This window comes from Williamsia sp. Y853 (assembly GCF_056786495.1).
The window spans coordinates 281,575-396,917 of sequence record NZ_JBXCJC010000001.1; the positions used below are offsets into that span (position 1 = coordinate 281,575).

Annotated in this window: 107 protein-coding genes and 3 tRNA genes (2 of these 110 only partly in view); 59 read left to right on the forward strand and 51 right to left on the reverse strand. The window is 64.0% G+C overall.

Going from position 1 to position 115,343, the window contains the following annotated elements:
* From gad to AC1TPF_RS01465, 6 genes are all read left to right on the forward strand, one after another.
* Positions 1-1,098 carry the 3' portion of a glutamate decarboxylase gene (gene gad, locus AC1TPF_RS01440; protein ID WP_482142331.1) on the forward strand. Its footprint begins 273 nt before the window's first position, so the window shows 1,098 of its 1,371 coding nt (coding positions 274-1,371); the start codon falls outside the window, past its left edge; the stop codon is at positions 1,096-1,098.
* Between the two features lie 127 nt (positions 1,099-1,225).
* Positions 1,226-2,278 carry a DUF6777 domain-containing protein gene (locus tag AC1TPF_RS01445; RefSeq protein ID WP_482142333.1) on the forward strand — a complete coding sequence of 351 codons (1,053 nt, stop codon included), beginning with the start codon at positions 1,226-1,228 and terminating at the stop codon, positions 2,276-2,278.
* Between the two features lie 48 nt (positions 2,279-2,326).
* On the forward strand, positions 2,327-3,622 hold the full coding sequence (locus AC1TPF_RS01450; RefSeq protein ID WP_482142334.1) for a trypsin-like peptidase domain-containing protein: 1,296 nt from the start codon (positions 2,327-2,329) through the stop codon (positions 3,620-3,622).
* Positions 3,623-3,672: 50 nt separating this feature from the next.
* Positions 3,673-4,299: a response regulator transcription factor gene (locus AC1TPF_RS01455; RefSeq protein WP_482136946.1), complete on the forward strand. Its 627-nt coding sequence runs from the start codon at positions 3,673-3,675 to the stop codon at positions 4,297-4,299.
* A 3-nt stretch (positions 4,300-4,302) separates the two neighbouring features.
* Positions 4,303-4,911, forward strand: a complete 609-nt coding sequence (locus tag AC1TPF_RS01460; RefSeq protein WP_482142336.1) for a Pvc16 family protein — start codon at positions 4,303-4,305, stop codon at positions 4,909-4,911.
* Positions 4,908-6,947 carry an ATP-binding protein gene (locus AC1TPF_RS01465; RefSeq protein WP_482142337.1) on the forward strand — a complete coding sequence of 680 codons (2,040 nt, stop codon included), beginning with the start codon at positions 4,908-4,910 and terminating at the stop codon, positions 6,945-6,947. The genes AC1TPF_RS01460 and AC1TPF_RS01465 overlap by 4 nt, the downstream gene beginning before the upstream one ends.
* Positions 6,948-6,952: 5 nt before the next feature.
* Here AC1TPF_RS01465 and AC1TPF_RS01470 read toward each other — a convergent pair whose 3' ends face one another.
* The 4 genes from AC1TPF_RS01470 to AC1TPF_RS01485 form a co-directional block, all read right to left on the reverse strand.
* On the reverse strand, positions 6,953-8,848 hold the full coding sequence (locus tag AC1TPF_RS01470; RefSeq protein ID WP_482142338.1) for a hypothetical protein: 1,896 nt from the start codon (positions 8,846-8,848) through the stop codon (positions 6,953-6,955).
* Between the two features lie 225 nt (positions 8,849-9,073).
* Positions 9,074-9,466: an SRPBCC family protein gene (locus AC1TPF_RS01475; RefSeq protein ID WP_482142340.1), complete on the reverse strand. Its 393-nt coding sequence runs from the start codon at positions 9,464-9,466 to the stop codon at positions 9,074-9,076.
* Between the two features lie 36 nt (positions 9,467-9,502).
* Positions 9,503-10,027 carry a DinB family protein gene (locus AC1TPF_RS01480; RefSeq protein WP_482136941.1) on the reverse strand — a complete coding sequence of 175 codons (525 nt, stop codon included), beginning with the start codon at positions 10,025-10,027 and terminating at the stop codon, positions 9,503-9,505.
* A gap of 131 nt (positions 10,028-10,158) precedes the next feature.
* Positions 10,159-10,314 carry a hypothetical protein gene (locus tag AC1TPF_RS01485; protein ID WP_482136940.1) on the reverse strand — a complete coding sequence of 52 codons (156 nt, stop codon included), beginning with the start codon at positions 10,312-10,314 and terminating at the stop codon, positions 10,159-10,161.
* A 157-nt stretch (positions 10,315-10,471) separates the two neighbouring features.
* Between AC1TPF_RS01485 and AC1TPF_RS01490 the strand changes: the two genes are divergently transcribed.
* Complete coding sequence (locus AC1TPF_RS01490; RefSeq protein ID WP_482142342.1) at positions 10,472-11,443, forward strand: cation diffusion facilitator family transporter; 972 nt, start codon at positions 10,472-10,474, stop codon at positions 11,441-11,443.
* 5 nt (positions 11,444-11,448) lie between these two features.
* Here the strand turns inward: AC1TPF_RS01490 and AC1TPF_RS01495 are convergent, their stop codons facing one another.
* A complete protein-coding gene (locus tag AC1TPF_RS01495) occupies positions 11,449-12,066 on the reverse strand; it encodes an eCIS core domain-containing protein (RefSeq protein ID WP_482136938.1) in 618 nt (205 codons plus the stop codon).
* Between the two features lie 188 nt (positions 12,067-12,254).
* On the opposite strand from AC1TPF_RS01495, the gene AC1TPF_RS01500 reads away from it, so the two are divergent.
* The 14 genes from AC1TPF_RS01500 (at position 12,255) to AC1TPF_RS01565 (ending at position 24,319) form a co-directional block, all read left to right on the forward strand.
* Positions 12,255-13,787: a phage tail sheath family protein gene (locus AC1TPF_RS01500; protein WP_482136937.1), complete on the forward strand. Its 1,533-nt coding sequence runs from the start codon at positions 12,255-12,257 to the stop codon at positions 13,785-13,787.
* Positions 13,788-13,821: 34 nt separating this feature from the next.
* Entirely contained in the window at positions 13,822-14,274 is a 453-nt protein-coding gene (locus AC1TPF_RS01505) for a phage tail protein (protein WP_482136936.1), read from the forward strand.
* A complete protein-coding gene (locus AC1TPF_RS01510) occupies positions 14,267-14,698 on the forward strand; it encodes a hypothetical protein (RefSeq protein WP_482136935.1) in 432 nt (143 codons plus the stop codon). The genes AC1TPF_RS01505 and AC1TPF_RS01510 overlap by 8 nt, the downstream gene beginning before the upstream one ends.
* An 11-nt stretch (positions 14,699-14,709) precedes the next feature.
* Entirely contained in the window at positions 14,710-14,853 is a 144-nt protein-coding gene (locus AC1TPF_RS01515; protein WP_482143987.1) for a DUF6760 family protein, read from the forward strand.
* Positions 14,850-16,991 (forward strand): hypothetical protein, encoded by a 2,142-nt coding sequence (locus AC1TPF_RS01520; protein WP_482142343.1) that lies wholly within the window; start codon positions 14,850-14,852, stop codon positions 16,989-16,991. Before AC1TPF_RS01515 ends, AC1TPF_RS01520 begins: the two co-directional genes overlap by 4 nt.
* A 43-nt stretch (positions 16,992-17,034) precedes the next feature.
* Positions 17,035-17,475 (forward strand): phage tail protein, encoded by a 441-nt coding sequence (locus tag AC1TPF_RS01525; RefSeq protein ID WP_482136931.1) that lies wholly within the window; start codon positions 17,035-17,037, stop codon positions 17,473-17,475.
* Positions 17,472-18,239 (forward strand): CIS tube protein, encoded by a 768-nt coding sequence (locus AC1TPF_RS01530; RefSeq protein ID WP_482136930.1) that lies wholly within the window; start codon positions 17,472-17,474, stop codon positions 18,237-18,239. The genes AC1TPF_RS01525 and AC1TPF_RS01530 overlap by 4 nt, the downstream gene beginning before the upstream one ends.
* Positions 18,240-18,244: 5 nt before the next feature.
* A complete protein-coding gene (locus AC1TPF_RS01535; RefSeq protein ID WP_482142344.1) occupies positions 18,245-19,951 on the forward strand; it encodes a VgrG-related protein in 1,707 nt (568 codons plus the stop codon).
* Between the two features lie 11 nt (positions 19,952-19,962).
* Positions 19,963-20,244, forward strand: coding sequence for a PAAR domain-containing protein (locus tag AC1TPF_RS01540; RefSeq protein ID WP_482136928.1), 282 nt, complete (start codon positions 19,963-19,965; stop codon positions 20,242-20,244).
* Between the two features lie 7 nt (positions 20,245-20,251).
* The gene (locus AC1TPF_RS01545) at positions 20,252-20,713 is read left to right on the forward strand and encodes a GPW/gp25 family protein (protein ID WP_482136927.1); all 462 of its coding nucleotides are present in this window, start codon (positions 20,252-20,254) and stop codon (positions 20,711-20,713) included.
* A 5-nt stretch (positions 20,714-20,718) separates the two neighbouring features.
* The gene (locus tag AC1TPF_RS01550) at positions 20,719-22,656 is read left to right on the forward strand and encodes a putative baseplate assembly protein (protein WP_482142345.1); all 1,938 of its coding nucleotides are present in this window, start codon (positions 20,719-20,721) and stop codon (positions 22,654-22,656) included.
* Complete coding sequence (locus tag AC1TPF_RS01555; RefSeq protein WP_482136925.1) at positions 22,657-23,202, forward strand: phage tail protein; 546 nt, start codon at positions 22,657-22,659, stop codon at positions 23,200-23,202.
* Between the two features lie 181 nt (positions 23,203-23,383).
* Positions 23,384-23,695: a hypothetical protein gene (locus AC1TPF_RS01560; RefSeq protein ID WP_482136924.1), complete on the forward strand. Its 312-nt coding sequence runs from the start codon at positions 23,384-23,386 to the stop codon at positions 23,693-23,695.
* Positions 23,696-23,782: 87 nt separating this feature from the next.
* Positions 23,783-24,319 (forward strand): glutathione peroxidase, encoded by a 537-nt coding sequence (locus AC1TPF_RS01565; protein ID WP_482136923.1) that lies wholly within the window; start codon positions 23,783-23,785, stop codon positions 24,317-24,319.
* Positions 24,320-24,410: 91 nt separating this feature from the next.
* Here the strand turns inward: AC1TPF_RS01565 and AC1TPF_RS01570 are convergent, their stop codons facing one another.
* The 3 genes from AC1TPF_RS01570 to AC1TPF_RS01580 all read right to left on the reverse strand — a co-directional run bounded on the left by AC1TPF_RS01570 (position 24,411) and on the right by AC1TPF_RS01580 (position 25,102).
* The gene (locus AC1TPF_RS01570) at positions 24,411-24,782 is read right to left on the reverse strand and encodes a hypothetical protein (RefSeq protein ID WP_482142347.1); all 372 of its coding nucleotides are present in this window, start codon (positions 24,780-24,782) and stop codon (positions 24,411-24,413) included.
* A gap of 100 nt (positions 24,783-24,882) precedes the next feature.
* Positions 24,883-24,955, reverse strand: a tRNA-Arg gene (locus AC1TPF_RS01575).
* Between the two features lie 55 nt (positions 24,956-25,010).
* Positions 25,011-25,102: transfer RNA gene (locus AC1TPF_RS01580), tRNA-Ser, on the reverse strand.
* Between the two features lie 117 nt (positions 25,103-25,219).
* Between AC1TPF_RS01580 and hisC the strand changes: the two genes are divergently transcribed.
* Positions 25,220-26,284 (forward strand): histidinol-phosphate transaminase, encoded by a 1,065-nt coding sequence (gene hisC, locus AC1TPF_RS01585; RefSeq protein WP_482142349.1) that lies wholly within the window; start codon positions 25,220-25,222, stop codon positions 26,282-26,284.
* A gap of 99 nt (positions 26,285-26,383) precedes the next feature.
* Here the strand turns inward: hisC and AC1TPF_RS01590 are convergent, their stop codons facing one another.
* Positions 26,384-27,367, reverse strand: coding sequence for an alpha/beta hydrolase (locus AC1TPF_RS01590; RefSeq protein WP_482142350.1), 984 nt, complete (start codon positions 27,365-27,367; stop codon positions 26,384-26,386).
* Between the two features lie 142 nt (positions 27,368-27,509).
* Between AC1TPF_RS01590 and AC1TPF_RS01595 the strand changes: the two genes are divergently transcribed.
* Positions 27,510-27,962, forward strand: coding sequence for an acyl-CoA thioesterase (locus tag AC1TPF_RS01595; protein WP_482142352.1), 453 nt, complete (start codon positions 27,510-27,512; stop codon positions 27,960-27,962).
* Between the two features lie 16 nt (positions 27,963-27,978).
* Here the strand turns inward: AC1TPF_RS01595 and AC1TPF_RS01600 are convergent, their stop codons facing one another.
* From AC1TPF_RS01600 to AC1TPF_RS01610, 3 genes are read right to left on the reverse strand one after another with little or no spacing between them, the layout of a single operon-like run.
* Positions 27,979-29,232 carry a hypothetical protein gene (locus AC1TPF_RS01600; protein ID WP_482142353.1) on the reverse strand — a complete coding sequence of 418 codons (1,254 nt, stop codon included), beginning with the start codon at positions 29,230-29,232 and terminating at the stop codon, positions 27,979-27,981.
* Between the two features lie 36 nt (positions 29,233-29,268).
* Positions 29,269-30,384, reverse strand: a complete 1,116-nt coding sequence (locus tag AC1TPF_RS01605; RefSeq protein WP_482142355.1) for an acyltransferase family protein — start codon at positions 30,382-30,384, stop codon at positions 29,269-29,271.
* Between the two features lie 10 nt (positions 30,385-30,394).
* Entirely contained in the window at positions 30,395-31,720 is a 1,326-nt protein-coding gene (locus AC1TPF_RS01610; RefSeq protein WP_482142357.1) for a UDP-N-acetylmuramoyl-tripeptide--D-alanyl-D-alanine ligase, read from the reverse strand.
* A gap of 79 nt (positions 31,721-31,799) precedes the next feature.
* Between AC1TPF_RS01610 and AC1TPF_RS01615 the strand changes: the two genes are divergently transcribed.
* On the forward strand, positions 31,800-32,888 hold the full coding sequence (locus AC1TPF_RS01615; protein WP_482136834.1) for a D-alanine--D-alanine ligase family protein: 1,089 nt from the start codon (positions 31,800-31,802) through the stop codon (positions 32,886-32,888).
* A gap of 27 nt (positions 32,889-32,915) precedes the next feature.
* Entirely contained in the window at positions 32,916-33,908 is a 993-nt protein-coding gene (locus AC1TPF_RS01620) for a magnesium transporter CorA family protein (protein WP_482136833.1), read from the forward strand.
* Between the two features lie 71 nt (positions 33,909-33,979).
* Here the strand turns inward: AC1TPF_RS01620 and AC1TPF_RS01625 are convergent, their stop codons facing one another.
* A complete protein-coding gene (locus tag AC1TPF_RS01625) occupies positions 33,980-35,023 on the reverse strand; it encodes an isopenicillin N synthase family dioxygenase (protein WP_482142358.1) in 1,044 nt (347 codons plus the stop codon).
* A gap of 83 nt (positions 35,024-35,106) precedes the next feature.
* Positions 35,107-35,553, reverse strand: a complete 447-nt coding sequence (locus tag AC1TPF_RS01630; protein WP_482136831.1) for an Hsp20/alpha crystallin family protein — start codon at positions 35,551-35,553, stop codon at positions 35,107-35,109.
* Between the two features lie 241 nt (positions 35,554-35,794).
* Between AC1TPF_RS01630 and AC1TPF_RS01635 the strand changes: the two genes are divergently transcribed.
* Positions 35,795-36,511: a GAF and ANTAR domain-containing protein gene (locus AC1TPF_RS01635; RefSeq protein WP_482142360.1), complete on the forward strand. Its 717-nt coding sequence runs from the start codon at positions 35,795-35,797 to the stop codon at positions 36,509-36,511.
* A 14-nt stretch (positions 36,512-36,525) separates the two neighbouring features.
* On the opposite strand, the gene AC1TPF_RS01640 is transcribed toward AC1TPF_RS01635, so the two are convergent.
* From AC1TPF_RS01640 to AC1TPF_RS01650, 3 genes are all read right to left on the reverse strand, one after another.
* On the reverse strand, positions 36,526-37,440 hold the full coding sequence (locus tag AC1TPF_RS01640; protein ID WP_482136829.1) for an alpha/beta hydrolase: 915 nt from the start codon (positions 37,438-37,440) through the stop codon (positions 36,526-36,528).
* Positions 37,441-37,805: 365 nt separating this feature from the next.
* The gene (locus AC1TPF_RS01645) at positions 37,806-38,762 is read right to left on the reverse strand and encodes an antibiotic biosynthesis monooxygenase (RefSeq protein ID WP_482142362.1); all 957 of its coding nucleotides are present in this window, start codon (positions 38,760-38,762) and stop codon (positions 37,806-37,808) included.
* An 8-nt stretch (positions 38,763-38,770) separates the two neighbouring features.
* Positions 38,771-40,201, reverse strand: a complete 1,431-nt coding sequence (locus tag AC1TPF_RS01650) for a guanine deaminase (protein ID WP_482137318.1) — start codon at positions 40,199-40,201, stop codon at positions 38,771-38,773.
* 71 nt (positions 40,202-40,272) lie between these two features.
* On the opposite strand from AC1TPF_RS01650, the gene AC1TPF_RS01655 reads away from it, so the two are divergent.
* Positions 40,273-40,860 (forward strand): TetR/AcrR family transcriptional regulator, encoded by a 588-nt coding sequence (locus AC1TPF_RS01655; RefSeq protein ID WP_482136827.1) that lies wholly within the window; start codon positions 40,273-40,275, stop codon positions 40,858-40,860.
* Between the two features lie 131 nt (positions 40,861-40,991).
* On the forward strand, positions 40,992-41,906 hold the full coding sequence (locus AC1TPF_RS01660) for an oxygenase MpaB family protein (RefSeq protein WP_482142363.1): 915 nt from the start codon (positions 40,992-40,994) through the stop codon (positions 41,904-41,906).
* Positions 41,907-41,919: 13 nt separating this feature from the next.
* On the opposite strand, the gene AC1TPF_RS01665 is transcribed toward AC1TPF_RS01660, so the two are convergent.
* Entirely contained in the window at positions 41,920-42,945 is a 1,026-nt protein-coding gene (locus tag AC1TPF_RS01665) for an alpha/beta hydrolase (RefSeq protein WP_482142365.1), read from the reverse strand.
* Between the two features lie 247 nt (positions 42,946-43,192).
* Here AC1TPF_RS01665 and AC1TPF_RS01670 point away from each other — a divergent pair, with 247 nt between their 5' ends.
* Positions 43,193-44,248, forward strand: a complete 1,056-nt coding sequence (locus AC1TPF_RS01670; protein ID WP_482143989.1) for a beta-ketoacyl-ACP synthase 3 — start codon at positions 43,193-43,195, stop codon at positions 44,246-44,248.
* On the opposite strand, the gene AC1TPF_RS01675 is transcribed toward AC1TPF_RS01670, so the two are convergent.
* Positions 44,168-44,890, reverse strand: coding sequence for a GntR family transcriptional regulator (locus AC1TPF_RS01675; protein ID WP_482142366.1), 723 nt, complete (start codon positions 44,888-44,890; stop codon positions 44,168-44,170). The two genes, AC1TPF_RS01670 and AC1TPF_RS01675, sit on opposite strands and share 81 nt — an antisense overlap.
* A 194-nt stretch (positions 44,891-45,084) precedes the next feature.
* Here AC1TPF_RS01675 and AC1TPF_RS01680 point away from each other — a divergent pair, with 194 nt between their 5' ends.
* Together AC1TPF_RS01680 and biuH are read left to right on the forward strand one after the other, a co-directional pair.
* Positions 45,085-46,440 carry a cytosine permease gene (locus tag AC1TPF_RS01680; RefSeq protein WP_482142367.1) on the forward strand — a complete coding sequence of 452 codons (1,356 nt, stop codon included), beginning with the start codon at positions 45,085-45,087 and terminating at the stop codon, positions 46,438-46,440.
* A 40-nt stretch (positions 46,441-46,480) separates the two neighbouring features.
* Entirely contained in the window at positions 46,481-47,206 is a 726-nt protein-coding gene (gene biuH, locus AC1TPF_RS01685; protein WP_482142368.1) for a biuret amidohydrolase, read from the forward strand.
* A 73-nt stretch (positions 47,207-47,279) separates the two neighbouring features.
* Here the strand turns inward: biuH and AC1TPF_RS01690 are convergent, their stop codons facing one another.
* A complete protein-coding gene (locus AC1TPF_RS01690) occupies positions 47,280-47,651 on the reverse strand; it encodes a DUF5997 family protein (RefSeq protein WP_482143991.1) in 372 nt (123 codons plus the stop codon).
* A gap of 47 nt (positions 47,652-47,698) precedes the next feature.
* Here AC1TPF_RS01690 and AC1TPF_RS01695 point away from each other — a divergent pair, with 47 nt between their 5' ends.
* Positions 47,699-48,421: a LysR substrate-binding domain-containing protein gene (locus tag AC1TPF_RS01695; protein WP_482142369.1), complete on the forward strand. Its 723-nt coding sequence runs from the start codon at positions 47,699-47,701 to the stop codon at positions 48,419-48,421.
* A gap of 18 nt (positions 48,422-48,439) precedes the next feature.
* On the opposite strand, the gene AC1TPF_RS01700 is transcribed toward AC1TPF_RS01695, so the two are convergent.
* The 6 genes from AC1TPF_RS01700 to AC1TPF_RS01725 all read right to left on the reverse strand — a co-directional run bounded on the left by AC1TPF_RS01700 (position 48,440) and on the right by AC1TPF_RS01725 (position 53,011).
* Entirely contained in the window at positions 48,440-49,345 is a 906-nt protein-coding gene (locus AC1TPF_RS01700; protein ID WP_482142370.1) for an exodeoxyribonuclease III, read from the reverse strand.
* Between the two features lie 208 nt (positions 49,346-49,553).
* Positions 49,554-50,459, reverse strand: coding sequence for an SGNH/GDSL hydrolase family protein (locus AC1TPF_RS01705; protein ID WP_482142372.1), 906 nt, complete (start codon positions 50,457-50,459; stop codon positions 49,554-49,556).
* A complete protein-coding gene (locus AC1TPF_RS01710) occupies positions 50,456-51,778 on the reverse strand; it encodes an acyltransferase family protein (RefSeq protein WP_482142374.1) in 1,323 nt (440 codons plus the stop codon). The genes AC1TPF_RS01705 and AC1TPF_RS01710 overlap by 4 nt, the downstream gene beginning before the upstream one ends.
* A gap of 26 nt (positions 51,779-51,804) precedes the next feature.
* The gene (locus AC1TPF_RS01715; protein WP_482142376.1) at positions 51,805-52,152 is read right to left on the reverse strand and encodes a hypothetical protein; all 348 of its coding nucleotides are present in this window, start codon (positions 52,150-52,152) and stop codon (positions 51,805-51,807) included.
* Positions 52,153-52,424: 272 nt separating this feature from the next.
* Positions 52,425-52,512: transfer RNA gene (locus AC1TPF_RS01720), tRNA-Ser, on the reverse strand.
* A 13-nt stretch (positions 52,513-52,525) separates the two neighbouring features.
* Positions 52,526-53,011, reverse strand: coding sequence for a MarR family winged helix-turn-helix transcriptional regulator (locus AC1TPF_RS01725; protein WP_482142378.1), 486 nt, complete (start codon positions 53,009-53,011; stop codon positions 52,526-52,528).
* A gap of 146 nt (positions 53,012-53,157) precedes the next feature.
* On the opposite strand from AC1TPF_RS01725, the gene AC1TPF_RS01730 reads away from it, so the two are divergent.
* Positions 53,158-54,126 carry an NAD(P)H-quinone oxidoreductase gene (locus AC1TPF_RS01730; RefSeq protein WP_482143993.1) on the forward strand — a complete coding sequence of 323 codons (969 nt, stop codon included), beginning with the start codon at positions 53,158-53,160 and terminating at the stop codon, positions 54,124-54,126.
* An 83-nt stretch (positions 54,127-54,209) separates the two neighbouring features.
* On the opposite strand, the gene AC1TPF_RS01735 is transcribed toward AC1TPF_RS01730, so the two are convergent.
* The gene (locus AC1TPF_RS01735) at positions 54,210-55,406 is read right to left on the reverse strand and encodes a cysteine desulfurase-like protein (RefSeq protein ID WP_482136815.1); all 1,197 of its coding nucleotides are present in this window, start codon (positions 55,404-55,406) and stop codon (positions 54,210-54,212) included.
* Between the two features lie 92 nt (positions 55,407-55,498).
* Between AC1TPF_RS01735 and AC1TPF_RS01740 the strand changes: the two genes are divergently transcribed.
* From AC1TPF_RS01740 to glfT1, 4 genes are all read left to right on the forward strand, one after another.
* Positions 55,499-56,041 (forward strand): bacterial proteasome activator family protein, encoded by a 543-nt coding sequence (locus AC1TPF_RS01740; protein WP_482136814.1) that lies wholly within the window; start codon positions 55,499-55,501, stop codon positions 56,039-56,041.
* 83 nt (positions 56,042-56,124) lie between these two features.
* A complete protein-coding gene (gene wzm / locus AC1TPF_RS01745; protein ID WP_482137314.1) occupies positions 56,125-56,961 on the forward strand; it encodes a galactan export ABC transporter permease subunit Wzm/RfbD in 837 nt (278 codons plus the stop codon).
* A 4-nt stretch (positions 56,962-56,965) separates the two neighbouring features.
* On the forward strand, positions 56,966-57,763 hold the full coding sequence (wzt, locus tag AC1TPF_RS01750; RefSeq protein WP_482142379.1) for a galactan export ABC transporter ATP-binding subunit Wzt/RfbE: 798 nt from the start codon (positions 56,966-56,968) through the stop codon (positions 57,761-57,763).
* Positions 57,756-58,658: a galactofuranosyltransferase GlfT1 gene (gene glfT1, locus AC1TPF_RS01755; protein WP_482142380.1), complete on the forward strand. Its 903-nt coding sequence runs from the start codon at positions 57,756-57,758 to the stop codon at positions 58,656-58,658. The genes wzt and glfT1 overlap by 8 nt, the downstream gene beginning before the upstream one ends.
* 65 nt (positions 58,659-58,723) lie before the next feature.
* On the opposite strand, the gene AC1TPF_RS01760 is transcribed toward glfT1, so the two are convergent.
* The 3 genes from AC1TPF_RS01760 to AC1TPF_RS01770 all read right to left on the reverse strand — a co-directional run bounded on the left by AC1TPF_RS01760 (position 58,724) and on the right by AC1TPF_RS01770 (position 60,889).
* Positions 58,724-59,212: an SRPBCC family protein gene (locus tag AC1TPF_RS01760; protein ID WP_482142382.1), complete on the reverse strand. Its 489-nt coding sequence runs from the start codon at positions 59,210-59,212 to the stop codon at positions 58,724-58,726.
* A 134-nt stretch (positions 59,213-59,346) separates the two neighbouring features.
* Complete coding sequence (locus tag AC1TPF_RS01765; RefSeq protein ID WP_482142383.1) at positions 59,347-60,492, reverse strand: RNA polymerase sigma factor; 1,146 nt, start codon at positions 60,490-60,492, stop codon at positions 59,347-59,349.
* A 61-nt stretch (positions 60,493-60,553) separates the two neighbouring features.
* A complete protein-coding gene (locus AC1TPF_RS01770; protein ID WP_482136809.1) occupies positions 60,554-60,889 on the reverse strand; it encodes a YciI family protein in 336 nt (111 codons plus the stop codon).
* Between the two features lie 104 nt (positions 60,890-60,993).
* On the opposite strand from AC1TPF_RS01770, the gene AC1TPF_RS01775 reads away from it, so the two are divergent.
* The gene (locus AC1TPF_RS01775; RefSeq protein ID WP_482142384.1) at positions 60,994-61,872 is read left to right on the forward strand and encodes an LLM class flavin-dependent oxidoreductase; all 879 of its coding nucleotides are present in this window, start codon (positions 60,994-60,996) and stop codon (positions 61,870-61,872) included.
* A 1-nt stretch (position 61,873) separates the two neighbouring features.
* Here the strand turns inward: AC1TPF_RS01775 and AC1TPF_RS01780 are convergent, their stop codons facing one another.
* Both AC1TPF_RS01780 and AC1TPF_RS01785 read right to left on the reverse strand, forming a co-directional pair.
* The gene (locus tag AC1TPF_RS01780) at positions 61,874-62,527 is read right to left on the reverse strand and encodes a response regulator transcription factor (RefSeq protein WP_482142386.1); all 654 of its coding nucleotides are present in this window, start codon (positions 62,525-62,527) and stop codon (positions 61,874-61,876) included.
* Positions 62,528-62,573: 46 nt separating this feature from the next.
* Positions 62,574-63,803 carry a sensor histidine kinase gene (locus tag AC1TPF_RS01785; protein ID WP_482142387.1) on the reverse strand — a complete coding sequence of 410 codons (1,230 nt, stop codon included), beginning with the start codon at positions 63,801-63,803 and terminating at the stop codon, positions 62,574-62,576.
* 155 nt (positions 63,804-63,958) lie between these two features.
* Here AC1TPF_RS01785 and AC1TPF_RS01790 point away from each other — a divergent pair, with 155 nt between their 5' ends.
* The gene (locus AC1TPF_RS01790) at positions 63,959-64,636 is read left to right on the forward strand and encodes a DUF4352 domain-containing protein (protein ID WP_482142389.1); all 678 of its coding nucleotides are present in this window, start codon (positions 63,959-63,961) and stop codon (positions 64,634-64,636) included.
* 16 nt (positions 64,637-64,652) lie between these two features.
* Here AC1TPF_RS01790 and AC1TPF_RS01795 read toward each other — a convergent pair whose 3' ends face one another.
* The gene (locus tag AC1TPF_RS01795; RefSeq protein ID WP_482137313.1) at positions 64,653-65,078 is read right to left on the reverse strand and encodes a GtrA family protein; all 426 of its coding nucleotides are present in this window, start codon (positions 65,076-65,078) and stop codon (positions 64,653-64,655) included.
* A 332-nt stretch (positions 65,079-65,410) separates the two neighbouring features.
* Between AC1TPF_RS01795 and AC1TPF_RS01800 the strand changes: the two genes are divergently transcribed.
* From AC1TPF_RS01800 to AC1TPF_RS01810, 3 genes are read left to right on the forward strand one after another with little or no spacing between them, the layout of a single operon-like run.
* Positions 65,411-67,012 carry an MFS transporter gene (locus tag AC1TPF_RS01800; protein ID WP_482142390.1) on the forward strand — a complete coding sequence of 534 codons (1,602 nt, stop codon included), beginning with the start codon at positions 65,411-65,413 and terminating at the stop codon, positions 67,010-67,012.
* A complete protein-coding gene (locus AC1TPF_RS01805; RefSeq protein ID WP_482136803.1) occupies positions 66,999-67,847 on the forward strand; it encodes a GNAT family N-acetyltransferase in 849 nt (282 codons plus the stop codon). The genes AC1TPF_RS01800 and AC1TPF_RS01805 overlap by 14 nt, the downstream gene beginning before the upstream one ends.
* 5 nt (positions 67,848-67,852) lie before the next feature.
* The gene (locus tag AC1TPF_RS01810; RefSeq protein WP_482142391.1) at positions 67,853-69,130 is read left to right on the forward strand and encodes a lysine N(6)-hydroxylase/L-ornithine N(5)-oxygenase family protein; all 1,278 of its coding nucleotides are present in this window, start codon (positions 67,853-67,855) and stop codon (positions 69,128-69,130) included.
* 16 nt (positions 69,131-69,146) lie between these two features.
* Here AC1TPF_RS01810 and AC1TPF_RS01815 read toward each other — a convergent pair whose 3' ends face one another.
* Complete coding sequence (locus AC1TPF_RS01815; RefSeq protein WP_482142393.1) at positions 69,147-70,526, reverse strand: WS/DGAT/MGAT family O-acyltransferase; 1,380 nt, start codon at positions 70,524-70,526, stop codon at positions 69,147-69,149.
* Positions 70,527-70,691: 165 nt separating this feature from the next.
* Here AC1TPF_RS01815 and AC1TPF_RS01820 point away from each other — a divergent pair, with 165 nt between their 5' ends.
* On the forward strand, positions 70,692-71,654 hold the full coding sequence (locus tag AC1TPF_RS01820) for an LLM class F420-dependent oxidoreductase (protein ID WP_482142395.1): 963 nt from the start codon (positions 70,692-70,694) through the stop codon (positions 71,652-71,654).
* Here the strand turns inward: AC1TPF_RS01820 and AC1TPF_RS01825 are convergent.
* Positions 71,632-72,069, reverse strand: coding sequence for a DUF4259 domain-containing protein (locus AC1TPF_RS01825; RefSeq protein ID WP_482142396.1), 438 nt, complete (start codon positions 72,067-72,069; stop codon positions 71,632-71,634). The two genes, AC1TPF_RS01820 and AC1TPF_RS01825, sit on opposite strands and share 23 nt — an antisense overlap.
* Before the next feature lie 257 nt (positions 72,070-72,326).
* Here AC1TPF_RS01825 and AC1TPF_RS01830 point away from each other — a divergent pair, with 257 nt between their 5' ends.
* The gene (locus AC1TPF_RS01830; RefSeq protein ID WP_482142398.1) at positions 72,327-73,862 is read left to right on the forward strand and encodes a phytoene desaturase family protein; all 1,536 of its coding nucleotides are present in this window, start codon (positions 72,327-72,329) and stop codon (positions 73,860-73,862) included.
* Positions 73,863-73,874: 12 nt separating this feature from the next.
* Here AC1TPF_RS01830 and AC1TPF_RS01835 read toward each other — a convergent pair whose 3' ends face one another.
* A complete protein-coding gene (locus AC1TPF_RS01835; RefSeq protein ID WP_482142400.1) occupies positions 73,875-74,669 on the reverse strand; it encodes an SDR family oxidoreductase in 795 nt (264 codons plus the stop codon).
* A gap of 75 nt (positions 74,670-74,744) precedes the next feature.
* Between AC1TPF_RS01835 and dprE1 the strand changes: the two genes are divergently transcribed.
* The 5 genes from dprE1 (at position 74,745) to AC1TPF_RS01860 (ending at position 81,012) form a co-directional block, all read left to right on the forward strand.
* Positions 74,745-76,166: a decaprenylphosphoryl-beta-D-ribose oxidase gene (gene dprE1, locus AC1TPF_RS01840; RefSeq protein WP_482136796.1), complete on the forward strand. Its 1,422-nt coding sequence runs from the start codon at positions 74,745-74,747 to the stop codon at positions 76,164-76,166.
* 34 nt (positions 76,167-76,200) lie between these two features.
* Entirely contained in the window at positions 76,201-76,962 is a 762-nt protein-coding gene (gene dprE2 / locus AC1TPF_RS01845) for a decaprenylphospho-beta-D-erythro-pentofuranosid-2-ulose 2-reductase (protein ID WP_482136795.1), read from the forward strand.
* Between the two features lie 4 nt (positions 76,963-76,966).
* The gene (locus AC1TPF_RS01850) at positions 76,967-78,850 is read left to right on the forward strand and encodes a galactan 5-O-arabinofuranosyltransferase (protein ID WP_482142401.1); all 1,884 of its coding nucleotides are present in this window, start codon (positions 76,967-76,969) and stop codon (positions 78,848-78,850) included.
* Positions 78,851-78,995: 145 nt separating this feature from the next.
* Positions 78,996-79,559: a dihydrofolate reductase family protein gene (locus tag AC1TPF_RS01855; RefSeq protein ID WP_482142402.1), complete on the forward strand. Its 564-nt coding sequence runs from the start codon at positions 78,996-78,998 to the stop codon at positions 79,557-79,559.
* Positions 79,560-79,725: 166 nt separating this feature from the next.
* Positions 79,726-81,012, forward strand: a complete 1,287-nt coding sequence (locus AC1TPF_RS01860) for an HNH endonuclease (RefSeq protein ID WP_482142403.1) — start codon at positions 79,726-79,728, stop codon at positions 81,010-81,012.
* A 146-nt stretch (positions 81,013-81,158) separates the two neighbouring features.
* Here the strand turns inward: AC1TPF_RS01860 and AC1TPF_RS01865 are convergent, their stop codons facing one another.
* The 3 genes from AC1TPF_RS01865 to aroQ all read right to left on the reverse strand — a co-directional run bounded on the left by AC1TPF_RS01865 (position 81,159) and on the right by aroQ (position 84,450).
* Positions 81,159-82,742 (reverse strand): hypothetical protein, encoded by a 1,584-nt coding sequence (locus AC1TPF_RS01865; RefSeq protein ID WP_482136791.1) that lies wholly within the window; start codon positions 82,740-82,742, stop codon positions 81,159-81,161.
* Positions 82,739-83,662, reverse strand: a complete 924-nt coding sequence (locus AC1TPF_RS01870) for a phosphatase PAP2 family protein (RefSeq protein WP_482136790.1) — start codon at positions 83,660-83,662, stop codon at positions 82,739-82,741. The genes AC1TPF_RS01865 and AC1TPF_RS01870 overlap by 4 nt, the downstream gene beginning before the upstream one ends.
* Before the next feature lie 323 nt (positions 83,663-83,985).
* Positions 83,986-84,450, reverse strand: coding sequence for a type II 3-dehydroquinate dehydratase (gene aroQ / locus AC1TPF_RS01875; protein WP_482142404.1), 465 nt, complete (start codon positions 84,448-84,450; stop codon positions 83,986-83,988).
* Between the two features lie 72 nt (positions 84,451-84,522).
* On the opposite strand from aroQ, the gene AC1TPF_RS01880 reads away from it, so the two are divergent.
* The 3 genes from AC1TPF_RS01880 to AC1TPF_RS01890 all read left to right on the forward strand — a co-directional run bounded on the left by AC1TPF_RS01880 (position 84,523) and on the right by AC1TPF_RS01890 (position 94,557).
* The gene (locus AC1TPF_RS01880) at positions 84,523-87,852 is read left to right on the forward strand and encodes an arabinosyltransferase domain-containing protein (protein WP_482142405.1); all 3,330 of its coding nucleotides are present in this window, start codon (positions 84,523-84,525) and stop codon (positions 87,850-87,852) included.
* A 95-nt stretch (positions 87,853-87,947) separates the two neighbouring features.
* Complete coding sequence (locus tag AC1TPF_RS01885) at positions 87,948-91,274, forward strand: arabinosyltransferase domain-containing protein (RefSeq protein ID WP_482142406.1); 3,327 nt, start codon at positions 87,948-87,950, stop codon at positions 91,272-91,274.
* Complete coding sequence (locus tag AC1TPF_RS01890) at positions 91,267-94,557, forward strand: arabinosyltransferase domain-containing protein (RefSeq protein ID WP_482142408.1); 3,291 nt, start codon at positions 91,267-91,269, stop codon at positions 94,555-94,557. The genes AC1TPF_RS01885 and AC1TPF_RS01890 overlap by 8 nt, the downstream gene beginning before the upstream one ends.
* An 87-nt stretch (positions 94,558-94,644) precedes the next feature.
* Here the strand turns inward: AC1TPF_RS01890 and AC1TPF_RS01895 are convergent, their stop codons facing one another.
* Positions 94,645-96,942, reverse strand: coding sequence for a transketolase-like TK C-terminal-containing protein (locus AC1TPF_RS01895; RefSeq protein ID WP_482136785.1), 2,298 nt, complete (start codon positions 96,940-96,942; stop codon positions 94,645-94,647).
* A gap of 124 nt (positions 96,943-97,066) precedes the next feature.
* On the opposite strand from AC1TPF_RS01895, the gene AC1TPF_RS01900 reads away from it, so the two are divergent.
* Both AC1TPF_RS01900 and AC1TPF_RS01905 read left to right on the forward strand, forming a co-directional pair.
* Positions 97,067-97,552, forward strand: coding sequence for an Lrp/AsnC family transcriptional regulator (locus AC1TPF_RS01900; RefSeq protein ID WP_482136784.1), 486 nt, complete (start codon positions 97,067-97,069; stop codon positions 97,550-97,552).
* A 21-nt stretch (positions 97,553-97,573) separates the two neighbouring features.
* Complete coding sequence (locus AC1TPF_RS01905) at positions 97,574-98,071, forward strand: hypothetical protein (RefSeq protein WP_482142410.1); 498 nt, start codon at positions 97,574-97,576, stop codon at positions 98,069-98,071.
* A gap of 7 nt (positions 98,072-98,078) precedes the next feature.
* Here AC1TPF_RS01905 and AC1TPF_RS01910 read toward each other — a convergent pair whose 3' ends face one another.
* Positions 98,079-98,438: an Rv2640c family ArsR-like transcriptional regulator gene (locus AC1TPF_RS01910; RefSeq protein WP_482136782.1), complete on the reverse strand. Its 360-nt coding sequence runs from the start codon at positions 98,436-98,438 to the stop codon at positions 98,079-98,081.
* A gap of 178 nt (positions 98,439-98,616) precedes the next feature.
* Between AC1TPF_RS01910 and AC1TPF_RS01915 the strand changes: the two genes are divergently transcribed.
* The 4 genes from AC1TPF_RS01915 to AC1TPF_RS01930 all read left to right on the forward strand — a co-directional run bounded on the left by AC1TPF_RS01915 (position 98,617) and on the right by AC1TPF_RS01930 (position 101,108).
* Complete coding sequence (locus AC1TPF_RS01915; protein ID WP_482137312.1) at positions 98,617-99,219, forward strand: biotin transporter BioY; 603 nt, start codon at positions 98,617-98,619, stop codon at positions 99,217-99,219.
* Positions 99,219-99,899 (forward strand): energy-coupling factor ABC transporter ATP-binding protein, encoded by a 681-nt coding sequence (locus AC1TPF_RS01920; protein WP_482142411.1) that lies wholly within the window; start codon positions 99,219-99,221, stop codon positions 99,897-99,899. The genes AC1TPF_RS01915 and AC1TPF_RS01920 overlap by 1 nt, the downstream gene beginning before the upstream one ends.
* Positions 99,896-100,504 carry an energy-coupling factor transporter transmembrane component T family protein gene (locus AC1TPF_RS01925; RefSeq protein WP_482142413.1) on the forward strand — a complete coding sequence of 203 codons (609 nt, stop codon included), beginning with the start codon at positions 99,896-99,898 and terminating at the stop codon, positions 100,502-100,504. Before AC1TPF_RS01920 ends, AC1TPF_RS01925 begins: the two co-directional genes overlap by 4 nt.
* A 139-nt stretch (positions 100,505-100,643) precedes the next feature.
* The gene (locus AC1TPF_RS01930; RefSeq protein ID WP_482142414.1) at positions 100,644-101,108 is read left to right on the forward strand and encodes a flavodoxin family protein; all 465 of its coding nucleotides are present in this window, start codon (positions 100,644-100,646) and stop codon (positions 101,106-101,108) included.
* Positions 101,109-101,116: 8 nt separating this feature from the next.
* Here AC1TPF_RS01930 and AC1TPF_RS01935 read toward each other — a convergent pair whose 3' ends face one another.
* The 5 genes from AC1TPF_RS01935 to AC1TPF_RS01955 all read right to left on the reverse strand — a co-directional run bounded on the left by AC1TPF_RS01935 (position 101,117) and on the right by AC1TPF_RS01955 (position 104,578).
* Entirely contained in the window at positions 101,117-101,626 is a 510-nt protein-coding gene (locus AC1TPF_RS01935; protein ID WP_482143994.1) for an RBBP9/YdeN family alpha/beta hydrolase, read from the reverse strand.
* Positions 101,627-101,642: 16 nt separating this feature from the next.
* Positions 101,643-102,611: a zinc-binding dehydrogenase gene (locus tag AC1TPF_RS01940; protein WP_482142416.1), complete on the reverse strand. Its 969-nt coding sequence runs from the start codon at positions 102,609-102,611 to the stop codon at positions 101,643-101,645.
* A 174-nt stretch (positions 102,612-102,785) separates the two neighbouring features.
* A complete protein-coding gene (locus tag AC1TPF_RS01945; protein ID WP_482142418.1) occupies positions 102,786-103,538 on the reverse strand; it encodes an HNH endonuclease signature motif containing protein in 753 nt (250 codons plus the stop codon).
* Positions 103,535-104,044 (reverse strand): hypothetical protein, encoded by a 510-nt coding sequence (locus tag AC1TPF_RS01950; protein WP_482142419.1) that lies wholly within the window; start codon positions 104,042-104,044, stop codon positions 103,535-103,537. Before AC1TPF_RS01950 ends, AC1TPF_RS01945 begins: the two co-directional genes overlap by 4 nt.
* Before the next feature lie 177 nt (positions 104,045-104,221).
* Complete coding sequence (locus tag AC1TPF_RS01955; protein ID WP_482136776.1) at positions 104,222-104,578, reverse strand: DoxX family protein; 357 nt, start codon at positions 104,576-104,578, stop codon at positions 104,222-104,224.
* Between the two features lie 215 nt (positions 104,579-104,793).
* On the opposite strand from AC1TPF_RS01955, the gene AC1TPF_RS01960 reads away from it, so the two are divergent.
* The gene (locus AC1TPF_RS01960) at positions 104,794-105,192 is read left to right on the forward strand and encodes a VOC family protein (RefSeq protein WP_482136775.1); all 399 of its coding nucleotides are present in this window, start codon (positions 104,794-104,796) and stop codon (positions 105,190-105,192) included.
* Here AC1TPF_RS01960 and AC1TPF_RS01965 read toward each other — a convergent pair.
* The 5 genes from AC1TPF_RS01965 to AC1TPF_RS01985 form a co-directional block, all read right to left on the reverse strand.
* Positions 105,143-105,571, reverse strand: coding sequence for a DUF6632 domain-containing protein (locus AC1TPF_RS01965; RefSeq protein ID WP_482136774.1), 429 nt, complete (start codon positions 105,569-105,571; stop codon positions 105,143-105,145). The two genes, AC1TPF_RS01960 and AC1TPF_RS01965, sit on opposite strands and share 50 nt — an antisense overlap.
* Positions 105,572-105,653: 82 nt before the next feature.
* Positions 105,654-107,204: an acyl-CoA carboxylase subunit beta gene (locus AC1TPF_RS01970; RefSeq protein WP_482142420.1), complete on the reverse strand. Its 1,551-nt coding sequence runs from the start codon at positions 107,202-107,204 to the stop codon at positions 105,654-105,656.
* A complete protein-coding gene (pks13, locus tag AC1TPF_RS01975) occupies positions 107,197-112,515 on the reverse strand; it encodes a polyketide synthase Pks13 (protein ID WP_482142421.1) in 5,319 nt (1,772 codons plus the stop codon). Before pks13 ends, AC1TPF_RS01970 begins: the two co-directional genes overlap by 8 nt.
* Before the next feature lie 13 nt (positions 112,516-112,528).
* Entirely contained in the window at positions 112,529-114,427 is a 1,899-nt protein-coding gene (fadD32, locus tag AC1TPF_RS01980; RefSeq protein WP_482136771.1) for a long-chain-fatty-acid--AMP ligase FadD32, read from the reverse strand.
* Positions 114,428-114,717: 290 nt separating this feature from the next.
* On the reverse strand, positions 114,718-115,343 hold the 3' portion of the coding sequence (locus AC1TPF_RS01985; RefSeq protein ID WP_482136770.1) for an LLM class F420-dependent oxidoreductase. It continues 370 nt past the right edge of the window; 626 of the gene's 996 nt are visible here — the last part of the coding sequence; the start codon falls outside the window, past its right edge; its stop codon occupies positions 114,718-114,720.

A 115,343-nucleotide genomic window follows, 5' to 3' on the forward strand; every position in this document is an offset into this window, starting at 1 on the left:
GAAGAACGCTGTGTCGCCATCGTCGCCGATCTGTTCAACGCGCCGGGCCTCTCTCCGACGGATGCCTCCACCGCCGTCGGCACGTCCACCATCGGCTCCTCCGAAGCAGTCATGCTCGGCGGCCTGGCCCTGAAGTGGCTCTGGAAAGCCAAGCGCACCGCGACGTCCGGCACGCCGAACCTGATCATGGGCAGCAATGTGCAGGTGGTGTGGGAGAAGTTCTGCCGCTACTTCGAGGTCGAACCGCGCTACCTCCCCATGGAGAAGGGGCGATACGTCATCACCCCCGAACAGGTTGTCGACGCCGTCGACGAGAACACCATCGGCGTGGTCGTCATCGCAGGCACCACCTATACCGGCGAACTCGAACCCGTCAAAGCCATCGCCGACGCCCTCGACAAGCTGGCCGCCGACGGTGGCGCGGACGTGCCGATCCATGTGGACGGTGCCAGCGGCGGCTTTGTACTCCCCTTCCTGCATCCCGAACTCGAATGGGACTTCCGTGTCCCCAGGGTGGTGTCCATCAACGTCTCCGGACACAAATACGGCCTGACCTATCCCGGCGTCGGATTCGTGGTCTGGCGCAGCCGCGAGTGGCTGCCCGAGGACCTCGTTTTCCGGGTCAACTACCTCGGCGGCGACATGCCGACCTTCACCCTCAACTTCTCGCGGCCGGGCAATCAGGTCATCGGGCAGTACTACAACTTCCTGCGCCTTGGCCGTCAGGGCTACACCGACATCATGAAATCGCTGTCCGAAACCGGACAGTGGTTCGCCGCGGAAATCGCTAAAGAAGACGAGATCGAGATCATCACCGACGGTTCGGCCATCCCGGTTGTGACGTTCAGACTCCACGAATCCTGTGAGTTCACCGCGTTCGACATCAGTCACGCCCTGCGCGCCTATGGCTGGCAGGTGCCTGCCTACACGATGCCCGACAACGTCACCGACCTGGCGGTTCTGCGAGTGGTCGTCCGTGAGGGTTTCTCCCGCGACATGGCCCGCGTCCTGCACCAACACCTCGTCCAGGTCATGTCCGACCTCCGCAAGCTCAAGGCCAGCGGCCACCTCCCTCAGAAAAAACACTTCGCACACTGAGCGGGCAGCGCAGACGGCGACTACCCAGGTCGCCACGGTCATACCCGGCCCAGCGGTGAGAGGCCCTCGCATATTCGGGTAGTGCGCTACTCGCGTTTCGGACACACCGCCGGACCACGATCAGTGCATGTCCCGACAAACCGGCACCTCGCAAACGTCACTTCTGGTTCTCCTGAAGTCGTCGACGGTGACTCTCGCAGTACTCGTCGCAGGCATTGTCATGATCGTCGCGGCTTGTTCCAAAGACGTGCCGTCCGAGGCGAATCAGGTTGTCCTCGAGGCCGCTCAGTCCAGTGGCGATTCACCGTGGACCGAGTCGGTGACCGCGCCGGTTGATCTCTCCGCCACCGCCGACACACTTGATTCGACGACGGTCACCCCGCTTGCCGGGGAAGACACCTCGAAGGTGTCAGGCGACGAGCCCGGCCTGTACGGCGGTTCCAGCGAATTGTCGGTCTGCGATCGCGCACAGCTCCAGAGCTTTCTCGCGTCCAATCCGGAGCAGGCGCAGGCCTGGGCCGATGTTGTCGGCACCGACGATGCCACGGCCTATGTCGATGCGTTGACCCCCGTTGTCCTGACCACCGACACCAACGTGACCAATCACGGATACTCCGACGGCGAGGCACAGCCTTTCCAATCGGTTCTGCAGGCGGGGACCGCAGTCCTCGTCGACAGTCATGGTGCCCCCAAGGTCCGATGCGAGTGCGGCAATCCGTTGGCCGAGCCCGAATCCGACCGGGAGGCCGCCTCCTATGTCGGCCAGGCCTGGCCGAAGTTCGACCCCGCGCTGGCCATCACGGTGACCCCTGCGCCGACTGCAACGCCGAATATGACCGTCCAAGAAGTTGCTGTGGTCGACGGCGCCGTCGTCGCAGAAGGTCAGACGACGGACGTCGAGACCGGCCCGGATCCCGCCGAGCAAGAGGACGCCGCTGTCGATTCGGACGAGTCCGCGGACACCGGAGATCAGATGGATCCCAGTGCCGAACAGGACGCACCCGCCGACGATCCCGGTGCCGAAGTCATTCCAGAAGATGTTCCCGGAGCCGGCAACGAAGACGGATCCGGCAACGAGGGCGATGGCGGCGGGCAAGAAAGTGAATCTCCGGACACCGGCGGAACCGAGGGACAGGGCGATGTGCAGGTGGAGATCGAGCAACCGCCCATCACCGAATAGCAATCATTCTCTCGCAGAGAACTTCCCGGACAAGCCAAAGGAAACCCAGTGCACGCCAACCGGATCACCGCAGTCACAGCAGTCGCCGCGATCACCGCCACGCTGAGCCTGTTCGGAGGCGGTGCTGCTACGGCAGAGCCCACCAGCACCCCGGAGACCAAAGCTGCTGCGGTGATCCGGCCCGCCATCGTCTACCTCGAGACCGCGGTGACGGCGAGCGGCTATCAGGCGGTGTCCCGCTGCACCGGGTTCGTGGTGAACTCCGACGGGTACATCGCCACCGCCGGTCATTGTGTTGACGCCACGTTCCACGCCGACGACATCGCCAACGCCTCCGGCGCCGATTCATCCACCGTCCTCCAGGAGATAGACCAGAGCGGCATCACGGTCTCGGTACTCGGCGCCGGCCAGTCCGGCGAGAACGTCAAACCCGTTCCCGCCACGGTGCTCGACGCACGACCGCTGGGCAAAGGTGATGTCGCCCTGTTGAAGGTCGAAGCCGACAACCTGCCGTCGGCCGAACTCACAGACGGAAGTGATCCGGCGGTCGGTACCGCGGTGTTGGCGGTCGGGTATCCCCAGAGCACAGATGAGGTGACTGATTTCAGTCTGGAACCGACTGCGAAGAGCGGCACCATCAGTGCGATCAAAACGGTTGACACGGCGCCTGTCTACGAGGTGAGCGCCGCCATGTCGAAAGGGATGAGCGGCGGTCCCACCGTCGACCTGGACGGGCGGGTGTTGGGGATCAACAGCTTCTCCCCCGTCGGTGAAGAAGAATCCTTCAACTACATCGCCCCGGTCAGCGGACTGTTGGAAATGCTCGCCGATGCCGGAGTGGAACCCGAATTGTCTCCGGCAGATGCCAGTTACCGCGCCGGGGTCGACGACTACTATGCAGGTGACTACTCCGCTGCCGTCGAGAACTTCGACTCCGCACTCGAATTGGCACCCACCTACCCACAGGCCTTCGACATGCGGACCGATGCGGTTCGGCAACGAGAACAGGCCGGCGACACGACTTCTCGGGGTTTTCAACCCTGGATGCTGGTGGTCATCGTTGTTGTCGTGGTCGGACTCGCAGCCGCCGGATCGATCTACTACCTGCGCACCCACCGCACCGGTGGCCCAGGCGCCGACATCCCCGGGGGCGCTCTGCCTGCCGGTGCGCCACCTCCGTCTCCATCCCCGATAGCGGGTGCCGCTCCGGCCGGACCGGCGCCGGGAGGTGCGGGATCGACGGCGACGCTTCCCCAGAGCTCCGGAATCCACTGCACCAATTGCGGATTCGACCTCAGTCCGGGACAGACCTTCTGCGGTCGTTGCGGAAAGTCCCAACAATGACCACCCACGAGCGACCACAAACATCGCAATCGTCAGCCAGGAGTCGACACATGCAACATCGCATCCTCACCTACGTGTACTCGAACGACACCATCCTGCAGGCCGGGGTCGCCAGCCAACTCCACATGCGCCCAGAGATCCGACTGGTCGACGAATCCGACGTGGATTCCGCCGAAGTCGCGATTGTTGTCGCGGACTGCTTCGACGACGCCGTCAAACGCAACCTGCGCGCGCTGCAACGAGGCGGAATTCCGCGAACGATGTTGGTACTCGGCGTCCTCGACGACACCACCGTCGTAGCCGCCGCCGAATCCGGGGTCAGCGGCCTGGTACGGCGCGCCGACGCGAACGCGGACGCACTGATCGCCCAGATCCGCCGGGTTGCTGCCGGCGGCGGAGTCGTACCGGCGGATCTACTCGGCAGCCTGCTCGATCAGGTCGGACGGTTGCAACGCCAGGTGTTGGCCCCGCGCGGCCTCCGGTTCTCCGGCCTGTCCGAACGTGAGGTGGAGGTTCTCAAGCTGGTCGCCGAAGGACTCGACACCACCGCAATCGCACGTCAACTATGTTTCTCCGAGCGGACCGTGAAGAACGTATTGCACGATGTGACAACACGATTGCAACTGCGGAATCGCTCACATGCGGTCGCGTATGCGATGCGTGAGGGGTTGATCTGAACGGTGATTGCCGATGTCGACCAGGCGCTGCGCGCCATCATCGAAGAGGACGCACTGCACGGTGCCGGCGTGGAGGTCACCTTCGACGCCCCAACCAAAGAATGGGCGGGCAAACGCACCGGGCCCACCGTCGACGTTTTCCTCTACGACATTCGCGAGGATCTGCGGCGGCGGGAGAGCGGTATGGTCAACGAGTATTCGGGCAATCACGTCACCGCCCGCCATCTGCCGCCCCGGTACTTCAAACTGTCCTACCTGGTGGCGGCATGGACACAACGCGCCGAAGACGAGCACGGACTGTTGGCCCGGTTACTGACGTGTTTCCTTCAATACCAATCGATTCCGACTCATCATGTGGAAGGCACCCTCGCCGCGACCGGGCTTCCCGTCCCGATGTCGGTGGCGCTGCCGCCTCCCGAGGACCGGTCGTTCGCCGACGTGTGGAGCGCGCTCGGTGGAGAACTGAAACCGTCACTCGATGTGGTCATCACCGCCCCGCTGGCGGTACCTCGCCCATTCCCTGTCGGACCGCCGGTGCTCCACCCCACCATTGTGGTCGCCGAGGGCCTCGGCGGCGCACCGTCCCGTGAGACCCATCGCCGGTCGCCGTGAGCACCGATAGCGCACGCTACCTGCTGTCCCGGGCACAGCTGGTGGAGAACAGGATTCGGGAGGTCGTTCACCACCGGCGCAGCAACGATCCGGCGCCGGACGATCCGTTTCGTGGCCTGTATCTCGGTGACGACGCGGTCAATCGACTACTGAGCCCCCACCCGGATCCCGGCACTGCCGACGACGAGACCAGAGGCGCTGCCGAAGCGGCTGCGGTGGCCGCCGAGAAGTCCGGCGCGGTGATCCGGCTACGTGAATTGTCCACGACCGCAGGACTGTCCGAACTCGACACCGAGCTGCTTGTCATCTGCCTACTTCCCGACCTCGATTCACGATTCGAGCGTTTGTACGGCTATCTCAACGATGACGTATCCCGGCGACGGGCGACGGTTGATCTGGCCCTCACCCTGGCCGGGGTCGCGGCGATATCGGTGACGGCCCGGATGCGCCTGACCCCCGGGGCGCCGCTGATCGACCACGGCCTGATCGACGTCGAAGAGACCGGCAGGCCGTTCCTCACCCGCGCGCTGCGGGTACCCGATCGCGTCACCGCGCATCTTCTGGGCGACAACACTTTCGAGCCGGTCATGAATCGCGTTGCCTGCGACTTCGGCCACTTCTCGACCCCGATGACCGACACCATTGCCGCGGCCATCGCCGGCGGGTGCCCCCTCATCTACATCCGCGACCAGACCGGGGGCGCCGGTGCCGCGGTGGCCGCAACCGCTGTGGTTTCGGCCGGCCGCAGGGATCTCGGGATCGATGCGGAACGGTTCGGGTCCGAGGACCTCACCGAAGTGCTCGTCGCGGTCCGACGGGAGGCCCTTCTCCGTGGCGCGGTGGTGGTCTTCGCACCGGCCGATGCGGTGGGCGACAACATCGCGACGGTCCTCGGACAACTCTCACGCTTCACCATCCCCGTCATCATCGTGGGACGGGCACCATGGAATCCGTTGTGGTGCGAGGAGGTTCCACTCATCCTGGACGCACCCCGACTGACCGAGTCGGATCGATTGTCGCTGTGGACAACTGCCCTCGGGGACACGTCCGCCCCGGTTCGCGCCGAGGAGGTGGGCGGCCATTTCGCGTTGACGCCGGTCCAGGTACGTCGCGCGGTGGCATCGGCACAGGTCGCAGCAGGCGCCGCAGGCCACGTTGTCTCCGCGGCGCATCTGCAGGCCGGGGCCCGCGCGCAGAACGCCGCCGGGCTCGAACGCCTGGCCCGCCGGATCACCCCGGCCGTCGGATGGCCGGATCTGATCGTGCCTGCACCGGTGGAGGGCTCGTTGCACGACCTCGCCGCCCGGGCGCGGCACCGCGACCGCGTCCTGACCGAATGGGGCATGCGCCGAGGCGGTGCCCGCGGTCGCGGGGTGATCGGATTGTTCGCGGGCGAATCCGGAACCGGGAAGACCTTGGCCGCCGAGGTGATCGCCGCCGACCTCGGACTCGAGATGTACACGGTCGGGTTGTCGAGCGTGGTGTCGAAGTGGATCGGCGAGACGGAGAAGAACCTCGACAAGATCTTCGACGAGGCCGAATCGGTCAACGCCGTGCTGGTTTTCGACGAGGCCGATGCATTGTTCGGCAAGCGCAGTGAGGTTCGGGACGCGCAGGACCGGTACGCCAACATCGAGACCGCATACCTGTTGCAGCGGATGGAGTCATTTGACGGTCTCGCAGTGCTGACGACCAACCTGCGGTCAAACCTCGACGATGCATTCACCCGCAGGCTCGACGCCCTGATCGATTTCCCGCAACCGGACCGCGACGCCCGTCTCGATCTGTGGCAGCGGTGTCTGCGGCCGCCGGTACCGGTATGCCCCGATATCGACCTGGACCATTGCGCGCGGGCATTCACATTGGCCGGCGGCAATATTCGATCAGCGTCGGTGACGGCGGGCTATCGGGCCGCCGCGGAGGAACGTTCGATCACCACTGCCGACGTCGTGGCGGCGATCGCTCATGAATATCGTAAGCTCGGGCGTTTGATCGGTGAACGTGAGTTCGGTGGGTACCTGGCCGACAGGCCTTGACCCGTTCAGCGATTGCGGATGCAGAGTCCGCCGAGCCCGCCCAGGATCGCTCCGGCAACCACGAGGGTGGCTCCGTACATCGGTCCACCGGTGCCGTACTGCACCGTGAGGTAGACCAGGTAGCCGATCACCGTGGTGGCCAACAGGATCGCCGAGGTCCGGGTCAGCTTGCCGGTCTTCCCGGTGATGCCCCACATCATCAGACCGGCGAGCAGGAGGACGGCAAGGCGGGCCGCAGGTTGTGTCTGTTCGACGAAGTCCGCCTCGGCGCTCGGGTTCAGGAGCCGGTCGAAGTAGTAGTCGGGCAGGTTGATGGTCCAGGGGCTGAGCGCACCGATGATTGCGGTGAGACCACCGAGTATCGTAAGAACTACCCGTGCCACCGGCATCCAGTCCGAGGTGTGTTGCACGAGTGTGCCTTCGGCAGTGATCCGGTCCCTGCCGTCCGAGGCCTCCACGGTCAACGATCTCTCGATCTGCTCTCCCGGGTCCGGTTGGCTCGCGTTCACCGACAACCACGCCCACATCGATTGTCCGGCCGGAACTTCGAAACGTGCCGGACTGAAGGTGAATCGCACCGCGGCCTCGGGATCGGATCCCGCGAGTCCGACATTCAGCGGCTGAGTCGATCTGGCGTTGTCCACGATGACCTTGAACCGTGCCGATCCGCTGTTCCGGCGCTGGACTCTGGCCGGGTGCAGCCGCAACGACGCAGTGGTGATCGAGGAAGACGAGGTGATCAGCATCAGTGTGCCGCTCACCTCCAGTTCCTCATTCTCGTCAGCGGCCATGACGGTGAACGGCTTTGAGACCTCTTCGCCCTCGGGCGGCGGTGTCGATTGCACGCTCAGACGGACGACCGCGATCTCCCCGGAAGGCACGTACAACGATGTGGTGGCGAAGTTGAATCGAACCTTGTTCTCCGGGTCCCGACCGCCGAGGGTGAGTTGCCGGTCGGCGCTGCCGCGCCGGTTGTCGATGACCACGTCGAGGTCGGCGGCCGGGTAGTCGGTGACCCGTAGGACGCTGGGTTCCAGGCGCAGCTCCGCGGGTACGTCTTCGGGGGCTGCCGACCGCTGTTGGTTCACCGTGATCTGGGCATCGGTCGAGTCCTCGCCGCTGGTGGCGGTGACCGTGAGCTGGCGCGAGGTCTGGGTTCCGTAGTCGAGTACCGGGGTCTCGAAACGCATGTCAGCACTGGATGTTCCCCCGGCGGGGACCTCGACCGTGGGAGGGGTAAACGAAAACCGCACCACGCCTTCGGCATCGGTACCACCGAGCATCACCGTCTGCGGGTAGTTGCTGGCAGTGTTGTCGAGATCGATGCGGGCGGTCCCGGCCGTCTCGTCGACGAGCCGGACCAGCGTGGGGTGTGCGCTGAGCACCACCGCCCGACCGGCCCGCGGGATCACGAGTTCGATCTCGGCATCGGTGAACTTCTCCGGATCGGTCAGAGACCGCACGCGCAGCGGCACGCTGATCGTCTGCGCCACCACAACACTCCCTTCGGCGAGGGCGAACGTCACCGGGATCATCGAATCCGTGTGGGGCATCAGCCGGATCTCACCATGCTCGACCATCAACCACTCTGGTGCCGTGAGCAACTCGACGCGATAGCCGTCGACGATGGGAGAAGGGTTGTACATCCGAAGCTCGACCGTCACCCCGGTGTCAGGTTCCAGAGTTGCTGTGGTCGTACCCGTTTCGACAGTCGGGACAACTACTCGGCCGGCGTCCGGCGAGGTCCGCGGCGCCGTCGTGGTCCCGGCGGGCGGTGCTCCAGACGATGGCGCGACCGCTGCCCGCGCCGACGTCCAACCCAGGTAGGTATCACATTCCACACAGAACTGGGTGCCGGGCGCGTTGCCGGATCCACATTCTGGGCAGGCCAGGGTGCTCATGGCCCACCGCCGGCGTTGACTCGGTATTCCGTTTCTGCGCATCGCATGCGACAAGCGTGCCTGGCATCGACGAGTGGTCCCATCACGAAAGAGCCAAGACACGTTGCCCTTACGGGCAGGGTTCTCGGCACTGATGGCAGGAGTTCGAGCTCTTGTGTGGCACCGAGGGGTTGAACCCTTACGTCGAAAACTTCAGCGACGCACCCCATATCGCACGTGCGCAGCTCATCTGGTCGCGAGAAGTTCGCCCAACCGAGCGAGATCTTCTTCCACCAACCGGCAGTCACGATCGAACTCGTCGTCGCTCAGGTCGATTTGGCGGATGGTGAACACGACCTCGGACCCTTCGGGATGGGCCAGCACTCGAATGGGATTGTTGACCGTCGTTCCGGAAGGCAGGATCACGTCATGGTCCAAGACGCCGTACTCATTGTGGGGAACGAAACGGACGACCACTTTGCCCATCGGGGAGTCCGCGAACAGCGTGTCACCGTCACGGGTCACTTCGGACTTCGCAAGACCTGCAGCCCATCTGGGCAGGTTGTCCGGATTGGCCGCAAACTCGTAGACATCGGCGGGCTGGGCCGGGATCACCCGGCTGAGGTGACGACTACGCACTGCACATCTCCTTCATTTCGGCGCGGCCTGGTTTGCCTATTCCAGACTGCGATCGGTGGTGGGGCGCTGCGCACGGACCTGCTCTGCGAGGATATCGGCGTGACCGGCGTGCCGTGCGACCTCGGCGATCATGTTCAGGTAGATGAATCGCAGGCTCACCGTCCCGGCAATGCGGTGCTGGGCGGTGTCGTCCAGGCCGTGGCCGGCCGCGAGTTGTCTCGACCGGTCGCAGGCCCTGATGTATTCGGCGATCACGTCCGCAAGGGTTTCGTCGTCAGCGACACCGAAGCTGGCCTCTCCGCCGGTGGTGGCGAAGCCGTCGCAATCGTCGGCGCTCATGCCCGCGAGTGTTCGTTGGAACCAAATGCGTTCGGCCGCCGCACAATGCTTGATCAACGAGATCGGTGTGGTCAGTGAAGGGACCAACTTCGCACGCGCTTCACTGTCGGTGAGGTCGCCGACAGCTGCCACGATCCCCGCTCGATTGAGATCGAGGGTGTTCTCCAGCAGCTCTCGCTCACTGCCGGTGAACGGTCGGCCGGGGTCCAAGGCGCTTGTCATTTTCTCCTCCCCCGCATGTCTGATCCCCTCGGATCAGGAAAGCGGAACGACGTAAGAGTCCACGCGGGCTATGAGGCTGACCGCGAAACCCTTCGAATATTCGGCAACCAGATCTCGCTGGTCGGTCTGGGTCATGAGAACTCGCCCCCGACACGTGGGTCGATGGTCGTCTCGAGCACGTCGAGTCTGTCGTCCCATACGCGGCGCTGGTCGTCGATCCATGTGCTCATCGCGGCCAGACGGGCGGTGCTCAAGGTGCAGGGTTGCACTGCCGTTGAGGAACCCACGTCGCCACGCTAACACCAACAACTATTTGCACAAGGACTTTTTTGTCAATAGATGGTCGCCCGGCCCGCTCGGCATGTCCCGTTGCGCAAGGGTCGAAAATTTGGAGATCGTTCCCCAACCCGTCGACGGCGAATACCCTCGGAAGGGGAGGTTCACATGGCGAAGCCCACTGAACGGACCGACTCTTCCGGAGCGGGCCAGAGCGAGAGCTTTCTGACGGTGCTCATCGCCTTCATCTCGAACCTGCTGGTCGCCATCGCGAAGACCGGTGCAGCAGTGATCACCGGATCAGCTTCCATGGTGGCCGAGGCGGCGCACTCCTGGGCCGACACCGGCAACGAGATCCTGCTCCTGATCGCAGAACGCCGCTCACACCGAGGCCGGGATGTCCTGCATCCACGGGGATACGGCAACGAGGCGTACATCTGGTCGATGTTCGCGGCGTTCGGGCTCTTCACCGTCGGTTCGGCGGTCTCCATTCAGCACGGCATCTCCGAGCTGGTGTCACCGGAGCCGGCACGCGAATACGGGGTGGCATACGTCGTTCTCGCCCTCTCCGCCGTGCTCGAAGGCATCTCGTTCCTGCGGTCGTACCAACAGGCCAAGAAAGGGGCGGAGAAACAGCGAATCAGGTTGCTGGATCAGGTCATCCGGACCTCAGACCCGACATTGCGTGCCGTGTTCGCGGAAGATTCGGCCGCTTTGATCGGCCTGGCGATCGCATTTCTCGGCGTGTTCCTGAATCAGGTCACCGGTTCGCCAACCTACGACGCCCTGGGCTCTGTCCTGGTTGGGATCCTGCTGGGTGTGGTCGCCGTGGTCCTCATCAACCAGAATCGTCGGTTCCTACTCGGTCAGACCGTCGACAACGCAACCCGCCAGCGCGTGCTCCGCAGGCTCCTCGCCCACCCCGACGTCGATCGGGTCACCTACCTGCACATCGAATATGCCGGGCCCGCTTCACTATTCCTGGTGGCCGCGATCGACATCACCGGTAATAACGAAGAATCCTCGGTTGCCATCGCCCTACGGCGAATCGAGGGCGAACTAGAGAACGACCCGCGTGTCGTCGAAGCCGTGTTGACGCTCGCGACACCCGACGAGCCCGATCTGATTCCTGATTCCTGACGGTCTCAATCGCTGTCGAGGTCCTCGCTCTCGTCCCCGGCGCGCTGCACTGGCCGCGCATTCGCCCCTGCCACCTGTTCAGCCGTCGCGACTGCTTCCCGCTCGAAGCGATCTGAAGGGTCGGAGACGCTGACACCGTCGGCTGTCGGAGTCCCGTCGACAGGGCCATTACGTTGCTGCACCACATGAGTCAGCTCATGGGCCAGCATCACCCGCCCATTGGTCGAACTCGGGTCGTAGAGGTCTCGCTGGAACACAACGTCGGATCCGACGGTGTACGCGTGGGCATTGACCGCTGTCGCTGATCGATGTGCGGCCCCGTCGTCGTGGATGCGAACATCCCCGAAATCATGACCGAGCCGTGATTCCATGTCGACCCGTACTTCAGGCTCCAAGGGCCGGCCGCCTCCCGTGCCGACGACACCGTCGATCGGCGACCTACCCTCGAGCATCTCGGTGACGGCGGCATTGCCCGCGGTACGCTGCAGGTCTCGTAATCCGGTGCTGCCCAGTACTTCCTCACGGCTGATGCCACCTGTCCGAGCCGGATCGACTCGCCGCTCCGGTCGCCCGGCACTGGCCGGGCCAACACCCGACACGTGTTCACTGTGGTGATCGGCCATCACTGCTCCAGTCGTCGAAGTCGCCTTCTATCACCAGATTACGACCGGACCGGGCAGCGTCCGACGTCGTCGGACAACTCTGCCCTTTTGTGCACTCGGTCCTGCCTTCATGGGAGTCCGAAGGCCACTTATGCCATCCACCCAGCGCGGCAATGATCAGGACATCAACTGCCCAGCAAGGAGTCGCAATGCCTTCCTACCTCTCCCCCGGTGTGTACGTCGAGGAAGTCGATTCGGGATCACGCCCCATCGAAGGGGTGGGGACCGCGGTCGCCGCGTTCGTCGGTCTCGCCGAATCCGGCCCCTTCGACACACCAACCCTGGTGAGCAACTGGACACAGTTCACCAACACGTTCGGCGGATATCTCGGCAATGCCGCACTGGCACAGTCGGTATTCGCCTATTTCCAGAATGGCGGCGGCAACTGTTACATCGTCCGCATCGGAAGATCACTGTCTGACGGCGACGGATCCAGCAACAGAGCACTGGAATCGCCTGTACCGCAGGCCGAGATCGGAAATCTGAAGGTGACGGCAATCGATGCCGGCACGGTGGATGGAAGCCTGCGCGTCGACATCGTCGAAGCCGACGGCGAATCGCCTCCGGAGGGGAGTATGAAGCTGCTCATCCGGCGCGGTAACGAGGTTGTCGAAGAACACAATGGGATCACCACCGGTCGCGGGCAGACCAGCGTGAAGACCGTGGTCAACGCGGCGTCGAAACTCGTCAAGATCGACACCGTCTCCGGGAAATCAGCTGACGAGCTATCCCCCGGCCAGACCGCAACACTCGTCGTGCCGCCACCCACCGCAATCGTCCCGTCGACGCTGTCAACCGACGACTACGTCGGCGATGTGGCCGCCCGCAGCGGCTTCTCCGGACTCGAGGCCATCGACGAGGTGACGATGGTGTGTATCCCAGACCTGATGACGGCCCATCAGCAGGGAGCCATCGACGTCGACACCGTGAAAGCCGTGCAGCTGGCGATGATCTCGCATTGCGAGTTGATGGGCGACCGGATGGCGATACTGGACACCCCGCCGGACCTCACCGCGCAACAGGTCAAACAATGGCGTGTGGACACCACGGGCTACGACTCGAAATATGCCGCCCTGTACTGGCCCTGGGTCAGCCCCGGCAAGGGGAGGTTCCTCCCGCCGTCCGGCTTCGTTGCCGGGATCTGGGGTCGCAACGACGACACCCGCGGCGTCCACAAGGCGCCTGCAAATGAAGTTGTCCGGGGTGCGGTGACCCTGCAGACCCAGATCACCAAAGGTGAGCATGATCTGCTCAACCCGGTGGGGATCAACTGTATTCGGGCCTTCCCCGGACGCGGGATCCGCATCTGGGGTGCCCGAACGATGTCGTCGGACCCGGCCTGGCGATACCTGAACATCCGCAGGCTCTTCAACTACCTCGAAGAGTCCATCCTGGATGGCACCAACTGGGTGGTCTTCGAACCCAATGATCCTGCGCTGTGGGCAAAACTCCGGCGCACGATCAGCGCGTTCCTCGTCAACGAGTGGCGGCGCGGCGCCCTGTTCGGCGGGACGCCGGACGAGGCCTTCTTCGTCAAGTGCGATTCGGAGACCAATCCCGCCGAGGGCATCGACGCCGGCGAGGTGGTCTGTCAGATCGGTGTCGCGCCCGTCAAGCCCGCCGAATTCGTGATCTTCCGGTTGTCCCAGTACTCCGGCGGCACCAGTCTTGTTGCCGAATAGTCCAATTCACCACTGCTGAAAGAGAAGTGACACCATGGCCCTACCCGAATTCGACAGCTCCGTCGGCCACTCCTTCGGGCTCGAATTCGATGGCATCCAGATCAAGAGCATCACCGAGGTCACCGGCCTCAAGATGGAACAGGATGTGATCGAGTACAAGTCGAACACCGCCGCCGACGGCAAGTACACCGTCAAGAAGCTCCCCGGCCGGTGGAAGGCCGGAGAAGTCACGCTCACCCGGCCCCTCACCGAGGACAACAGCTTTGACAAGTGGGTCAAAGACTCGCAACTGGGCAAGATGAGCGACGTCCGCAAAGGCGGGGCGATCGTGGTCTACGACTACGAGGGCACCGCGGTCAAGCGTTACAAGGTCACCAATGCCTGGCCCAAGAGCCTGGAGATCAACTCCCTCAAAGCGGGCGACACCAGTGTGCTGACCGAAAAGCTCGTACTCACCTACGAGCGCGTGGAGGTGGACGGTGCGTAGAACCAATGCTGTCGCGGTGATCGACCGCTCCGGCGAAAACTCCTCCGATGGCGACGAATTACGCACCGAGTTCGCATTTGTGCTGCCGAGGGGTTTTGTCGATTCGGCGGGGACCATCCACCGCGAGGGCACGATGCGACTGGCAACCGCCCGCGACGAGCTGGTCTCCCAGCGCGATGACCGCGTCCGCGAGAACCCCGCCTACCTCACGGTGATCCTGATCAGTCGGGTGGTGACCCGACTCGGTGGCATCGACGACGTCCACGCCGGCGTGGTGGAGAACATGTTTGCCACAGACCTGGCATTTCTGCAGGACATGTACCGGCGGGTGAACCAGGAGGGGCACACCCGCGCAGGCGTGGTCTGTCCGAACTGCAAGACCGAGTTCGCCGTCGACCTGTCCGGTGGGCGCCTGGGGGAATAGCGACGTACGGGATCGAACGACTCTATGCCGAGGTCTCGTACGTTGCCTACCACTTCCATTGGGCCAGAGCCGAATTGTTTGATCTGGAACACGCTGAGCGGGCGAAGTACGTCGCACAGATCACTGCGCTGAACAACGAGGAAGGGAACCGATGATGCCGACCTGGTGGCCTTGGGGGCGCACTGCCCGCACCCCCGCGGCGCCCGTGCATGCGATCCCCGTACAGCGCGCCCTGCACCTGCCCGCACCGGTCCCGACGACCACATCAGCTATCGCCACCACCACCGACGTCGGCGGGTTCACCTCATCACTGACAACGTCGGCAGATCCATGTTTCGGGCATGCGTTGTCCACCACCGTCGACCTGGCGGACAACCCGATCATGCTGGCCCCCGAGGCCACACCGGCCCGGACGCCCGCACCGGCGCCCACACCGACAGCGACGCAGGCCCTCCGGTCGCCTCCATCGACAAAGGCCGCACCCGACATTCGAGGGACCCTGCAGCGCATGGCCATTCCCGCGGATCCGGCCGTCACCACCAGGCCGCCCGCCGAAGGCCAGGCAACCCGGGAGATGCCCACGGTAACCGACCTCGATCCACACAGCGACAACCCACGACCGGTAGCGGCAGGAGTGGTCGTAGACGACATCACCGCACCGGCCACATTGCCGGTCAGCACCGCACCGGTGCCTCGTGCGGCAACCCTGCCCATCCAACGCTCAGCCCCGACATCTTTCACCGCCCCCACACCCGCTGTCGACCGTGCCGATCCGACCATCGAGCGGTCCGAAAACATCGTCCAGCGGGCCCAACCACCGACCGATCGGGTCGAAGACACAGTCCAGCGGGCCGCAACGACCGCCGAGCGTGCCCATCAGATCATCCAGCGGGCCAGTGTTGCGACCGCGCAACCCGATCCGCTCAGTGTGCACACGATCGGGCCGGGCGATTCTTCGTCGGTCCGGACAGTCCAGCGAGCTTCCGCCGATCCGGTCCCGACCACCGCCGTACCGGCAACACCTCGAATGAACAGTCTCGCTCCCCCACCACCAGTGGTTGCGTCACGACCAACGCCCGCGAATGTCACGGGGCATCCCGGGTCGCCCGATGCGCGTAGCGCGGTACACACCATCGGCACGATGGACGGTGACCTGGGCTCGGTCGATGGCGATTTGGGCACGGTCAGTGTGGATTTGGGCATTGTCAGTGGGGATCTCGGCATGGTCGGCGGTTCGTCGACCACCACACCAACCACGCCGGTCACCTCTCGCGGAGTGGGCAGCGCGATGCAGCGAACTGTGACCGACGCACCATCGCCGTCCGACCCACAATCGCCGTCCGACACACCTTCACCCCCGGTGCCCGAACCCCCACTGGTGTATCAACCCAGCTGGACGCGTGCCACCTCACGGCCGTCTTCCAATACACCCCTCAATCCACCCGCTATCGTGCAACCTGTTCAAAGCAGCAGCCCGACAACAACTCCGAGTACAAGTAGAGACCCCATCCCGTCCGTTCAACGCGTGACATCATCGCCGGGTCGACGAGGCACTGTCGGACGAGGCACTGTCGGACGAGGCACTGTCGGACGCCCGGTATCCCGGACTGTCGATACGTCACCTGAGCACACATCAGGTCTCGCACCCAGCCTGCAGCGTTCGATGTTCCCATCGCTACCGTCGCTGCCATCGAACCCGGTCCCACTGGCGGAGATGTTCTCACCGGCCAATCGATTGGCAGGCGGTGCAGACCAGGTGGAGCGCGCGGTTCCGGACGTACCGAAGATGCCGGGCGGCCTGCCCACCGAACTTCTGAACCGTTCGGGAATCGCCAAGATCCCCGGTCTCCCGAGCATTCCCGGCCTTCCCAGCAATCGAGGCATCCCAAACATTCCAGGTATGCCGAGCATCCCAGGTATCCCGCAGATACCCGAACTCCCTGGGGCTCCGGACCTCCCGAATCTCCCCAACGTTGCCGACCTTCCGGGAATCCCCGATGCCGCCGGTGTACTCGAAGGGTTGACCGATCGCGCGACGCAGGCGGCGGCCGATGCATCGGGTGTACCCGCATCAGCGCTGTCCGCGGCCCGATCGGTGGCGCAGAGCGCGGCGTCCGCTGCTCCCGCGACCCCTCCCGCATCCGCACCCACAGCCGCACCCACAGCCGCACCGGCGACCGCGGCACCTGATATCGAAGAGCTGGCGCGGCAACTCTATGAACCCCTCACCGCGCGCCTTCGTGCCGAGCTCTGGCTTGACCGCGAGAGAAGCGGATTGCTGACCGAACGATGACCATCGAACACCGACATCCATTACCGGGCAGGAGAATACGACGATGACCGACACCGATCCGGCGGTGAGCGTCTGCTTCACCGTCAACGTCGACAGCGCACCACTCGGCGACTTCGCGAGTTGCGAGGGGCTCGGTCTGGAAATTGTTGTGGAACAACGTGAAGAGGGCGGCAACAACGGCATGGTGTGGCAACTCCCGACCCGTATCAAGTTCACGAACATCAAACTGACCCGGCCGGTCTCGAACGACAGCCACAAGCTCGTGAAATGGGTGACCGATGTGGTGAGTGGTTACACGCCCGGAACCGCAACGATTGCGGCCAGGAACTCTGCCGGTGAGATCGTCGCGGAGTGGGCCCTCGAAGGTGTCCTGCCCGTCCGCTGGACGGGACCCACTTTGAATCCTGACACCCCCAAGGTTGCGACCGAGACCCTCGAACTGACGCATCGCGGTATCACCGGAGTGAAAGGCAGTGCCGCATGAGTGATTCCATCGCGCTGCGGTCTGCGGCGCCGGCGTCCAAGGGCTCGGCAGGCGGCGGTGGCGCGCCATCCGTTGTGCACGCCGAACTCGAATTGTTCGAGGCCAAGAAGGCGCCCGGCGGCGCAAAGCCGGGCGGGAAGCTCGGCGGGATCGAGTTCCAGTTCAATCCCAAGGAAGTGACGATCGCGAAATCGGCGAAGTGGGAGAGCAAGCCCGCCAAGGGCGCTGCGAAGGCCGGGGCCGCCGAGTTCATGGGTGCCGAACCCTGCAAGCTGTCGCTGGAGATGTTCCTCGACGCCGGCGCGAAGCAGGACAACTCGGTGATGGAGAAGGTCGACAAACTGATGTCGTGCTGCGTTCCGACCACGTCGACATCGGGTACGGCCACCGCCATCCCACCCCTGGTGGTCTTCAAATGGGGTGGACTGACCAGTTTTCCGGGCTTCATCACCAAAGTCAGCGCAAAGTTCACATTGTTCTCGACGAGCGGCACGCCACTCCGCGCCGTGTGCACCGTCGAACTGGAGGAGATGCCCGGCGGCAAAGGCGGCCAGAATCCGACGTCGCGGGCGGCCTCCGCCCGCCGCACCCACGTCCTCGTCGCCGGGGAGACCCTGGCCGGCTTGGCGTTCCGCGAGTATGGCGACCAACATCTCTGGCGGCGTATCGCCGATTTCAATCAGATCGACGATCCGATGCGGGTGCCCAGCGGTACCGTGCTCCGCCTGCCCGCCAAAGACGACCTCACCGCGGCGCGGGGGTGACGTCAATGGCAACCACCGGAGGCTTCACCATCACCATCGACGGATCGGCACTTCCGGCCGACCTGAGCGGTTCGCTGGTGTCGGCGCATGTCGACACCAGCACCACGTTGCCCGACGCGTTCACGCTGAGATTCCGCGATTCGGGCCGCTCGGTCCTGTCCGAGGCTGGGGCGAAGATCGGCGCAGTGGTGCTGATTTCCGTGGTCACCGACCACAATCCGGAACCGGCGCAGTTGATCAGCGGCGAGGTGACGGCGGTGGAAGCAGACTTCGAGAAGTCGGGCACATTCACCACGATTCGCGGCTACGACCAGTCCCACCGCCTGTTTCGCGCCAGGCATACAGCCTCGTACACGCAGGCGACGGCCGCAGATGCCGCCACCCAATGCGCGCGGCGAGCCGGACTGAAGGTCGGCCGGATCGAATCCTCACCAACGGTATTCGAGCACATTTCGCAACGCGGCCAGACAGATTGGGAGTTCCTGAATGCGCTGGCCCGCGACATCGGGTACGAAGTGGCCGTCCGCGACGGCGCGCTCGACTTTGCGCCACCGGCACACGCCGACACAGCGCCGTCTGGCGATCCGGAGAATCCTCTGGTCTTGCAGTACGGCACCGACATCACGCGGTTGCGGTCCACCCTGACGGCCGGCCAGCAGGTCAGCAAGGTCGAGATGCGCGGCTGGGACGTGGCCACCAAACGCCCCATCATCGGGACGGCGGAGGCCACCACCACCAGCGCACAGGTGCCCGGGATCGACCCCGCACAACTTGCGTCGACCTTCGGAAGCCCCGCCTACGTCGGCAACGACTCCGGTCTACGCACCCAGACCGAGGCCGATACCGCTGCCTCCGCCCGATCTGCCGCCATAGCAGGCGCTTTCGCCGAGATCGATGCCGTCGCATACGGAAACCCGAAGCTCCGCGCGGGCAGCTCGGTATCCCTGGAGAACCTGGGTCAGCCCTTCGACGGCAAGTTCGTGGTGAGCAGCGCCCGCCACCGTTTCGACCCCGCAACCGGATTCACCACCGCGTTCACCGTCTCGAGCAGTCATGATCGCAGTCTGTTGGGACTGACCGCCACGCCCGGCAGCGGAGTCGGCCACGGCGTCGTCATCGGCCAGGTCACCGACGTCAACGATCCGATGTCCGCGGGCCGCGTCAAACTCACCTTCCCGCAGCTCTCCGACGACTACGTGAGCGGCTGGGCCCGCACAGTCCAGCCCGGTGCGGGCAAAGATCGCGGGGCGCTGATCCTTCCGGAGGTCGGAGATGAGGTACTTGTCGCCTTCGAGCAGGGCAACGCGGACCATCCCTATGTGCTCGGTGGCCTCTTCAACGGTGTCGACACCCCGGACGCCAAAGGGGTCACACTCATCGACTCGGGATCCGGAATGGTCAACCGCCGCTCATTTGTCTCACGCCTCGGACACCGAATAGACCTGAACGACCAGGCCGGGCGAACCGAAGGCGTGGCCCTGTCCAGCGCTTCGGAATCGGTGCGAATCGAACTCGACGCCGTCGGTTCCGTGGTCACCGTGCACAGTGACGGCAAGGTCCACATCGAGGGCAAGACCGGCGTGGTCATCGACGCCGGTGCCGGCGAACTCGAACTCCGTGGACAACGCGTCTCGGTGAAGGCGGGCGCCACAGCAGAACTCTCCGCGTCGGGCCCTGTCACCATCTCCGGCACCCCGATCAAGCTGAACTGAGAGGACCGAACATGCCACCTGCAGCACGGGTTTCAGACCCCACCGGACATCCCGGGATCGTCGGGCCACCCGGAGTGCCCACCGTCCTCATCGAGGGCCGCCCCGCCGCGACCGTCGGAACACCCCACATCTGCTCGTTCCCGCCGCCGGCGGTGCATCCACCCAGCGCCATCGTTCCGCCCGGATCTCCGACGGTGTTGATCGGCGGCCGCCCCGCGGCCCGGGTCGGCGACTTGTCCGCGTGCGGCGCACCCATCGTGGCCGGGGCCCCGACTGTCCTGATCGGCGGGTGATACTCAAATGTCCACGACAGGAGCAGATTTCATCGGTGCGGGCTGGGCGTTTCCGCTCCGCACCGACCCGACGGGTGCGTTCGCTCTGGCGACCGGTGGCACCGACATCGAGCAGGCCATCGAGATCATCCTGCGAACCTCCCCTGGTGAGCGCCCCATGCGACCGGAGTTCGGCTGCCGCGTCAACGATCACATCTTCGCTCCCGCCGGATCGGCGACCGCCGCCGCCATCGCACGCGATGTGCGCACCGCGCTCGAGGACTGGGAACCTCGGATCGACGTCGAAGACGTGATCGTCGACTTCGACGGGGCCGACACGGGGACGTTCTACATCGACGTCGGCTATCGCATCCACGGCCGCAACGACATCCGGAACCTGGTGTTCCCGTTCTATGTCATCCCCGACGAACCAGACTCCACCACTGCTGTTTCCCCGGACACTCTCCCCGACAGCCAGAAAGCCAGGTGACCGTCATGCTCCCGGCCCCGAATCTAGACGATCGCGGATTCCAGAACCTCGTGGACGACGCCCGCCGGCTGGTGCGACAGCGCTTCCCCGAATGGTCCGATCACAACATCTCCGATCCCGGCATCACGCTGATCGAAGCGGTGGCGCACATGGTCGACCAGCTCATCTACCGCCTCAACCGGGTCCCCGAACGCAACTACCTCGAGTTCCTCGATCTACTGGGCCTGGAGATGCGTCCGGCGTCCTCGGCCCGGACCAAGGTGACGTTCTGGCTGTCGGCACCGCAGTCACAAACGGTGACCGTACGGGCTGCGACCGAGGTCAGCACCGACCGCACCGACATCGCAGAGCCCATTGTGTTTTCGACCGACCGCGCGCTGGACGTGGTGCCCTGCTCGTCAGAGCAGGTCTTCTCGGCGCCATCGGGCGCCGAGGTCATCGACCGCACCCTGTCGTTGGGACATGGCGGGTTCGACTGCTTCTCCGCCTCGCCGACCCCCGACGACGCACTGCTCGTCGGCCTGAGCAATCCGGTGCCGTCATGCGCGGTACTGCTACGGATCTCGTGCCGGGTTTCCGGAGTGGGCGTCGACCCCCGTCGGCCCCCACTGCGATGGGAGGCGCTCACCGAGCGGGGTTGGGTCGACTGCGACCTCGACCGCGACGACACCGGCGGATTCAACGAGCCCGGGGATGTCATCGTCCATGTGCCAGAGGATCATTCGAACGCCTTGATCGCCGGCCACCGCGCGGGCTGGCTGCGCTGCCGCCTCCTCGAACCGCTTCCCGATCAGCCGACCTATTCCAGATCGCCGCACATCGACGCGATCTCGGCGTGCACCGTGGGTGGCACGGTTGCCGCGGCTCATTCACGCTTGGTGACCGGCGAGGTCCTCGGACTGTCGGACGGCACTGCCGCACAACGGTTCACGCTGCAACAACAACCCGTCGTACCCGGCACCCGGCCCGGGGCGCTCACCGTCACCGATGGTGAGGAGAGGACCGAATGGCATGCGGTGGAGGACTTCGCCGATTCCGGCGACGACGACCTTGTGTTCCACCTCGATGCCGTATCCGGTGAGGTCGTGTTCGGACCGTCGGTCCGCAACGCCGATGGCACGGTCCGCGGGTTCGGTGCGATTCCTCGAAAAGGTGCGGTCCTTGGACTGCGCGAGTACCGGATCGGTGGCGGAACACGCGGAAACGTCGGTGCCGGCCAACTCCGGGTTCTCAAGACCAGCGTCCCGTACATCACCCGGGTGGAGAACCGAACCGCCGCGGTCGGCGGCGCGGCACCCGAGACAGTCGAAGAGCTCAAACTCCGGGGACCGGTGGTGTTGCGATCACGCGGACGTGCCGTGACCGCAGAGGACTTCGAGGAGCTCACCCGTCAAGCGGCACCGGAGATCGCACGGGTGCACTGTCTGACCGACGATGCTGCTGCCAGCGAGGTGCGGGTGCTGGTGGTGCCACATGTGGCCTCCGACGAGCTCGGCCAGATCCGGCTCGGGGATCTGACGCCGCTGCCGGAGACGATGGATCGGATCGAGGAGTATCTCGACCGCCGACGACTGATCGGCACCCGCCTGCTGCTCGAGCCACCGCAGTACATCGGGCTCACCGCCGTCGTGAGTGTTTCGGCGCTGGCCGGTTTCGACAAGCAGGTGGTTCAGCAGGATTTGCTTCGCGCGCTGTACCGGATGCTGCATCCACTCATCGGCGGTCACGCGGGTACCGGCTGGCCCGTCGGACGACCGGTGGGCATCCCGGAGATCAGCGCAACACTTGCAGCGGTGCCCGGCATCGACATGGGCGGCGAGGTGGCCGTCCAGCTGTTTCCGGTGGGCCCGGCCACGGGCCGACGCGGTCAGCCGACGGACCGGCTCCAGCTGCCACCGAACGGCCTGGTTCATTCACATCAGCATCAGGCCAGGGTGCTGTAGATGCGCGGGCGACTCGCATCTGTCCACACCCCGATCCCGGTTGTCGGGACGCTTCCGGGGATCTATCACGACGACCGTTACGCCCAGGGACTCTGCGAGTCGTTCGACGACATGCTCGCGCCGGTATTCCTCGTTCTCGATTCCTTTCCCGCCTATCTCGATCCGGCAACCGCACCTCCCGACACCCTGAGCTGGCTGGCCGGCTGGATCGGCCTGACACTGCAGGGTCATGAAAAGGCGGACCGAAAACGCGAGCTGATCTCGGCAGGTGCCGAGGCGTTGCGCTGGCGTGGGACGGTCACGGGGCTGCGCGATTCCGTGACCGCCGCGTTCGGCGTGGTGCCCGAGATCGACGAGACCGGGGGCGTGGTCAGTTCAACCACCCCGACCTCGACCGGCACCCCGGCCGTAGAGGTAGCAGTCACTGTCACATTGCGGGTCGATGACCCGTCGACCATCGATCAACGCCGTCTCGACGCCGTCGTTGCGATGGTGAAACCGGCTCATATACACCATCACGTCCGGGTGACCTCAGAGTCCAACTGAACAACATTAGTGATTCACCATGCTTTTGGACACAGTGACTATTAGCTCAATGAAGCCACATCCGTGGTAGTGCGCACTAATTCTCCATCAATAGTGGCTTGACCTGCAACAAACATGCCCCTCCCGTGCGACGGTCAATATGTTGGCCGAATGGCCGACTTCCATCGCACAGGAGAACGCCATGCACTCGACCACGTACCCGCCGTCACCCGCTGACCAGCAGACCAGTGTCCAGAAGCTGGAGGGGGTGCCCGGGGTCAAAGATCCGAAGGAAGTACTCCGCATCGCCGGCGCCATCGACGAACATGGAGATTGGACGCGAACAATCCAGGGATGTTCGATGGGGATGTGGTTTGCGGTCGCGGTGCGACCGGGCGCATGCGGTTCGCTGTTGAGCGGCTTGGCCTCGATGTACTTTCCCGAAACCAAGGTCTTCGGCGGACCCGGCCGCGAGTTCGCCGCGGCTGTACAGGCAATGCTCGTTCCCAGCTGACAGGCTTCGCCGCGTCGACCTGGGCACTCCACGCTAACGTGGAGTGCACTTGCCCACCAGATTCCATATGTGAGGAAACAGAACTCGATGAGCACTCATGATTTCGCCGCCACCACTGCCGATGGCGGCACACAATCACTGAAGGACTATGAGGGCCAGGTTCTTCTGGTTGTCAACGTGGCGAGCAAGTGCGGGTTGACCCCGCAGTACGAGGGCCTCGAAGCGCTGTACCGCGACAAGAAGGACAAGGGGTTGCAGATTTTGGGCTTCCCTTGCAACCAGTTCGGTGGCCAGGAGCCCGGAACGGCAGACGAGATCGCCGAGTTCTGCGACGTCAACTTCAACGTGACCTTCCCGATCTTCGCCAAGGTCGAGGTCAATGGAGAAGGTGCCGATCCACTGTTCACCTACCTGCGCGCCGAGGCACCCGGAGAATTCGGCCCGGACGCCGGCTTCCTCTACGACCACGTCAAGAAGTCGCGTCCCGAGGCAATCGGGACCGACGAGGTCAAATGGAACTTCACCAAGTTCCTGGTCGGCCGCGACGGCGCCGTCATCAAGCGCTACGAACCCACCGTCACGCCCGAAGAGATCAGTGCGGATCTCGAGAGCGTGCTTTCCTGATCGAAAGCGTCACCTGACACCCGAATTCAAACCCGAAGCCACCGCGGTCAATTGATGACCGCGGTGGCTTCGATCTCGACGGGGTACGGGACTACCCGGCCTCGGCACCCTCATCCAAGTCGTCTTCGAACTCTTCGTCGCCCTCATCGAGGACCCCGTCCGATGCGCCGAGTTCCAGATACGGCCGCTGAAACCCTCCCGGGGTCACCTCATTCGGATCGTCCTCGGTGATCTCCACAAACGCCACCTGCCCCCAGTTGATGACAAACGCAGCATCTGGGGCGTCGAGTGCGATCACCAACGGGGGTACGACCTCCTCGAGGTAGTCCGTTGTCCCCGGCACCTCGATCGTCTCGGTGGCACCGACGATGCTGCGCTGGATCTCGCGGGCGACCTCATCGCGCTCGGTATCTTCGAACGTCAGGATGTAGGGAATCTGCGGACTCGAGACATAGATGGTCATCACCCAATTGTTGCTGACATCACACCAATTCGCGTATCGACCCCCACCCGGTCGCAGATACAAGAAATCCCGGTGATGATCATCACCGGGATTTCTGTTGTGCGCCCGAAGGGATTCGAACCCCTAACCTCTTGATCCGTAGTCAAGTGCTCTATCCGTTGAGCTACGGGCGCGTGCTGTGTTCAGTTGTCCAGCGGTCTAACTGGTCGTGCATCCATTCGGTCGTACTGGCGGAGGCGAGAGGATTTGAACCTCCGGTCTCGTTTTAGCGAGACAACTCATTAGCAGTGAGTCCCATTCGGCCGCTCTGGCACGCCTCCTGGTGGAGTCCTTTCGAACTGCCGAGCCAAAGATTACACACGCTCCACCGACCGGAGCAAACCGTCTGATCAGACGCACTTTCTGGAGACATGACGTCGCGGCGCTAGATTGGATCGGTGACCCCGCGTATTCGTCCCGACCTAGCCGATGTGCCCGCCTACGTCCCGGGCAAGAACATCCCCGGCGCTCTCAAGCTCGCGAGCAACGAAACCACCTTCGGCCCGCTGCCCAGTGTGGCGGCGGCCATCGCCGAAGCGGCCTCGCGTGTCAACCGCTACCCCGACAACGGCGCGGTCGCGTTGACGGAAGAATTGGCCAAGCACCTCGACGTCGCCCCCGAGAACGTGCAGACCGCTTGCGGATCGGTGACGCTCTGCCAGAACCTGATCACCATCGCCACCCGTCCCGGCGACGAGGTGCTCTTCGCGTGGCGATCGTTCGAGACCTATCCGCTGGCAACCCGTGTTGCCGGGGCCACACCGGTGCAGGTGCCGCTGAACGCCGATCTGGTGCACGACCTCCCGGCGATGGCGGCGGCGATCACCGACCGCACCCGGCTGATCTTCATCTGCAACCCGAACAACCCGACCGGCACCGTGGTCGACACCGACAGCCTGATCGCCTTCCTGGACCAAGTCCCCTCCGACGTCCTGGTCGCCCTCGACGAGGCTTATTTCGAGTACATGCGGCCTGCCGAGAGCCTGCGCTACGACGCCATCGAACTGCACCGTCGGTATCCGAATCTGGTTGTGCTGCGGACCTTCTCGAAGGCCTACGGCCTTGCCGGTCTCCGCGTCGGCTATGCGGTCGCCGACCCCTCGGTCACCAATGCACTGCTGAAGGTCCACGTGCCGTTCAGCGTCAACTCACTGGCGCAGGCCGCTGCGATAGCCAGCCTGCACGCCAAGGAAGAACTTCTCGCGCGCACCGGTTCGGTTGCTCTCGAACGGGACCGGGTCAGCTCCGAATTGCGGTCGGCCGGCTACCGCATCCCGCCGAGTCAGGCCAACTTCGTCTGGCTCGATCTCGGCTCCGACTCGCTGCCCTTTGCCCGGGACGCAGCAGAGGCCGGCGTCATCATCCGGCCGTTCGACGGCGACGGCGTGCGGGTGACCATCACCGAGGAAGGCGAGAACAACACATTCCTCGACTTCGCCCGCGCTCGAGCCGCACGCAGCTAGCCGCAGCCGCCGTCGGAGGCCCTGGGGCAACCTCGGGGATGCACAGGCAACCTCCGGCGCCGCAGCGGCCGACTCAGGCGCACGAGTAACGACCTCCGGTCAGAGCCCGCGGGCCAGTACCGGCCACATCGCTTTGAGATCCTGCTTCCAGTACGGCCACGAATGGGTGCCGACGGCGCGGAACTTCGACGTGGCCTCCACCCCACTGGCCCGCATCAGCACCGCGAACTCAACCGAGCAGCGGTAGGCACCGGCTTCCAGGGTCACGCCGGCGGCGATCATCTCTTCTCGGGACAGACCCTCGTCGAGCTTCGTCGTCTGATCCAGCGGACCCGGGATCCCTGAGCCCGCGGAGATGAAGAGGTTCTTGCCGCGCAGCGCGTCGAGCCGATGCGATGGGTCGTGGTCGGTCCATCCCGATGAACCGAATGGCCCCCACATGTTGGTGGCGTCGGCGCCGTCCTTGGCCAGCGTGGTGCGCACATAACTCTCGTTTACCAGGCCCGTCACCGGCGGGCAGCCACTGAGCGACCCGGCACCGGTGTACAGATCCGGCTTTCGCGCGGCGAGCGCGTAGGCGGCCTGCCCACCCATCGACAGTCCGGCGATCGCGTTGTTGCCATTGCCGTTGAACGTCGCGTCGATGAGCGGCGGGAGCTCCTTCGTGAGGAAGGTCTCCCACTGGGGTTGGCCGAACACCGCGTCCCGACTCTGCCAGTTCGTATAGAACGCGCCTTCACCCGAGGGCAGCACGGCCGTGACGTCCTTGTCCGCGAAGAACTCCTCTGCACCGCCCTTGGTCAGCCAGTCACTGACGCGGTCCTTGGCGCCCGCACCGTCGAGCAGATACAGCGTGCCTCGCGGACTGGTCAGATCGGCGGGTGTCAGCACGCTGATCTTGACGTCGCCGCCCATGGCCGGCGAAGCGATCGTCAGGTCTTGCCTCTGCGGACCGACCTGCGTCACGGTCTCGACCTCGGCCGTCGTCGGCGCCGCGGTCACCACTGCAGCCCCCGACGTGGCCAACGCGGCAGACGCCACCAGTCCACCCATAGCCTGAATCACACGTGCAACGCGCTCCATGAATTGACCACTCCCCTGTTGTCGAATCCCCGGACCGAAGGCTACCGAGGGTACAGAACGATGGAAAACTCTCAGCCAACTCACAGAGCCCATTTTCGGGCGAGGGTTCCAGTTCAGAAATGCGGCATGGATCATGTGGGATATGGAAAATCCGACGAATACCTCAAATGCCGCAGACTCATTCGCCTATGTTGCCGAGGTCCCCGTGCGGTGGTCGGACATGGATGCGTTTGGTCACATCAATCACGCCCGGATGGTCACCCTGATGGAAGAAGCCCGGGTGGCCTGGCTGATGAGCGCCGGTGAACAGTATGCACCGCTCATCAAGAGCGCGATGATCGTCACCGTCGAGATCCGCTATCAGGCACAGCTCCGACACGAGGACAGCCCGTTGCGGATCAGCATGTGGATCAAGGGTTTCCGCTCCGTGGACTTCACCATCGGATACGAAGTTCGTTCGGCACACGCCGAAGCCACCGGCAAACCGGCCTGCGTGGCCAGCACCCAGATGGCAGTTGTCGACGTGGAAAAACAACGCCTCCGCCGGCTCACCGACGTCGAGAAGGACTACCTCAGGCAGTGGGCCAGGGACTGAACGCCGCTGCCCGCGTTCAGTTCTCGATCTGCTTGCGCGGCCCTGCCGCCCTCGGTGGCGCCGGGATGGGCGGGACCGCGGCCGAGGCGCCTTCGGAGGGAAAGGGAGTCACGTTTCCCTGCAGGATGTTTCGGTAGTCACGTAGATGCTCCCGGCCGGCGCCGAGTTGCTCACCGAGACGCCGCGTGTTCTCCGCCGACAACTCCCGCTCACCCGACCGGGCGATGAGGTGGTCGATGCGCTGATCGATGGTTCCGGCGTAGTTCACCTGATCGAGAACCTTCAGCTCCACCGCCGCGGCCGCCACCGCATCGGCAACATCCCAGAGCGCCGCCACCCGGTCGATCAGCTGCGACCAGACGGGGCGTAACTCGGCCTCCCGCGACCGCAACTGCTCGGCGAGACGTTCGTCCGAATCGGCCACGGCCCGAACACGATCGAGTTCGATGCGAACGGTTCGGAGGTTGATGACATCGGTTGCGATCTCGGCGATCTCGGCATGCACATTGATCTGGCCGCGCTGAACCACAAAATGGTCACTGTGCCAGACCGGCGAACGCACGATCCGGTCGTACGCGTTGCCCGCAATGTAGAGCAACGTCTCGTATCCGTCGACGAATCGAGAACTGCCAGAATATGATTCATCATGTTCGGCGTCATCGAAGATCGCTGCTTTCCCGGCCACCCAGTGGCCGGCCTTCGACCGGTTGTCGGTCAGCTGCCCGATGACGCCCGCGGTGGTACTCGCCGCCATCGCGGTGGCACGCCGCAGGTAGTTGACGTCGAGTGCATTGGGGCAAGGCGTGAACAGCAGCCCGTTGAACAACCGCTCCCGGTCACTGATGTCGAGGTGAAGGCCCTCCCGGCGTTCGCGTCGGATGCCGCGGACCGTTCCGGCAAAAACCGGTTTCGATGCCGTCACGAGGTTGCGAGCGGCATCCCGCCGCCGCGTGAGGGCCACCACCCGCGAGCGCACCACCAGCGCCGCGACCTTGGGGACCCGGGGGTTGCGCAATTGATCCTCGAGCTGTCCGAGCTCACGCTGTAGGCGCCGCAGCTCACCGAAACCACCGATCCCCGGTACCGCCAGACCTGCGGTGCTTCGGCGGACAAGTACTGCCCGGGCCTGGTCGGACAGGAATCCGGACGCGATCAGGATGGCTGCCGGATCGGACAGGTCGGGCGCTCTGCCCGGCATACGAGACTTCTCGCACCAGCGGCGAATGTCCGCGGCACCGCCTGAGGCGGCAAAGGCAGAACTGTCGACCATCGGGGCCTCCGGGGAGTTGCGGGCTTTCAACCAGTATTACCGGATGCGCTCGAACGGGGCCGTTTCCCGACGCCAGAGCGGTGCGGTCGCCCGATGAAGCGCCCAGGCAACCGGGGTCGACAGGACCGACGTGACGATGAACACGCCGACAACCGAACCACTGAAGAGCGAATATCCGAGCAGATCCATCACCAGTTCCATCACGATGACGTGCACCAGGAAGAACTCGTAGGAGATCTCGCCGAACCAGACCACCGCCGGCTGTGACAGCGTCCGGTCCCACCAGTGTCCGCGCGGGCCGATCACCAACGGTGCGAGCAGCGCCAACGCCACGATCAGGTAGAGCGCCGACTTCACGATCGTCGCCGAGGTGGATGCCGGAGTGATCGTCGGTTCCCCCGCGATCGAGGTACAGGCGATCTCGAACGCGACGATCCCGACCAGCACCGACAACGTCGGCGGCCAGATCGTGACCACCCGGGCCAACACGGCCAGCAGCATTCCACCGGCAAACCACGCGAGGAAGGCAGGCGGCCACAATCGCGCAGTCACATCGATACCCCCGTCGGCCGTGATGACCGCCCACACAGGGGTGATCATCATCAGCCCACCGATCGCCGCGATCATCCGGCCCGGATGCCAACCTCCACCGCAGATCAGATGTCCGATCAGCCACGCGAACACCGGGAGCATCAGGTAGAAGGCGACCTCGACGACCAGGCTCCACATCTGCGTCAAACCCGAATGGAGATAACCGAATCCGTACGTCTGCGTGAGTGTGAGATTGCGGAGGAGCCCGGTCGGCCCGTGCCCGACGTCCGAGATGTCATCACGCCACACGAAGATGAGGTAGACACCGAGAACCGTGATCCAGTAGGCGGGCAGAATACGCACCGCCCGGCGCCAGAAATACCGCAGCACATCAGGTTTGGGATCACCTTCCTGGAGTGATCGCACCCAGGGCGTGAACAGAAGGTAGCCCGACAGCACAAAGAAGATAGTCACACCGACCTCGAGCCGGGCGAAGAACCAGCCCTCGAAGTCGTTGGTGTACTTGCCCGTCCAGAATGCGGCGTGGGTGGCGCACACGAGCAACGCGGCCAATCCCCGGACTCCCGTGAGTGACGGGGTGAATCCGGGGTGCGGTGTCATCAGTCCCGGGTCAGACGGCCGACAAAGCGTCCGCCACCCGTTCGAGGGCCGCCACCCGACTGCCCTTGACGAGCACCGCATCTCCGGATTGCAGATCTCCGAGGGCGGCAACGGCCGCGTCGACATCGTCGACGTGCGTGGCGTCCGATCCGTAGTCGGGGGCCGCCACCGCGATCACCTCGATACCCAGCGCCCGGGCCCGTTCGGTGATGGCCAGGTGTTCGGCGGCGGCCGATCCACCGAGTTCTGCCATCACCCCGAGCACCGCAACCCGACGCCGGGCGTCGAGGGTGGCAAACGAATCGAGTGCGGCCGACATCGATGTCGGGTTCGCGTTGTAGGCGTCGTTGAGGATCCGTACGCCGGCATCGGTGCGGCTCAGTTCCATCCGGAGTCCGGAGATGGCCGCCCCGCCCAACCCGGCAGCGATCTGTTCAATGCCCACGCCGATGCCGCCGGCAGCGGCAGCGGCGGCCAGCGCATTGGCGACCTGGTGTTCTCCACGGGCCGCCAGCGCGACCTGCGTGGTGCCCCACGGTGTGTGCAGCGTGAAACGGGCCCGCAATTCGGAGTCCATCACGATGTCATCGGCGTACACATCGGCGCTCGACGAAAGACCGAAGGTGAGCACCCTGGCGGCGCTGCGCTGTGCCATCCCCGCGACCACCGGATGGTCGGCGTTCAGCACGGCAAGTCCGTCGGCGGGCAGCGCCTCGATCAACTCACCCTTGGCGCGCGCCACCGAATCGAGATCTCCGAACAATTCGAGGTGCACACCTTCGACGCGGGTCACGATGCCGACAGTCGGGCGAGCGATGTCACACAGCAGCTCGATATGACCTATGCCACGGGCGCCCATCTCGACGACCACCGCTTCGGTGTTGTCAGGGGCACCGAGCAGTGTCAGCGGCAATCCGAGCTCGTTGTTGAACGAACGTTCGTTGGCCGCGGTCACGTACGTGGTCGCGAGCACTGCTGCGAGCAGGTCCTTGGTCGATGTCTTGCCCACCGAACCGGTCACGCCCACGACCGGGCCCGTCAGCCGGGCCCGAGCAGCGCGGCCCAGGTCGGCCAGGGCCAGGGCAGTGTCGGCGACCTTGATGGCAGCGGTCTGGGCATCGCCCTGGTCAATGGCCTGCGCGGTCAGGTACACCTTTGCGCCTGCGGCAAGTGCGCCGGGGATGAAGTCGTGTCCGTCGCGTTCGGCGACAATCGGCACGAACAGCTGGCCTGGCCTGATGCCGCGAGAATCGATACTCGCGCCGTCGATCTCCAGGTCGGGGCCGAAGAGTTTTCCACCGGTCGCCGCTGCCACGTCACTCGCCTTGAATCGCACGCGTCGACGCTACCGGGCGGGCGGGCGTGACCACCAACCACCGGCAATGTCCGGTTCGGCGCTGGCCTATCGTGGCCGCATGGCCAATCCCGCTTCATCCGACCGCATCCGCCTTGTTGTGCTGTTCGGTGGCGCCTCGGCGGAGCACGACGTGTCGTGCATCACCGCGGCGCACGTCCTCGCGGCGGCCGACCGAACCAAGTACGAGCTGATCCCGGTCGGCATCACCCGTGACGGGAAGTGGATCCGCAACGACAAGGCGATCGCCACACTCGCCGACGCCACGCTGGAGTTGCCTGGCGTACTCGAGCCCGAGGGCACCGAAATCGATCCGCTCTCGGCACTGCAGCGCGCCGACAACGAGACGGTCGTGGTGCTGCCGCTGCTGCACGGACCGCACGGCGAGGACGGAACCGTCCAGGGCATGCTCGAGCTGGCCGGCGTCCCCTACGTCGGCGCCGGGGTTCTCGGCTCGGCCGTGTGCATGGACAAGGCGATGGCCAAGGTCGTCACCGCACAGTCCCAGATCCCGCAGTGCAAGTGGGTCGAGTTCCGTGCCGGAACCGATGAGATCGACAACCTGATCGAGCGGGCGATCGACACCCTCGGCCTGCCGGTCTTTGTGAAACCTGCCAATCTCGGTTCCTCGGTGGGCATTTCGAAGGCCTCCGACCGCGCCGAGTTGGCCACCGCGATCGAGCTGGCTTTGCGCTACGACGAGGTCGTGGTGATCGAGGAGGCGGTGACCGCCCGCGAGATCGAGGTCGCCGTCCTTGGCAACCGGGAGCCGAAGTCGTCGGTGCCCGGCGAGATCCTCCCCGGCGCGGAGTTCTACGACTACGAGGACAAGTACGTCACCGGTGCGGCCGGTCTGGTCATCCCCGCGGAACTGTCCGAACACCAGATAGCCGAGGTCCGCCTGCTGGCCGAACGCGCATTTCTGGCGCTGCGGTGCTCCGGCATGGCGCGCGTCGACTTCTTCTACGAGGAGAACGGTCGCGGCTGGCTCCTCAACGAGATCAACACGATTCCCGGGTTCACCCCGGCATCGATGTATCCGAAGCTCTGGGAGGCGTCCGGCCTCGGCTACAGCGACCTGATCAACCGGCTTGTCGAGCTCGCGCAGCAGCGACACCAGGTGCGGTCGGGGTTCTCCACCGACCACTGAGGTAGCCCGGGTGGCACCATCGAAGGTGTGATCGAAAATGTGCGCGGCCGGATCTGGCGAAACGGCAAACTCCAGGACGGCTTCGACGTCGAGTCACTGTCCGATTGTCTGGCCGACGACACCACGCTGGCCTGGGCCGATCTGGTGAATCCCAGCCACGAAGCGCTCTGCCAGCTGGCAGAGGAACTCAATCTCAACACCTGGGCCGTTGAAGACGCACTTGCCGATGCCGAACGCGTCAAAGCGGTCAGCTATCCGCACCACAAGTTCATGACCGTCTACGGCGTGGACATCCACGAAGATCCGTCGCTGTCCACCAACGGCGCCTTACACACCCATCGGATCTCCATGTTCATCAAGGAGAACGTGCTGATCACGGTGCGGTTGTCGGAGGGCTTCGATATGGACGTGGTGACGCAGCGCTGGGATGCGATGGATGATGAGAAGCTCGGCATCGGGGTGCTGGTCCATGGACTGCTCGACGTCGTCGTCGATGGTCACTTCGACGCGGTCCAGATGCTGGACGACAGCATCGAGGATCTCGAGTCGTTGCTCTTCGACGAGAACAACAACAGCCACGACCTCCAGCGACGTACCTATCGGGTACGTAAGAACCTCGTCAAACTCCGCCGGGTGGTGCTCCCGATGCGCGAAGTGGTCAACCTGATCCAGCGAAACCGGCTCGAGAACAGAGCCAATCCGGCTCTCGATGCGAGCTTCACCGACCTGTACGACCACGTCCTGCGCGCCACCGAATGGACAGAGTCGTTGCGCGACATGGTGACAACACTGTTCGAGACAAACCTGTCACTGCAGGATGCCCGGCTGAACACGGTGATGAAGAAGTTGACCTCGTGGGCCGCCATCATCGCGGTGCCCACAGCGGTCACCGGGTTCTTCGGTCAGAACGTCAGATTCCCGGGATTCGGCAACTCGTTCGGCCTCGCGATCAGCGTGGCCATCATCGTCGCCTCCGTGGCGGTTCTTTACTCGCTCTTCCGGCGTAAGGACTGGCTCTAGGCGCCCCGATAGTGGGCCCTTTGGCAAACAAACCCGCAGGTGGACGCCGCCAAAAGGCCACATCATCGGGGTCAGGGAGCCGTAGAAGCCCGGACCCGGGCGGCCTCTCGTTCGGCCGCGGCGTTGGCCACCCCGGCACGTGATCCGGCGAGCTTGGCCGCGAGGTGATCGGCCACCGTCACCGGCTCGTATTTGCTGCCCTCGCCGATGCACGACGGCAGGGTGCTGATGGTCGCGTCGATGTTGCCGTCGTGGAAGAACGCCGCCGAACGTCGACGTTCGATGACGCCGTTGACAATTGGCGGTTTCACGCGATGCAGCGTGGACATCCAGCGTTCGTTGGTCCAGCGCGCCATCAGGTCGCCGAGGTTGACCAGCAACGCACCGTCGGCGGGTGCGACATCGTGCCAGATCCCATCGTGGCCGAGAACCTGAAGACCTTTCACCTGGTCAGCCCAGAGGACGGTGACGATCCCATAGTCGGTGTGCGCACCCATTCCGGTCAGCTCACCGCCGAGGTCGATCTCGCCGGGCGGTAAGGCGTAGTTGTTCATCCGCAATACGTCGAGGGAATGGTCGGTGAACCCGGCGAAGAAGTCGGGCTCCAGATCGAGGGCATCGGCAAAGATCCGGGTGAGCGTGCGTGCCACCCTGGCCGCCTCGGTGTAGTAGGCCGATACCCCCGCCTCGAATGCCGGAGCCTCTGTCGGCCAGAGGTTTTCGGCGTAGTCGTCGTGCGGGAGGTGATGATCGGGGTAGTCGGCCGCGCATGACCCCACGTTGAAGGCTTCGAAGAAATCGTTCATTCGATCGGCAGACTCGACACCGAGACTCAGTGACAAGGACTCCGACTTCGGCGCGGTGTAACCGCGATTGATGCGCGGAGGCGTCCGATATGCCTTCTTGACATCGAGCGGCAACGCAAAGAAATCATCCATCGCGGCAGCGAAAGCACCCGACACCGCGTTCGGAACACCGTGTCCGACAATCTGAATGAAACCGACCGCCGAGCAGGCCGCGTCGATGCGTTCAGCGACGACAGCCCGCTCGGCGGCAGTTCCCCCACCCACGTATGCCGTGATGTCGACAGTGGGGACCACAAAATCAGATGTCATCCAAGACTCCTCCGCAGCGCTTGCGTCAACGTTAGTTCAGCGCCTACGGAGCCCGCATGTCGAGCGAGGATCTCTCCGTGCTGTCAGCCGCTGGACTCGATCGAGCGACCACTGTCGGAGTGTTCGATCTCGATGCGTCGGGGCTTGGCCTTCTCCGCGATCGGGATGGTCACGGAGAGAACACCATTGTCGTAGTGCGCGCTGATTCCGGCGGTGTTTATTCCGTCACCCAAGGACAGCTGGCGACGATAGCTTCCGAAGAACCGTTCATTGGTCAACCACTGCACGCCGTCATCGGACCTGGCGGTGCGCTGTGCCGAGAGTGTCAGAACACCGTTGTCGACGTTCACATCGACCGAACCCGGATCCACGCCGGGAAGATCAGCCGTCAGCAGATAGTGCCCATCGAGTTTGCATAGATCCATCGGCATGAACCGGGGAGTTCGCGAAGATCCCGTCCCCTCGGTCCTGGCACCCAGCAATCCGCGGGTCAACGCATCAACATCACTGAAAGGATCAAAACGAAGCACAGCAACCCACCTCCTACGTCGCTCATGGCCCGCCACCCTGGCGGGCGACCAAATCACTGTGCCCGATAGTTTTAGCACTCCGCAGCGGGCGTGCCAAGTACTTCCACCCAACAAATTTCTGACGGGAGTCACTGCCGCACAGACCTATTGGCCATCTCCGACAGACAGGGGGCGTGGTGTGCACCGTCCGTCGTGGAGCTAATATCGACATCGGGTATTCGTGCAGCGCGAAGGGATGGCCATGAACGAGAACACAACAACCCTCCCCGCGGATTTGGCTGTGATCGCCCGAGAGCTCTACGCGGAACGCGGTGACATCCGCGCGCTTGCAGAGGCGATTTCAACGAAGGCGAAGCATCTGATGCCGGCCGCCGACGGTGTCAGCATCGTCATCGCGAGCAACGAGTCGATCGAACGAACCGTGGCGGTCGATGGGTTCGCGGGCACCTGCGACGGCCTGCAGATGAGCCTCGGAGAGGGACCCAGCCTGCACTCGGTAAGTCACCACGAAACCGTGCTGATCGAGGATGTCTCCCGAGACGCGCGGTGGGGCCGATTCGCTCGATCGGCAGCCGCGGCCGGTTTGGGTGCCATGCTCTGCCTTCCATGTGACGCGGGTGCGAACAGGATCGGGACCGTGAACATGTACAGCCGCACTGTCGGCGGATTCAATGCCGATTCCAAGATGATCGGCGAGTTGTTCACGGCCCACGCAGCTCTCACCTTCGCCGCCTCACGCGAGAACGAACAGTTACAACTCGCGGCCGAGAGCCGGGACGTGATCGGGCAGGCCAAAGGCATGATCATGGAACGGTTCGGCATCAATGCCGATCAGGCATTCGCACTTCTCCGGAGGTTCTCGCAGGACTCCAACATCAGAATTGCCGTACTCGCCCGCCAAGTGGTGGAGGCCGGTTCCGACATCCTCCTGCCTGATGCAGACTCTTCCTGCGTGTGACCACCGGCCGATGCTCACCCGCCGGTGACCGCAGTGACTTGTTCGGCGATCAGCCCCAACGCCTTGTCGGCCGCAGGCAGGATTCCCGAGAACTGGACGAACCCATGCATCTGGCCGTCAAAGATGTTGAGTTGCACCGGCACTCCCGCGTCCCCCAGCGCCACGGCGTACGCTTCACCCTCGTCTCGCAGAACGTCATATTCGGGGATCAGCACCAGCGCCGGTGGGGACCCGACCAGGACTCCCCGCAGTGGCGACGCGTCCGCCTGGTTCCGAACGTCCGGATCGGGCGCGTAGTGATTCCAGAACCAGATCATCGAATCTCTGTCCAGAAGTAGTTGATTCGCAGGATCGAGGTAGCTGACCGTATCCAGATCATGGTCGGCGATGGGATAGATCAGGACCTGCAACACGATGAGGGGACCGGATTCACGGACAGCGCGTTGTCCGACCACGGTGGCCAGGTTGCCGCCTGCGCTGTCTCCCGCGACAATCAGCGGCAGAGTGGGCCAACTCGCTGCCGTCCAATTCGTCACATCCCACGCGTCATGTGCAGCAGTGGGATATCGATACTCGGGCGCCAGGCGATAATCAGCCGACACCACAACACAATTGGCGATCGCAGCCAGCCGCCGCAGGGTCGAGTCATATACCGCGGTGGATCCGAGCACCCAACCACCACCGTGGAAATAGACGATCACCCCACGAGGCTGTTCGGTCGCGCTGTAGACGCGCACCGGAATCCGGTACCCGTCATCGGCCACCACGGTGTCCTGGGCAACCGCGTACAGATCTGGACCCGGCTCCAAGTGCTCGGCGAGGGCAGCGAAGACCTCGCGGGCCTGCGCCACCGGCAGCTGCCGAATCCGCGGTTCACCGGCCTCCGCCAAGCGGGCCAGTAAGGCTGAGGTCGCATCATCGACTGCCATCGGCCCAATGTACTGCGCGACCGACAAAGAGGACCGTAGGTGACTCACCGAACACGGGATCCGGCCAATACGGACATCAGTTGTCGCAGTTCAGACCCATATCGAACGTATTTATGTAAACAGCGATTCTCACCTGAAGAACGTGGCACACTGTCTGGCGAGAGGATGATCCGCATCGTAAGGAGATCGATCATGACCCGAACCGCCGAGGCCGTCCACGTCAGTGCGCTGTTCATCGACGTCAACGGTGCGATGTCCGCCTACCAGAGCGTCAAGACCATCTTCCGCTGATCCCCCCAGACCAGTGCCTGGTCGGACGGGGAGGTCCGGCCAGGCACTACCCAAGTGCCGCAGCAGTTATCTGCTCAGGCATAGTCCCAGAATTGCAGCCACCGTACGTTGGCAAACAACGCGAGGGTGGCGGCGTAGAGCACAACGACCACGAGGACACCGACGATCGACACCTTGAGTGACGATCCTCGAAACGGATCCAGCCAGAACGAGAACGCCGCGGTGGCCATGGGCATCAACAGATACGTCAGCAGCGACACCGACAGAATCTGACTGAGCCACATGGACAGCCAGGGCTCGGCGCCCCACTGGTCGAAGTACGGCCCCACGAAACGCGACAGCACCATCACTGTCGGGTAGAGCACCAGCAGCACCATCATCCCGACTTTCCATTCGGGTGTTGCCGCCGATCGGCCGTCGGCGACCCGCACGATCGAACCGAACGAGTTCGCCTCGAACGACGAAGAGAAGTCTTGCTCGAGATTCGACCGTAGTTCGCCAAGGGCCTGCGCACGTTCGGGAGCATCACGCCACCGGGTCAGCAGAGCATCTGTTCGGAACTTGACCACGGCGGTCCACTCTTCGATTCCGTCGTGGGCCAGGCGTGGTCCGGTGAGAATCGAGTACTCGAAACCCGGTGCGGCTGCACTCAGATCCATCAACTTGCGTTGCGCCGCAATGAACCCGGCCACGTTCGCCGGTTCCACCCGGTGGACGAAGATACCCACCCCGGATGGTGGTTGTTCACCGTCGACGGTGACCAGGTCGCTGAACTCGCGGCGGATGCCGCAACTTGCCCCCACCTTGACCAACCGTGACCACGCCGGTGAATCCAGCCACGCCTGCAACACTGCCTCGTCAGCAAACGTCAACGCCACCGCCGGTTGCCGATCTCCGGCCACCGCGAGGTGCCGGTAGCCGACCGCATTCTCCGCGATCACCCGCACCCGCCCGGACCAATCCGCGAAGTCGTTGTCGGAGACCGGGTGAAAGGCAACAAAAACGGTTGCCTCACCGGATGTTTCGATCATCTACGGAATCAGTCCTCGTCGATCTTGCGACCCTGGACGTACACCGATGCGATGGCGGGTTCACGCAATTGCATGAGGAGCGCAAACAGCAACTGATCCCGGGCCAAGTCTGCATCGTCAGCGCGAACACCATGGGTGACCGAGTTGTACAGCGGCGGCCACTGCTCGGGATCGATCACGATGAAGTCGGCTTCCTTGCCGACGTCGAAGTTGCCGAACCGGTTTTCCATGTCGAGCGCGCGGGCGCCGGCAAGGGTTGATACGAACAGCATTTCCGCCGGATGCATCGAGACCCCGGCATCACCGGGCTCGGTGATGTGGACTTTGAAGGCGTCGTTGGCAACTCGCGAGATCAGCCATTCATCGCCCCCACCGTGATCGGTGCCGAGTGAAATGTTCACTCCGGACGCCACGGTCCGCAGCCACGGCATCGTGCCCGACCCCAGGAACAGCTGCGAGACCGGGCAATGCGAGATCGAGGTTCCGGTCTCGGCCATGCGGGCCAGTTCTCCGTCCTGGCAATGCACCGAATGCGCCATGATCGTGCGTGGTCCGAGGAGCGAGTCACCACCGATCTTGGAACCCGGCAGGAACTTTCCATCGTAGGTGTCGAGGTAGCTGTCGACCTGATAGACCGCCTTGGTCGCATCGACCTCTCCGGTACCCGGACGATTGTTCTCGTTCAGGTGCGTGTGGACGTACACGCCCTTCGATCGCAGGTCGGTGTACAGCTCACCGAGTGCCGCCAGCGTCGTCGGTGTCACAGACAGTGAAAACCGCGGCACGAGTGCGACATGCAACAGTGCGGTCGCGACGTCTCCGGTGTCGGCGCCATGCCACTTGTCGACCTCTGCCGCGGTCAGCTCGATGGCCTTCTCTTCGCTTGTCAGCAGAGGACCCGCGGAATCGGGTCCGCGGGTTTGGATCCCGCGACCGCTGACGATGCGCAGGCCACGTCGCTGTGTCTCTTCGAACAATGCGTCCTGCGCATGGGGGAATGCCGATCCGAACACCATCGCAGCGGTGGTCCCGGCCCGGACCCGCCTGCGTGTGAACTCGGCGGCGGCCAACTGCCCGAACTCGGGATCGCCGAGTTTCGATTCGGAGGGAAAAATGCACCGCTCGAGCCATTCCAGCAATTGCCCACCGCCGTAGGCATCACCGGCGAACGTCTGCGGGAAATGAATATGGGTGTCGACGAACCCGGGAAGAATGAATCCGGGCCGATAGTCGACGACCACCGAATGGTCGTGTTCATCTGGGAGCGAGGAGAATTCGCCGCACCATGAAATGGTGCCGTTTTCATCGACCACAAGAGCGCCGTCTTCGATGAAGACAAGGGCGTCGTGCGCTGTGGTCACTTTCGGCGAACCCGCGATATGAAAGATCTGTCCGCGATAGAGGTGCTTCACCGAATCACTAAAGCACCCCGGCGCCATTCGCGCTCGGCGGTCGCCAGAAATGAATGTCGTCAAACATCCATCGAAGTCGGATCGGTAGGGTTGAAAAGGTGCAACGCACCAACGCAACTCAGCAGGAACAGGAAGAGGCGATACTCACGGCGGCCGTCGCGGAGTTCGCCTCGATGGGCGTCCGTGGCGCCAACGTGGAACGGATCGCACAGCAGGCCCAGGTCAGCCGGAGCACCCTGTACCGCCGGTTTCCCAGCAAGGAAGATCTTCTCACGGCCGTCGGAGCGCGGATGCAAGCAGACTTCATGCGTGGTGTGGCCGCTTCGGTCGAGGGCCTCGACCCCCGCGCTGCCGTGGTCGAAGCCTTCACCCAGACCATCGAGGCTTTCCGCACCAACCCGCTTGCCCGGCGGCTGATCGCGGACGAACCCGAGGCGCTAGACCTGTTGATCGGATTCGAGCGATCGCAGTCCGACGCGGTCATCGACTCGTTCAGCGACGCCATCGCGCACACACTGCGCAAGGCCGGTGCTTCGATGCCTGCGGACGACCTCAGACTCGCCGCCGAGTTGCAGATGCGCCTCGTGGCCTCCTTCGCGATGTCCCGCTCCCGCGCGCTAGACCTGACCGATGCCGTCGCCACCCGTCACTTCGCGGAGAAGTTCCTCGCGCCGATGATCTGGTGACACAGATACTCGACTGACGTCTCACAGCCCCTTTTCATACCCGCAATCCCAGCGCATGACCGGCGATGAAACCTGTTACCGTTGGAGCAGTTGAAACAGATAAAGATAGTTGTGTCATCACAGGGGGCGCCATGACAGCATTTGAGAGCGCGGTTCGCGAAGCCACGCCCATGCCGATCGACGATCGAGACGCCGACTCGGCACCGCCGCTCGGCCCGGACTCGCTGGTCTGGAAGTTCTCCGGCGACATCCGCAGCGCATTCTGTTTCCAGCGCACTGCCGGCACCGAGAACTGCATCGAGCAGCTCGCCAAAGGCGTCGAAGACCACTCGGTGATCTTCTCCGATTTCCTTGGCCGCGCGCAGCGCACGGTGCCGCCGATCATGAACACCATCTACAGCGCGAACCCCCACGAGTGGGGCCGCCGGGTCCGCGACTTCCACAAGCCGATCAAGGGGACGATCGACAGCGACGGATCGCGCTATCACGCACTCAATCCCGAGCTGTTCTATTGGGCGCACGCAACATTCATCGACCAGGTCATCTACACGGCCGACACCTTCATCCGGCGGCTGACTGACGCCGAGAAGGCGCAGATCTTCGAAGAAGGCAAGGCCTGGTACCGCCTCTACGGTGTCAGCTCGCGCAACGAGCCGCAGACCTACACGGAATTCTGCGAGTACTGGGACTCGATGCTGGACCGTTTCGTGCCGACAAAGACGATCACCTACGCCACCGGATACCTGCGCAAAGGCCTGCCCCGCCCGAAATCGATTCCGGCGCCCGTGTGGGTGGTGCTGTCACGTCCGTTGAACGCCGTCGTCCGCACCGTGGTCATCGGTACCGTGCCCCAGCAGATGCGTGATGTCTGCGAGCTGGAGTGGAACCCGAAGATGCAGAAGCGCTACGACCGCTTCACCGCAGCCATGCGCGCGGCGAATCCGATCTTCAACCGCCTTCCCGTGCGCCGGCTGTACGTCAAGTACGCGGCAGCCGGCTGGGAACGCGAAGGTGTCGACCCGCGCCGCATTCACAACGGCCGCTGAGTCACCGAAAGCTTCAGGCCGAAATACCCATCGATGCCGCCAGCGTGGGCCAGGACTTGCGCAGGTCCTCTTCCCAGTAGCCCCAGGAATGGCTGCCGGGCTGATCAAGATCGGTCACCGCGGGGATCCCGAGTTCACTGAGCCGGTCTGCGACCTGCCGGGTGCACAGGCCGGTTGCGGCCTCGATACCGCCGCCGAGGACGATCTGGTCCGTGAGGCTGTTGACCTGGCCGTTGAGCCGCACGTTGTCTTCGTTGTCGTACTTGCCGGGCAGCCCGTTTCGGCTCGACAGGTAGATCGTCTTGCCACGGAGCTTGTCTGCGTTGAGGTACATGTCGTGCTCGGCCCACAGCGGGTTCTCCGGCTCGCCCCACATATTCGTCATATCGCCCTTGCCGCGGGTCTCGACGACCAACTTCATGTATTCGCGTCCGACGACATCGGTGGTCCGGGCGCATCCACTGAACGATGCGACGCCCTGGTAGAGGTCACCGCTAAGTGCGGCCAAGAACAACGAGGACGAGCCGCTCATCGACATGCCCATGATGGAATTGACACCCGTGGTGCCGAGTTCGGCGTCGATGACCGGCGGCAGCTCCTTCGTCAGGAACGTCTCCCACTTGTTGTGACCGAGTTCCGGGTCATCGTTGATCCAGTCGGCGTAGTAACTGAATGTGCCGCCCCGCGGGGAGACCACGTTGACGTCTTTGTCGGCGAAGAAGTCGACGACGTCGGTGGCCTCGAACCAACCGGACTTCTCCACCACACCCTGGCCTGCGCCGTTGAGCGCGTACAGGGTTGGGCTCGGCTCACTGCGGTCGGCTGGGACGAGCACATCAAGCGCTTCGATGGAGTCCATCGAAGGCGAATACACATTGATCACCCGATGCTGGTCCGTGAGGGTTTCGATACTGGTGATGTAGGCCTGCGAACCGGCCTCGCCGATGTTCGCCGAGGCGGCGCCCGTACCAAATGTTGCAGTGGTCAGAGCGACGAGTGAAGCCAGAGCGAGAGCCCCGAGTGTGGAGGTGATGCGCATCGAGGTTGGTCAGCCTTTCGAAATGCTCGGTGCACTACGCACCGAACCCCACCCCTTTGCAGAATGTAGTCGACGGGTGGGTACGTCTCCACCCAGGCGCCCTACGATGACAGTTGGCGCGCAACCAATCACATTTGCTTCGACAGGAACTGAAGGCGTAGCGCCTCCCCCGCACAGGCCCTGAGAGCGCGTACCCTGCGAAAAATCGATGAACTCGGTGAACCGATCGAAGGGGCTCGGATCAGGCATGAACATCGCGGCAACCACTGGCCATCGCAACGTCTCGATTTTGGGGATCGGCGCGTACCGACCGAAACGGATCGTCACCAACGACGAAGTGTGCGAGATCCTCGACTCGACGGATGAATGGATCTTCGAACGCAGCGGAATCCGGAGCCGTCGATGGATCAGCGGGGACGAGACCGCACGGTCCATGGCTGTCGCGGCCGCCGATCGCGCCATCAAGAACAGCGGCATTGATCGTAAAGACATCGGCGCACTGATCCTGGCGACCGGCAGCTGGAAGACAAAAATTCCCCATGGCGGCCCGGTAGTGGCTCTTGACCTCGGTATCAACGGGATCCCGGCCTTCGACGTCGCGTCCGGCTGCGGTGGTTTCGGCTATGGCCTCGGACTGGCGACGGACATGATCCGGTCCGGCTCGGCCCGGCATGTACTGGTGATCGGGGTCGAGACGATGTCGGTGGTGATGGAACCCACCGACCGCAACACCGCCTTCATCTTCGGCGACGGAGCCGGAGCGGTGGTGGTCGGCCCGAGCGAGGAGAACGGCATCTCCCCCACCGTCTGGGGCAGCGACGGCGAGAACAGCGACGCCATCTCGCAGAACTACGACATCCCCGGGTACATGGACCGCGCCGAAGCGTTTCAGTCGAAGGATCCCGAGACCGAACCGGTCGGCCGGATGGTTGTCGAGATGCAGGGCAGTCGCGTATTCCGCTGGGCGGCAATCACTCTGCCCAAGGCACTCGGACGAGTGCTCGAACAGTCCGGAGTTGCGAAGGAAGACATCGAGATCTTCATCCCGCATCAGGCCAACGCCCGCATCAACACGCTGATGAAGGCCAATCTCGGTCTACCCGACGATGTTCCGGTCGCGAACGACATCGAGACCACCGGAAACACCTCAGCGGCATCGATCCCGCTGGCCATCGAAGAGATGCTGGTGACCGGCAAGGCCAAAGGCGGCCAGACAGCGTTGCTATTGGGCTTCGGCGCCGGCCTGAGCTACGCCGGCCAGGTCGTCACCCTGCCCCCGGCCCCGTTCGAGGCGAGCTTCTAGCCGCTCGAGCCGACGGGAGGCGTCATCGCGGGTGTCGCGGATGTGCTCGGCCAGCAACTCGGCGGCGTCGTCAGGTCTGCGATCACGTATGGCGGCGAGGATGGCGCGATGCTCCGACACGGAGTCCCCGCGTCGACTCCCCGCAGCGGGCAGATAGAAAAAGCGCACCCGCTTGTTGAGGTCGGTGACCATCGACGACAACACTGCGTTCTGTGCGCAGGACGCCATGGCGACATGGAACTCCGCATTGATCGCGGCCAGGACTGCGGGATCTTCGGCGGCGGCCTGCCGTGCCACGATCTCTTCGAGTTCCGTCAGCTGCTCCGAGGTACGACGTTGCGCTGCCAATCGGGTCGCCTGGTGTTCGACGATGAGCCGCGCCTCGAACAGGTCGGCCATCTCATCGCGGTCCCGTTCGCGGACGAACGTACCTCGATGGTGGCGTCGGACAACCCATCCGTCAGCCTCGAGCGCACGTAGTGCCTCCCGGACCGGTATGTGACTGACACCGCGAACACGAGCGAGCTCGTCCGCATTGACCTTGCTTCCCGGCGTCATACGGCCGGTGAGAATCTCTTCTTCCACGTCCGCCCTGATCAGGTCGGCGACCGGCACCGCTTCGGCAGGCGTCTTCGATGGCATGACGGAAATCCTATATGTAACTGTTGTCACCCGCGGGCTTCACAGTCGCATTGACCACGGACGAATTGTCCCGTGAGGACCACAAAATACCGCCCGAAGTCGGTTTAACAACCAGTTCACAAACGCGAAACCCAAAACGACAGTAGGGACTGTTTCCTATAGGAAATCGCACGCACCTTCTCGGAAGGACTTCCATGACCCCCCACGCGAGCACGATCGACGCCGATTCGGGCGCCGACATACCCACCACAGACACGCTCGAAAACCCGCCACCAGTCGACCCCTTCGAGGAGTACGAGGACCGACCGGTTCCGACCGCAGCACGAAAGTCACTGTTCTCGGTGTCGGCGGTATGGCTGGGCTTCCCGATGATCCTGACCTGCGCGGTCTTCGGCGGCATGGTGGTGTACTCGCTCGGCTTCTGGCTCGGCATGGCAGCGATCCTCACCGGCAATCTGATCCTGATGGCCTACGTCGGCATCCTGAGCCACCAGGCAGGCAAGACCGGCGAGAACTTCGCACTGATGGCGGCCCGCACATTTGGCGCCCGCGGCTACCGCATTCCGGCTGCCTTCTTGGCCACGGTCGTGATCGGCTGGTTCGCCTTCCAGACCGGGCTGACCGGGTCGACGCTCGAGAGCGGCATGGGCTGGAACGCCACCCTGATCGCGCTCATCGCCGGAGTCGGCTATCTCCTGGCCACACTCCTGGGCATCCGCGCACTGACGGTCATCGGGATCATCGCGGCGCCGCTGTATCTGGTGCTGGGGATCGTGGCGATCGTCGAGGCCTCCTCGACGCCGGGTGCCTCCGATTTCGCCTCGTACTCAGGTGGGGCAGGCGCAAGCGCGCTCAGCTTCGGCGCCGCCGTCACGCTGGTTGTTGCGCTGTTCGCAGACTCGGGCACGATGACCGCCGACTTCACCCGCTGGTCAAAGAACGGCCGAGAAGGTTTCCTCGCCGCATTCAGCGCTTTCCCGGTGGGCAACACCATCGCATTGACGATCGGCGGAGTGATCGTGGCGATGGGTGCCTCCGACGATCCCGGCACCGCCGGTGGCAGCTTCCTGAATATCCTGATCGATCACGGCGGCATACTCGTCCCACTGGCCGTGGCATTCGTATTCATCAATCTGGGGTCGGTGTGCACGCACTGCCTGTACAACGGTGCGGTCGGCTGGAGTCAGCTGACCGGTGTTCGCATGCGGCCGTTGACCGTGCTGCTGGGTGCGATCGGCGTCGCCCTCGCGGTGGCAGGGGTCTGGAGTCACTTCGAGGAATGGCTGAACCTGCTCGGCGTCGTCGTGCCGCCACTCGGCGCAGTGCTGATCACCGATCAAATGTTGCGCCGCAAGGCTTCCCGCAGTTCGGACCGAGCCTGGGAGGCCGGCGCCTTCATCGCGTGGGGCCTCGGCGCGGCCGCCGCTCTCGCCGCCCACTATCTGTTGCCCGAACTCTGCGTGGTCGTCGTGGGCATTGTGGTCGCCACACTCACAGCTCTCGCACACGATCGCATCATCCGTCCGGCGACCGTCCCGTCCGCCGCGTGACCAGCGATCACACACCACCCGATCTCGTCAAAGGAACTCTGTGACAACCGCTTCTGCCTTCCCGACCCTCCCCGGCGCCACTCCGTACGCCTGGCCGTACAACGGTTCGTTCCGACCGGAGTCGACCGCCCTGCTGTGTATCGACTGGCAGACCGACTTCTGCGGCCCCGGCGGGTACGTGGACGCAATGGGCTACGACCTTTCCCTCACCCGCACACCACTGGAGCCGACGGCCCGGGTGCTGGCCGCCGCCCGCACCGCGGGACTGACCGTCATCCACACCCGTGAAGGACACCGTCCCGATCTCTCCGACCTGCCGGAGAACAAACGCTGGCGGTCCGCACAGATCGGGGCAGAGATCGGGGTCGAAGGGCCATGCGGCCGGATCCTGGTGCGCGGTGAAGAAGGTTGGCAGATCGTGCCCGAAGTCGCACCCATCGACGGCGAGGTGATCATCGACAAGCCGGGGAAAGGCGCGTTCTATGCCACCGATCTCGACCTGGTGTTGCGCCGCAACGGAATCACGCACATCATCCTCACCGGCATCACCACCGATGTCTGCGTGCACACCACGATGCGCGAGGCCAATGACCGCGGCTACGAATGCCTTGTCCTCTCCGACTGCACCGGGGCGACGGATCCGTCGAATCACCAAGCGGCCCTGCAGATGGTGACGATGCAGGGCGGCGTCTTCGGTGCGGTCGCGTCGTCGGCCGATCTGCTTGCGGCGCTGGGTTCGGTGACCGACGCGGCGGTGGCACGGTAAAGCCAGAGGTGGTGGCTTCTGGCGAGGCCCACCTGGGGCTTTTACTCGCCGAAAGCCACCATCATCGGGATACTTATTTTCTTCTTCGTGCGCGCGGCCGGTCGGTAGGTGCCGGCTTTTCGGTAGCCGCTTCCTTGCGAACCTCGATCTGGGTGGCGCGCTCGGCCTCGAGCCAGTCGGGCATCTCGGACAGGAGGGCGTTGATCTGCTCTGTGGTCAGCGCCTCGGTGATGCCGTGGCGTACGAGAGCGCCCTTCGAGATCCCCAGTTTCATCGCCACCAGGTTCTTCGGGTGGGGCCCGTTGACGCGCAGATCGCGCAGCCATTCCGGCGGGTCCGCCTGCAGCCCATCGAGTTCGGCACGGGTGATGACGCCCTCCTGGAACTCGGCGGGCGTCGCCGGCAGGTACACGTCCAACTTCTTGGCGGCGGTGGCCGACTTCATCGACTGCGAACTCATATGTCGAGGGTATCGGGCGGTAGCCTCTTGGCGTGACCACACCCGACGACGCCCCCTCATTTCGGCTGGCGTACGTGCCCGGCGTAACACCCGGCAAGTGGGTTCGCACCTGGAGTGAACGAATCCCGCAGACGCCTCTCGAACTCATCGCGATGGACGTCGCCGCGTGCACCGACGCAATCCGCGAGGGGCGGGTGCAGATGGCGATCACCCGCCTGCCTGACGCACTGCGCCACGGCGACCCGGGGCCGCACCACACCATCGAGCTCTACGAGGAGACGACCGTCGTGGTCGTACCGAAAGACCACGTCTTCACCGTTGGCGATGAGATAAGCGTTACCGACCTCGCCGACGAACAACTCCTGTGGCCGCTCGACGAGCCCATCGTGATGTCGAATCGGCCGGGAACAGCAGTGGACCATCAACCGGAAACCACCGGCGACGCAATGGAACTCGTCGCGGCGGGTACCGGCATCATCCTGGTCCCGCAGTCGCTGGCCCGACTGCATCATCGCAAGGATCTGGTCTTTCGTCCGGTGACCGACGCACCGGCCGGATCCGTCGGTCTAATGTGGCCGGCCCCGACCTCTGAGCTCGCCGACGAGTTCATCGGCATCGTGCGTGGACGTAAATCCACGTCGTCGAGGGGCGGCTCCGAACCTGCCCCCAAGCGCTCTGCCAAGGAGAAGTCATTGGCCAAACAGGCGCGCCGCCAAGCCTCGGGGAAGCCGGCAGGCAAGGGCCGACGCCGCTGATCTCACCCCTCGCTCGCGTCACAACCCGAGCGAGGGTGAATTCTCCGAGCGAACGTCGTCGTACTCGACGATCAGCGGGGCGTGATCGGAGAGCCGGAGTTGGGGCGCGGATTCCTTGTCGACGGTGACCCGACGTGCGCGCCGGGCTAGGCCCGGGGTGGCCAGCTGGTGGTCGACGCGCCAGCCGACGTCCTTCACGAACGACTCCCCTGCCCAGCTCCACCAGGTGAGCGGGCCCGGACGGTCACCGTGCAGAGTGCGCACCACATCGACCAGCCGACGCGGTCCGGTGATCTCATCGAACCAGGCTCGTTCCTCCGGCAAAAAGCCTTCCATCTTGCGGGCGGCGCGCCAGTTCGTCACGTCGTATTCGGTGTGCGCCACGTTGAGGTCGGCCAGCAGCAAGAACTCCCGTCCGGCCTGCCGCGCGGCCCGCCGGTTGCGCTCGAGCTCGCGGGCGAACCCGGCCAGAAACCGTTGCTTCCGAGCATATTTGACTCCGCCGTCGGGTTGCTCACGCATCGATCCGGGGCGCTGGAGTTCGGCGGGCAGGCCGCCTTTGGGGAGGTAGAGATTGCCGATGGTCAGGGGCCGATCGGCCAGATCGACCTCGATGTAGCGGCCCTCGGCAGCGAACACCGACAGCCCCCTGGCCTTCGGCGGATGCGTCAACCAGGTGCGCACCGCGGCGGGTTCGTGCCGGGTCAGGATCGCCACCCCGTTGCGTCCCGGAATCGAACCGACGTCGATCGACGCGATGTGGTCACCGAAGTCGCCGACGTCATCGATGCCGCACCGTAGTTCCTGCAACCCCACCACGTCCGGGGCGCGCTGAACCAGCCAGTCATCGAACCCGCGGCGCCGGGCCGCACGGATGCCGTTGACGTTGAACGATGCGACGGTGAAACCACCGGTGGGTGTCACTGTCGCCTCCTCGATCACATCTGTCCCGCAGTCGCGGGGCGAGAATACCGCGAGAGGACTTCAGTGACGACGGCCCACCTCACACCTCGACCAGCAGGGCGCGGTGGTCGGCAGCAAGTTCAGGTCGCCGCATGCCACCGTGACGTCGAGGTTGTCGAAGGTCGAGCCTTCGATGACGCCGACAGCGGTCAGGAAACGTCTCGGCGGGCTAGAGGCCCAGCTGCCCCGCGATCGTTTTCGCGAGCGCCGCATCGCCTTGCGGAGTGGGATGCAGCGGGATACCGAAGGGGTTGGCCTGCGGATTCACGACCCCACTGACCAGTGGTGCGATGCTGCAGGCCCCTTGTCCGGCAGTGATGGCCTGAGCGTCGATGAACTCGACACCGGTCAGTTCTGCGGCACCGGCCTGAGCCAGTTGGAGCCGCTCGGTGAATGCGCCGATACCGCTGGTGTTCGGAACCGTGACCGGCATCCCGGCGGCATTGATACATCCGTTGGGATCGTCCGGACTGATCAACTCGGGGTATCCGACGATGGCGATCTTGGCGTTGGGCGCGTAGTAGCGAACGTACTCGACCACGGGCCCGACCTTGTCTGCGTACGCCTGCGGTGTGATCTTCGCGAGGACGGGCGCAGTATCGTCGCATCCGCCTTCCACCAGGCAATCAAGAGCGAACTCGCCACCGGAGTCCAGCCCCTCCCACGGCCCGTTCATGCCCAGCTGGATGAGGACTGCGGCAGTGGAATCGGTGAATCCACCTCGTTTTTCGGCTTTGATGGCTTCGTCCGCGATCGTGTAGTCGGTCTCGGCCAGGGCAGCGCCACTGCACGCTTCGTTGATCAACGGCCGACTGGTGAGATCAGCCAACTGCTGCGGCCATGCGGTCGGGCTCTGCCCGCATCCGGAAATGTCAATGTTGTTCGATGCGAAGGAATCTCCGAGTACAACGACGTGGCCTGGTTGCTCGGTCGCCGTCACGGTCCCACCGACCTTTGTCGCGGATCCACCAGGGTCTGCCGACGCCACAGCGACAAACGGAAGGGCGACAAGAGGAATGGCCACCGCGACCAGCAGAACGTGCGCGACCCGAGATCGCATCGTCGACGGATTCATGGAAGTACCTCTTTCACGGTTTCGGCGGCGCGGTCCGGGGAAACCGATTGCGCCACTGACGGTTTTCGTTTGCGCCGTTTGGTGATGGGTTTGTCGATGAAGTGAAAAACCAGAGCGGCAGCTGCCAGCGACCCGACAAATGCCAGGGCACAGGCACCCAACCAGCCCCAGAAGCCGACAGCTCTGCCTGCGAGAAGGTATTTGGTGAGGATCAGCATGACGGGATACTGCAGTAGGTAGAAGCCGTAGGAGACGTCGCCGAACCAGACCATGGTCCGCGTCGAGTTGAGTCCGCGCTGCGCGTTGAGATCACGCATGCACGCCGTGGCGATCACAGCGGCTGTCGGCAGCAGGATCAGAACGCTCATCTTGTAGTTGATGGGGACAAACCACGTCGCGCCGAATGCGATCGCCAGTGCAGTCAGCGGCCACCACAGATTGGTGTTGCGCCACTTACCCGAGACGACCAGTCGGGCGACCAGGACGCCGAGGAAGAACTCCGGCAGCCGCGACAGCGGGAAGTAGTAACTCAACCAGTAGGCGTGTTCGGAGTAGCCCACATAGTCCTGGGCGAAGAATGCCGGCGAGGCGTTATAGCCGTACTCCTGCGTCGTGGTCGGCAATGTCGCAGGGATGCGGGCGCCATAGAAGTTCTCGGTGCCCTTGTATCCGTCGGCGAAGAGATAGTAGGCGGTGTGCAGCGCCACGATCAGAGCAAATACGCCCGCGATGGCGAGCGGTACGTACCGCTCGCGGATCCGATCCATCACCGGCACCAAGAACGGAAAGGTCGCGTAAAACAGTATTTCCGCGGCCAGCGACCAAGCCGGCACATTCAACCCACCCAGCGACGTCCAGTCCGGCCACCACGTCTGAATCAGCAGGAGGCACGGAAGCCAGGTCTGTGACCGGCCCATCGGCACCGGCACCACCAGCAACACAAGGACAACAGCGACAATGCTGGTCGGGTAGATCTTCTTGACGCGGCGCCACATGAATCCCCCGGCGCCATCACCCTCACGCCGCGTCCAGTACATGATGAAGCCCGACAGCACGAAGAAGAACGCCACACCCGCCGCCCCGACCTGCATCGGAACCGCTTCGGCGATATGCCAATACCGTTCGCTGCCGTAAAACGGGTAGACCGGCAAGAACACCAGCGTGTGCAGCACGAACACGGCCAACGCGGCCCACCAGCGCATCCCGGTCAGCGACGGCAGTCGCGCACCACGAGCTATTGCGGGACGCGTGTTCGGGTCGTCGGCCGACCGCCGCGGATCACTCGTGCTCGCAGACTGTTCGGCGTTCGCGATACGCACATCGTCTGCCCTGGACGTCAACCTGATCAGTACCCGGGACGACCACCGCCGCCGGCGGGCAGCTGCGGTGGGGCCTGCTCCTGAGGCTGCTCTTGTGTTTGCTGCGGAGCCTCGACGGGCGCCTGTTCCTGGGGTACCTGGGTCTGCTCCTCGACCGGGGCCGGGGCCTCGGTCTGTGGCGCCACGGTTTCACTCGATGGCGCCGGAGCGGTCGACGACGCCGGTGTGGAGGTGGTGGGCACCGACGAAATGGTCGTTGACACCGACGAGGACGGCGGGGCGTCGGTCGAGTTGTCGTCCGACCCGCATGCCGCCAGAGCACTCATTGCCGCAATCGCCACGAACGCACCCGCGAAAGACCGCTTGAACCTCATCGCCACAGGCCTTCTCCTCGTTTGTTTGAACAATGAAACAACCCCCATCGAGACACGGATAAGTGGAGGTCAGACGGGCAAAATGCAGCCGTCGATGGCCCGGCTCAGAGCATGACGAGAAGGTATCCCAAACAACCAGAAAATTCCGACAATGGACCGAAGTCGACGAACTTTGAATACGTTCGGATGGTCCGCCACAGACACCGATAGTGTGCCCTTTTGGCGTAGCCCACCTGGGCTTTTGTTCGCCAAAACGGCACACTATCGGGTGTTGGCGGAAGCGGAGGGATTTGAACCCCCGGTGGTTTCACCCACGCTCGCTTTCAAGGCGAGTGCATTCGGCCGCTCTGCCACGCTTCCTTCGGGCAAGAGCCTACTTCACGCGAACCTGAGGGTTCTCACGCAGCCACGTATCGACCTTCAGGAAGGTCGTCGCCATGGCTTCGCGCTCATGATCTTCGAGGTGATCGAGTAAGTAGGTACGAACCGCGACAACGTGACCTTTGGCGGCATCGTGGAGTTTGGTCCGGCCCAACTCGGTGATCCGGCAGACGCGATTGCGCTGGTCCTTGTCGTGATCCTTGGCCATCCGCTCGACCCAGCCGGCTTCGGCCATCCGGTCCACGCGTCGCGAAATGGTGCTCTTGCTGCTCAACGCACCATCGGCGAGAGCGCTCATCCGCATCGATTCCGACTCCGACAGCAACACCAGGATGCGGTAGTCGGCAAATGTGAGACCTGCGGTTTCCACCAGGGCGTCGTTGATCGCATCGAACAGGCGCTGTGATCCATTCATGAACGATCGCCACGCAAGTTGTTCAGAGTCGTCGAGCCAGGGCACAGCTGTATTGTCTGTCATTTCTCCCCCGGACTACGACTTTTGACCCAACCACGCCAGGATTCAGCGTTTACAAATCGGGACCTTACCGCCATTAAATGTGCGGCTTACGGACACCACCTATCGCCCGGCCGCACCTGCCGAGTAAAGGTAGAGGGATGACCTCAATGCGCGCAGTCAACGTGACCGAATTCGGTCCGGCCGAGAACCTCATCGTGGCCGAGGTCGACAAGCCCCACCCGGGTCCGGGAGAGGTGCTGATCAAAGTGGCTGCGGCCGGCGTGAATCGGGCCGACCTGCTGCAGCGGCAGGGCAACTATCCACCACCGCCCGGCGCGAGCCACATCATCGGCATGGAGGTCTCCGGAACCATCGACGAACTCGGCCCCGGAGTGGTCGGCTGGACCACCGGAACGGACGTCTGCGCGTTGATCGCAGGTGGCGGCTATGCCGAATACGTCGCGGTCGCCGCCGAACACCTGCTGCCGATTCCGGCCTCTGTGGATCTGATCGAGGCCGCGGCGCTACCCGAGGTGGCCTGCACCGTGCTGTCCAACCTCAAGCGGACCGCCCACCTGGCGCCGGGTGAACTCGTCCTGCTGCACGGCGGCGGAAGTGGCATCGGCACCCACGGCATCCAGTGGGCCAAGGCGCTGGGCGCAACGGTTGCCGTGACGGCCGGCTCGGATGACAAGCTCGAACTGTGCCGCGACCTCGGCGCCGACATCACCATCAACTACAAAACCGACGACTTCGTCGAGGTGATCTCCGAGCATGGTGGTGCCGACGTGATACTCGACATCATCGGCGCAAAGTACCTGGGCCGCAACGTGTCTGCGCTCGCCAAAGACGGCCGCCTGGTGATCATCGGCATGCAGGGTGGCGTGAAAGCGGAATTGAACATCGCCGAACTGCTGAGCAAGCGCGGTACCGTCCACGCCACCGCGCTGCGCGGCCGGGAACAGTCCGACAAGGCCGCCATCGTCGCCGACACCATCGCCACCACCTGGCCGCTGATCGCCGACGGCAGGATCAAACCTGTTGTCGGAGCGACATTTCCACTAGCCGAGGCCGGCGCCGCCCATGTGCTGCTCGAGTCGGGTCAGGTGTCGGGCAAAATTCTGCTCACGCTCTGAGTGCTGCCGATTTCATCCCTACAGAGGTGCCCGAGGGCAGTACGCCCTCGGTGCCCTCTGTGGGGGCCGAAAAATGGCGAAAGTCAGCCGAGCGATCCCAAAGTGCGCACCAGCTGATCGATTTCGTAGGGCGTTGAGTACGGACCGAGGCCGATGGTGACGGCACCGCCCACGTCGTTCACGCCGATGCCACTGAGCACCCGGCTGTTCACATCGGCGAGTGCGCAGATCCCGTTGTCGGCCAGCCGTCGAACCACCTTGTCGGCGGTCACCCCGGTCACGGTGAAGCTGACCGCCGGTATCTGGACGGCGGCCGATCCGACCAGATTCACCAGGTTCAACTGCCCCAACGATCGCAGCAGGTATTGCAGCAGTCGTTGCGTGTATTCACTCAGCGCCGTCATCGAGGTCACCAACCGCTCACGCCGGGTACCGGTGGCCGATTCGTCGAGTCCGGCGAGGTGTTCGATCGAAGCGACCAATCCGGCCAGCAGTGCGTGCTGATGTCCGTCGATCTCCAGTCGTGCCGGACCTTGCGCATCCGGGTCCAGCGACATCGACCTCACGCGGGACAACATCTCGGGGTCGCGGAAGATCAGCGCGGACGTTGCCGGTCCACCCCAGCGGTCAGCACTGACCACCAGGACGTCGGCGCCGAGCGCCTCGATGTCGAGCAGCATGTATGCAGCTGCGCTGGTTGCGTCGACGACGACGAGTCCGTCGATCGCGTGGACCACAGCGGCTGCGGTGGCGACGTCGACCACCGACCCGATCGTCGACGACGCCAGTGGCATGGCCACCACGCTCGTGGACCGACTGACCAGCCCGTCGTACTGCCAGACCGGCAGTTCACCGTTCTCGATGTCGACCTCGGCCCATTTCACCTTGGCGCCGAAACGATCGGCGGCACGCAGCCACGGCAGCACGTTCGCCTCGTCGTCGAGCCGGCTGACCACCACCTCCGATCCGAGCCACACCCGGGTGTTGAGACTTTCGGCGAGCACGTTCAGCAGGTGTCCACGGGACGGTCCGAGCACCACTCCGCGGGGATCGCCACCGACCAGATCCGCAACCGCCGAACGAGCCGCATCGATGATCCCCGCCGACTTGCGGGCCGCGGGGTAGATGCCACCTGGCTGTGAGACCAGGGATCGAAAACCCTTCGACACAGTTGTCGCCACCGAGTCGGGAATCTGCATTCCTGCCTGCGGATCGAGATGTATCCAACCGTCACCCAGCGACGGGAACAGTCCCCGAACGCGGGCGACGTCATAAGCCATGGCAGCCACCATAGACGGTCACCGCGACACCGCAATGCCCCTCGTCTGGGCAACTGCGTGCAATCGCCGCTCAACATCAGGACAATGAACCGATGACCGATGAAAATCTCAACAAGCGTCCGATCGCAGGCGTCAACGACGACGACGGCATCCTTGTGGTCCCGCCGGCCGGCTCAGAGGGCACCAGCGATGACGACGAGGGCATGCGCGCCATGGTCGAGCCCGCGAAGGTGATGCGGATCGGCACCATGATCAAGCAGTTGCTGGAAGAGGTACGGGCGGCACCGCTCGACGACGCCAGTCGCGCCCGGCTCAAACAGATCCATCGGTCGTCGATCCTCGAACTCGAGGACGGGCTCTCGCCTGAGTTGCGCGACGAACTCGAACGGCTCGCACTGCCGTTCACCGAGGACGACGTCCCCTCCGATGCCGAGCTGCGGATCGCTCAAGCGCAGCTCGTCGGCTGGCTCGAAGGCCTGTTCCACGGAATCCAGACCGCGCTGTTCGCCCAGCAGATGGCCGCGCGTGCCCAGCTCGAACAGATGCGGCAGGGCCAGCTGCCCCCGTCAGGCCCCTTCGCAGGCGGGGGCCCCGGCGGACCGCACGGTGCGGCCGGCACCGGCCAGTACCTCTGACGCTCGACCCCACGGGGGCGATGGCCCCCGGCGCGGTGACGGTAGGCTCGACTCTCGTGTCAACAGCAGCCGACGAAGTACCTATGCGGCCCCCACCAGCGGAGTCCGATTCGCGGTCGCTCCGGAGGGCCTTCGGCGACCTCTCGGCCGGCTTCAAACATTCCGAACTCTGGCTGCTCCTCGGCTGGCAGGACATCAAGCAGCGTTACCGCCGGTCGTTGCTGGGTCCGCTGTGGATCACCATCGCCACCGCGGTCACCGCGGTCGCCATGGGCCTGCTCTACTCGCAGCTCTTCGGCAACGAGATCCACGACTTCCTGCCGTACGTGATGCTCGGGTTCATCTTCTGGAACTTCATCCAGGGATCGATCCTCGAAGGCGCCGAACTCTTCTCCAGCAACGAAGGCCTGATCAAGCAGATCCCGGCTCCGCTGAGCGTGCACGTCTACCGGCTGACCTGGCGTCAGCTGATCATCTTCGCGCACAACATCCCGCTGTACGCGGTCCTGCTGATCATCTTCCCGCAGCCGGTGACCTGGACCGTGATCCTGGTCATACCCGGCATCGCACTGCTGGTGGTCAACGCGATCTGGGTGTCGATCGTGTTCGGCATCCTGTCGACCCGCTTCCGCGACATCGGCCAGTTGCTCACCACTGCTGTTCAGCTCATCTTCTTCATGACACCGATCATCTGGAGTGCGGTCGACCTCGAGAAGAACGTCGGCGCCAACTCCAGCCGGGTCAAACTTGTCCAGATCAACCCGATGTATCACTACCTGGAGATCACCCGCGGTCCGCTGTTGGGTGAATCGGTGGCGCTCTACCACTGGCTGATCGTCATCGCATGCACCGCCGTCGGATGGGCGCTGGCGTTGCTGGTTCTGCGTAATTACCGTGCCCGCGTGGCGTATTGGGTGTGAGGTCATGAGTCAAGTTCGAGTCGATACCTGGGATGCCTGCGTGGATTTCCCGATCTTCGACGCCAAGACCAGGTCGTTGAAGAAGTCCGTCCTCGGCCGGGCCGGTGGTGTGATCGGGTCCAACGAATCCAACGTGATCGTGGTCGAGGCCCTCAAAGACATCAACCTGCATCTGTCGCATGGTGACCGGATCGGCTTGGTCGGACACAACGGTGCCGGTAAGTCGACACTGCTGCGGCTGTTGTCCGGCATCTACGAACCCACCCGCGGCGCCTGCGCGATCAAGGGCCGCGTGGCACCGGTCTTCGACCTCGGCGTCGGCATGGACCCTGAGATCTCCGGCTACGAGAACATCGTCGTCCGTGGCATGTTCCTCGGCATGAGCCGTCGCGAGATGCTCAAGAAGATGGACGACATCGCAGAGTTCACCGAACTCGGTGACTACCTGTCGATGCCGCTGCGTACCTACTCCACCGGCATGCGGGTGCGGGTTGCACTCGGTGTGGTCACCTCGATCGACCCCGAGATCCTGATCCTCGACGAAGGTATCGGCGCCGTCGATGCCGAGTTCATGAAAAAGGCCCGGGTCCGGTTGCAGGAGTTGGTGAAACGGTCCGGCATCCTGGTCTTCGCCAGCCATTCCAACGAGTTCCTCGCCCAGCTCTGCGATCGCGCGCTGTGGATCGATCACGGCTCGATCCGGATGGACGGCGGCATCGAAGAGGTGGTCGGCGCCTACGAAGGCCCCGAGGCCGCCCGGCACGTGCGCGAAGTCCTGGCCGAGGTCGAAAAGGATGCCTGAGCCCAAGGTAATCGCCGTGGTGGTGACCCACCGTCGGCTCGAACTCCTCGAGCAGTCGTTGATCGTGCTGACCAACCAGACCCGCCCCATCGATCACCTGGTGGTCGTGGACAACGACAATGACAGCGCTGTTGCCGAACTCGTTGCTGCCCAACCGGTTCCGGTGACCTACATCGGATCGGCCCACAATCTGGGTGGCGCAGGCGGTTTTGCCCTCGGGATGCTGCAGGCCCTGGCGCTGGGTGCCGACTGGGTCTGGTGCGCCGACGACGATGGCCGCCCCGAAGGCCCCGAGGTCCTGCAGAAGCTGCTCGAGTGCGCCAACGCCCATCAGTTGGACGAGGTTTCGCCGGTTGTCTGCAACATCGACAACCCCGAAACCCTGGCATTCCCGCTGCGTCGCGGCCTGGTGTGGCGCCGCAAACGGTCCGAACTCTTCGCCGACGGCGAGACCTCAGATCTGTTGCCGGGCATCGCATCCCTGATGAACGGTGCCTTGTTCTCGGCTGCCGCCATCGACGCGGTCGGTGTGCCCGACCTGCGCTTGTTCGTCCGCGGCGACGAGGTCGAGATGCACCGGCGCCTCGTGCGTTCCGGGCTGAACTTCGGAACCTGCCTGACCACGGCATACCTTCATCCAGACGGCAGCGGCGAGTTTCGCCCCATCCTCGGTGGCCGGATGCACACCCAGTACCCCGACAACGAAACCAAACGCTTTTTCACCTACCGCAATCGCGGCTATTTGATGAGCAGGCCCGGAATGCGAAGACTCCTACCCCAGGAATATGCACGATTCGGCTGGTATTTCCTTGTGCAGCAACGTGACGTGGCCGGGTTCAAGAATTGGATGCGTTTGCAGTCACTAGGACGCCGCGAGCGCTTCGGCAAACCCTGAAAACCAGGTGACACAGAAGTTTTCGGAAGTCTGATATCACCTGGCTCCCTTTCGGTTTCGCGTGATCAGTACCGCCCGATGGGCTTCCCGGTACCGGTCGTGATCAGTTGCGGCAGGCTTTCGGTGATGTAGAAGCCCCACCCGCGCGAGCAGGCCTCGAAGCACTCGGAGTCCTCGGTCAAACCTTCGTGGGTGAACTCGAGTGTCGCACCGCCCGGTGTGGGGGTGATGTCGAAGACGACATTGGTGTCGGTCCACTCGTTCCTGTCATCGATGAAGGTCAAGACCGAATCCAGCACGTGCCAGACCATCCGCTTCCCGGGGACCACGTCGGTCAGATGGAACCTGCAGAATCGGATGCCCTCTTTCGAAGTGAGGGCCATCTCTCCCGCAAACTTGGTGTCGTCGGTGAAGACGAACTCGTCGCCGAGGTCGGCGGTGCCGCCGACGATGTTCTCCGACCACCATCCGCGCACGTCGGCGATGGACTCGAAGACTTCCTCAGGCGAGCGATCGACGGTCATCGTGGCGCTCAAATACTGTTTGTTCGACATTTGTTCTGCCTCTCCATTCGGTGGGTTACACCCCACCGACGAAGCACCCGGGCCCAGATCGACATCTGTCCAAGAATTCTTTTCACCGGCGTCGCGACCGAAGCCATCTACAAATCGCGCGATGGCGAAGCCATCTACAAATCTCGAAGGCGGCGGTCCAGGTAGCGACGTTCGGCGTCCGTCGGCGCCAACGACAATGCCTCGCGATACGCCGACGCGGCCTCGGTCACCCGGCCGTCACGACGAAGCAGATCGGCGCGAGCCGCGGGAAGGAGGTAATAGCCTTCGAGCTCCCCCGCCTCGGTGAGCTCGTCGATCAGGCTCAGACCGGCAGAGATGTTGTCCGCCATGGCGATGGCCACCGCACGATTGAGTTCCACGACCGGAGACGGTGTCATGCGTGCGAGTTCGGCATAGAGGACCGCGATCTGCGGCCAGTCGGTGTCGGAGGTGTCGGCTGCGGTCGCGTGACAGGCGGCGATCGCGGCCTGGACCTGGTATGGGCCCGGGCGGCGCATCGTCAGCGCACCGTCGAGCACGGCAACGCCGTCTGCGATGAGTGCAGCGTCCCACCGGGTGCGGTCCTGGTCCTCCAGCGGGACCAGCGTGTCGGCCTCGAAACGCTGTTCGCGCCTGGCTTCGAGCAGGAGCATCAGCGCCAACAATCCGCGTGGTTCCGGCTCGTCGGGCATCAGACGGACCAGCATCCGGGCAAGGTGGATGCCCTCACCGGCCAGTGCGCGGCGCTCATCCTTCTCGTCGTAGCCCTGGTTGAAGATCAGGTAGAGCACTGCGAGCACCGCGGACAACCGTTCCGGAAGGCTTTCGACCGGCGGGATCCGGTACGGGATACCGGCCTCCGCAATCTTGCGCTTGGCCCGCACAAGTCGTTGCGCCATGGCGGATTCGGAGGTCAGGAGTGCATCGGCGATCTCGGCCGTACTCAGACCTGCCAGTGTGCGCAACGTGAGGGCGACGCGCGCCGCGAACGGCAGCGCGGGATGGCAACACGTGAAGATCAGCCGCAATCGCTCGTCGGGAATCTCCTGCGGCGCAGCCGGTTCCATGGGCAGCGCCGCGACCTGGCGTAGTTTCGCCGTTTCGGCAGTGGCGTGACGCAGCCGGTCGGTTGCCCGGTTGCGGGCCACCGTGGTGAGCCACGCTCCCGGGCGGCGTGGGACACCATCGCGCGTCCAGGTCGCCACGGCGGCGGCGAATGAGTCCTGCGCGCATTCCTCGGCGAGGTCCCAGTCTCCGGTCAACCCGATCAGGGTCGCCACCACCTGACCCCACTCGCGTCGATAGCGGTTTCGACCGCGGCGCGAACCTCGTCGGGTGTGGTCATTCCCAGACGGGTCGTACTTCCACGCATCCTCGACGTGCATAAGGATGTCCCGCCGCGATCTCGATCGCTTCGTCCAGATCTGCGCATTCGATGATGTCGACACCGCCGACGAAGTCTTTCGTCTCCGCGAACGGGCCGTCGGAGATGAGCGTCTCGCCGTCCCGGACGCGCACCGTAGTCGCATCTGCGGTGGGCCGGAGCCGGGCACCGCCGTGTTGGACGGCTCGTCGCGCAACCTCGGCGTCCCACTCCTGATATGCGGGATCGGCCGCGATCTCCTCGTTGGAGGGAGCGTCCTTCTCGTCGTCGCAGATCAGGAGCACATATTTCATTTGCCACATATACCGCAACGACCGAGGCGCAACAAGGGTGACCGATCTCCACCAGAGAAATAGAACTCGTTCTAGTATGGGCGCACGACGATTCTAGGAGGATCATGCGGTTCACGTTCGCGGAGGCAATGACCGATCCGAGCTACTACCTGCCACTGGCGAAGGCGGCAGAGGAAGCCGGCTACGAGGGGTTCACGATCCCCGATTCGATCGCCTATCCCGAGGAATCGGACTCGACGTATCCGTACACCGAGGACGGCAATCGCGAGTTCCTCGACGGCAAAGCCTTCATCGAGACGTTTGTGATGGCGGCGGCGATGGGTGCGGTCACCGAGAAGATCCGGTTCAACCCGTTTGTCCTCAAGCTTCCCGTGCGGCCACCGGCGTTGGTGGCGAAGCAGGCGATGTCGGTGGCGGTGTTGACCAACAACCGACTTTCGCTCGGAGTCGGCACCAGTCCCTGGGCCGAGGATTACGACATCATGGGCGTCGACCCCAAACGCAAGGGCCGGCGGATGAACGAATGCATGGACATCATCCGCGGACTGAGCAGTGGCGAGTACTTCGAGTTCCACGGGGAGTTCTACGACATCCCCAAGATCAAGATGAATCCGGTTCCCACCAAACCGATCCCGCTTCTGGTCGGCGGACACGCCGATCTCGCCCTCAAACGCGCGGTGATCCGCGGCGACGGCTGGATGCACGGCGGCGGGCAACCCGAGGAACTCGATGCGCTGCTGGACAAGATCACGGCCATCCGCAAGGCGGAAGGAAAGCTGAACGACCCCTTCGAGATCCATGTGATCTCGATGGATGCCTACACCCCGGACGGCTGTAAACGCCTCGAGGACAAAGGCATCACCGACGTGATCGTCGGCTTCCGGATCCCCTACATCACCGGCAACGACACCGAGCCGCTGCAGAAGAAGATCGACCACCTCAACATGTTCGCCGATTCGGTGATCAGCAAGGTCAACGGCTAGCTCAACTCACCAGGCCTGCTCGAAAAGCCACCAGCGCCGCCTCGACCCGGTTTCGGGCACCGAGTTTCGTGAAGACCGCCGACACATGGGTTTTCACGGTCGTCTCACTGAGGAACAATTCCGAGGCGATGGCGGCGTTGGGGGCTCCGGTGGCCATCGCGCGCAGCACGTCTCGCTCACGGCCGCTCAACTTGTCGACCGCGGACGGAACGGAAACCCCGGTCTGCGGGCGGCCGCCGGTGATGCGACGCAACGACTCCTGGCTGAACAACGTGTTGCCTGCCGCGACCGCGCGTACCGACTGCTGGAACGTCAGTGGTGGTTCATCCTTGCTCAGGAAGCTGTGTGCACCCGCGCAGACCGCCTGAACCACGAGGTCGTCCACATCCATGGCGGTCATGGCGATGACCGGCGGCGGATTCGGCATGGTCATCAGCGCGCGCGTGGCATCGAGGCCACCCATGCGCTTCATCTTCAGATCCATCAGCACCACGTGTGGCCGGAACTGCGCAACCGCGCCAAAGACCTGGTCACCGTCATCGACATCGGCGACCACAATGATGTCCGAGGTGGCGGCAAAGATATCTGAGACACCGCGCCGGACAAAGGGATCGTCGTCGGCGATCAGCACGGTGATGCGGTGTGGTCCGGTCATGGTGCGCCCAGGGTATTACCCCGCACCGACAGCGGAACTCGTGGCACTACGTATACCAGGGCAACCAGCAATCGGTGACGAACTCGCCTCCCACCACGCCCGCATGGAACGTCCCGCCGATGTCCCTTGCCTGTTCGGCGAGCCCACGCAGCCCGGACCGCGATCCAACCGGGACCAGTGGCGGACGGCTGCTGAGCTGATTGCAGATGTTGATGCGGATCCCGTGTTCACCGGCGCCGACTATCGAGATCCGAATCGTCTGATCCCCCGCGTACTTCTGCGCGTTCGTGAGTGATTCCTGCACCACCCGGTAGGTGACATGACCGGAGACGGTGCCGACGTCGCCGGGCAACAGGTCCGTGTAGAGGGTGGCGTGCAGACCGGCCGCCCGCGCACCCTGCACCAACTCGGCAACTGCATCGATCCCCTGGTGGCCACTGTGTTGCGGAGCCGAACCCCGCAGGACTCCGACGATGTTCTTGAGGTCGTCGAGGGCATCGTGCGCGGTCGATCGGATCAGCGACGCGTTGTTGGCGATCTTCTCCGGATTGTCGGTTCCGCCGACCTGAACTGCCCCGGCCATCAAGGAGATCCGGCTCAGGCTTGCCGCCAGGGTGTCGTGCATGTCGCGCGCGATGCGGGTCCGCTCTTCCGTTCGGATCATCTCGTCACGCATCACGTCGGTCTGTTTCGTCGCCCGGTCCCGACTCAGTTTCACCTGGGCCAGTTCGACCTGGGTATGGCGCAGCAGCGCGACGGTCACGACGATGGCCACCAGGATCGCCGCGACGATCCACGGAATCCACAACGGTACATCCCAATCCGGGCTCGGCGCGCCTTCTTCGGGCCGCGGGGAGCTGATGGTCAGAATCGAGTTGTCCCGGGTCCGCATGGTGTCGTAGGTGAGAGACACGCTCGAGGCCAGGTAGACGGCGAACGCAGCCAGGACAAGCCTGATCCCACGCTCGGCCTGCGCCAGCGCATAGAGCGCGATGAGGGCCGCGGTGGCATCGGTCGAGAAGAACATCGGCCCGATGACCGAGACCGCCAGCACGGGTATCGGATACCGGTGCCGCCAGATGAGCGCTACGGCCGCCACCAGGTTCACCAGCAACCCGATGGTGGAGTTCCACACCGGGACACTCCCCGATTCTTCGGTGAGCGCCACCGCCAGAATCGAACCGAAGACACTCAAGCCGACCGCACCGGTGGTCCACAGCCGGCGCCGGATCGTTTCGCCGGAAGTTTTTGTCACGGTATGGAGGCTACGGCTCATCTCTGACGTTTCACGATCCACCGAACGGACCGCATCGGCTGAATCTCCGTCCGAATGTATGAGAGGCGCCGTCCCTTTGGACGAGGCGACCCCATGTCCGGTTGCGGTCTGCTGTTCTCACCACGCCAACCCCCACCCCCTCAGGAGGATCTGCCATGACCAACCCCGGCCTGCCAGGCGACAACAACCCTTACAGCCAGCCCTACAACCCCACCCCTGGCCCGTACCAGCAGCCGCCGAAGAAGAAGCGCAAGGTCTGGCCCTGGGTCGTGATCGGTGTGCCGATGCTGTTGATCGGCGCCTGTACCGCGATCGTCGCCGGCAGCGGCGGTGACACCGAAACCAGCGTCACCAAGGCCTCGGGTGAGACCTCTGCGGAAGCCTCGACAACCGGGGCCGCCGAGACCGAAACCGAGAGCGAGGCCGGACCCCAATTCCCGGGTAAATCAGACGACGACACCGCAGCAGCCGGTGGCGACACAATTACCCGCGATGATCTGGCATATACCGTTTCCCTTTTGGAAAGCGCCGATTCCGATTTCGGCAATTACCTGTGCAGCAGCGTAACGATCAAGAATGTCGGTTCGAAGCAGAATGACTTCAATGGCTATATCGATTGGAGTCTGCAGGACGCCACCGGAACCATTCGGGACGCCACATTTGCACCCTCGAAGCAAATGCTGAGTTCGGGCAAGATCGCGCCCGGCGGCCAAACGGCGGGTGACATCTGTTTCGAAGCACGCGACGGCGCAGGCCCCGGCACCTACGTGGTGCTGTTCGAAGACACGTTCTCGCTGTCGTCAGATCGCCTGGCGTGGGTCAACACCCTGTAGTGCAGGCGGGTCGCGGTCAGCGGATCTTGAAGATCACCATCCGCTGGACCACGAAGTTGATGACGGTTGCGGTGCCCTGGGCGACCACGTAGGCGACCAGGCTCCACAGCACCGTGTCGTCCCAGATTCGCGACAACACGGTGTAGATCCCCACCTGAACCACAAAGGTCACCAGGTAGAGCAGTGCGACGGCCACAAAGCGGGCCACACTCGGTTCGGCGCGGAACGTCCATCTCCGGTTGATGAGATAGGCCATCGTGGTGCCGAACACAAAGCCGATCGACTTGGCGGCCCATTCCGGGAAACCCAGCACATGCTGGAAGAGCAAGGTCAACCCGAAGTCGAGGACTCCGGACGCCGCGCCGGTGATGACGAATCGGACCACCTGGGTCTTCAAATCGCCACCGGCCGGCTTCGGGGTCTCGACTGCCGCGGCGGCCAGTTCGGTTGTCTTACGCCCCTCGGCCTGCTCTTCTACCACCCAGACACCCTAGCGGCTGGGCAGATCGGCCACACTCACGGCTGGCCACCTGGCCCAGAACCCGAATGAACACGGCGTCGAATAAGAAATCAAGAGAATTGCAAAACTCAAGAAGTCCACGTGGTTTGCGAATTGGCCACTGGGGGGCCTATCGTCCACATCCGGGCGTTTTGCACAAAGGTAACCAATTGCAATATTCTGCATCTCGCCATTCAGCCCGCATCAATTCTCATTTTTTTGGTTTCCGGTTTCGTCCCCACGTGCGTTGATCATGCGCGCGTCGAAAGGCGCCCTTGTTTTCGCTGAACGATCGAGTCGTTCACGCCCGCACCACGTTGACCGTGGTCTGCATCGGCGTGTTCATGCTGCTGCTCGACATGACGATCGTGTCGGCGGCACTCGCTGACATCCAGTCCGACCTCTCCGCCGACCTGAGTGGACTGCAGTGGGTCGTCGACGGATACGCACTCCCGATGGCCGCATTCCTCCTGACCGCGGCAACGCTCGGAGACCGGCTGGGACGCAAGCGGATCTTCCAGATCGGACTGACGATCTTCGTCCTGGCGTCGCTGGGCTGTGCGTTGTCGGAGAGCATCAACACCCTGAACCTCGTTCGTGTTGTCCAAGGTTTCGGTGGCGCGATGATGCTGGGTGTCTCGCTGCCCCTGATAGCCGCGGCTTACCCGGCCGGCCGGGGGCGTTCGATCGCGATCGCGATCTACGGGGCCGTCATGGGTGCGGGCAGCGCGGCAGGCCCGTTGTTGGGCGGCGCGCTCGTCGACGCGTTCGGATGGCCTGCGATCTTCATCATCAACATCCCACTCGGGATCGTTGCGCTGGCCGTCACCGGCTGGAAAGTCCAGGAATCGCGCGGTGACGGCACCCGCGCGATCGATTTCATCGGCACGGCGACACTGAGCGTCGCGCTGTGCGCCGGTGTCTACGCGATCATCGAAGGCAATGTCCAGGGGTGGACGTCACCGCTGATCCTCGGACTGTTCTGCGTTGCAGCACTCTTCGCCATCGCGTTTGTGCTCTGGGAAGCGAAAACCACCGATCCGCTCATAAATCTGGCTGTGGTGCGCAGGCCAGGTTTCGCCGGAGTCTCACTCGCCGCGTTCGCCACCTCCGGAACCCTCATCGCCGCGACCAACTATCTCGCGCTCTACCTGATGAACACGTTGGGATTCACCCCTTTTGAAGCCGGTTTGCGGGCCCTCCCACTCACGATCTCGTGCGTTGTCGGCGCACCGATCGGCATGGTCGTCACGCGCTGGCTGGCGCTGCGGCACGTGGTTCCGCTCTCCATCGCCCTGATCGCCGCCGGACTGTGGGCGACGATCGGGATCTCTGGCGACACCGGGTGGACGCACTTCATCACCGGTTCGATCATCGCCGGACTCGGCGTGGGAATGATGAGCGCCATCGCCTCCGAGGCCGCGCTGTCATTTGTCGATGAATCCGAATCCGGGATGGCAACGGGCGTGGTCAGCACCGCCCGCCAGATCGGAACCGTGATCGGCATCGCCGGAATGGGCGCGCTGTTCACGCAGTTCGCCGCCTCGCGCGCCCGCGACGACCTCGCGTCGATGACGATCGCCGGAACACAGGTCGACGTGTCGGCCGAGCAGACCGCGATGATCTCCGACGCACTGGGATCGGGTGCGGGACTGGCGATCCTCGAGTTCATCCCCGACCAATACGCCCTGGCACTACCCGAACTCGGCCGGATCGCTCGCGACTCTTCGGCCGCCGGTCTGCAGGCGGCCCTGATGGCCGCCGCCGCCGCGGCGACCGTCCTGACGGTCATCGTCTACGCGTTGATCCGCCGCGACCACGTATCGAATCCGGCTGCCGTGGAGCAGCCCCGAGAGGAACCACATGTCCACCACTGACACGTTGCTGATTCCGGCCGCGTCCGAGGCCGGCTACTCGATCAGCCTGACGACCAATCCGGCGGATATCGAAGCCGCCCAACGCCTGCGGTATCAGTCGTTCGCGGACGAGATGGGGGCAGCATTGCCGCAGGCGGTCCGTGGCGAGCACACCGGGCAGATGATCGATGTCGATCGGTTCGACCCGTACTGCGATCACCTGGTCGCCCGCGCGGAGAGCACCGGTGAGGTGGTCGGTTGTTACCGACTCCTGCTTCCCGACGGCGCCAGTGCGGCCGGGGGAACGTTCACCGACACGGTCTTCGAGTTCAGCCCCGGTCTCGACGCGCTGCGACCCTCACTCGTCGAGCTGGGCCGGGCCGCCGTCCGACCCGATCACCGCAGCGGAGCCGTCATGGGCCTGTTGTGGGCCGGAATCCTCCAGTACCAGGAACTCACCGGACACGAACACGCCATCGGTTGCGCATCGGTGCAGATGGAAGACGGCGGACCGCGCGGATCCCTGGTCCGCAAGGTCCGCGACTTCGCGTACAAACGCAGCATCACCGCGCCCGAACTCCGAGTCACCCCCAAGAATCCGGTGAACGTCGGCGGCCGGTCCCTGGACGACATCGAGACCGCCCCCGGCCGGGTCAAGATTCCACCGATGTTGCAGGGGTACCTGCGAATTGGCGCTGCCGTCTGCGGCCCTCCCTCGTACGATCCGGATTTCGACATGGCCGACTTCGCGGTCCTCCTGTCGCGTACCGAACTCAATCATCGGTATCTGCAGCGATTGACCGAGGCACTGGCAGCCCGTCAGTCCGCCGATATTTCTTCACGACCTAAGGAATGAACCACATGACGCGCGATTCCGCGATAGTCGATCTCGTCGGAATCGGCTTCGGCCCAAGCAATCTGGCGTTGTCGCTTGCCGTCAACGAGCACAACGAGACATCGTCGGGCGCACCGCTGCAGGCACGGTTCTTCGAGAGCAAGCCCTCATTCCAGTGGCATCCGGACATGATGATCCCCGGCGCGCAGATGCAGGTGTCCTTCCTCAAGGATCTGGTCACATTGCGTAATCCGTTGAGCCAGTACACCTTCATCAACTACCTGAAGTGCCGGGGCCGGCTGGTCGACTTCGTCAACCATCAGACCTTCTTCCCGTCCCGGGCCGAGTTCGCCGACTACCTCGGGTGGGCGGCGGACCAGGTCTCCGATCAGGTGACCTTCGGCTCGATGGTCTGCGGCGTTCGCGCAGATGGCGACCACTTCGTGGTCGAGGTTCGCGACACCGACGGCACCACTGCCGAGGTGACGGCCCGCAACGTGGTCGCCGGGGGCGGGATCACCGGTGTCCTACCCGATTTCGTGACGCCGTCGCTGCGCCAGTGGCACAGTCACAACCTGCTCGCCCGCCTTGGCGACCTGCCGCCCCTGACCCATCAGCGATTTGTGGTGGTCGGCGCCGGGCAGAGCGCCGCCGAGGTGGCGGGCTATCTCCACGAGACGTACCCGACGTGCGAGGTGCACGCGGTCTTCGGAAAGTACGGCTACACCCCGGCCGACGACAGCCCCTTCGCCAACCGCGTGTTCGATCCCGCGGCCGTCGACGATTTCCACTTCGCGCCGCCGCAGGTTCGCCAGCAGCTGATGAGCTACCACAAGGGCACCAACTACTCGGCCGTCGATTCGGACGTCATCAACGACCTCTATGCGCGCGAGTACCAGGAAAAGGTCAGCGGGCGTAGACGTTTGTTCGTCCGCGGCGCATCTCGGCTCGACCCCAGGACGACCGTGGAAACCGGCAACGGTGTCCAGGCCACCATCAGCCACCTGCCGACGGGCGCCTCCGAGACCGTCACCGCCGACGCAATCGTGTACGCCACCGGATTCCGGTCGGTCGGCCTCGCCGACCTGCTGGGCGACGCCACCGACGACTATTGCTTCGATGAGGCCGGACTGCCTGTCGTCACCCGCGATTACCGCGTGGAACGCAAGGGCAACCATGCCGGCAACCTGTATCTCCATGGCGGCGTGGAACATTCACACGGGTTCACCTCCACCCTGCTGTCGAACATCGCCATTCGCTCGGGTGACATCGTCCACTCGATCGTGAACCCTCCGACGCCCTGACCTGGCGGCCCGGCCCTCAGTCGGCGCCGCAGAGCTTCTCGAGCTCTTCCAATGCGGTGTCGAGGTGGGTCAGGATCCGCTGCAGGCTCGGGACCTCCGCACGCGCACCGGTCACCCCGAAGTTCACCATGTCAGCGTTGGTGGCAACGGTGATGTTGAGAGCTTGACCGTCCATCGCGATCGACGCCGGGTACACACCGGCGAGCCTGGCGCCGTTCCAGTACAGATCATGCTGCGGCCCAGGAACATTCGAGATGATGAGGTTGAATGGCGGCGGAGTCAGCCGAACAAACCCGGGCACAGTCGAGAATGCGAGCGGGGCGGCGATGACCGCGCCGTACCCCATCGCCTGCAGCGGGCTCAGATCCCGGATCACCTGCTTGCTGGCCCTCGTCGAATCGATCACGGTCGCCAGCCGGCGTTCCGGATCGGGTTGATCGGTTGCGAGGTTCGCCAGGATCGCGGTGATCGCATTGCCCTCCGAGGAGTCGTCATCCTTGGCGTGCATCGACACCGGCATCATCGCGATCAGCGGGGCGTCGGGCAGGGCGTTCTGATCGATCAGATACGAGCGCAACGCGCCCGCACACATCGCCATCACCACATCGTTCAGCGGGATCCCCAGCCCCGATGCCAGCGCGAGCAGACGTGTGGTCGACCACTGTTCGCCTGCGAACCGACGGGCGCCTCCGATCGGGACGTTGAACATCGTGCGTGGCGCCTGCATCGGCACCATCAGGTTGGCGTCTCGCATGGCCCGAAGTCCGACCCGCGCAGAAGCCGGAAGGAAACCCACGAGCTCACCCGCGATCTTGAATCCCTCGGAGAGCAGACTCCTGGACCCCTCCGAGCCCAGGTCCGGCGCCTTGGGCCGGGGAACGAACAACTCCGGATCCCACGACGCCCGGCCCGTCCGGGCGTCGCAATCAGGGGACAGGGTTTTCTCGAGCAGCTTCAGGGCCGAGACCCCGTCGACCAGCGAGTGATGGATCTTCGTGTACATCGCAACGCGTCCGTCGGCGAGCCCCTCGATGAGGTGTAGCTCCCACATCGGACGATGCCGGTCCAGGAGCGCGCCGTGATTGGCCGAGACGTACCGCAACAGTTCACGCACTCGGCCCGGACGAGGGAGGACGGTTCGCCGAACGTGATACTCGAGGTCGACTTCTTTGTCATGGGTCCACCGCACGGTGCCCATGACGCCCACCGGCGAGGCCGGACGTTTGCGGAACAATTGGTGGACCTCGGTTTGTGCCTGAAACGTCTCGAACATCCGCTCGGAGAGGTCGTCGGCACCGTCCACCGGCTCGAACAACTGCAGGCCACCGACGTGCATCGGATGCTCCCGCGATTCGGCCAGGAGAAACATGGATTCGGTGATCGGCATATAAGGCATGCGCGCTCCTGACCTTCGGTTGTGCTTCAGGACTCGATGCCCCCGTGCATGTGGCACACGTTACAAGCCCGCCGTCCACGGCACCGGGTTTGTACATGCCTGCAATCGGATCGGCGTACCACGTGCCAGGTTTTGCCTGCGAGCACACGGGGAACCCTTCGGGGTATGCGTTACGGATACACGTTGATGACAGAACAGAGCGGCCCCAAGGACCTGGTGCGCTACGCGGCGGCCGCCGAGAATGCAGGTTTCGACTTCGAGGTCGCCAGCGATCACTACTCGCCATGGCTGGTGTCACAGGGCCACGCGCCTTACGCCTGGAGCGTGTTGGGTGCTGTCGCCCACGTCACCGAACGCGTCGATCTGGCGACCTACGTGACCGCACCGACGATGCGGTACCACCCCGCCGTCATCGCGCAGAAGGCAGCGACGATGCAATTACTCGCCGATGGGCGTTTCATCCTCGGTCTGGGTTCCGGCGAAAACCTCAACGAGCACACGGTCGGCCAGGGCTGGCCCGCTGTGGACCAACGTCAGGACATGTTCGTCGAGGCTGTCGAGATCATCCGAGAGCTCCACACCGGTGAGCTGGTAACCCACGATGGCAAGTACTTTCGCGTCGATTCCGCCCGAATCTGGGATCTGCCCGACGATGGGGTACCCATCGGGCTTGCGGTGTCGGGCGACAAGTTGATCGAGAAGCTCGCACCGCTTGGCGATCATCTGATCTCCACCGAACCCGAGGCCGATCTGGTCAGCGCATGGGACCGGCACCACCCCGACGACTCCAGGAAGATCGGCCAGATCCCGATCTGCTGGGATCACGATCGCGACACCGCAATTGCCCGGGCCCACGACCAGTTTCGCTGGTTCGCCGGTGGATGGTCGGTCAACGCCGATTTGCCCACCCCCGCAGGTTTCAGTGGCGCGACCGCATATGTTCGGCCCGAAGACGTCGCCTCATCGATTGCCTGTGGACCCGACCTCGATGAATTGGCCGAGAGCGTCAAACCTTTTCTGGAGGCGGGTTATACCGACGTCGCGCTGGTACAGGTCGGCGGAAATACGCAGGACGTCTTCTTGAGTGAGGCAGCAAAACCTTTACTCAAGAAGCTGCGCGCACTCTGAGACCGCGCTCTGACCGTTCTTCCAACTCGTCGATCACCGCGTCGAGGACTGCGAGCGCGTCATCGAGACTTCCGGAGCGGGTCCATGCCAGAGACCACTCACTGATGGAAGAACCGACCCGTTTCAGTGCCGCCAGAGCGAGATCAGAGAGCTCGGATGACACCGAGAATTCACTGTCCGCCAATGTTTTTGGACCAATACCGGCAACAAGCAGGGGACTACCAGGAAGCGCCGCTGCCACCGTCGTCGCGGCCGCGAGAGCCGTGAATCCGACAGCCTCGTCGTTGCGATCGAATACCGCCGACAACGCGGCACGCGCCACAATCGGTCTCGCCGCTGCAGCGGCACGGTCGAACTTGCCCACCCAAGCGGTCGCGGCATCGTTGTCGAATGCTCCGGTTCCCCAGATCTGCATTTCGATGCCCCTCACGTGATGAACAAGTACCGGTAATTACCTACAGCAAAGATAATACCGGATGTGGTGGTTCGCCCGTTATTTCAGCGTTCATCGCCGCATTTCAATATTCGGCGCGCTCGCCTGGATAAACGCTCATGGTGTTCTCAGATCTGGCTGCAAGATAAATGCCACCGGGCCGGATAAAGACACCGTGACAATTGCTCGTCTGACCAGAGCGCCTGGTAGCGGGACGCAGGCCGCGGCATCATGACCGCATGGAGACCTACGACGACATCGTGATCGGGGCCGGCCACAACGGCCTCACCGCGGCCGCCTACCTCGCACGTGCCGGTCGTAAGGTGCTGGTTCTCGAGCGGTCCGATCACATCGGCGGGGCAACCGTTTCTGCCCGGCCCTTCCCCGGCATGGACGCCCGGCTCTCTCGCTATTCGTATCTGGTGTCGCTGCTGCCCCGGCAGATCATCACCGATCTCGACCTCGACATCACACTCGTCAGACGACGCTATTCGTCATATACCCCGCTGACCATCGACCCCAGCCGCGGAATCCTCGTCGACACCGCCGACGACCGGGCCACCGCGGCGTCGTTTCGCGCCGCCACCGGTTCGGACCGGGACTTCGCCGCCTGGCAGAAGTTCTACGCCGTGATGACCACCATCGCCGAGGGTGTATTCCCGACCATGTTGCGACCGCTGATGAGCGCCGACGAGATGGCGTCGATCGCCGGATCCGACCTCGAATCGATGGATCTCTGGGACGAACTGACCAGCACGCCACTCGGCAGCATCATCGAGAACACGTTCACCGACGACATCGTGCGCGGGATCGTCGCGACGGACGGATTGATCGGCACGTTCGCCGATCTGTACGACCCCTCACTGCTGCAGAACATCTGTCTGCTCTATCACCTGATCGGGGGCGGCACCGGTGACTGGGACGTCCCCGTCGGAGGCATGGGTGCGGTGTCCGGCGCGCTGGCGGCGGCGGCCGTCGCGGCCGGGGCGCAGATCAGGACCGGCGTCGAGGTGACTGCCATCGATGCAATCGACGGCCGGGTCGGCTGGCCCGGCGGTGCCGCGTCGGCCGAGTTCATCCATGCCGCCTGTGCGCCCGCGGTCCTCGACACGTTGCTCGACACCCCGACAGTCGGTGGGCCGCCGCCGCAGGGTGCGCAATTGAAGATCAACGTGCTGCTGCGACGTCTGCCGAAGCTTCGCGATCAGTCCATCGCACCGGGAGTCGCGTTCTCCGGGACCTTCCATGTGCACGAGGGTTTCGAGGCCCTCGCACGCTCACATCAGCAGGCCGCGGCCGGTTCCATTCCGACCACACCACCTTGTGAGATCTACTGCCACACACTGTCCGACCCCACGATCCTCGGCAGCGCACTCGACGGCATGCACACTCTCACCCTGTTCGGCCTGCACATGCCGCCCGGGTTGTTCGCCGCTGCGGGCGCCAAAGACCAAGCGGTGCAGGCAACTCTGGCCGCGCTGGACTCTGTGCTCGACGAACCCATCGCCGACGTCATCGCCGTCGACATCAACGGCGACCCGTGTATCGAGGCGAAGACCCCGCTGGAGTTGCAGGACGACGTGGGCCTGCCCGGCGGCAACATCTTTCACCGGCCACTGCAATGGCCGTGGGCGCCGACCGCCGATGCCGTGGGGACATGGGGTGTGGAGACCGAGCATCCCCGCCTCCTCATCGCAGGGGCCGGAGCCAGACGCGGCGGCGGGGTCAGTGGAATCCCGGGACACAATGCGGCTGCAGCGGTCCTCGAACCCTGAAATGGTCTCGCTCTACGTATGTGCGAGACGTTTGTTGACCAGTCGCGTCAACCACGCCGGGGAGAACCGCGACCCGACCGTCATCACCTTGGTCTGCCTGCCCACCGCGTAGTGCACCCGGTGGATGAGTTTGTCGACGCTGGTTTCCTCCACCGCCGCCACGATCGCATCGGCCACGTCCTGGGGTCCGAGCCGGATCCCCAGCGAGTCGGTGGTGCCCGTCGACACGTTCTCGGTCATCGCGGTCTGCACGAAGAGTGGCCACATCGCGATCACCCGGATCCCGTGGACACCCCACTCGATGTCGAGCGCCTCGGTCAGACCGCGGACATAGAACTTGGTGGCGCTGTAGGTGGCCAGTTCGGCCTGGCCGTAGATCGCCGAGGCCGATGCCATGTTGACCACCACGGAGCCCGGAGTGTTCTTCAGATGCCGAAAAGCCTGGTGACAGCCGTTTGTCACGCCTTTGACGTTGATGTCGATCTGCCGGTGTTGAGCAGCCAACGGAATGTCCTGGAAAGCCCCGGCCAGCAAGATCCCGGCGTTGTTCAGCAACACATCGAGTCGACCGCCACTGTGCTCGGCGAACTCGTCGAGGCGGGCACCGAACTCTTCGGCATCGGTCACATCGAGATGGCCGGTGACGATCTGCCCACCGGCCCCGGCAACCTCCGCGGCGAAAGTGGCCAGTCCGGCGTCGTCGATGTCATAGGCACCGACCGAATATCCTCTGCGTGCGAAGGTCAGCGCGCTCTGGCGCCCGATACCCGCTGCGGCTCCGGTGATGAACACCCATCGTGTGGTCATACCTGATTCCTACCATCGTTGGTTGTCACACAGACATCGCGGCCGACTGTTCCACCCCAGGTAGTCTCTGAATCGATGTCTACCGCTGAATTGCCCATTGAAACCCGCAAGCTCGTCGGCTGGAGCCGTACGACGCCGATCGAGGGTCACGTGCTGGCGACACCTGATGTCGAGGTGATCGCCAAGGCTGTCGCACAGGTTGCCGATGCCAATGCCGACAAGCCGTCCTACCTGCGCCGCGGCGTGATCGCACGCGGTCTGGGACGCTCATACAACGAGTCCGCGCAGAACATCGGTGGCCTGACCATCGACATGACGCAGCTCAAGCGCATCCACTCGATCGACGACACAACCGGGATCGTCGACCTCGACGCCGGCGTCTCGCTCGATGAGCTGATGGCCGTCGCCCTGCCGTTCGGGCTGTGGGTTCCGGTGCTGCCGGGTACCCGTCAGGTCACCATCGGCGGTGCGATCGCCCACGACATCCACGGCAAGAACCATCACAGCGCAGGCACGTTCGGGCAGCACGTGGTCGAGATCACGCTGCTCGTCGCCGACGGTCGCGTCCTGACGCTCACACCGTCGGGCACCTCCGACGATCCAGATGGTGAACTCTTCTGGGCAACGGTCGCCGGAATCGGCTTGACCGGCATCATCTTGCGGGCCAAGGTGCAGCTCAAGCGCACCGAGAGCGCCTACTTCATCGCCGACACCGCCACCACGGCCAACCTCGACGAGACGATCGCACTGCACCTCGAAGACGGTTTCGAGGACGGCTACGAGTACGCATCGGGCTGGTTCGACTCGATCAGCAAGCCACCGAAGCTGGGCCGTGGATCCTTCAGCCGCGGTAACCTCGCGAAGCTCGAAGAACTCCCGCCGAAGCTGCAGAAGGATCCGCTGAAGTTCGTCAGCAAGCCACTGCTGACCTTGCCGGACGTCTTCCCGAAGGGCCTGGCCAACAAACTCGACTTCTCGATCGTCGGCGAGGCGTATTACCGGATCGGATCGAACAAAACCGGTCAGGTCAAAACTTTGCCGCAGTTCTATCACATGCTCGACGTCCTCGGAGAGTGGAATCGCGCCTACGGACGCGGTGGCGGATTCACGCAATATCAATTCATCGTGCCCACCGGCAACGAGGATGAATTCAAATCGATCATCGCCGATATCCAGGCATCCGGACACGTCAGCTTCCTCAACGTGATCAAGCTGTTCGGCGAGGGCAACCGGGCGCCGCTGAGTTTCCCGTTCCGCGGCTGGAACGTTTGCCTCGACTTCCCGATCAAGCGCGGACTCGGCGAGTTCCTCAATGAACTCGACCGTCGGGTGATGGCCATGGGCGGACGGCTGTACACGGCCAAGGATTCGCGGACCTCCGCGCAGAACTTCCACGCCATGTACCCCGAGATCGACTCGTGGATCGCAACCCGTCGCCGGATCGATCCGACCGGAGTGTTCATCTCCGACATGGCTCGACGCCTCGAACTCGCCTGAGCCACAAATACTCTCAACGTAGACAGGAACATTCATGATCAACGCCGTAGGCGTCCCCCAGTCCGTGCTCATCCTCGGCGGAAGCTCCGAGATCGGTCTGGCAATCACCGCCGAGTACCTCAAGAAGGGGCCGATGCGCGTGGTGCTGGCCACCATGCCCGGCGACCCCGCCGGTGAGGCGGCCGTGGAGACCATGAAGGCCGCAGGCGCATCGTCCGTGGAGCGCATCGACTTCGACGCACTCAAGCCCGAGACGCACCCCGCCGTCATCGACCAGGCGTTCGCAGGCGGCGACATCGACGTTGCCATCGTGGCGTTCGGCGTCCAGGGCGTCGACGAAGAGGTGTGGCAGGACCAGCGCAAAGCCGTGTTCACCGCCACCATCAACTACACCGCAGCAGTCTCGGTCGGCGTGCTCCTCGGGCAGAAGATGCGCGAGCAGGGCCACGGCCAGATCATCGCCATGAGCTCGGTGGCCGGAGAACGGGTGCGTCGCAGCAACTTCGTCTACGGCTCCACCAAGGCCGGCCTCGACGGTTTCTACCTCGGCCTCGGCGAGGCACTGCGCGAGTACAACATCCGAGTACTCGTCATCCGCCCCGGCATGGTCCGCACCCGGCTGTCGGCGCATGTGAAAGAAGCGCCGCTGACGGTCAACAAGGAAGATGTGGCCAAGCTGGCCGTGACGTCGGCCGACAAGGGCAAGGAACTGGTCTGGGCACCGGGGCCGTTCCGTTTCGTGATGATCATCCTCCGGCACATCCCGCGCCCGATCTTCCGCAAGCTTCCCATCTGAGCCGATGCGGACCCATCTGTCCTCGATAGGGGATCTGATCGGCGCGGCCATCGTGGCCCTCGTGGTCTCGGGCGCCGGCCTGGCCGTGATCTCGAAGGTCGACTGGCCGGCATTCAACTCGTCGAATGTCGCGACCGCGCTGACCACCACCGGCCAGGTGGCGGCCATCGTGATCCTGTTGATCGCGGTGGTGCTGTCGCGGACCGGCAAGGCCGGCCGTCTGATCAAACCCCTGTCATGGGTGGGTATCTCGTCCTTTGCGGCGGTCACACTGGCGATGCCGCTGGGTGCCACCAAGCTCTACCTGTTCGGAATCTCTGTCGATCAACAGTTCCGGACCGAATACCTGACGCGTCTGACCAACAGCCCCCGGCTGGCGGACATGACGTATGCCGACCTGCCGCCGTACTACCCGGCCGGCTGGTTCTGGCTCGGTGGCCGGTACGCCGACCTGACCGGTCAGCCCGCCTGGGAAGCGTACAAACCGTGGTCGATCATCTCGATCGCAGTTGCAGCGGCGGTCGCGATGGCGTTGTGGCAGCGCATGATCCGTACCGACCGGGCCATCGCCGTCACCTTGGCATCCACGGTTCTGACGCTGATGTCCGTCAGTCCCGAACCGTATGCGGCCGTTCTGGTGATGATCGGCGCACCGATGCTGATCACCATCCTGCACGGACTGCGCTCGGGTAGCAGGCCCGCGATCCTGGCCGGTGGACTGTTCCTCGGTCTGAGCGCCACCTTCTACACGCTCTACACCGGCCTCTATGCGATGACCGCTGTCCTGATGGCGCTCTATTTCGTGCTGGCGGCCTGGTTCGGGCAGTCCAACAAGACGATTCCACCCAGCGCCATCCGGTCGGCCCGGTGGCGTGCGGTCCGGGATTACGCCCTGCGCCTGCTGGCCATGGGCGTCATCGCCGGTCTGGTCGCGTTGATCGTCTGGGCGCCGTACCTGTTCGACAGGCTGAGGAACAAGCCCGCCTCCGGCGGTACCGCTGAGCATTACCTGCCGAGTTCGGGTGCGGTGCTGCCGACCCCGATGCTGCACTGGTCTCTGATCGGCGCGCTGACCATGGTCGGCCTGATCTGGATCGTGCTCCGATTCCGTACGCGCACCGTCGCTTTGGCATACGGCATCACCGTCTTTTCCATCTACCTGTTCTGCCTGTTCTCGATGGCCCTGACAGCGACCGGCACCACGCTGCTCTCGTTCCGCATGGAGCCGGTTCTGACGGTGATCCTCGGCGTCGCCGGGGTCTACGGATTCGCCGAACTCGCCGGCTACGTCGTCCGCCGCTTCGGCGACGTCCGCACCGCCATCGCCATCATGGCGACCCTCGCCGCCATCGCGGTCGGGCAGAGCATTCCGAACCATCTGGCCGCCGAGATCACCGTCGCGTACACAGACACCGACGGCTACGGCGAACGCGCAGATCAGCGACCACCGGGTGCACAGGCCTACTTCCCGGAGATCAACGACGTCATCCTCGAACAGACCGGCAGGCCACAGGCCGACACCATCGTCCTGACCGCCGACTACGGATTCCTGTCGATCTATCCGTACTTCGGATTCCAGGGGCTGACCTCGCACTACGCAAACCCGTTGGCGGAGTTCGACAAACGCGCCGCAGCGATCAATGCATGGTCGGAATCGGAGACCACCGACATTCTGATCGGGCAATTGGATTCCTCGCCCTGGCTGCCGCCGAAGGTCTTCCTGTTCCGTTACAGCGCCGAGGGTTACGCACTGCGCCTGGCCGAGGACGTCTACCCCAACGACCCGAATGTTCGCCGGTACACGGTGACCTTCAACCCCAATGTCTTCGACGATCCACGCTTCACGGTCACCAACATCGGCCCGTTCGTTCTGGTGGTCCGGAACTAGCTGTTCCATCGCATGAGGTTGGTCCGCGTAGGCGACGCTGTGCCCCGAATGCGAGGACTACCTGCGAGCCAGCGCTCACACCGATCAGTTTCGTACGCTGAACCGGTCTAAACCTCCGACACCGGCTGACGGAAGGCAGAGCGCGATGCGGAAACTGATCTACGGCATGAACCTGACACTGGATGGCTACATCGCCGCGCCCGGCGACGACCTCGGGTGGAGCGCGCCGAGCGACGAGCTGTTCCAGTGGTGGCTCGATCAGGAGCGGGCGGTCGGCCTGTTGCTGTATGGGCGCAAGCTGTGGGAGGCCATGAGTTCCCACTGGCCGACCGGCGACCAGCAGCCCAATGCCACGAAGGCGGAAATCGAGTTCGCGCGGAACTGGCGGGACACGCCGAAGGTGGTGTTCTCCTCGACGGTGGAGAAGGTCGACTGGAACACCCGCCTGGTCACCGGCGACGCGGTCGCGGAGATCACCCGACTCAAGGCGCAGGACGGCGAGCCGATGAGGGTTGGTGGTGCAACGCTGGCCGGGGCGGCCATGCGGGCCGGGCTTGTCGACGAGTACACGATCGTGACCCACCCGGTCCTGGTGGGCGGCGGCACGCCGTTCTTCACCACGCTGGATAGCCGGGTGAATCTGAATCTGGTGGAGAAGCGGACGTTTCCCGGCGGGGTGGTTATGACCCGGTACGAGACGAGACGCTGAGCGCGTTGGGCCGGTTCGTTCCTACGCCGACATCGTCATCAATGTCATAGCCCCTCGTTACACTGACGGGCCGAGAACGTAAGATCTGCGAAAGATATTGCAGTGCAGTCGAATTAACATATTTCGAACGCTTGTGCGAATGGCTTTCTGGGTGTAATCTCGAGTCATGGACTTCGGGGGAATGTTCGCCAGACTTTTAGATCTGGCAGGGGATGCGGCATTGGTCGCCGGGGATGATGCGCAGATGTCATCACACACGGTGGCGGTTATTCGACTCAATCATGTTGTGGAGCAGATACTTTTCCGACTTGTCGGTGAAATCGATCGGCGTGGGATAGCGCAGAAATCGGGTGATGGTTCCACCGCAAAACTGCTACAAAAGGCCGGGATGGCGCCGGCCGCCGCGCACCGGTACGTACGGGTGGGCAAGACACTCGGCGACATTCCGTCGGTGGCGTCTTACGGTATCGACGGAACACTGTCCGGTGAGCATGTCGATTCGATCGTGAAGGGCCTCAACCATATTGAACGGCGAAATCCTGACCTGACCGACGGTGACCGCGCCGATTGTGTGCGCGGGCTCCTGACTGAAGCCTTGACGACGACACCTGCCGCAGTCTCTGCGCGGGCGCGGCATATGGCGATCATGTTGTCACCACCGGACAAAGAAGTCCCCGACGCCGAGAATCACGACTTGAATGAATTCTCATTCGCAACCGGCGACGACGGCCGCACGCACGGCGTGTTCGACCTGGACAACCTTGTGGGCGAGAAACTTGCCGTCGCGTTGAAACCACTATCCACACCGGTACCCGAACCAGATGGGTCACCAGACCCACGTAACAACGCCCAAATCCGGGCCGACGCCCTGGAACGACTGTTGGACTTCTATCTCGGACAGGAAAACCGGCCCTCCAGCGGCGGCGTGAAACCGCACGTCACGGTGACAGTGACAGCCGAATACCTCCAAGCACTACAGCTGCGCGGACTCGGCAACGCCACACCAACGGCGATGGCACCGGCATTCGAATGGACCGGGCCGGCCTCAGCACCCACCGCGCAGATGGTCGCCTGCGATTCAGTCATCACGAAAATCCTGCTCGACAACAACTCCGTACCACTCGATGTCGGACGCGAGCACCGCACCGTGACCCCGGCGATCCGCAAAGCACTGATCGCCCGAGACCGCGGCTGCGCATTCCCAGGCTGCGGCTGCCCTGCCGGCTACACCGACGCCCACCACATCGACTTCTGGCGCAACGGCGGAACCACCAGCCTGACCAACACCGTCCTGCTGTGCCGACGCCACCACCGATACATCCACCACCGCGGGTGGACGGTATTCATCGGTCGCGACGGACACCCCTGGTTTGTTGCACCAGATGATGCGAGCAAGACACCGCTGAGATCGCATGCCCGCCGCACCCTGACCTCCGAGCCCCTCGCCGCATAAGCACGACCGAACCGGAACAGGAACCGCCAGACCGACAACAACCCTGTGACAGCACATTTGCCAGAACCACCAATGCAACACAGCTAACCCTGTGAACTGCAAGATCTTTGACAACTACACAGTGTGGGCCCTTGGGGGGCCACTAATCAGGACTCGCCGCAGTCTGCAGGTTGGGCGCCGACCACACCACGGACAGAGAGAAGTCCTTCGAGGGTGTATTCGCCGGGCACCGCAGCCTGCAGAGTGACCCAGCTGTCCTCGGTTTCCTCGATGCAGGCGTACACGGACTCGTCGACGCTGCTACGTGCAACGAGATATTTGTTGTAGCGCAACTGAATTGGATGCGCATCTGAATTGGGAACGTCCAGCACGAGTTTGGACGGCGACGACTCGACCACGGTGAGTGGCAGCGGCACGATCGGTCTCGGATGCTCGACGCGGTAGAGCGTCCAGTCGTCGTTGCCCCACATGCGATCGAGATAGGGCAGGCCGTCGGTCACCAACGCGGCTTCATCCTTCAACTGCCGCAACGGATCTGCGGAGACCGCGACAAAAGCGACGGCGTTCTCGGCCAGCCAGCCCTGGTAGGACTCCGGCGTCAGCGCATCCTTCTCGTAGAAGATCGGGTTGTACCGCGAGTCCGACTGATTCTCCCAGCCGCGCGCGAGTTTGATGTCCAGGCCGAGTTTGTGTGCCCCGGCATGAGTCGTGGCATCCACGAGCTCCACGCGATGGTTGTCGATCTCCGGTTGTGCGAGCAACAGCGACTGAAGCGGTGTGTACGAGGTCTCACTCTTACCGGAATCCGCACCGACCACCTGATCAGCCGACGCCACGAACACGGCGTAGATCAATGCCGGCGCCAGGGCGATCGCCAGGACCTTCAATGACTTCTTCGAATAGAACAAGCAGATACACGGCAGCACAAGGCAAAAGAACCGGCTCAGGTTGGAACCGATCCCGGTCGGGACGAGGAACATGAAGATCGCCACCGCGCTCGCGAGCGGCACTATCCACCTGGCCGGCGGAATGGTCAGCACAAACGAGGCGCCGATCGCTATCAACGCCATCCAGAACAAGGTGGTGGCCGGAAAGCCCTGTGCGCCGGGCGCACCGAACATCACAAACGGCACGACGACCCCGAGCCCGGCCCCACCCAGAATCCACCAGACCTTGCGGGCCCGGGCATCCTTGCCGAGAGCGAACGGTAACGCCGCCAATCCGACGAACGCCGGCGCGAGCGGACTGGCCAAACCCGCCACCAGCAGACCGATGGCCGTCAGCGGCAACAGGTTTCGCCGGAAGGCAAGTATCGAGGCCAGGGCGATCGCCGCGCCAACAGAGAACGCGACCCGTCCCGACAACATGTTGAGAACAGCGGCGATCGTGATCGCCCACATCAACGCTGTGGCGTGGGTTCCACCTTTGGAGAGCGGGATCGACAGCAAAGCGATGATCGCCGTCGCGATACACAACAGGAGCAGCGATCCGGTCACTGTCGACAGGGCCGGGACGATGAGTGAATAGCTTCCCGGGGATACGCCTCCGTACCAACCGAACCAGTAGCCCAGGCCGACACCCGAACGAGCGGCCTCTTCCCGGGCGATGGCTGCTTGCAGGTCACCAACCGTCGGGTGGGCAAGCCACAGCGTCACAATTGCCACCGCCGCCAACACCATCGGCCACAGGGGCCGCCAGCGCAACAGTGGCGTGGCCGCCGGAAGACTCATCCGAGCGGCACTCCAGACATGGCCGGCGTGACCGCCGATCGGTGGCGCCACCAACGCAGCAGCGCAGGTGCGTAAATGATCAGCGCGGCAACGGCAAGCAGGGCCACGCCCGCGATCACGTCGAGGATGAAGTGGTTACCCGAACCCATCACGACGAAGTAGGTGGTCAGCGGGTAGAGCAAACCGACGAACCGCAGCCACTTCCACTTCGCGAAGCAGAACAGGACTATGCCGCACCACGTTGCCCAGGCACAGTGCAACGACGGCATGGCGGCAAACTGGTTCGAGATCGCGTCGCTTCCGGGCGCACCGGATGCGGGCCACCATCCCCACGATGCGGTCTGCGCCATGATGTCGACAAAGCCTTCGTCGGCAAGCAGACGCGGCGGTGCCGTGGGCATGCAGTAGAAGCCGATCAGCGCCAGACCGGTGGTGAGGACCAGGACACCGCTCACCTTGCGGTAGTGCTCCTTGCGCCGGAACATCAACCAGATCAACACGGCCGGGGTGACCCAGAAGTGCAGGGTCGCGTACTGCAGGGCAACGATATTCGCCAGCCACCCGGTGGTGTGGACCAATTCGTTCAGCGGCCGCTCGAGCGCGATGTGCCAGGCGTCTTCGAAACGGAGGATGTCGTTGGCGTTGCGGTAGGCCTGGTCGGCCACGTCGCCGACGCTGTTACGGATCAGCGAATAGACCGTGTACAGGGATCCGAGCATGAGGACTTCAAGCCACCATCGGGGCCGGGCGAGGTAGCGGTTGACACGAGTGGCGACTGCCCGGAAGCCGGTCTGCCTTAGCTCGGACTCATAAGTATCGAATTCCGCCGCGTCGAACTCGGCGGATTCGTACTCCGCGGCGCCGACCACACCGCTCTTCGGATCGGCAGTGGCGGGTCGGCGGTCATCGCGGAGCGTCATACACACAACTCCCGCATAGAACCCTCCACACACCTAGACAACTCAGAAACACGCGGGTCCCTATTCGAAAGGGACCGACCGCGAAACTACCTCGTTCACACCACGGCCCGACACAACTCCGTACAGATCCAACGCCCGAGTGGGCGCAAAGGCTCTGCTGGATCATAACCGAGGAGCTCTGCACATCCTTCCCACGCGCCGCCCGCGAGTCGCTGAACAGGGCGAACGTGTCCACTTTCGGGTTCGGCCCCGCGTACTGGGGTCATTCTGCACCATCGGGCGTGACCCTGACCACACTGTCGGTCGGGCGGGAGACGTCAGGTTCAGCCGATCAGATCGATGATCCGGCGAATCGCGAACTCATATCCGCGAACCCCGAAACCGGCCACAACGCCCGATGCGATCCCGGAAACGTACGACTTGTGCCGGAAATCCTCGCGGGCATGCACGTTGCTGATGTGTACCTCGATGATCGGTACTTCCGGGATGACCAGGGCATCTCGCAGCGCGATGGAGGTATGGGTCCAGGCGCCCGGATTGATGACGATTCCGCTGACCTGCCCCCGGGACTGCTGTATCCACTCCAGCATCTCGCCCTCGTGGTTCGTCTGGCGCGCATCGACGGTGAACCCGTACTCGGCAGCGGTCGAGGTCGCGAGCGCCACCACGTCGTCGAGTGAGTCGGAGCCGTACACCTCGGGCTGTCTGGTCCCGAGCGTGTTGAGATTGGGACCGTTCAGCAACAGGACAGGCAGCTTTTCGCTCATCGCGCCCAGTTTTTCGCTCATTGCGCAAAGTGTATTGCGCGCCACCGCACCGCTGGTCAATCCGACACGCAAGGACCGATAGCATCAGTCCTTGTGCCAGATGCCGCCGAGACAGACAAGACGCCGCCATCTGTCGGCACCGCAGGCCGAGACCGGGTCCGTATCGCGAAAATCGCCGCGATCATCGCAGGGCTTGCCGGAATCCTTCTTGCGTTGCTCACTCCGCTGCTCCCGGTCACCCAGACCACAGCCGATCTGAACTGGCCGCAGCAGAACAAGCTGGAATCGGTGTTGGCACCACTGGTGTCCTATGTGCCGATCGACCTCGAGATCTCGGTGCCCTGCGCTGCCCTCGACCAGCTGACCGAACCAGGGCAGACCGTATTGGTCTCGACCCTCCCGAAGGAGGCCGAGAAATCGGTCGCCCGAGGCCTGTTCATTCGCAAGTCCGGCCAGACCACCGACGCTTTGGATCGCCAGTCCGTCGAGGTCGTGGTCCGCAACACCCCGGTCGCCTCCGCCACCCTCGCCCAGATCCGGTCGCAGGACTGCCAGAGCATCAACGTCACCGCGACCTTCGAGTCGGTGCGGGCCGAGTTCGTCGGCATGACGAACGCCGAGGGCGAGCCGCTGGTCGGCGAGACCACCGATGGCGATCAGCGCCCGCAGCTCACCGGTGTCTACACCGACCTCACCGGTTCGGCGAGCACCCTGCCGGACCTGAAGGCGCACGCGACCATCGACGATCGCTACACAACGGCCCCCACGGTGCTCAAGTGGATGGCCATCGCGGTCGGGGTGGTGCTGACTCTGATCTCACTCGGCGCACTCGCCGTCCTCGACGGCACCGACGGCCGTAGACACCGACGGATCCTGCCGCAGAATTGGTGGCGATTCAACGCCCGCGATGCCGTGGTCATCGGCGGCCTGCTGATCTGGCACATCGTCGGCGTCAACACGTCCGACGACGGTTACATCCTGACCATGTCGAGGGTCGCCGAGGATGCCGGATATACGGCGAACTACTACCGCTGGTACGGCGCACCCGAGGCGCCGTTCGGCTGGTATTACCAAATCTTCGGATGGCTCGCACACGTCACGACCGCCAGCCCGTGGATGCGCCTTCCCGCGTTGGTATGCGGAATCCTGGTGTGGCTCATCATCTCCCATGAGGTGCTACCCCGGCTGGGACGCGCGGCGACCGTCAATCGCATCGTGCCGTGGACCGCAGCGTTTGTGTTCATGGCATCGTGGTTCCCGTTCAACAACGGGCTGCGTCCCGAACCCATCATCTGCCTCGGCGCACTGCTGACCTGGTGTTCGGTCGAACGTGCCATCGCCACCGGTCGGATGTTGCCTGCGGCGGTGGCCTGCACCATCGGCGCGTTCAGTCTCGCCGCGGGTCCGACCGGCCTGATGGCCGTGGCCGCGTTGATCGCCGGCGCCCGCCCGATGGTGATGTCGCTCATCAAGAGAGCCAAGACCATCGGCGGCGGCGTCCAGAGCTACCTCGCGCTGCTCGCGCCGATCGGCGCCGCCGGCGTCTTCGTGATGTTCGTGGTGTTCTCCGACCTAACACTCGCTGCTTTCACCCAGTCGACGAGCATGAAGACGGCACTGGGACCCTCACTGAGCTGGTACAACGAGTTCGACCGCTACACAGCACTGTTCGAATTCTCCGCCAACGGTTCGGTGGGCCGCCGGTTCGCCGTGCTCGCGATGCTGGTCGGTCTGGTGGTCTCGGGGGCAATGCTGATCCGCAAGAGCCGGATCCCCGGAACCGCGCTCGGGCCGTCGCGTCGCATCGTCGGGATCACGTTCGCATCGCTGATCTTCCTGATGTTCACGCCCACCAAGTGGACGCACCAGTTCGGTGTCTTCGCGGGTCTGGCCGCCGCACTGGCCGCGATCGCCGCGATCGCCGTGAGCGCCGAGGCAATGCACGCTCGGCGCAACCGAACGCTGTTCGTCGCGCTGGTCCTGTTCGTCACAGGGTTGTCGTTCACCGCACCCAACGCGTCGTTCTACGTCTCCAACTGGGGTATGCCGTGGGGCGTGCTCCCGGTACGGATGGGCGTCGCCCTCGGTAGCCTGCTGCTGTTCCTGAGCGTGCTGGCCCTGTTGGCCGCCTTCTGGTTCCATTTCCGGGAGCCGTTCCGGGAACCCGAGACGGCAAACACACCCGAAACCAGCGGCCGCCGCCGGTGGGTGGGCACGCTCGCCGCCTCACCACTGGCCATCGCGGCCATGTTTGTAGTCGTCTTCCTACTGGCCACCTCGATGGCCTCGGCGGTGAAGCAGAGCGGGTCGTTCTCGGTCCCCTCGTCCAACATCGATGCGTTGACCGGTGAGGTCTGCGGGATGGCCGACAAGGTCCTCGTCGAGCCCGATCCTTCCGCAGATCTACTCGAACCCGTGAACGGCAACATCGTCGACGGTCTGTCCGGCACCCAGCCCGCCGGTGGCGTACCCCCGGCAACGTCCGGGTTCACACCCAACGGCCTGCCGCTGTCACTCAATTCGACCGCCAGCGCCGGCAGCCTCGGTGTTCTCGGCGCAAATGTCGCGGCCTCGCCCGACGTCCTCAACTCGAACGCAGGCGGTACGGGCGGCGGCGAGTCCGACCAGGCCGGGATCAACGGCAGCACGGCCAAGTTGCCGTTCGGGCTCGACCCGGCGAAGACACCGGTCCTCGGCAGTTACTCGCAGGACGACCAGTTCCCCTCGTATCTGACCTCATCGTGGTACCGACTGCCTGCGCGCACTGCCGACACCCCGCTGGTCACGATGGCCGTGGCGGGCCAGTTCGACATCGAGCACGTCAAGTTGGAGTACTCGGCCGGTTCGGGCGACCTCAACGAGGACTACCAGGTGGCCGGAGAGGTCGACCTGATCGATCCGGGCCCGCGTCCGTCGTGGCGCGACCTGCGCACCTACCGCAGTTCGTTCCCGGCCGACACCACGGCCATCAGGATCGTGGCCAAGGACGAAAATCTGGCCCAGGACAACTTCATCGCCGTGACCCCACCCCGGGTACCGCGGCTGGAGACGCTGCAGGCGATGGTCGGCAGCAAGGCGCCCGTACAGATCGACTGGACCAACGGACTGGCCTTCCCGTGCCAGCGTCCGTTCGGTCACAAGTACGGCGTCGCCGAGATCCCGAAGTGGCGGATCGCACCGGGCGCAGACCTGTCCGCGGCCGTCGGTGCGTGGTCCGATGCCTTCGGTGGCGGACCGCTGGGATGGATCGAGGTGGCCCTGGACAAGACGACGGTGCCGTCCTACCTGGAAGGCGACATCGGTCGCGACTGGGGTTCGCTGGTGCGGTACGAGCCGTTCGGTGAACCCGCCACGGTGGCCAAATTGGACCTGGGAACCGCAACCCGCTCGGGTCTGTGGAGTCCGGCACCGATCCGCTATTGAGACCCAGAACGAGCCGACCCTGAGAACGAGCCGGACCTTGCCCTGGTCACGGGGCAGGTACGGGTTCTCAGGTCAGTGCAATACCATCGTCTCTCGTGCCTGTGTCCTCTCACCTCCCCAGTGCGGGGACAGTCCGTTGGGTCGCAATCGTGGCCGGTCTCGTGGGGATCGTGTTCTGCGCGATCTCTCCCCTGCTGCCCGTCAAGCAGTCGACCGCGACCATCGAATGGCCCACCGGCCAGCAGCTTTCTTCCGAGACCGCATCGGTCACCGCGCCGCTGATCGCGCAGACCCCGCAGGCCTTCGACGCGACGATCCCCTGTTCGTTGATCGGGACGCTGCCAGAAGGTGGCGGACTGGTCCTGGCGACCATGCCGCCGGGAGCCGAGCGCTACAACCAGAACGCCCTCGTGGTCAACGCGTCTGCGAACTCCGTCTCAGTGGTGTTCCGCAACGAACTGGCGACATCCGCGGCGCGCGCCGACATCGGCACCCCGCAGTGCCGCGAGTTACACGTCTGGTCGACGCCGACCGGTGCAGGCGCAGAGTTCGTCGGGCTCGGTCCCGCAGGCCTCCTCGGGATCGACTCGCGTCCGCAATTCGACGGCGTATTCACCGACCTGTCCACCGGTGACGTGGAAGCTGCTACTGCGCAAGGACTTTCGGCGACCACCACCGTCGACAACCGTTTCGACAGCTCCCCGACCGCGATCAAGACGATCGTCCTGGTCCTCGGTCTGATCGCCATCGCGATCTCACTGGTGTGCCTGGCCCTGCTTGACCGGATCGACGGCTACCACCGCCGGATCGGGAAACGTTCCTGGAAGCGACTGCTGCGGCCGCGGGTCAGCGACCTCGCCGTCACCGCGGTCCTGGTGATCTGGCATTTCCTCGGCGCCGGATCGCCCGACGACGGCTACATCCTGAACATGGGCCGGGCCTCGGAATCGGCCGGCTACCTGGCCAACTATTACCGCTTCTACGGGATCGCCGAGGCCCCGTTCGACTGGTACTACTCGTTCCTCGCCGCCTGGTCGGAGGTGTCGACATCCGGTCTGTGGATGCGGATCCCCTCGCTGCTGGCCGGTCTGGCGTCCTGGTTCATCCTCTCGCGGGTGCTCCTGCCGCGACTGGGCGCGGGGGTGCGCCGCAGCAACTGGGCCGTCTGGGCCGCAGCCACGGTGTTCACCGCGTTCTGGATGCCCTTTGCGAGCGGCCTTCGCAGCGAGTCGATCATCATCCTCGGATCACTGCTCACCTGGTGGGCTGTCGAGCAGGCCATCGCCACGCGACGTCTACTCCCCGCCGCGCTGGCGGCGATGGTGGCAGGCCTCACGCTGGCACTGGCCCCGCAGGGTGTCATCGCGATCGCCGTCCTGATCGTCGGCGCCCGCCCGATGCTGCGAATCGTCATCGAGCGCAGCCGCGAATCGGCCACCACCACCCGTGGTCGCTGGGTGAACCTGGCCGCCCTTGCCGCACCGTCGGTCGCCGCCGCCTCTCTCGTGGTGCTGGTGGTGTTCCGCGATCAGACGCTGGCAACGGTCTTCGACGCGGTCCGCACCCGCTACATCGTCGGCCCCACGATCTCGTGGTGGCAGGAATACCTGCGCTACTACTTCATCACCGTCACCACGCCCGACGGTGCACTGACCCGACGGGTTCCGCTACTCCTGTTGCTGGCGTCGATGTTCGTGACGCTGGCTGTGATGTTGCGGCGCAGCAAGATTCGGGCGATCGACCCGGGTCCGGTGTGGCGCGTCCTCGGAGCCACCCTGATCACGCTGTTGCTGCTGATGTTCACCCCAACCAAGTGGACGATCCACTTCGGCATCTTCGCCGGATTCGGAGCCGCACTGGCGGCCACGGCCACCGTCGCCGTCGCCCAGTCCGCGGCCCGATCGACACGCAACCTCTCGGTGTTCGTCGCCGGACTGATGTTTGCCATGGCCGCGGCGATGGCAGGCGAGAACGCCTGGCCGTTCGCCTACAACTTCGGTATCTCCTGGTTCGACAAGGCACCCGTCCTGGCCGGACGTGAGGTCTCGACGATCTTCCTGATCCTCGCCGTCGTCGCCGCTGCGGTTGCCGTCTGGCAGCACCTGCGCCACGACTTCGTGCAGAACAAGGGCCTGGTCCACACCGGCGACGAGGCCCAGAAGAAGTCCGACCGTCGCCGGCTCACCCTGGCCTCCTCCCCCATCGCGCTGATCGCCGGGTTCATGGTGATCTGCATGCTTGCGGTGTTCGCGAAGGCCGCGCTCTCCCGCTACCCCGCATACACGGTCCTCGACGCCAACCTCGCCACCCTGAAGGGCAACAGCTGCGCGATGGCGGACGCGGTACTGGTCGAGCAGGACCCCAACAAGGGCATGCTGACCCCCGCGGACGGGGTCTCGGTCTCCGATGCCCTCGCCGGAGAGAATCCGGTCGGGTTCACACCCAACGGTGTCGCGGAGAGCCTCACACCCGAGGCCGGATCGGCCCGCCCCGGACAGATGAACGTCTCGGCCAGCTTCAACAAGCCCTTCGTCGTCTCCGGATCGGGCGCGGGTATCGCAGGCGGATACGGCCCCGAGACGGTCAACGGTTCGAAGGTCGCCCTGCCATTCGGACTCGACCCGGCCACCACGCCGGTGCTCGGAAGCTACGGGTACGACTCGGGCGAGGCCACACTGATGACCGACTGGTATCAACTGCCGGCCCGTGACGCCTCCCCGATCCTCGCTTTCAGCGCCGCCGGACCGGTCCTCACGCTCAACGAAGAGGGCGTCATGACATTCGGGCAGCAACTGCAGATCCAGTTCGGCATCGAAGAGGCCGACGGCACGTTCGTCGATGTCGGGGCGCAGATCCGCCCCATCGACCCGGGTCCGGACAAGCCGAACCGGCCGTGGCGCAACCTGGTGATCCCGATGGATCAGGTACCCACCGAGGCGACCGGCATGCGGATCATCGCCAAGGACAACAACGTCAACAACAAGCAGTGGCTGGCGATCACCCCACCGCGGGCACCGCAGCTGCGGACGTTGCAGGAGGTCGTCGGATCCCAGGCACCGACGCTGATCGACTTCTCCGTCGCGAGCCAGTTCCCGTGCCAGCGCCCGTTTGCCATCAACGACGGGGTCGCCCAGATCCCTGCGTGGCGGATCCTGCCGGACCGCACCACGGCCGCATCGCAATCGAAGACCTGGCAGGCGGCCGAAGACGGCGGCGTGCTCGGTGTGACCGAAGCCGTCACCCGCGCCGACACGGTTGCGACCTACCTCGACGACGACTGGTACCGCTCGTGGGGATCTCTCGAGGCCCTGATCCCGCTGGTGCCCGACGCCCCGGAAGCGAACATCATCACCGGTACCGAAACAAAATGGGGCTGGTCGCGCACCGGTCCGCTGAGAGTGGTGCCGCAAGAAAATGAGTGAAAAGGCGAGCATCATCAGTAAAAACGGGTCAGTGGGCAGATTTGCCGGCCCTGGTTACCGGAACGTCAAGATAGTTGCCGTGGTGGCGGGCCTGATCGGCGTGCTCCTGGCCTGCCTCAGTCCGCTGATGCCGGTGAATCAGACCACCGCGCAACTCAACTGGCCGCAGGACAACCAGGTCACCAACGTCTCGGCGCCGCTGGTCTCTTTTGTACCGGTCGACATGCGGGTGTCCGTACCCTGTTCCACCGCTGCCGATCTGCCCGCCGATGGCGGCGTACTGCTCTCGACGTTGCCCGCGGGCGGACAGGACGCGACGTCGCGAGGCCTGTTCATCCGCGCCACATCCGACAGCATCACCGTCACCGACCGTGACGTGGTGCTGCTGACAGCGGATCGTGCTGCAGCCCAGTCGAATCCGGATTGTCGGATCACGTTCAACGCCGACGGTGAGCGCGCCTACGGCGAGATCGTGAACGGCGGAACCGAAGGTCTGCTCTCGTTCGACGTCCCTGATCCGAACCTGCGCCCACAGATCGTCGGTGTGTTCACCGGACTGCCGCAGAGCGTTTCGCCGCAAGGCCTGGAGTTCTCGGCCACCATCGACACCCGGTTCGTCACCACCCCGACAAACCTGAAGTTCGCGGCGATGGTCATCGGCATCGTGATGACCATCCTGTCCTTGATCGCGCTGGCACTGCTCGATGCGCGCGACGGTCGCGGACATCACCGATTCCTGCCCCGGCGTTGGTGGACGATCCGCGTCTCGGATGTGGTGGTGTTCGCCACGTTGGCGCTGTGGTGGCTGATGGGGGCCAACACCTCTGACGACGGCTACAACTTCACGGTCGGACGCATCGCGAGCAAAGCCGGATACGTCGACAACTACTACCGCTATTTCGGTGTGCCGCAAGATCCGTTCGGTTGGCACTACCAGGTGATCTCGGCCATGACCCACGTGAGTTTGTCGACTCCGTGGATGCGTCTGCCTGCCTTCTTGCTCGGGCTTCTGGGCTGGTGGCTGATCTCCCGTGAGGTGATCCCACGCCTGGGCCGCACGGTCCGGCATTCGACCCCGGCCCTGTGGTCGGCGTTGTTCGTGTTCCTGGCCATCTGGCTGCCGTACAACAACGGACTGCGCCCCGAACCCGCACTGGCGGTCGGCGCCCTGCTGACCTGGTGTTCGGTGGACCGCTCGATCGCCACGGGACGATTACTTCCATTGGCGGTCGCTGCGATCATCGCGTCGTTCACCCTGGCGCTGGCGCCCGGTGGCCTGATGGCCGTGGCACTTCTGCTCGCAGGCATCCGGCCACTGTTGCGCCGGATCATGGCCCGCCGTGGCCGTGACGGACTACTGCCACTGCTGGTACCGATCCTGGCAGCCGGAACCGCGGTGTTGTACAACATCTTTGCCGACCAGACCCTCGCCACGATCATGACGTCGTCGAACGTGGCCACCGAGGTCGGACCGACACTCGAATGGTGGCAGGAACCGGTCCGGTACTACTACCTGATGCTGCCAACCGCCGACGGCACCCTGTCGAGGCGATTCGGCATCCTGATGGCATTCCTGTGCCTGATGGTCGTCCTGCTGATGCTGCTGCGTCGCCGGACACCGATGGGTATCCCGAAGGGACCCACCTGGCGTCTGGTGGCCGGTGTCTTCGGCTTCATCTTCTTCCTCGCCTTCACACCGACCAAGTGGACCCATCACCTCGGTGTCTACGCGGGTATCGGCGCGGCGCTCGCGGCGGCCGCCGGCGCGATGATGGCCCCGGCGATCTTGCGGCGCAGGCGAAATCGAACGTTCTTCGCCGCCGCCGTGCTCTATGTGACCGCGCTGTCGTTTGCCGGAACCAACGGTTGGTGGTTCGTGGGTAGCTACGGCATCCCGTGGTGGGATCGGCCGCCTGCCATCGCCGGGATCCGGGTCGCGTGGATCGTCCTCGCGATCGCTGTCGCCACCACCCTGGTGGGCCTGTACCAGCACTTCCGCGACGACTACGTCGACTCCGAACAGCGCACAGAGGGCTCGAAGTTCTGGCACCGGTTCGCGTTCTCCCCCATGCCTGTCATCTCCGGACTGGTGGTCCTGTTCATGTTGCTGTCGTTCGCCAAGGCAGCATATGAACAGCGCGACAGCTACTCGTGGCTCAACTCGAATGTGGCTGCACTGCAAGGTGACATCTGCGCGATGGCCGACGACATCCTGGTGGAGCCGAATCCGAACACGGGACTGCTGCAGCCGGCATCTGTTGCCGGTCAGGTCGACCTGACCCCGGGTGAAGCACTCGCCGGGACCGACATGACCGGATTCACCCCGAACGGCGTACCCGACGACCTGTCCGTGGACGCAACCGAGTCGACGGAGGCGGCCGCCCTGAACACCGCGCAGACCGGGGCAGGCGCCAATGAGGCGGACGACACCGACGAGGCCGGAACCGGCGGCGGCCAAGGCGCTCTCGGCGTGAACGGCTCGACGGTGCGTCTACCGTTCGGCCTCGATCCGGCGATCACCCCGGTCCTGGGCAGCTATGGCGCGTCCGGCGGATCCCTCACCTCGGCCTGGTACCAGATGCCCGCGCCGAATGCGGACTCACCGCTGCTCACGCTGTCGGCGTCCGGGCGCATCGAAGCCGTCGACGGTGACGGCATCGTCCAGTCCGGACAGAAACTGGTTGTGGAGTTCGGGCGCCCCGGACCCGGCAATACCGTTGTGGCGCTCGGCCAGATGGGTCCGATCGACACCGGCGAGCAGCCGATCTGGCGGAACCTGCGGTTCCCGCTCAGCGATGCCCCCGCCGGGGCCTCTGTGGTGCGCGTGATCGCTGCGGACACCTCTGCTGCCCCTGATCAGTGGCTGGCGCTCACGCCTCCTCGCATCACGAAGATGGAGACCCTCGACAAGCTCGTCGGCCACGACGATCCAGTGCTGATCGACTGGCTACCGGCTCTGGCATTCCCATGCCAGCAGCCGATGGCGGTGAAGTACGGCGTGATCGAGGTGCCGAAGTGGCGCATCCTGCCGGACGCCGAGGCAACTCGCCAGAGCACCCAGACCTGGATGTCCGGCGACGCCGGCGGACCACTGGGCATCACCCAGGCGATGTTGCGGCCCACCATCATTCCGTCGTACATGCGGAACAACTGGGGCCGGGATTGGGGTTCGCTGCAGAAGTTCACCCCCATCGTCGAGGCCAAGCCCGCCCAACTCGAGATCGGATCGACCACGCATTCGGGCCTGTACGACCCCGCCCCGATGCGTGGCGCCCGCTACTGAGCCATATCGACCGCCGCACCCCAATGATGTGGCCTTATGGCGTTGCCCACCTGGGCTTTTGCTCACCATAAGGGCACATCATCGGGACTAGGGGGTCAGGTCGAGGGCGGCACGGACAATGCTGTCCGTGTCGATGCCGTGAAAGCTGTACACATCGTCAAGGGTGCCGACCTGACCGAATCGGCTGACGCCGAGGGCGATTCCGCGGACCTGATTGATGGTCTGCAGGAAGGCCAGGGTGTGCGGGTGTCCGTCGAGGACTGACACCATCGGTGCGGCCCGCTCGGCCGGGAAGATCTGATCGAGGATCCAGGTCGGCGCGTCACCGTGTCCGCGGCGGGCCTGCAGGGCTTCGAAGAGCAGTCCGGGGCTGGTCACACACACCACCTCGGCGGCGATGCCCTGGTCGGCGAGTCGATCTGCCGCCGTGAGGGATTCGGTGAGCATTGCGCCCATGGCCACCAGCGTCACCTGGGGATCGGCTGTGTGGCGTGCCGTGTAGGCGCCTGCCACCACCTGCCGGCGGCGACGTTCCCGGGCCGCCGGATCGGTCGGGACCGCTGCCAGGCGCTGATCGACGGGGCGGGTCGACAGCCGCAGGTACGACGAGTTTCCGTCGGTCCGACCCAGGCGGCCGATGCAGGACAACAGGATCCACTCCACGTCGATCGCGAACGCCGGCTCGTAGCTGATACACCCCGGCTGCTCCAGTCCGATCGACGGCGTCTTGATCGACTGGTGCGCACCGCCTTCGGCCGCGAGGGTGACACCGGAGGGCGTGCCCACCAGAATCGACTGTCCGCCTGCATAGATTCCGTATGACCAGGGTTCGAGCGCCCGTTCCACAAACGGGTCGTACATCACGCCGATCGGGAAAAGCGGCTCGCCCCAACGACTCCAGGTGGCACCGAGTTCACCCATCAGGCCGACAAGATTGGTCTCGGCGATACCGAGTTCCATATGCTGCCCGGTCGGCCGTTCCCGCCAGTGCATGATCGTCTCGGAGTCGTCGTCGAACCAGTTCCGACGCTCCCCCGGAGACCACACACCCACCTTGTTGAGCCATCCGGCGAGGTTGGTGGTGGAACTGACATCGGGGCTCACGGTCACCACACGCTGTGCGGCATCAGGGGATTCACGACTGAGGTCGAGCAGCGTACGACCGAGAGCCGCCTGGGTGGTGGAGGTTCCCGACGGCGTGCGCCCGAAATCGGCAGGCACCTGCGGCGGCAGGTTCGGAGTGGTGTCGTCGCGGTGCAGCGCGGCGGCGGTTTCGCGGCACAGCAGGCCCGCGGCGGAGCTGTCGTCGAATCGGGCCCACGGCTTGGCCGGGTCCATCCCCAGACCGGTGGCGAGCTCGTCGTATTGCGGAACCGTCAGCAGCGACGAATGGTTCTGCGGATGCCCTTCGGTCGGCAGCGCGTGACCCTTGATCGTGTAGGCGATGATGATCGTCGGCCTGGTGTCGTCGATCTCGCTGTACGCCTTGCGCAGTGCGTCGAGATCGTGCCCGCCGAGGTTGCGGATCGCCCGGGTCAGGGTGTCGTCGTCGAGTCCGGCGATCAGGTCGGCCACCGCCTGCGCCTCCGGACCGTCACCGGGCAGGCGGGTGCGCAGGTCATCTGCCTGGCAGCGCAGCAGCCGCTGGTATTCGGGGTTCGGCATCTGCAGGATCCGAGTTCGCAGCGCCTGCCCACCCGGGCGCGTGAACAGCTCCTCGAGCAGGGCACCGAACTTGACGGTGATCACCTGCCAGCCGGCAGCGTCGAACATCTTCTCCAGGCGGTCCGCGGCGATGTTCGGGACAACCCGGTCCAGGGACTGACGATTGAGGTCGACGATCCAGACGACTTCACCGAGTTCGGCGACCGACGGATCGAGGATCGCCTCCCACACGGCACCTTCGTCGAGTTCGGCGTCGCCAACCAACGAGTACTGCCTGCCCTTGCCTGCACCGCCGAACGTGGTCTCGACATAACGCCGGGCCACTGCGCCCCAGATGGGTGCGGTCGCACCGATTCCGACGGATCCGGTCGAATAGTCCACCGGATCAGGATCTTTTGTGCGACTCGGGTAGCTCTGCAGGCCGCCGAATTCCCGGAGCCGGGTCAGATAGGACTCGTCGAGTTCGCCGAGGAGGTAGTTGATGGCGTGCAGGACCGGTGAGGCGTGGGGTTTGACGGAGACCCGATCTCCGGGACGTAGCTGGTCGAACCAGAGTGTGGTCATGATCGACACCATCGACGCGCACGACGCCTGATGGCCGCCGACCTTGAGTCCCGAGGTGTTCGGCCGGACCCGGTTGGCGTGGTGAATCATCGATGTCGCAAGCCAGAGCACTCGCTGCTCGACGTCCGCCAGCGATCCGAGGTCCCGCTTGTCCATCAGTTGCTCCTACCCATAGATGTTGCTTGACTGCATCACGCACAGACTTTCTGCGCAAGCAATGGCCATGAGAGTATGCATTTTGCACACCAGGGCGGTTTCGATGGTTCTCAGCGGAGGCACAATGAGCAGCGGTCACCAGGCCGACCCGATCGACGCGAAGGTGCTCCGCGCCCTCGCCGCCGAGCCACGGGCGACCGTCTTGTCGTTGGCCGAACAGACGGGGTTGTCGCGCAACACGGTTCAGTCCCGGTTGGCGAAGCTGGAATCGAGCGGTGCGCTGCGATCGGTGGAGCGGCGTATCGATCCGGCGGCGCTGGGTTATCCGATGACCGCGTTCATCCTCACCAGCGTGGTGCAGCGCGAATTGACCGCGGTCGGCAAGGCGTTGGACGCCATACCCGAGGTCGTCGAGGTCCACGGACTGAGCGGCGCAACAGATCTGCTGGTCCAGGTGGTCGCGCGGGACGCCGATGACCTCTATCGGATCGCCGGTCAGGTGCTCGACATCGACGGCGTCGAGCGAACGATGACGTCGCTGGTGATGCGCAGACTCGTGGACTACCGCCTCGACCCGCTCCTACAGCGTTTCGAAGGCTCCGACGGCTGATAGCTGCGACACTCGTTGGCGATGCTGACACGACTATCGACTGCGATCTGGCTGCGGTCCGCGCTCCTCGGATTCGGGATCGGGGTGATCTCGGTAATCGCCTGGTATTTCATCACGCCCAACGACTTTTCCGGGAGCACATCGACCGTCCACGTTCCGAGCGGCAAAGACCTCACCCTCGAGATCCCGCTGGTCATCTGGCTGACCCCACCGATCTTTGCGTTCTTCGCGGGGCTTGTCGGATGGGCGATCATTCATTTCACGGGGGACACGAACCCGGCGACCCGCAGCGAGGTGCTGAGCGTCGTGACCGTGGTCGGCTGCACACTCGCGGGCGCTGCCATCCTCGGCACCGTGTGGATGGTCCCGCACAACGCCAAACTCATCGAGGGCGACACGGGATACCTACCCGATGTCGGATTCGGCTGGGCCTACCTGTTCCCTATCGCCGGGTTCGCCGTCGGAGTGATGCTCGCCGGCAACATCCGCCATCCCGATGAGGACAACGACGAAGTCTGACCGGGGCTCATCGACAACAGTCGGGATCCAGCACACCACGCAGGGCGTTCAACGCATCCGGGTGCGCGGTGTAGAAGACATTCATGCCCCGCCGAGACGACTGCACCATGCCCGCCTTCCTGAGCTGACCGAGGTGGTGACTGACCGTCGCCTCAGACAATCCGAGCAGCGCGGCCAGATTCGACGTGCACGCCTCACCGCTGTCGGCGGTCAACAGGATCGACATCAACTTGATCCGGACGGGGTCGGCCAGCGCCTTGAGTCGGAGCGCGATCTCCAGTGCGTCGTCATCTGTCACCGGGGCCGCGGACACCGGCGCGCAGCAGATCGGCGAAGTGGTGTCGATGACCGGTAGCGCCTTGGGCATGGTTTCCACAGTAACCTTGTTCCGTGACATATGTCTAAAAGGTGACGGTCAGAAAACCGGACACCACGCCGATCCGTAGTATCACCACCGAAATCGCATTCATTCGGAGCTGACGTACCCCGGATGCAGCATCCGGCGTCCCACAGCACGAGGTATTACCGTGACATCAGATATGACCATGCCCGTCGACGGGCAACCACGCCGGATAGCCGTCGGTCTGACCGTGCGCGATCTCGCGCAGGCAGCTGTTTTCGCGGCCCTCATCGCGGCGTTGGGCTTACCCGGAACGATCACGCTCGGCAGCAGCGGCGTACCGATCACACTGCAGACGCTCGGCGTGATGCTTGCCGGCGCCATCCTGGGTTGGCGCAAGGGTGCGCTCGCGGTCCTCATCTTCAGCGCGCTCGCCATCTGTGGACTGCCCATCCTGGCCGGCGGCCGGACCGGGCTCGTGTCGCTGACCTCCCCGACTGCCGGATTCTTCATCGGGTGGCTGCCCGCGGTCGTCGTCATCGGCCTGCTGACTGCCGCGATGATGCCCAAGTACCGGGTCATCCCGGGATTTGTCATCAACGTCATCGGCGGGCTCGGCGTCATCTACCTCTTCGGCACGATCGGGCTGATGATCCGCGCCGACATGACGTGGTGGGCCGCACTGAGCACCAATGGCATCTACGTGACCGGCGACCTCGCCAAGGCCGCCGCCACCGCACTCGTCGCCCGGCAGGTCCATCGCGGATATCCGGGGTTGATCACTCCGCTGCGTCTGCTGCGACGGTGATGACGGGGATAACCTTCCGAGGCGTCAGCCACGCCTACGCAGATCGAGCGGTACTTCACGACGTCGACCTCGAGTTGACGCAGCGGCGGATCGGGATCGTCGGGTCCAACGGCAGCGGGAAATCCACGCTCGCCCGGATGATCAACGGTCTGGTCATCCCCGACAGCGGAACCGTCGAGGTCAACGGCCTCGACACCCGACGCAAAACCCGCGCGATCCGCAAAGAGGTCGGGTTCGTCTTCACCGATCCGGACCGCCAGATCATCATGCCGACCGTCGGCGAAGACGTGGCGCTGTCGCTGTCGCGAGGGAAGCTGTCGAAGGCGCAGGTCGCCGAGCGGGTCGGCGAGGTGCTCGCACGATTCGGATTGGCCGGGCACGCCGATCATCCCGCCCAGAAGCTCTCCGGCGGCCAGAAGCAGTTGTTGGCGTTGGCGTCGATACTCGTCACCGAACCGTCGATCATCGTGGCCGACGAGCCCACCACGCTGCTCGACCTTCGCAACAGCGCGATGATCCGTGGCGTCTTCGCCGGACTTGAGCAGCAGCTGATCGTGGTCAGCCACGACCTCGAATTGCTGTCAGATTTCGACCGGGTGATCGCGATCGACGACGGCCGCGTTGTCGCCGACGGCCCTCCCGGGGAAGCCATCCCGCACTATCGAACGCTGATGGCATGAGCAACGCACTCGGCGTCTACCAACCCGGGAACTCGCCCATCCATCGTCTGCCCGCGGGATTCAAACTCCTTGCCCTTGGTGTTGTGGTGATCACGATGACCGCCCTGATCAACACCCCCGAGCGACTGCCATTCGGGATCATCCTCGTTGCCGCAGTATTCGTTGTCGCCCGGTTGCGGATGCGGGTCGTGCTGGCCTCGCTGCGGCCCCTGTTCTGGGTTGTGTTGATGATCTTTGTCTTTCAGCTCATCTTCGCCACCTGGGAGCGAGCACTGGTCGTCTGCGGCGTCATGATCCTGTCGGTGGCCCTGGCCATCGCGGTCTCACTGACCACCCGCACCATGGACATGCTGGCCGCGTTGACCCGCATGTTCACGCCGCTGCAGCGATTCGGATTCCGTCCCGATCGGATGGCTTTGGTTCTGGCCCTTGCGATTCGGTCGATCCCCCTCATGGTCGAACTCGTCACCCAGGTCGACGAGGCCCGTCGCGCACGCGGTTTAAAATTCATGCCACATCGGCTTGCCGTGCCGGTGGTTCTGGGTGCACTGCACACCGCCGATCACTTCGCCGATGCGCTGTCGGCCCGCGGGCTCGATCAGTAGATCGACCGAGATGAACTCGGCCACAATTCGGCTGTGCTGAGGCCCGATCAGGCATAAGTTGGCACCAGCCAACGGTCGACACCGGAGTCGCGATGAGCCCACAGGTGGTCATACTCGGCCCGAGACAGGGAGTAAAGCCGTGAAGACCATCATCGTGTGCTCTTCGAAATCGCACGGGAACACCAGGGCGGTCGCCGAAGCCATCGGTGGCGTGCTCGACGCACGTATCCTTCGTCCCGAACAGGCGACGCCCGCGGAACTGGCCACCGCCGATCGAATCGGATTCGGCTCGGGAGTCTATTGGATGGCACTCGATCCGCAACTGATCACAAGCGCGGAGACACTTCCCGACATGACGGGTCGTGAGGCGTTTGTCTTCGCCACCAGCGGCCTACCACAGCCACCTTTCCGCCCCTACCTCCGAAACTTCACAAACCTTCTGGAAGACAAAGGGTTCCGCACCGCTGGTACATTCTCGTGTCGAGGCCTCGACACGATGGGCCCGTTCAAACTTATCGGCGGAGTCAACAAGAACCGCCCCAGCATCAATGACCTCTCTGCCGCGACGGCTTTCGCCAGGAAACTACTCAACAACGCTCCCTGATACCGCGATCACCACCGAGCCAGAGCATCTGCGGCGATCGTGTCGACCACCCCGCGAAACTGGTGCCCACCAGAGGGATGCTCGTGGACCCGAGCCGAGGGTAGCCGCGCCGCGTTCATCGCCAGATGAGCGAACGGCACCACCTCATCGTCGTGGCAGTGGTGCAGCGAAATCGATTGAACCGGTTCAGGTCCATCGAACGCGTACTCCGCGACGTCCCATCCCGCCGGACTCCAGTCCGGCATCGCCAGCAGCGACGCCCGGGACGGGATCGGTCGCGCTTCCTCGGCCAGCACCCGGAGTAGCACCGACGCGCCGAAGGAATGCGCGATCAACAGATCCCCCGCACCAGTCACGGAAACCATGCGCCGCACCGGGGCCGCCCACACCTCGAACGACATGTCGTCTTCGGGGATGTGCGGCATGTCCACAGCGGCGCCGACCGCCGCGCCGAGACTGTCTGCCAGTTCGCGGTCGTCGAAATAGCCGCCTGCACCATGGATGAACCGAAGCCACATCGTCACAAACAACTCCTCACGGGACCAAAACAGTCCGAGTTCTGCTGGAATCAGTGTTCGCCCAGGCATTTTCGACTTCCACAAGCGGCTGAGCACGGACACTGATCTCGAGTTTTCCCGTGCTGATCACGTCGACGAGCGACGGGAGTTCTGCCATGTATCCGGCTGGGGAAACCGAACCCTGACCGTTGCCGAGAATCCGAAGATTCGACGCTCGAAGGATCGCCGACGGAAGCTCGATGGTCGCACCCGCGACTGCTCCGATCTGAATCCAGTCGAGGGCTTTGCTGCGGTCGTCGCGACCCATCATGAGCGGCGTCATCGTCTGCTGCGCGGGCGCACCCCAGAGGTAGTCGAGGACGATGTCGACGTCCACGCCGGCGGCGGCGATCTCGGCACCGGCCTCGGCCCCGTCCGCAGCCAGCGGAACGAGTACGTCGGCACCGAGGCTCCCGAGCTCTTCGAGGCGAGACCGGTTGCGCGCAACTGCAATCACTCGTGCGGCACCGAGCAATTTGGCCACCTGCACGGCCATCGAACCGGCATTGCCGGTTGCCCCGAAGACCATCACCGTGCTGCCCGGCTGCATCGAGACCCGACTGCGCAGTGCCACCCAGGACGACATCGCCGGATTCATGCCGGCAGCAACCTGCAGGATGTCAGCGTCGGACGGCAGCCGGATCGTGCGGCTCATATCGATCACCGCCTTCTCTGCCATCGGCCCCGGCATCTTGCCATCGGCCAAAAAGAAGACGGTGCCACCGCTGGGGAGCCTGCCGACGCCGTCGACACCCGGGATCATCGGCAATTCCCCGGTGCTGGTGTAGTGCTTTCCGGAAGCACCCGACCGTACTCGCGGATGCAGTCCCACAGCGAGGACGTCAACAAGCTGATGATCCGGCCCAGGAACCGCCGGAACCTCGAACTCCCGATAATGCGGAGGCTCCTCAAACGACGTGACGACAGCGGCATGCATGGTTGCCATGGGCCGCACCTCGATTCGCGTATCGATGTGCCCCACAGCGTACGCGGCTCACGTCGCGAGGCACCCGATATGGGCATCGGCGCCAATGCCTCACACTATGAAGTTGTCAAAGGTCTTGCAGTACACAGGGTTCAGCCTGTGTTGCTCGGTCTTGCGGTTCGGTGCCCCGCCGTCTTATGCGGCGGTGAGTTTGGTGGTCAGGGTGCGGCGGGCGTGGGATCGTAGTTCGGTGGTGGTGCCGGGCGCGATGAACCACGGATGGCCGTCGTGGCCCAGGAACACGGTCCAACCGTGGTGGTGGATGTAGCGGTGGTGTCGGCGGCAGAGTAGGACCATGTTGGTCAGGCTGGTGGTGCCGCCGTTGCGCCAGAAGTCGAGGTGGTGGGCGTCGGTGTAGACCGCGGCGCAGCCGCATCCAGGGAACGCACACCCCTGATCGCGGGCGATCAACGCTTTGCGGATCGCGGGGGTGACGGTGCGTTGGTCGCGTCCGACATCGAGTGGCACCGACTCACTGTCGAGCAGGATCTTGGTGATCACCGAATCACAGGCCACCATCTGGGCGGTGGGTGCTGAGGCGGGGCCGGTCCATTCGAATTTTGGCACCATGGCCGGCGGTGTGGGACCTGGGATACCGCGCAGCTGCAGTTGTTGCAGATATTCCGGCGAGACTGTCACCGTCACATGTGGTTTCGCCCCGCCCCGGGTTGGCCGGTCTTCCTGATCGAAATACGAATCCAGCAATCGTTCCAGAGCATCAGCCCGGATTTGGCCTGTGCTCCGCGGATCCGGCGAGCCGTCGGGTTCAGGTACCGGCCTGCACAGTGGATCCAGTGCCACCGCCAGCTTTTCGCCGAGCAGACTATCGAGATCGCGGGTGCCGTGGGTGCGGCCGTCATCGCCGGTTCCGAATGACAACTCGTTCAAATCATGGTTTTCGGCGGCGACAACACCAACGCCATATGCCGTGCCCGTACCGATACTGCCGCCGGCGTCCCCATCAACGCTTCGGTTAGCAGTCCGCGCTCACAATCAGACCGGTCAGTAGCCGGGAGGTCTGGATTGCGACGCTCAATATGATGGAGCCCCTTCACAATCGCATCCACGTGCTCACCGGATAGTTGTCCGTCGATTCCATAATCGGCAATCGACGGAATGCCGCTGAGTGCCTTACCTACTCGCACATACCGGTGCGCGACGGTCGGCGCGACACCTGCGTCCCGTAATAGTTTGGCTGTGGACCCCACGCCTTTCTTCTGCGCGATCCGACGCTTATCGAGTTCACCGGCCAGACGGAAAAGTATCTGCTCCACAACATGATTGAGTCGAATAACTGCCACCGTTCGTGAAGATACCTGCGCATCATCACCGGCGACCAAAGCCGCATCCCCAGCCAGATCGGACAACCTGGCGAACGTTCCCCCGAACTCCATGGCTCAACAGTACGGCCCGAACCCTGTTCGCACAAGCTTTCGAATGAACTAATTCGGTTGCACTGCACTATATTTCGTGACACTCAGGTTCGCGACCCATCAGTGTAACGAGGGGGTCCGACAACGCCGAGTTCATCGCGAGATGGCGAATGGTACGACCGCGCCACAACAACGCTGTCACCAGGGCCCGTGGTAGATCAGACCCAGGGTGAGGACAGCGACCGCGGTTACGAGAAACACGATCCCGCCCACGATGTCGCGGGAACCCACTCGCAGGTGGGCTGCGATTGCGCCGATGAAATACAGGACGAGGCCGGCAGCGGCGAGATTTCCGAGCAGTGGCACAGCGAGTCCCGCCAACAGTCCCACTGTGCCCGCCGCCAGCAACACACCTAGGACCGGCACATACTTCCGGGGAATGCCCTTCATGTCCGCCTGGGTTTTGGGGTATTCATGGCCGATCAGATAGGTGACGGCGGCCGCACCATTGAACAGCACACCGAGAACGGTGACCGTGACGAAGGCAATGAACACGCTATCTCCGATCTAGGTGACCGAGCCCGGGACCCACAGCCTGTTGGCACCGGATAATTCGCGGCCGCGACCGCTGCGGCGGAGTATCCAGCAACCAGCGTCCTACCGGGCATCAAATCATGAACCGCTTTTCGTTTCACCGACCGACATCCCATCGTTCAGGTAACCTCGTACACCATACGATGTTATTTTGGACCGCAACCGAAAGGCTCACCGTGAAAATCACCGGCACCGCACTGTCCCTCAATGTCGACGACATCAAGGCCTCCGCGTCGTTTGCGCAGGATCACTTCGGGTTCACAGAGGCGATGTCCGCCGACGGGTTCGTCTCGCTGGCTCACCCGGACGCGGGATTCAACATGATCTTCCTGAAAACAGGCCTGGAGACGTTCAAGCCGGCATCGATAGCCGGCGCCGCAGGTCAGGGCATGTTGCTGGCGTTCGAGGTCGAAGACATCGACACCGAATACGCCCGGATCGAAGCCGCGGGCGCCCAGGTCGTCACGGCACCGGAAACCGAACCATGGGGTGAGCGGTACTGCCAGTTCTCCGATCCCAACGGAATCATCTGGCAGCTGGTGCAGTGGGTCCAGTCGGGTGAACCCGTCGACTGAGCCCAGCTGACACCAACAGAACCGACAACACGACAGCGACCAGAAGCAGTGCCGCGACATCTCCCCACAGGTGCCCCATGTCGTGGCCGCTGCCGAAGGACTGCACCGCCATGATCGCGGCGTGGACGAAGCTCGAACAAACCGTGAACCAGATCAGGCTGACGTTGGCCTCCGGACGCCGGGCCGCGTTCCAGAGGAAAACGCCCAGCGTCACATACAGGCCGACGATCATCATGAAGTAGTCGGACTCATGCGGAGCACCGTGATGCCACGCCCACCCCGACGGCCACACCTGCGCCAGTGGATAGAGCAAAACCATCACCGTGCCGAAGACGACCAGCGCGATCCGAAGCAGTTTGTAACTGTAAGACGATTCCATTGCGCACTCCACGACGTATGGGAAGGCGATCGTGGAATCACAGTACGTCGAGCAGCCGGAGTTGCAGGCGCGATCGGAAACGTCAGATCGGCATCAGGAAGTGCTTGCGCGGTGTCCGCAGAACATGCTTGTCCTTGAGCTGCGCCAACGCCCGCCGGAGTTCGAGGCGGGTGTTGGCCGGCTCGATGACAGCATCGATGTATCCGCGCTCGGCCGCCAGGTACGGCGTGGCCATGGCGGTGTTGTAGAAGTCGATGAAGTCCTTACGGATCTTCGCGGCGTCTTCCGGCGTGGCGTTCTCGGTTTGCTTGCGCGTCAGGACCGCAGCCGCCGACTCCGCACCCATCACCGCGATCTTGGCCGTCGGCCACGCAAAGTTGAGGTCGGCGCCGAGCTGCTTGCTGCCCATCACCGCGTACGCACCGCCGTAGGCCTTGCGCAGCACCACGGTGATCTTCGGTACGTCGGCTTCGACGTAGGCGTAGAGGAATCGACCCGACCGGCGGATCGTGCCCTTACGCTCCTCTTCCAGACCAGGCAGGATGCCTGGTGTATCAACCAAGAAGATCAGCGGAATGTTGTAGGCGTTGCAGATCCGCACGAAGCGAGCGGCCTTCTCCGACGAATCCGTGTCGAGCACACCGGACAACACGTTGGGCTGGTTGGCGACAACGCCCACCGAGGTTCCATCGATACGGGCGAAACCGGTGACGATGTTGGGCGCGAACAGGTCGGCAACCTCATGGAACGCACCGTCATCGAACACCCTCATGATGATGTCGCGGATGTCATAGCTGGCGTTGTCGCTATCGGGCAGGAAGGTGTTGAGCGATAGGTCGCTGTCGGTGACCTCGGGCTCCATGCCCGGATTGATGATCGGCGCGCGCTCGTAGCAGGTCGACGGCATGTACTCGAGGTACTCGCGAACCCAATCGAAGGCACCCTGCTCGTCGTCGGCCAGGTGATGGATGTTGCCCCACGCCGCCTGGTTGTACGAGCCACCCAGGTCTTCGGGCGAAACATCTTCGCCGGTCACCTGTTTGAGCACGTCTGGACCGGTGACAAACATGAAGCTCTGGTCTTTGACGCCCACCAGGATGTCGGTGTTGGCCGGGCTGTAGACAGCACCACCGGCGCACTTCCCGAGGATGACCGAGACCTGCGGGGCCATGCCGGACAAGAGGTCGCTACGACGACCCATCTCGGCGTACCAGGCCAGCGAGGTGACCGCGTCCTGAATGCGAGCGCCTGCCGAGTCGTTGATGCCGACCATGGGGCAACCAACTTTGGCCGCCCACTCCATGATCGCCGCCACCTTGCGGCCGAACATCTCACCGACGGTTCCGCCGAACACGGCTTGATCGTGCGAAAAGGCTGCCACCGGACGGCCGTTGACCATTCCGTGGCCGGTGACGACACCGTCGCCGTATCCGCTCTCGGCGGCACCCGGCATCTTGGCCAGCTGACCGATCTCCACGAACGTGCCCGGATCGAACAGCATGTTCAACCGGTCACGCGGCGAGCCGATCCCCTTCGCTGCCCGCTTGGCGACAGCCCGCTCCCCACCGGGTTCTTTTGCAGCCTCGAGCTTTTCGCGGAGTTCTTTGAGTTTGCCTGCGGTCGTGTCAGTCACTCTTGTCACTTTCCTGCGAGAGCTCGTCCAACCGAGTGGTCAGATCGGCACCAATTTTTCCGATGTAAGGCTCATCGACGATCGAGAGGTGGTCGCCGCCGACGTGGATGATCTCGAGGTCGTCCACGACCTCGCCCCATCGCCCGTCCTCGTCGATGTGCGCCCACTGCGGCTCGAGATCGATTGCACCTTCGTGCATCCGGTCGGCGCGGTAGAGCACAACCTTGCCGTCGAATCGTGTCGGCTCGACGGTTGTCAGAGCACGGTTGTCGAGGAAGCTGGTGCGCTGATGCTCGATGATGCCGCCGGGGATCTTGGCGTCACTCATCGAAAGCATCTCCATGATGATGCGGAACTGGCCCTCATCGTCGGCATCCACCAGGCGGTCCATCGGCAACGGCGCATCGTCGAGACCGTATGTGCGCTTGGCGAAGTCGTAGTAACGCTCCAGCCGGGCACGCTTGGCTTCCGGGGTATCGAGGATCGGCTCAGACGGGCGGACCACGTCGATCAGGCCCACAAATGCGACCTCGTTGCCCTGCTCGACCAGCATCTGCGCGCAACCATAGGCAAGCGCTCCACCGAGCGACCAGCCCACGAGCGTGTACGGCCCCTCGGGCTGAACCTCTTTGAGCTTCGGGTAGTACTGCTTGACGCGCTCTTCGATAGTGCCCTCGACACGATCGAAACCGATCACGGGCACATCTTCAGGGAGCTTCTTGAGCAACTGTTCGTAGGCCGCAGTCGATCCACCCGCCGGATGGAACACCAGAACCGGTTTACGGTCGGTCTTTTCGGGAGTCCGCAGGTACCGGACGAATCCGTCGACCAGGCCACCTTCGAGGTGCTCGCGCACGTAATTCGACATCGTCTCGATGTTCTCGGCGTCGATGACATCCTCGACGTCGAGCTCACCGCCTGCCCGTTCGGACAGACGCGCGGTCAGCTTCTCGGCGGTCTCGTCGTCGAGCACCGGCAGCGGATTGAAGATTCCACCGGCCGACTTGCCCGTGACCACAGCCCACACACCAAATGTCAGGCGCTCGGCGGCATCTCGCGGCGGCACATCGGCGCCGGCAGCGGCAGCAACTTCGGCCTGACTCTTCAGGTTCGCCGGTGCGGCTGCTGCGGGTTGAGTAACAGCTGCGGCAGGCGCGGCCTGCGGGGACACCGTCACCGGAGCAACCTTGGATTCAGGCTCTGGCTGTGGCTCGGGTTCGGGCTGTGGTTCGGTTTCGCTCTCCGACGGGTCGGAGTTGATGAGCTCAGCCAGTGCGGCAGTGTCGAGTTCGCCCTGCCCTTCGGCCTGAGCGGCGAGCGCCTGCACTTCTTCGCGATGTTCGACGGCGTAGGTGACGAACTTGACCACATCTTGCAGGTTGGCCTCACGCATCGCCTGCAGTTGCAGTTGCGGGATGTCGAACTCCCACTCGGCGCGGTTCTTGATCCGCATCGCCATCAGCGAATCGAGACCCAACTCGATCAGCGGAATCTCGCGGGGTAGATCCTCGGCCTCGTAACCCATCGACTCGGCCACGATGTGGGCCAGCCGATCATCAATGCTCTCACCGGAGTTCGGATCCCAGCGGGCCCCGATCTCGTCACTGACCTCGGGGTCGGTGACAACGGTGTTGTCGACGAAGCCCGAGTTCTTTGCAGCGTCGGCCGCATTCGACAGTGCAGGCACCGGCGGCGCGACAGACGCACCGGAGGTGACCACTGCATCGAGCAACAATCGGAATGACGTGCCCTCGGCGGCATGGACCTGCAGTCCGGCACCACCGGGATGCGGTGCGAGCGTGGTGGTCAGAGTCGTTGCTCCCACGGGCTCGCCGTAAGGCACCACCGCGGTGACCTTCACGTCGGAAAGCACTTGGTCAGCAGCAGCTTTCACCAGCTCGGTCAGATCGGTTGCGGCCGACGCCGAGACCTGCCAGACGTGGCGGCCATCGGGTAGCGCAACGTGCGAGCCGGGGATACGACCCTCACCGGAACCGCCGGAAATCGACGCGGTCAGCCAGTAGGGCTTGCGCTCGAAGCGGGTCCGCGGGATGGCGGCGAAGTCGCCTTGTCCGAACAGGGTTCCGACATCCACCGGATGCCCGTGCACGTAGAGCTTCATCAGCGCATTGATCACGCCGTAGCTCTCGTCTTCTTTGCGACGCAGCGTTTCGATCAGTTCGGCATCGTGGATACCGGCACCGAAGGTCACTGCGGCGACGGAGATCAGAACAGCTGGGTTCGGTGCCAGCTCCACAAACGTGGTGTGGCCGTTCTCAACAGCTTTCGACACGGCCTGGGAGAACCAGACACTGTGCCGCAGCCCCTTGGTCCAGTATTCGACGGCGTGCACCGGGTCGCTGCCCGGGCGGTAGAACTCTTCGCGGTCCACCGAGCTGTAGAAGCCGATCTTCGGCGACATCGGCTCGATTCCGGTGAGCTCGTACGCGAGTTCGCCGAGCAGCGGGTCGGTCTGGGACGTGTGGCTCGCACCCTTGGTCGCCAGTTTGCGGCCGAGTTTTCCTTCGCTTTCGGCGCGCGCGACGATGGCGTCCACCTGGGACTCCGGTCCACCGATCACGGTGTGGGTCGGCGCGGCATAGACGCAGATCTCAAGATCCGGGTAGTCGGCGAGCACGTCGGTGATGTCATCGGCGCTGTACTCCACCAGTGCCATCAGCCGGATGTTGTCGCCGGTCAGCGTCGCCTCGGCCTCACCCATCAGGCGCGAACGCTGGCAGATGACGCGCACGGCATCACCCAGCGACAATCCGCCGGTGATGTAGGCGCCTGCCGCTTCACCCATCGAATGTCCGACCACCACACCGGCATCGGCGCCGTGATGTCGGAGCAACTCGGCCAGGCCGATCTGGATGGTGAAGATGCCGATCTGTGAGGTCTCGATCTCGTAATTGACCGAATCGTCGAGGAACTGCTCGACGATCGAGTAACCGAGTTCGTCTTCGATCAGCTTGTCGACCTTGTCGACCGCCGCAGCGAAGATCGGGTTCTCCGTGTAGAGCTGCTTGGCCATCTTGCGATGCTGCGAGCCGAAACCGGACAGCAACCAGACGGCAGACGCCGGATCCGGTGCGTCACAGGTGTAGACGATGGGCGAGTTCTTGCTGTCGGCGATCGCGCGCATGCCCTTGAGTGCATCTTCGTGGCTGCGTGCCATCACCACCGAGCGCGTACGCCCGTGGTTGCGGTGGGCCAGGGTACGGCCGATGTCTGCCAGCGGTGTGCCCTTGGCCTCATCGGTCTCCAGCCAGTCGGCCAGATCGGCGGCGGCCTTGCGGCGGCGCGACGGTACGAATCCTGAGACAACAAGCGGGACAACCGAACCCTCGACCGCACAGGGGGCGAATCCCTCGGTCGGATCGACCTCCGCCACCGCGGTCTCCGCGACCTTCGTGGCCGCGGCCAACTGACCGAGCGCAGCACGCTCGGCCTCGGTCATGAATTCTTCGTCGTCATCATCGAGGAAGTCGTCGACAATCGCCTGTGCGGCAACTGGTTCAGCGTCTTCGACAACGGGCTCCGCGAGATCTTCCGGAGTGACTTCCCGGACCACGACGTGCGCGTTGGTACCGCCGAATCCGAACCCGGAGACACCGGCCACCGCGTGTCCCGAATACCGCGGCCAATCGGTGGCCTCCGGGATCACGTTCAGGTGCAGCGCATCGAATTGGATGTACGGGTTGGGGCCTGCGTAGTTCAGCGACGGCGGCAGTTTGTTCTCGCCAAGCGCCAGAACAACTTTGATGAGTCCGGCGGCGCCTGCGGCAGCTTCGAGGTGACCGAAGTTGGTCTTCACCGAACCGAGCAGAGCCGGCTTGTCGGCCTCGCGACCCTTACCGACCACGCGGCCGAGCGCGTCGGCCTCGATCGGATCACCGAGGATCGTTCCGGTGCCGTGGGCCTCGATGTAGTCGACATCGCGCGGATTGATCGCGGCATCGGTGTACGCACTGCGCAGCACCTGAACCTGCGCCTCGGGGTTCGGGGCGGGCAGTCCGTTGGAGCGTCCATCGGAGTTGACCGCCGAGCCCGCGACCACGGCCAGCACCTTGTCGCCGTCCCGGCGAGCATCGGAGAGCCTTTTGAGGACGACCAGTCCGCCACCCTCGGCACGGATCATGCCGTCGGCATCAGACGAAAAGGCTTTGATCCGGCCATCTTTCGACTGCACGCCCAACGAATCGAAGCCGAGTGTCGCAGCGGGGGTGATGAGCATGTTCACGCCACCGGCAAGCGCCACATCCGACTCGCCGGATCGCAGGCTCCGCACGGCCTGATGGACCGCGACCAGCGACGACGAGCAGGCGGTGTCGAGGGCAATCGACGGCCCCCGGAAATCGAAGTAGTACGAAACCCGTCCGGCCACAATGGAAGTGGATGTTCCGGTGAGGGCGTACGCGGCGGTCTCGCCCGCGCCTTCCGGATCGGAGACGGCAAGCATCTGGTAATCGTTGGTGGAACTGCCGATGAAGACACCGACCTGACCACCCTTGAGGTCGCTGGCCGGGATGTGAGCGTGCTCGAGCGCCTCCCACGTCAGCTCCAGCGCCAGGCGCTGCTGCGGATCGACCATCTCGACCTCGCGCGGCGACATCTGGAAGAAATCGGCGTCAAAGCCCTTGACGTCGTCGAGGTAGCCACCATTGAGGTTCGCCTCCGCGAGGACCTTCGCAATGCGGGGTTCGGACTTGAACTCCGTCCAGCGATCCTCCGGCAGTCCACCGACACCATCGCGCCCGTTGATCAACAGATCCCACGTCGACTCCGGTGTGTGCCCGGCCTTCGGAAAACGCGTTGCCACACCGACGATGGCGATATCGTCGTCGGCGCCACGTACCCGCTGATAACGCTCGGCATCATCATCGTCATCGAGACCCTCATCAGGATCGCCCTCGATGATGCGCTTCGCCAACGACGCAATGGTCGGATGCTGGTAGGCAACCGTGGCCGTCAGGATCACACCGGTCTTGTCCTCGATGTCACCCGACAACGCGACCGCATCCCGCGACGACAGACCGAACTCTTCCATCGGCCGGTCATCCGATACCTGATCAAGCGGCAGCCCGGTGGTGTCGGAGACCCAGCCGCGCAGCCACTCACGCAGCTCCGAGACCGTCATGTCCCCGGCCTTCTCGTCATCATGGAGCGCGGCACCCGAATCGGTGTCCGACCCCACCGGCGACACGTCAATGTCACCGTCTGAATGCGAGCCGTCTCCCGGCCCGAAACTGGAGCCCGGCAATTTGTCATCCGAGTTCAAAGCGCCGGGCTCGCTATTCAGTTCAGGCATCGGGGTTTCCAAACTATTGGTTCTCAATCGGCGCGTCGGGGAACGCGGTCTGCTGGTAGCCACCGCGGAGGCTCCCGTCGATGTACGCCGCCTTACATGCCCGTCGGGCGATCTTGCCACTGGAGGTTCGCGGGATCGAACCGGCCGGGACCATCAACACATCGCGCGCCATCACACCGTGTCGCTGTGCGATCGCGGCGCGGACGGTGTCCGCCACTTCCTGTGGATCGACCTTCTTGCCCGGCCCACGCTCGCCCACGATGACCAATTGCTCAGATGCGTCATCGCCGTCGAACTTCAATCCGCTTGCCGAGTTCTCGAATACCACTTCCGGCAGCTCGTTGGCCGGTACCGCAAAGGCCGCCACGAATCCCGGACGCAGCGCCGCACTGGCCTCCTGGGCCGAGAACTCGAGGTCCTGCGGGTAGTGATTGCGGCCGTCGACGATCACCAGATCCTTGACGCGTCCGGTGATGTAGAGCTCGTTGTCGTGCCAGACGCCGTAGTCGCCGGTCTTCATCCACTTGGCACCCTCGGGAGCGCCCTCACTGTGGCTACCCTCCGGCAACGGGTTCTTCAGCGCGTTGTTGAAGGTCTCTTGTGTCTCTTCAGGACGACCCCAGTAACCGTGACCGATGTTCATGCCGTGCAACCAGATCTCACCGACATGTCCGTCGGGACGTTCGGTGGCGGTCTCCGAATCGGCGATCACGGCCCACTGGCTCACCGAGACCTGCCCACACGACACCTGCGCGACCGCACCCTGTGCGTCCTGGTCGACCAGCTTGAACTGTCCACGATTGAGTTCATCGCGATCGACATAGATGATCTTCGCCTCGTTGTCGCGCTTGGTCGACGAGACGAACAGCGTGGCCTCGGCCATGCCGTACGACGGCTTGATGGCCGTCTTCGGGAGTCCGTACGGGCCGAACGCGTCGTTGAACTTCTTCATCGAGCTGACCGTGACCGGCTCGCTGCCGTTGATCAGACCGATGACGTTGCTCAGGTCGATGTTCTCGCCGTCCTTCGGCACGCCTCGCATAGCGGCATGCTCGAAGGCGAAGTTGGGCGCCGCAGCGAAGGTGTCGGCGCGGTCGGCCATCGCCGCGAGCTCCTGGATCCAACGACCCGGGCGGCGCACAAACGCCTGCGGACTCATGATCGTGATGTATTTGCCACCCAGCGCCGGCAGGATCACCGTCAACAGGCCCATGTCGTGGAACATCGGCAGCCAGGTCACACCACGCGAGTTGTGGTCGAACTCGATCGCATCGATCATCTGCAGCGCATTCGCAGCAACGGACTCGTACGTGATGATCACGCCTGCCGGGACCCGGGTCGAACCCGAGGTGTACTGCAGGTACGCGGTGTCGTGCAGCTTCGGGGTCGGACGTACCCAGGTCTCCCCGACCGAATCCGGGACGGCGTCGATGGCGATGACGCGGGGACGGTCCTTGGCAGGCAGCGGCTTGAAGAAGTCACGTACCGCTTCGGCCGACTTCGTCGAGGTCAAGATCGCGGACGGCTTGCAGTCGGCCAGTACCGCGGTCAGCCGATCGGTGTGGCCGGGCTCATCCGGGGAGAACAGCGGGACTGCGATGTTGCCCGCGTAGAGCGCGCCGAAGAAACCGATCACGTACTCGAGCGACTGCGGGGCAAGGATCGCCACCCGGTCACCGGGCTGGGTGACCTGCTGCAGCCGCGCTGCGATCGCGCGCAGGCGCTTGCCGAACTGTGCCCAGGTCAGATCGATGGCCTCGCCGTCGCGTTCACGGCTGTAGTCCATGAATCGATACGCCAGGGTGTCGGCCTGCTCGGCAACATTGCGCTCCACGTAGTCGACCAGAGTCGCGTCTTCGGTGAAGAACAGATTGCCGTTCTCGTCCAAAAACTGGTCAAACTCGTTGTTCATTCGCACTCCTGATAGCGGCCGGGGCGCCGGCCCAAATCGGGTCACCGCTGTCGCACTCCGCCGTCGGCGTCATCTCGGCACAGTCGCCGAGCTCCACCTTCGGATTCGTCTTCAACAGGGTTCCCTACTTTTCATGTCAAGCCAAATAGGACTCGAAGCCATGTCGGCCCGAGCCAAACCCTTCACATCGTACCGGCGACGGTGCCCATCACATGAACACCACTCGCCGGGACACCCACCTTCGCGGGATGGCCGAAAGACAACCTACGCCACTACGGCGCGGGCCGCCCCTACTCTCCTTTGAGAAGCGGGATGATGGGCGCGAACGCGTCCATCTGAGTCGGGAAAACTCCGACGTACGACATCGTGGTGCGACGGCGTACCTCACGGATCTGATCGGCGATCTGCTCGAACGAGCCGAAAGCCAGGTACGGCGACTCCAGGATGTCCTCGACCGAGAGCTTGGCATCCATCTCGATGTTCGGCGGATATCCCTGGTCAAGGGCAGCCAGGGCCATTTCTGCGGTGGCCTCGCGATCGTCTGTGATGACAATCGTGGCGATAGTCCAGTTCAGCTCGATCTCATTGAAGCGCTCACCGGCCGCCTGCCGGATCCGGTCCACCCGCTCGACTGTTTTCTGCATCGTCATATCCGAGAGCCGGAGCTTGCCTTCTGCGGTGGTGCCGGTCGCCACAGAGATGATGTCGGCGTGCTTGGCGGCCAGCGCCAGCATCTTCGGACCACCACCACCGACCGCGATCGGAGGCCGCGGGCCCTGCCGTGGCCGAGGGCTGCCGACTAGCCCCTTGATGTTGTAGAACTCACCTGAGAAGTTGACCTCTTCGCCGCGCAACAGGCCGTCCAGAATGGTCAACGACTCATCCAGACGACGAATTCGGACACCCGGCGACTCGA

Coding starts and splice junctions, on each gene's coding strand:
- AC1TPF_RS01445 (WP_482142333.1), top strand. CDS start 1,226: ATGTCCCGACAAACCGGCACCTCGCAAACGTCACTTCTGGTTCTCCTG.
- AC1TPF_RS01455 (WP_482136946.1), top strand. CDS start 3,673: ATGCAACATCGCATCCTCACCTACGTGTACTCGAACGACACCATCCTG.
- AC1TPF_RS01470 (WP_482142338.1), bottom strand. CDS start 8,848: ATGAGCACCCTGGCCTGCCCAGAATGTGGATCCGGCAACGCGCCCGGC.
- AC1TPF_RS01480 (WP_482136941.1), bottom strand. CDS start 10,027: ATGACAAGCGCCTTGGACCCCGGCCGACCGTTCACCGGCAGTGAGCGA.
- AC1TPF_RS01490 (WP_482142342.1), top strand. CDS start 10,472: ATGGCGAAGCCCACTGAACGGACCGACTCTTCCGGAGCGGGCCAGAGC.
- AC1TPF_RS01495 (WP_482136938.1), bottom strand. CDS start 12,066: ATGGCCGATCACCACAGTGAACACGTGTCGGGTGTTGGCCCGGCCAGT.
- AC1TPF_RS01500 (WP_482136937.1), top strand. CDS start 12,255: ATGCCTTCCTACCTCTCCCCCGGTGTGTACGTCGAGGAAGTCGATTCG.
- AC1TPF_RS01505 (WP_482136936.1), top strand. CDS start 13,822: ATGGCCCTACCCGAATTCGACAGCTCCGTCGGCCACTCCTTCGGGCTC.
- AC1TPF_RS01520 (WP_482142343.1), top strand. CDS start 14,850: ATGATGCCGACCTGGTGGCCTTGGGGGCGCACTGCCCGCACCCCCGCG.
- AC1TPF_RS01525 (WP_482136931.1), top strand. CDS start 17,035: ATGACCGACACCGATCCGGCGGTGAGCGTCTGCTTCACCGTCAACGTC.
- AC1TPF_RS01530 (WP_482136930.1), top strand. CDS start 17,472: ATGAGTGATTCCATCGCGCTGCGGTCTGCGGCGCCGGCGTCCAAGGGC.
- AC1TPF_RS01535 (WP_482142344.1), top strand. CDS start 18,245: ATGGCAACCACCGGAGGCTTCACCATCACCATCGACGGATCGGCACTT.
- AC1TPF_RS01540 (WP_482136928.1), top strand. CDS start 19,963: ATGCCACCTGCAGCACGGGTTTCAGACCCCACCGGACATCCCGGGATC.
- AC1TPF_RS01545 (WP_482136927.1), top strand. CDS start 20,252: ATGTCCACGACAGGAGCAGATTTCATCGGTGCGGGCTGGGCGTTTCCG.
- AC1TPF_RS01550 (WP_482142345.1), top strand. CDS start 20,719: ATGCTCCCGGCCCCGAATCTAGACGATCGCGGATTCCAGAACCTCGTG.
- AC1TPF_RS01555 (WP_482136925.1), top strand. CDS start 22,657: ATGCGCGGGCGACTCGCATCTGTCCACACCCCGATCCCGGTTGTCGGG.
- AC1TPF_RS01560 (WP_482136924.1), top strand. CDS start 23,384: ATGCACTCGACCACGTACCCGCCGTCACCCGCTGACCAGCAGACCAGT.
- AC1TPF_RS01565 (WP_482136923.1), top strand. CDS start 23,783: ATGAGCACTCATGATTTCGCCGCCACCACTGCCGATGGCGGCACACAA.
- AC1TPF_RS01570 (WP_482142347.1), bottom strand. CDS start 24,782: ATGACCATCTATGTCTCGAGTCCGCAGATTCCCTACATCCTGACGTTC.
- AC1TPF_RS01590 (WP_482142350.1), bottom strand. CDS start 27,367: ATGGAGCGCGTTGCACGTGTGATTCAGGCTATGGGTGGACTGGTGGCG.
- AC1TPF_RS01595 (WP_482142352.1), top strand. CDS start 27,510: ATGGAAAATCCGACGAATACCTCAAATGCCGCAGACTCATTCGCCTAT.
- AC1TPF_RS01600 (WP_482142353.1), bottom strand. CDS start 29,232: ATGGTCGACAGTTCTGCCTTTGCCGCCTCAGGCGGTGCCGCGGACATT.
- AC1TPF_RS01605 (WP_482142355.1), bottom strand. CDS start 30,384: ATGACACCGCACCCCGGATTCACCCCGTCACTCACGGGAGTCCGGGGA.
- AC1TPF_RS01615 (WP_482136834.1), top strand. CDS start 31,800: ATGGCCAATCCCGCTTCATCCGACCGCATCCGCCTTGTTGTGCTGTTC.
- AC1TPF_RS01625 (WP_482142358.1), bottom strand. CDS start 35,023: ATGACATCTGATTTTGTGGTCCCCACTGTCGACATCACGGCATACGTG.
- AC1TPF_RS01635 (WP_482142360.1), top strand. CDS start 35,795: ATGAACGAGAACACAACAACCCTCCCCGCGGATTTGGCTGTGATCGCC.
- AC1TPF_RS01640 (WP_482136829.1), bottom strand. CDS start 37,440: ATGGCAGTCGATGATGCGACCTCAGCCTTACTGGCCCGCTTGGCGGAG.
- AC1TPF_RS01645 (WP_482142362.1), bottom strand. CDS start 38,762: ATGATCGAAACATCCGGTGAGGCAACCGTTTTTGTTGCCTTTCACCCG.
- AC1TPF_RS01650 (WP_482137318.1), bottom strand. CDS start 40,201: ATGGCGCCGGGGTGCTTTAGTGATTCGGTGAAGCACCTCTATCGCGGA.
- AC1TPF_RS01660 (WP_482142363.1), top strand. CDS start 40,992: ATGACAGCATTTGAGAGCGCGGTTCGCGAAGCCACGCCCATGCCGATC.
- AC1TPF_RS01665 (WP_482142365.1), bottom strand. CDS start 42,945: ATGCGCATCACCTCCACACTCGGGGCTCTCGCTCTGGCTTCACTCGTC.
- AC1TPF_RS01670 (WP_482143989.1), top strand. CDS start 43,193: ATGAACATCGCGGCAACCACTGGCCATCGCAACGTCTCGATTTTGGGG.
- AC1TPF_RS01675 (WP_482142366.1), bottom strand. CDS start 44,890: ATGCCATCGAAGACGCCTGCCGAAGCGGTGCCGGTCGCCGACCTGATC.
- AC1TPF_RS01680 (WP_482142367.1), top strand. CDS start 45,085: ATGACCCCCCACGCGAGCACGATCGACGCCGATTCGGGCGCCGACATA.
- AC1TPF_RS01690 (WP_482143991.1), bottom strand. CDS start 47,651: ATGAAGTCGGCCACCGCCGCCAAGAAGTTGGACGTGTACCTGCCGGCG.
- AC1TPF_RS01705 (WP_482142372.1), bottom strand. CDS start 50,459: ATGAATCCGTCGACGATGCGATCTCGGGTCGCGCACGTTCTGCTGGTC.
- AC1TPF_RS01715 (WP_482142376.1), bottom strand. CDS start 52,152: ATGAGGTTCAAGCGGTCTTTCGCGGGTGCGTTCGTGGCGATTGCGGCA.
- AC1TPF_RS01725 (WP_482142378.1), bottom strand. CDS start 53,011: ATGACAGACAATACAGCTGTGCCCTGGCTCGACGACTCTGAACAACTT.
- AC1TPF_RS01730 (WP_482143993.1), top strand. CDS start 53,158: ATGCGCGCAGTCAACGTGACCGAATTCGGTCCGGCCGAGAACCTCATC.
- AC1TPF_RS01735 (WP_482136815.1), bottom strand. CDS start 55,406: ATGGCTTATGACGTCGCCCGCGTTCGGGGACTGTTCCCGTCGCTGGGT.
- AC1TPF_RS01740 (WP_482136814.1), top strand. CDS start 55,499: ATGACCGATGAAAATCTCAACAAGCGTCCGATCGCAGGCGTCAACGAC.
- wzm (WP_482137314.1), top strand. CDS start 56,125: ATGCGGCCCCCACCAGCGGAGTCCGATTCGCGGTCGCTCCGGAGGGCC.
- wzt (WP_482142379.1), top strand. CDS start 56,966: ATGAGTCAAGTTCGAGTCGATACCTGGGATGCCTGCGTGGATTTCCCG.
- glfT1 (WP_482142380.1), top strand. CDS start 57,756: ATGCCTGAGCCCAAGGTAATCGCCGTGGTGGTGACCCACCGTCGGCTC.
- AC1TPF_RS01760 (WP_482142382.1), bottom strand. CDS start 59,212: ATGTCGAACAAACAGTATTTGAGCGCCACGATGACCGTCGATCGCTCG.
- AC1TPF_RS01770 (WP_482136809.1), bottom strand. CDS start 60,889: ATGAAATATGTGCTCCTGATCTGCGACGACGAGAAGGACGCTCCCTCC.
- AC1TPF_RS01775 (WP_482142384.1), top strand. CDS start 60,994: ATGCGGTTCACGTTCGCGGAGGCAATGACCGATCCGAGCTACTACCTG.
- AC1TPF_RS01780 (WP_482142386.1), bottom strand. CDS start 62,527: ATGACCGGACCACACCGCATCACCGTGCTGATCGCCGACGACGATCCC.
- AC1TPF_RS01785 (WP_482142387.1), bottom strand. CDS start 63,803: ATGAGCCGTAGCCTCCATACCGTGACAAAAACTTCCGGCGAAACGATC.
- AC1TPF_RS01790 (WP_482142389.1), top strand. CDS start 63,959: ATGACCAACCCCGGCCTGCCAGGCGACAACAACCCTTACAGCCAGCCC.
- AC1TPF_RS01805 (WP_482136803.1), top strand. CDS start 66,999: ATGTCCACCACTGACACGTTGCTGATTCCGGCCGCGTCCGAGGCCGGC.
- AC1TPF_RS01810 (WP_482142391.1), top strand. CDS start 67,853: ATGACGCGCGATTCCGCGATAGTCGATCTCGTCGGAATCGGCTTCGGC.
- AC1TPF_RS01815 (WP_482142393.1), bottom strand. CDS start 70,526: ATGCCTTATATGCCGATCACCGAATCCATGTTTCTCCTGGCCGAATCG.
- AC1TPF_RS01820 (WP_482142395.1), top strand. CDS start 70,692: ATGCGTTACGGATACACGTTGATGACAGAACAGAGCGGCCCCAAGGAC.
- AC1TPF_RS01825 (WP_482142396.1), bottom strand. CDS start 72,069: ATGCAGATCTGGGGAACCGGAGCATTCGACAACGATGCCGCGACCGCT.
- AC1TPF_RS01830 (WP_482142398.1), top strand. CDS start 72,327: ATGGAGACCTACGACGACATCGTGATCGGGGCCGGCCACAACGGCCTC.
- AC1TPF_RS01835 (WP_482142400.1), bottom strand. CDS start 74,669: ATGACCACACGATGGGTGTTCATCACCGGAGCCGCAGCGGGTATCGGG.
- dprE1 (WP_482136796.1), top strand. CDS start 74,745: ATGTCTACCGCTGAATTGCCCATTGAAACCCGCAAGCTCGTCGGCTGG.
- dprE2 (WP_482136795.1), top strand. CDS start 76,201: ATGATCAACGCCGTAGGCGTCCCCCAGTCCGTGCTCATCCTCGGCGGA.
- AC1TPF_RS01850 (WP_482142401.1), top strand. CDS start 76,967: ATGCGGACCCATCTGTCCTCGATAGGGGATCTGATCGGCGCGGCCATC.
- AC1TPF_RS01855 (WP_482142402.1), top strand. CDS start 78,996: ATGCGGAAACTGATCTACGGCATGAACCTGACACTGGATGGCTACATC.
- AC1TPF_RS01860 (WP_482142403.1), top strand. CDS start 79,726: ATGGACTTCGGGGGAATGTTCGCCAGACTTTTAGATCTGGCAGGGGAT.
- AC1TPF_RS01865 (WP_482136791.1), bottom strand. CDS start 82,742: ATGAGTCTTCCGGCGGCCACGCCACTGTTGCGCTGGCGGCCCCTGTGG.
- AC1TPF_RS01870 (WP_482136790.1), bottom strand. CDS start 83,662: ATGACGCTCCGCGATGACCGCCGACCCGCCACTGCCGATCCGAAGAGC.
- aroQ (WP_482142404.1), bottom strand. CDS start 84,450: ATGAGCGAAAAACTGGGCGCGATGAGCGAAAAGCTGCCTGTCCTGTTG.
- AC1TPF_RS01890 (WP_482142408.1), top strand. CDS start 91,267: ATGAGTGAAAAGGCGAGCATCATCAGTAAAAACGGGTCAGTGGGCAGA.
- AC1TPF_RS01895 (WP_482136785.1), bottom strand. CDS start 96,942: ATGGACAAGCGGGACCTCGGATCGCTGGCGGACGTCGAGCAGCGAGTG.
- AC1TPF_RS01900 (WP_482136784.1), top strand. CDS start 97,067: ATGAGCAGCGGTCACCAGGCCGACCCGATCGACGCGAAGGTGCTCCGC.
- AC1TPF_RS01905 (WP_482142410.1), top strand. CDS start 97,574: ATGCTGACACGACTATCGACTGCGATCTGGCTGCGGTCCGCGCTCCTC.
- AC1TPF_RS01910 (WP_482136782.1), bottom strand. CDS start 98,438: ATGCCCAAGGCGCTACCGGTCATCGACACCACTTCGCCGATCTGCTGC.
- AC1TPF_RS01915 (WP_482137312.1), top strand. CDS start 98,617: ATGCCCGTCGACGGGCAACCACGCCGGATAGCCGTCGGTCTGACCGTG.
- AC1TPF_RS01920 (WP_482142411.1), top strand. CDS start 99,219: ATGACGGGGATAACCTTCCGAGGCGTCAGCCACGCCTACGCAGATCGA.
- AC1TPF_RS01925 (WP_482142413.1), top strand. CDS start 99,896: ATGAGCAACGCACTCGGCGTCTACCAACCCGGGAACTCGCCCATCCAT.
- AC1TPF_RS01935 (WP_482143994.1), bottom strand. CDS start 101,626: ATGTGGCTTCGGTTCATCCATGGTGCAGGCGGCTATTTCGACGACCGC.
- AC1TPF_RS01940 (WP_482142416.1), bottom strand. CDS start 102,611: ATGGCAACCATGCATGCCGCTGTCGTCACGTCGTTTGAGGAGCCTCCG.
- AC1TPF_RS01950 (WP_482142419.1), bottom strand. CDS start 104,044: ATGGAGTTCGGGGGAACGTTCGCCAGGTTGTCCGATCTGGCTGGGGAT.
- AC1TPF_RS01965 (WP_482136774.1), bottom strand. CDS start 105,571: ATGGAATCGTCTTACAGTTACAAACTGCTTCGGATCGCGCTGGTCGTC.
- pks13 (WP_482142421.1), bottom strand. CDS start 112,515: ATGCCTGAACTGAATAGCGAGCCCGGCGCTTTGAACTCGGATGACAAA.
- fadD32 (WP_482136771.1), bottom strand. CDS start 114,427: ATGAACAACGAGTTTGACCAGTTTTTGGACGAGAACGGCAATCTGTTC.